135 protein-coding genes and 2 tRNA genes (1 of these 137 cut by a window edge) are annotated in these 114508 nt (G+C 37.0%); 51 read left to right on the top strand and 86 right to left on the bottom strand.

Annotated features, from left to right (window positions below; genetic code table 11):
• From CRT24_RS02250 to CRT24_RS02185, 14 genes are all read right to left on the bottom strand, one after another.
• On the bottom strand, positions 1–28 hold the beginning of the coding sequence (locus tag CRT24_RS02250) for a hypothetical protein (RefSeq protein ID WP_099369637.1). The gene continues 899 nt to the left of window position 1, outside the view; only the first 28 of its 927 coding nucleotides appear in the window; its start codon is at positions 26–28; its stop codon lies beyond the left edge, outside the window.
• An 11-nt stretch (positions 29–39) separates the two neighbouring features.
• Positions 40–1560: a RagB/SusD family nutrient uptake outer membrane protein gene (locus tag CRT24_RS02245; protein WP_099369636.1), complete on the bottom strand. Its 1521-nt coding sequence runs from the start codon at positions 1558–1560 to the stop codon at positions 40–42.
• A gap of 12 nt (positions 1561–1572) precedes the next feature.
• Entirely contained in the window at positions 1573–4692 is a 3120-nt protein-coding gene (locus tag CRT24_RS02240) for a TonB-dependent receptor (RefSeq protein ID WP_099369689.1), read from the bottom strand.
• A 284-nt stretch (positions 4693–4976) separates the two neighbouring features.
• A complete protein-coding gene (locus CRT24_RS02235; RefSeq protein WP_099369635.1) occupies positions 4977–7886 on the bottom strand; it encodes a triple tyrosine motif-containing protein in 2910 nt (969 codons plus the stop codon).
• A gap of 95 nt (positions 7887–7981) precedes the next feature.
• Entirely contained in the window at positions 7982–8845 is an 864-nt protein-coding gene (locus tag CRT24_RS02230; RefSeq protein ID WP_144034483.1) for a hypothetical protein, read from the bottom strand.
• A gap of 114 nt (positions 8846–8959) precedes the next feature.
• On the bottom strand, positions 8960–10219 hold the full coding sequence (locus tag CRT24_RS02225; protein WP_099369633.1) for a family 16 glycosylhydrolase: 1260 nt from the start codon (positions 10217–10219) through the stop codon (positions 8960–8962).
• A gap of 285 nt (positions 10220–10504) precedes the next feature.
• Positions 10505–11056 (bottom strand): GNAT family N-acetyltransferase, encoded by a 552-nt coding sequence (locus CRT24_RS02220; protein ID WP_099369632.1) that lies wholly within the window; start codon positions 11054–11056, stop codon positions 10505–10507.
• 12 nt (positions 11057–11068) lie between these two features.
• Positions 11069–11359 (bottom strand): GNAT family N-acetyltransferase, encoded by a 291-nt coding sequence (locus CRT24_RS02215; RefSeq protein ID WP_099369631.1) that lies wholly within the window; start codon positions 11357–11359, stop codon positions 11069–11071.
• 112 nt (positions 11360–11471) lie between these two features.
• Positions 11472–11984: a cupin domain-containing protein gene (locus CRT24_RS02210; protein WP_099369630.1), complete on the bottom strand. Its 513-nt coding sequence runs from the start codon at positions 11982–11984 to the stop codon at positions 11472–11474.
• Entirely contained in the window at positions 11984–13054 is a 1071-nt protein-coding gene (locus CRT24_RS02205) for an alpha/beta hydrolase (protein ID WP_099369629.1), read from the bottom strand. The genes CRT24_RS02210 and CRT24_RS02205 overlap by 1 nt, the downstream gene beginning before the upstream one ends.
• 11 nt (positions 13055–13065) lie before the next feature.
• Positions 13066–13788 carry a carboxymuconolactone decarboxylase family protein gene (locus CRT24_RS02200; RefSeq protein ID WP_099369628.1) on the bottom strand — a complete coding sequence of 241 codons (723 nt, stop codon included), beginning with the start codon at positions 13786–13788 and terminating at the stop codon, positions 13066–13068.
• 1 nt (position 13789) lies between these two features.
• Positions 13790–14254, bottom strand: a complete 465-nt coding sequence (locus CRT24_RS02195) for a nuclear transport factor 2 family protein (protein WP_099369627.1) — start codon at positions 14252–14254, stop codon at positions 13790–13792.
• A gap of 12 nt (positions 14255–14266) precedes the next feature.
• The gene (locus CRT24_RS02190; RefSeq protein ID WP_257213939.1) at positions 14267–14866 is read right to left on the bottom strand and encodes a flavodoxin; all 600 of its coding nucleotides are present in this window, start codon (positions 14864–14866) and stop codon (positions 14267–14269) included.
• A gap of 67 nt (positions 14867–14933) precedes the next feature.
• Entirely contained in the window at positions 14934–16010 is a 1077-nt protein-coding gene (locus tag CRT24_RS02185) for an alpha/beta fold hydrolase (protein ID WP_099369688.1), read from the bottom strand.
• A gap of 281 nt (positions 16011–16291) precedes the next feature.
• Here CRT24_RS02185 and CRT24_RS02180 point away from each other — a divergent pair, with 281 nt between their 5' ends.
• Complete coding sequence (locus CRT24_RS02180) at positions 16292–16810, top strand: CbrC family protein (RefSeq protein ID WP_099369625.1); 519 nt, start codon at positions 16292–16294, stop codon at positions 16808–16810.
• A gap of 903 nt (positions 16811–17713) precedes the next feature.
• On the opposite strand, the gene CRT24_RS02175 is transcribed toward CRT24_RS02180, so the two are convergent.
• On the bottom strand, positions 17714–18139 hold the full coding sequence (locus tag CRT24_RS02175) for a hypothetical protein (protein WP_099369624.1): 426 nt from the start codon (positions 18137–18139) through the stop codon (positions 17714–17716).
• Between the two features lie 729 nt (positions 18140–18868).
• On the opposite strand from CRT24_RS02175, the gene CRT24_RS02170 reads away from it, so the two are divergent.
• The 15 genes from CRT24_RS02170 (at position 18869) to CRT24_RS20775 (ending at position 28358) form a co-directional block, all read left to right on the top strand.
• Positions 18869–19096, top strand: a complete 228-nt coding sequence (locus tag CRT24_RS02170; RefSeq protein WP_099369623.1) for a hypothetical protein — start codon at positions 18869–18871, stop codon at positions 19094–19096.
• A gap of 145 nt (positions 19097–19241) precedes the next feature.
• Complete coding sequence (locus CRT24_RS02165; protein ID WP_099369622.1) at positions 19242–20348, top strand: hypothetical protein; 1107 nt, start codon at positions 19242–19244, stop codon at positions 20346–20348.
• Between the two features lie 100 nt (positions 20349–20448).
• Positions 20449–21171 (top strand): Rha family transcriptional regulator, encoded by a 723-nt coding sequence (locus CRT24_RS02160; RefSeq protein ID WP_099369621.1) that lies wholly within the window; start codon positions 20449–20451, stop codon positions 21169–21171.
• A 7-nt stretch (positions 21172–21178) separates the two neighbouring features.
• The gene (locus tag CRT24_RS02155) at positions 21179–21532 is read left to right on the top strand and encodes a hypothetical protein (RefSeq protein WP_099369620.1); all 354 of its coding nucleotides are present in this window, start codon (positions 21179–21181) and stop codon (positions 21530–21532) included.
• A gap of 2 nt (positions 21533–21534) precedes the next feature.
• On the top strand, positions 21535–21684 hold the full coding sequence (locus tag CRT24_RS20785) for a hypothetical protein (protein WP_180269044.1): 150 nt from the start codon (positions 21535–21537) through the stop codon (positions 21682–21684).
• A complete protein-coding gene (locus CRT24_RS02150) occupies positions 21684–22370 on the top strand; it encodes a phosphoadenosine phosphosulfate reductase family protein (protein ID WP_099369619.1) in 687 nt (228 codons plus the stop codon). Before CRT24_RS20785 ends, CRT24_RS02150 begins: the two co-directional genes overlap by 1 nt.
• Positions 22351–23040, top strand: a complete 690-nt coding sequence (locus CRT24_RS02145; RefSeq protein ID WP_099369618.1) for a ParB N-terminal domain-containing protein — start codon at positions 22351–22353, stop codon at positions 23038–23040. The genes CRT24_RS02150 and CRT24_RS02145 overlap by 20 nt, the downstream gene beginning before the upstream one ends.
• 181 nt (positions 23041–23221) lie before the next feature.
• Positions 23222–23428, top strand: coding sequence for a hypothetical protein (locus tag CRT24_RS02140; protein WP_099369617.1), 207 nt, complete (start codon positions 23222–23224; stop codon positions 23426–23428).
• A 50-nt stretch (positions 23429–23478) separates the two neighbouring features.
• Positions 23479–23682, top strand: a complete 204-nt coding sequence (locus tag CRT24_RS02135) for a hypothetical protein (RefSeq protein ID WP_099369616.1) — start codon at positions 23479–23481, stop codon at positions 23680–23682.
• A gap of 7 nt (positions 23683–23689) precedes the next feature.
• Positions 23690–24247 (top strand): hypothetical protein, encoded by a 558-nt coding sequence (locus tag CRT24_RS02130; protein ID WP_099369615.1) that lies wholly within the window; start codon positions 23690–23692, stop codon positions 24245–24247.
• The gene (locus tag CRT24_RS02125) at positions 24183–25601 is read left to right on the top strand and encodes a PBSX family phage terminase large subunit (protein ID WP_099369614.1); all 1419 of its coding nucleotides are present in this window, start codon (positions 24183–24185) and stop codon (positions 25599–25601) included. The genes CRT24_RS02130 and CRT24_RS02125 overlap by 65 nt, the downstream gene beginning before the upstream one ends.
• A 3-nt stretch (positions 25602–25604) precedes the next feature.
• Complete coding sequence (locus CRT24_RS02120) at positions 25605–27095, top strand: phage portal protein (protein ID WP_099369613.1); 1491 nt, start codon at positions 25605–25607, stop codon at positions 27093–27095.
• Between the two features lie 483 nt (positions 27096–27578).
• Positions 27579–27665, top strand: a tRNA-OTHER gene (locus CRT24_RS20780).
• A gap of 310 nt (positions 27666–27975) precedes the next feature.
• Positions 27976–28188, top strand: coding sequence for a hypothetical protein (locus tag CRT24_RS02115; protein ID WP_144034482.1), 213 nt, complete (start codon positions 27976–27978; stop codon positions 28186–28188).
• 14 nt (positions 28189–28202) lie between these two features.
• Entirely contained in the window at positions 28203–28358 is a 156-nt protein-coding gene (locus CRT24_RS20775) for a hypothetical protein (protein ID WP_180269043.1), read from the top strand.
• Positions 28359–28412: 54 nt separating this feature from the next.
• On the opposite strand, the gene CRT24_RS02110 is transcribed toward CRT24_RS20775, so the two are convergent.
• From CRT24_RS02110 to CRT24_RS02090, 5 genes are all read right to left on the bottom strand, one after another.
• On the bottom strand, positions 28413–28625 hold the full coding sequence (locus CRT24_RS02110) for a hypothetical protein (RefSeq protein ID WP_099369611.1): 213 nt from the start codon (positions 28623–28625) through the stop codon (positions 28413–28415).
• Between the two features lie 63 nt (positions 28626–28688).
• Positions 28689–29261, bottom strand: a complete 573-nt coding sequence (locus CRT24_RS02105) for a hypothetical protein (RefSeq protein WP_099369610.1) — start codon at positions 29259–29261, stop codon at positions 28689–28691.
• Entirely contained in the window at positions 29237–29842 is a 606-nt protein-coding gene (locus tag CRT24_RS02100) for a hypothetical protein (protein WP_099369609.1), read from the bottom strand. The genes CRT24_RS02105 and CRT24_RS02100 overlap by 25 nt, the downstream gene beginning before the upstream one ends.
• A gap of 3 nt (positions 29843–29845) precedes the next feature.
• Positions 29846–30487: a hypothetical protein gene (locus CRT24_RS02095; protein WP_099369608.1), complete on the bottom strand. Its 642-nt coding sequence runs from the start codon at positions 30485–30487 to the stop codon at positions 29846–29848.
• Positions 30488–30703: 216 nt separating this feature from the next.
• Positions 30704–30991 carry a hypothetical protein gene (locus CRT24_RS02090; RefSeq protein WP_099369607.1) on the bottom strand — a complete coding sequence of 96 codons (288 nt, stop codon included), beginning with the start codon at positions 30989–30991 and terminating at the stop codon, positions 30704–30706.
• Positions 30992–31146: 155 nt separating this feature from the next.
• On the opposite strand from CRT24_RS02090, the gene CRT24_RS02085 reads away from it, so the two are divergent.
• Positions 31147–31623 carry a hypothetical protein gene (locus CRT24_RS02085; protein ID WP_099369606.1) on the top strand — a complete coding sequence of 159 codons (477 nt, stop codon included), beginning with the start codon at positions 31147–31149 and terminating at the stop codon, positions 31621–31623.
• Positions 31624–31636: 13 nt separating this feature from the next.
• On the opposite strand, the gene CRT24_RS02080 is transcribed toward CRT24_RS02085, so the two are convergent.
• The 3 genes from CRT24_RS02080 to CRT24_RS02070 all read right to left on the bottom strand — a co-directional run bounded on the left by CRT24_RS02080 (position 31637) and on the right by CRT24_RS02070 (position 32967).
• A complete protein-coding gene (locus tag CRT24_RS02080) occupies positions 31637–31855 on the bottom strand; it encodes a hypothetical protein (RefSeq protein WP_099369605.1) in 219 nt (72 codons plus the stop codon).
• Between the two features lie 24 nt (positions 31856–31879).
• Positions 31880–32416 carry a hypothetical protein gene (locus tag CRT24_RS02075; protein ID WP_099369604.1) on the bottom strand — a complete coding sequence of 179 codons (537 nt, stop codon included), beginning with the start codon at positions 32414–32416 and terminating at the stop codon, positions 31880–31882.
• 113 nt (positions 32417–32529) lie between these two features.
• A complete protein-coding gene (locus CRT24_RS02070; protein ID WP_099369603.1) occupies positions 32530–32967 on the bottom strand; it encodes a hypothetical protein in 438 nt (145 codons plus the stop codon).
• Between the two features lie 122 nt (positions 32968–33089).
• Here CRT24_RS02070 and CRT24_RS02065 point away from each other — a divergent pair, with 122 nt between their 5' ends.
• From CRT24_RS02065 to CRT24_RS01985, 18 genes are all read left to right on the top strand, one after another.
• Positions 33090–33722 carry a hypothetical protein gene (locus tag CRT24_RS02065; protein WP_099369602.1) on the top strand — a complete coding sequence of 211 codons (633 nt, stop codon included), beginning with the start codon at positions 33090–33092 and terminating at the stop codon, positions 33720–33722.
• 9 nt (positions 33723–33731) lie between these two features.
• Complete coding sequence (locus CRT24_RS02060) at positions 33732–34271, top strand: hypothetical protein (protein WP_099369601.1); 540 nt, start codon at positions 33732–33734, stop codon at positions 34269–34271.
• 10 nt (positions 34272–34281) lie between these two features.
• On the top strand, positions 34282–35370 hold the full coding sequence (locus tag CRT24_RS02055; RefSeq protein WP_099369600.1) for a major capsid protein: 1089 nt from the start codon (positions 34282–34284) through the stop codon (positions 35368–35370).
• Positions 35371–35374: 4 nt separating this feature from the next.
• A complete protein-coding gene (locus CRT24_RS02050; protein ID WP_099369599.1) occupies positions 35375–35701 on the top strand; it encodes a DUF6706 family protein in 327 nt (108 codons plus the stop codon).
• Positions 35698–36039 carry a hypothetical protein gene (locus CRT24_RS02045; RefSeq protein WP_099369598.1) on the top strand — a complete coding sequence of 114 codons (342 nt, stop codon included), beginning with the start codon at positions 35698–35700 and terminating at the stop codon, positions 36037–36039. Before CRT24_RS02050 ends, CRT24_RS02045 begins: the two co-directional genes overlap by 4 nt.
• 20 nt (positions 36040–36059) lie before the next feature.
• Positions 36060–36452 carry a hypothetical protein gene (locus CRT24_RS02040; RefSeq protein ID WP_144034481.1) on the top strand — a complete coding sequence of 131 codons (393 nt, stop codon included), beginning with the start codon at positions 36060–36062 and terminating at the stop codon, positions 36450–36452.
• Positions 36449–36868 carry a hypothetical protein gene (locus CRT24_RS02035; protein ID WP_099369596.1) on the top strand — a complete coding sequence of 140 codons (420 nt, stop codon included), beginning with the start codon at positions 36449–36451 and terminating at the stop codon, positions 36866–36868. Before CRT24_RS02040 ends, CRT24_RS02035 begins: the two co-directional genes overlap by 4 nt.
• 2 nt (positions 36869–36870) lie before the next feature.
• The gene (locus tag CRT24_RS02030; RefSeq protein ID WP_099369595.1) at positions 36871–37380 is read left to right on the top strand and encodes a hypothetical protein; all 510 of its coding nucleotides are present in this window, start codon (positions 36871–36873) and stop codon (positions 37378–37380) included.
• A gap of 88 nt (positions 37381–37468) precedes the next feature.
• Positions 37469–37975 (top strand): hypothetical protein, encoded by a 507-nt coding sequence (locus CRT24_RS02025; protein ID WP_099369594.1) that lies wholly within the window; start codon positions 37469–37471, stop codon positions 37973–37975.
• Between the two features lie 26 nt (positions 37976–38001).
• On the top strand, positions 38002–38175 hold the full coding sequence (locus tag CRT24_RS20770) for a hypothetical protein (protein WP_180269042.1): 174 nt from the start codon (positions 38002–38004) through the stop codon (positions 38173–38175).
• 2 nt (positions 38176–38177) lie between these two features.
• Entirely contained in the window at positions 38178–42815 is a 4638-nt protein-coding gene (locus CRT24_RS02020) for a hypothetical protein (protein ID WP_099369593.1), read from the top strand.
• Positions 42815–43324 carry a hypothetical protein gene (locus CRT24_RS02015; RefSeq protein WP_099369592.1) on the top strand — a complete coding sequence of 170 codons (510 nt, stop codon included), beginning with the start codon at positions 42815–42817 and terminating at the stop codon, positions 43322–43324. Before CRT24_RS02020 ends, CRT24_RS02015 begins: the two co-directional genes overlap by 1 nt.
• A gap of 21 nt (positions 43325–43345) precedes the next feature.
• Positions 43346–45721, top strand: a complete 2376-nt coding sequence (locus CRT24_RS02010) for a phage tail protein (RefSeq protein ID WP_099369591.1) — start codon at positions 43346–43348, stop codon at positions 45719–45721.
• A 4-nt stretch (positions 45722–45725) separates the two neighbouring features.
• Positions 45726–48410, top strand: coding sequence for a hypothetical protein (locus CRT24_RS02005; protein ID WP_099369590.1), 2685 nt, complete (start codon positions 45726–45728; stop codon positions 48408–48410).
• 847 nt (positions 48411–49257) lie between these two features.
• Positions 49258–49719, top strand: a complete 462-nt coding sequence (locus CRT24_RS01995; protein ID WP_099369588.1) for a lysozyme — start codon at positions 49258–49260, stop codon at positions 49717–49719.
• Between the two features lie 4 nt (positions 49720–49723).
• A complete protein-coding gene (locus CRT24_RS01990; RefSeq protein ID WP_099369587.1) occupies positions 49724–50062 on the top strand; it encodes a hypothetical protein in 339 nt (112 codons plus the stop codon).
• The gene (locus CRT24_RS20765; protein WP_180269041.1) at positions 50059–50226 is read left to right on the top strand and encodes a hypothetical protein; all 168 of its coding nucleotides are present in this window, start codon (positions 50059–50061) and stop codon (positions 50224–50226) included. Before CRT24_RS01990 ends, CRT24_RS20765 begins: the two co-directional genes overlap by 4 nt.
• Positions 50223–50744: a hypothetical protein gene (locus CRT24_RS01985; RefSeq protein ID WP_099369586.1), complete on the top strand. Its 522-nt coding sequence runs from the start codon at positions 50223–50225 to the stop codon at positions 50742–50744. Before CRT24_RS20765 ends, CRT24_RS01985 begins: the two co-directional genes overlap by 4 nt.
• Positions 50745–51020: 276 nt before the next feature.
• Here CRT24_RS01985 and CRT24_RS01980 read toward each other — a convergent pair whose 3' ends face one another.
• Positions 51021–52079, bottom strand: a complete 1059-nt coding sequence (locus tag CRT24_RS01980; protein ID WP_099369585.1) for a zinc ribbon domain-containing protein — start codon at positions 52077–52079, stop codon at positions 51021–51023.
• A gap of 889 nt (positions 52080–52968) precedes the next feature.
• Positions 52969–53226, bottom strand: coding sequence for a hypothetical protein (locus CRT24_RS01970; RefSeq protein ID WP_218962561.1), 258 nt, complete (start codon positions 53224–53226; stop codon positions 52969–52971).
• Between the two features lie 100 nt (positions 53227–53326).
• Here CRT24_RS01970 and CRT24_RS20760 point away from each other — a divergent pair, with 100 nt between their 5' ends.
• On the top strand, positions 53327–53503 hold the full coding sequence (locus CRT24_RS20760; RefSeq protein WP_180269040.1) for a hypothetical protein: 177 nt from the start codon (positions 53327–53329) through the stop codon (positions 53501–53503).
• A 684-nt stretch (positions 53504–54187) separates the two neighbouring features.
• Here the strand turns inward: CRT24_RS20760 and CRT24_RS01965 are convergent.
• Positions 54188–54655, bottom strand: a complete 468-nt coding sequence (locus tag CRT24_RS01965) for a hypothetical protein (protein ID WP_099369582.1) — start codon at positions 54653–54655, stop codon at positions 54188–54190.
• A gap of 66 nt (positions 54656–54721) precedes the next feature.
• Positions 54722–55045 (bottom strand): hypothetical protein, encoded by a 324-nt coding sequence (locus tag CRT24_RS01960; protein ID WP_099369581.1) that lies wholly within the window; start codon positions 55043–55045, stop codon positions 54722–54724.
• Between the two features lie 171 nt (positions 55046–55216).
• Here CRT24_RS01960 and CRT24_RS01955 point away from each other — a divergent pair, with 171 nt between their 5' ends.
• Complete coding sequence (locus tag CRT24_RS01955) at positions 55217–55396, top strand: hypothetical protein (RefSeq protein WP_099369580.1); 180 nt, start codon at positions 55217–55219, stop codon at positions 55394–55396.
• 308 nt (positions 55397–55704) lie between these two features.
• Here CRT24_RS01955 and CRT24_RS01945 read toward each other — a convergent pair whose 3' ends face one another.
• The 5 genes from CRT24_RS01945 to CRT24_RS01925 all read right to left on the bottom strand — a co-directional run bounded on the left by CRT24_RS01945 (position 55705) and on the right by CRT24_RS01925 (position 57975).
• A complete protein-coding gene (locus CRT24_RS01945) occupies positions 55705–56079 on the bottom strand; it encodes an MmpS family transport accessory protein (protein WP_099369578.1) in 375 nt (124 codons plus the stop codon).
• A 235-nt stretch (positions 56080–56314) separates the two neighbouring features.
• Positions 56315–56578, bottom strand: coding sequence for a hypothetical protein (locus CRT24_RS01940; RefSeq protein ID WP_099369577.1), 264 nt, complete (start codon positions 56576–56578; stop codon positions 56315–56317).
• Between the two features lie 100 nt (positions 56579–56678).
• On the bottom strand, positions 56679–56966 hold the full coding sequence (locus CRT24_RS01935) for a GIY-YIG nuclease family protein (protein ID WP_099369576.1): 288 nt from the start codon (positions 56964–56966) through the stop codon (positions 56679–56681).
• Positions 56959–57381 (bottom strand): hypothetical protein, encoded by a 423-nt coding sequence (locus CRT24_RS01930; protein WP_144034480.1) that lies wholly within the window; start codon positions 57379–57381, stop codon positions 56959–56961. Before CRT24_RS01930 ends, CRT24_RS01935 begins: the two co-directional genes overlap by 8 nt.
• Positions 57382–57621: 240 nt before the next feature.
• Complete coding sequence (locus CRT24_RS01925; RefSeq protein ID WP_099369574.1) at positions 57622–57975, bottom strand: HNH endonuclease; 354 nt, start codon at positions 57973–57975, stop codon at positions 57622–57624.
• A 20-nt stretch (positions 57976–57995) separates the two neighbouring features.
• Here CRT24_RS01925 and CRT24_RS01920 point away from each other — a divergent pair, with 20 nt between their 5' ends.
• Positions 57996–58214, top strand: a complete 219-nt coding sequence (locus CRT24_RS01920; protein ID WP_099369573.1) for a hypothetical protein — start codon at positions 57996–57998, stop codon at positions 58212–58214.
• A 192-nt stretch (positions 58215–58406) separates the two neighbouring features.
• Here CRT24_RS01920 and CRT24_RS01915 read toward each other — a convergent pair whose 3' ends face one another.
• From CRT24_RS01915 to CRT24_RS01785, 27 genes are all read right to left on the bottom strand, one after another.
• Positions 58407–60188: a DNA cytosine methyltransferase gene (locus CRT24_RS01915; RefSeq protein ID WP_099369572.1), complete on the bottom strand. Its 1782-nt coding sequence runs from the start codon at positions 60186–60188 to the stop codon at positions 58407–58409.
• On the bottom strand, positions 60185–60481 hold the full coding sequence (locus CRT24_RS01910; protein WP_099369571.1) for a hypothetical protein: 297 nt from the start codon (positions 60479–60481) through the stop codon (positions 60185–60187). Before CRT24_RS01910 ends, CRT24_RS01915 begins: the two co-directional genes overlap by 4 nt.
• A complete protein-coding gene (locus tag CRT24_RS01905) occupies positions 60478–60780 on the bottom strand; it encodes a hypothetical protein (RefSeq protein ID WP_099369570.1) in 303 nt (100 codons plus the stop codon). Before CRT24_RS01905 ends, CRT24_RS01910 begins: the two co-directional genes overlap by 4 nt.
• Positions 60777–61049: a hypothetical protein gene (locus CRT24_RS21005; protein ID WP_218962560.1), complete on the bottom strand. Its 273-nt coding sequence runs from the start codon at positions 61047–61049 to the stop codon at positions 60777–60779. Before CRT24_RS21005 ends, CRT24_RS01905 begins: the two co-directional genes overlap by 4 nt.
• Complete coding sequence (locus CRT24_RS01895; RefSeq protein WP_099369568.1) at positions 61042–61521, bottom strand: hypothetical protein; 480 nt, start codon at positions 61519–61521, stop codon at positions 61042–61044. The genes CRT24_RS21005 and CRT24_RS01895 overlap by 8 nt, the downstream gene beginning before the upstream one ends.
• Positions 61522–61640: 119 nt before the next feature.
• Positions 61641–61922, bottom strand: a complete 282-nt coding sequence (locus CRT24_RS01890) for a hypothetical protein (protein WP_099369567.1) — start codon at positions 61920–61922, stop codon at positions 61641–61643.
• 92 nt (positions 61923–62014) lie between these two features.
• Complete coding sequence (locus CRT24_RS01885; RefSeq protein ID WP_099369566.1) at positions 62015–62440, bottom strand: hypothetical protein; 426 nt, start codon at positions 62438–62440, stop codon at positions 62015–62017.
• Between the two features lie 45 nt (positions 62441–62485).
• Positions 62486–62836, bottom strand: a complete 351-nt coding sequence (locus CRT24_RS01880) for a VRR-NUC domain-containing protein (RefSeq protein ID WP_099369565.1) — start codon at positions 62834–62836, stop codon at positions 62486–62488.
• Positions 62826–63269, bottom strand: coding sequence for a hypothetical protein (locus CRT24_RS01875; RefSeq protein ID WP_099369564.1), 444 nt, complete (start codon positions 63267–63269; stop codon positions 62826–62828). The genes CRT24_RS01880 and CRT24_RS01875 overlap by 11 nt, the downstream gene beginning before the upstream one ends.
• A gap of 1 nt (position 63270) precedes the next feature.
• Entirely contained in the window at positions 63271–63471 is a 201-nt protein-coding gene (locus tag CRT24_RS01870; protein ID WP_099369563.1) for a hypothetical protein, read from the bottom strand.
• 4 nt (positions 63472–63475) lie between these two features.
• Positions 63476–64045: a DUF6633 family protein gene (locus CRT24_RS01865; RefSeq protein ID WP_180269039.1), complete on the bottom strand. Its 570-nt coding sequence runs from the start codon at positions 64043–64045 to the stop codon at positions 63476–63478.
• Positions 64046–64085: 40 nt separating this feature from the next.
• The gene (locus CRT24_RS01860; RefSeq protein ID WP_099369561.1) at positions 64086–65024 is read right to left on the bottom strand and encodes a hypothetical protein; all 939 of its coding nucleotides are present in this window, start codon (positions 65022–65024) and stop codon (positions 64086–64088) included.
• A 9-nt stretch (positions 65025–65033) separates the two neighbouring features.
• On the bottom strand, positions 65034–65264 hold the full coding sequence (locus CRT24_RS01855; RefSeq protein ID WP_099369560.1) for a hypothetical protein: 231 nt from the start codon (positions 65262–65264) through the stop codon (positions 65034–65036).
• A gap of 186 nt (positions 65265–65450) precedes the next feature.
• On the bottom strand, positions 65451–65630 hold the full coding sequence (locus CRT24_RS01845; RefSeq protein WP_099369558.1) for a hypothetical protein: 180 nt from the start codon (positions 65628–65630) through the stop codon (positions 65451–65453).
• Entirely contained in the window at positions 65623–66042 is a 420-nt protein-coding gene (locus CRT24_RS01840) for a hypothetical protein (protein ID WP_099369557.1), read from the bottom strand. Before CRT24_RS01840 ends, CRT24_RS01845 begins: the two co-directional genes overlap by 8 nt.
• A gap of 13 nt (positions 66043–66055) precedes the next feature.
• Entirely contained in the window at positions 66056–66247 is a 192-nt protein-coding gene (locus tag CRT24_RS01835) for a hypothetical protein (RefSeq protein ID WP_099369556.1), read from the bottom strand.
• A gap of 202 nt (positions 66248–66449) precedes the next feature.
• Entirely contained in the window at positions 66450–66767 is a 318-nt protein-coding gene (locus CRT24_RS01830; protein WP_180269038.1) for a helix-turn-helix domain-containing protein, read from the bottom strand.
• A complete protein-coding gene (locus CRT24_RS01825) occupies positions 66760–67281 on the bottom strand; it encodes a MazG-like family protein (protein WP_099369554.1) in 522 nt (173 codons plus the stop codon). The genes CRT24_RS01830 and CRT24_RS01825 overlap by 8 nt, the downstream gene beginning before the upstream one ends.
• A 38-nt stretch (positions 67282–67319) precedes the next feature.
• Complete coding sequence (locus CRT24_RS01820; protein ID WP_099369553.1) at positions 67320–67685, bottom strand: DUF3127 domain-containing protein; 366 nt, start codon at positions 67683–67685, stop codon at positions 67320–67322.
• Between the two features lie 3 nt (positions 67686–67688).
• Complete coding sequence (locus tag CRT24_RS01815; protein WP_099369552.1) at positions 67689–68045, bottom strand: hypothetical protein; 357 nt, start codon at positions 68043–68045, stop codon at positions 67689–67691.
• Positions 68026–68262: a hypothetical protein gene (locus CRT24_RS01810; RefSeq protein ID WP_099369551.1), complete on the bottom strand. Its 237-nt coding sequence runs from the start codon at positions 68260–68262 to the stop codon at positions 68026–68028. The genes CRT24_RS01815 and CRT24_RS01810 overlap by 20 nt, the downstream gene beginning before the upstream one ends.
• Entirely contained in the window at positions 68247–68822 is a 576-nt protein-coding gene (locus CRT24_RS01805; protein ID WP_099369550.1) for an exonuclease domain-containing protein, read from the bottom strand. The genes CRT24_RS01810 and CRT24_RS01805 overlap by 16 nt, the downstream gene beginning before the upstream one ends.
• Before the next feature lies 1 nt (position 68823).
• Positions 68824–69687: a PD-(D/E)XK nuclease-like domain-containing protein gene (locus CRT24_RS01800; RefSeq protein WP_099369549.1), complete on the bottom strand. Its 864-nt coding sequence runs from the start codon at positions 69685–69687 to the stop codon at positions 68824–68826.
• Positions 69688–69689: 2 nt separating this feature from the next.
• Complete coding sequence (locus CRT24_RS01795) at positions 69690–70505, bottom strand: ERF family protein (RefSeq protein WP_099369548.1); 816 nt, start codon at positions 70503–70505, stop codon at positions 69690–69692.
• A gap of 196 nt (positions 70506–70701) precedes the next feature.
• The gene (locus CRT24_RS21140; protein ID WP_257213934.1) at positions 70702–70836 is read right to left on the bottom strand and encodes a hypothetical protein; all 135 of its coding nucleotides are present in this window, start codon (positions 70834–70836) and stop codon (positions 70702–70704) included.
• A 4-nt stretch (positions 70837–70840) separates the two neighbouring features.
• Positions 70841–71161: a hypothetical protein gene (locus CRT24_RS01790; RefSeq protein ID WP_144034479.1), complete on the bottom strand. Its 321-nt coding sequence runs from the start codon at positions 71159–71161 to the stop codon at positions 70841–70843.
• 185 nt (positions 71162–71346) lie between these two features.
• The gene (locus CRT24_RS01785; protein WP_099369546.1) at positions 71347–71553 is read right to left on the bottom strand and encodes a hypothetical protein; all 207 of its coding nucleotides are present in this window, start codon (positions 71551–71553) and stop codon (positions 71347–71349) included.
• A gap of 132 nt (positions 71554–71685) precedes the next feature.
• Between CRT24_RS01785 and CRT24_RS01780 the strand changes: the two genes are divergently transcribed.
• Genes CRT24_RS01780 through CRT24_RS01770 form a run of 3 tightly spaced genes read left to right on the top strand, consistent with a single transcriptional unit; the run spans position 71686 to position 73241 of the window.
• Positions 71686–72489, top strand: coding sequence for a S24 family peptidase (locus CRT24_RS01780; protein WP_099369545.1), 804 nt, complete (start codon positions 71686–71688; stop codon positions 72487–72489).
• Positions 72490–72501: 12 nt separating this feature from the next.
• Positions 72502–72867 (top strand): hypothetical protein, encoded by a 366-nt coding sequence (locus CRT24_RS01775; RefSeq protein ID WP_144034478.1) that lies wholly within the window; start codon positions 72502–72504, stop codon positions 72865–72867.
• Positions 72864–73241: a helix-turn-helix domain-containing protein gene (locus tag CRT24_RS01770; RefSeq protein WP_099369543.1), complete on the top strand. Its 378-nt coding sequence runs from the start codon at positions 72864–72866 to the stop codon at positions 73239–73241. Before CRT24_RS01775 ends, CRT24_RS01770 begins: the two co-directional genes overlap by 4 nt.
• Here the strand turns inward: CRT24_RS01770 and CRT24_RS01765 are convergent, their stop codons facing one another.
• On the bottom strand, positions 73242–74522 hold the full coding sequence (locus CRT24_RS01765) for a site-specific integrase (RefSeq protein WP_099369542.1): 1281 nt from the start codon (positions 74520–74522) through the stop codon (positions 73242–73244).
• A gap of 158 nt (positions 74523–74680) precedes the next feature.
• A tRNA-Met gene (locus CRT24_RS01760) sits at positions 74681–74754 on the bottom strand.
• A gap of 326 nt (positions 74755–75080) precedes the next feature.
• On the opposite strand from CRT24_RS01760, the gene CRT24_RS01755 reads away from it, so the two are divergent.
• Positions 75081–75458, top strand: a complete 378-nt coding sequence (locus CRT24_RS01755) for an START-like domain-containing protein (RefSeq protein WP_093098723.1) — start codon at positions 75081–75083, stop codon at positions 75456–75458.
• Between the two features lie 185 nt (positions 75459–75643).
• Positions 75644–77116, top strand: a complete 1473-nt coding sequence (locus CRT24_RS01750) for an LptF/LptG family permease (protein ID WP_099369541.1) — start codon at positions 75644–75646, stop codon at positions 77114–77116.
• A 68-nt stretch (positions 77117–77184) separates the two neighbouring features.
• On the opposite strand, the gene CRT24_RS01745 is transcribed toward CRT24_RS01750, so the two are convergent.
• The 3 genes from CRT24_RS01745 to CRT24_RS01735 all read right to left on the bottom strand — a co-directional run bounded on the left by CRT24_RS01745 (position 77185) and on the right by CRT24_RS01735 (position 83373).
• Positions 77185–79602, bottom strand: coding sequence for an outer membrane beta-barrel family protein (locus tag CRT24_RS01745; RefSeq protein WP_099369540.1), 2418 nt, complete (start codon positions 79600–79602; stop codon positions 77185–77187).
• A gap of 52 nt (positions 79603–79654) precedes the next feature.
• Complete coding sequence (locus CRT24_RS01740) at positions 79655–80836, bottom strand: PepSY domain-containing protein (RefSeq protein WP_099369539.1); 1182 nt, start codon at positions 80834–80836, stop codon at positions 79655–79657.
• A gap of 74 nt (positions 80837–80910) precedes the next feature.
• Positions 80911–83373, bottom strand: coding sequence for a TonB-dependent siderophore receptor (locus tag CRT24_RS01735; RefSeq protein WP_099369538.1), 2463 nt, complete (start codon positions 83371–83373; stop codon positions 80911–80913).
• 105 nt (positions 83374–83478) lie between these two features.
• Between CRT24_RS01735 and CRT24_RS01730 the strand changes: the two genes are divergently transcribed.
• From CRT24_RS01730 to CRT24_RS01720, 3 genes are all read left to right on the top strand, one after another.
• A complete protein-coding gene (locus tag CRT24_RS01730) occupies positions 83479–84456 on the top strand; it encodes an AraC family transcriptional regulator (protein WP_099369537.1) in 978 nt (325 codons plus the stop codon).
• A gap of 194 nt (positions 84457–84650) precedes the next feature.
• Positions 84651–85862 carry a bifunctional 3,4-dihydroxy-2-butanone-4-phosphate synthase/GTP cyclohydrolase II gene (locus CRT24_RS01725; RefSeq protein ID WP_099369536.1) on the top strand — a complete coding sequence of 404 codons (1212 nt, stop codon included), beginning with the start codon at positions 84651–84653 and terminating at the stop codon, positions 85860–85862.
• A 106-nt stretch (positions 85863–85968) separates the two neighbouring features.
• Positions 85969–87402, top strand: coding sequence for an NAD-dependent succinate-semialdehyde dehydrogenase (locus CRT24_RS01720; protein ID WP_099369535.1), 1434 nt, complete (start codon positions 85969–85971; stop codon positions 87400–87402).
• A gap of 11 nt (positions 87403–87413) precedes the next feature.
• Here CRT24_RS01720 and CRT24_RS01715 read toward each other — a convergent pair whose 3' ends face one another.
• From CRT24_RS01715 to CRT24_RS01690, 6 genes are all read right to left on the bottom strand, one after another.
• Positions 87414–87920: an outer membrane beta-barrel protein gene (locus tag CRT24_RS01715; protein WP_099369534.1), complete on the bottom strand. Its 507-nt coding sequence runs from the start codon at positions 87918–87920 to the stop codon at positions 87414–87416.
• A 10-nt stretch (positions 87921–87930) separates the two neighbouring features.
• The gene (gene hemJ, locus CRT24_RS01710) at positions 87931–88482 is read right to left on the bottom strand and encodes a protoporphyrinogen oxidase HemJ (RefSeq protein ID WP_099369533.1); all 552 of its coding nucleotides are present in this window, start codon (positions 88480–88482) and stop codon (positions 87931–87933) included.
• A 118-nt stretch (positions 88483–88600) separates the two neighbouring features.
• Positions 88601–89638: a uroporphyrinogen decarboxylase gene (gene hemE / locus CRT24_RS01705; RefSeq protein WP_099369532.1), complete on the bottom strand. Its 1038-nt coding sequence runs from the start codon at positions 89636–89638 to the stop codon at positions 88601–88603.
• Positions 89638–90153 carry a hypothetical protein gene (locus CRT24_RS01700; RefSeq protein ID WP_099369531.1) on the bottom strand — a complete coding sequence of 172 codons (516 nt, stop codon included), beginning with the start codon at positions 90151–90153 and terminating at the stop codon, positions 89638–89640. Before CRT24_RS01700 ends, hemE begins: the two co-directional genes overlap by 1 nt.
• An 8-nt stretch (positions 90154–90161) precedes the next feature.
• Positions 90162–90869 carry a response regulator transcription factor gene (locus CRT24_RS01695; RefSeq protein WP_099369530.1) on the bottom strand — a complete coding sequence of 236 codons (708 nt, stop codon included), beginning with the start codon at positions 90867–90869 and terminating at the stop codon, positions 90162–90164.
• Positions 90859–91734 carry a sensor histidine kinase KdpD gene (locus tag CRT24_RS01690; RefSeq protein ID WP_099369529.1) on the bottom strand — a complete coding sequence of 292 codons (876 nt, stop codon included), beginning with the start codon at positions 91732–91734 and terminating at the stop codon, positions 90859–90861. Before CRT24_RS01690 ends, CRT24_RS01695 begins: the two co-directional genes overlap by 11 nt.
• Positions 91735–91854: 120 nt before the next feature.
• On the opposite strand from CRT24_RS01690, the gene CRT24_RS01685 reads away from it, so the two are divergent.
• Complete coding sequence (locus tag CRT24_RS01685; protein WP_099369528.1) at positions 91855–92556, top strand: YjjG family noncanonical pyrimidine nucleotidase; 702 nt, start codon at positions 91855–91857, stop codon at positions 92554–92556.
• A gap of 18 nt (positions 92557–92574) precedes the next feature.
• Here the strand turns inward: CRT24_RS01685 and CRT24_RS01680 are convergent, their stop codons facing one another.
• The 4 genes from CRT24_RS01680 to CRT24_RS01665 all read right to left on the bottom strand — a co-directional run bounded on the left by CRT24_RS01680 (position 92575) and on the right by CRT24_RS01665 (position 97424).
• Positions 92575–93684, bottom strand: a complete 1110-nt coding sequence (locus CRT24_RS01680) for an SGNH/GDSL hydrolase family protein (RefSeq protein WP_180269037.1) — start codon at positions 93682–93684, stop codon at positions 92575–92577.
• Positions 93684–94502 carry a DUF1080 domain-containing protein gene (locus tag CRT24_RS01675; protein WP_099369526.1) on the bottom strand — a complete coding sequence of 273 codons (819 nt, stop codon included), beginning with the start codon at positions 94500–94502 and terminating at the stop codon, positions 93684–93686. The genes CRT24_RS01680 and CRT24_RS01675 overlap by 1 nt, the downstream gene beginning before the upstream one ends.
• A 58-nt stretch (positions 94503–94560) precedes the next feature.
• On the bottom strand, positions 94561–97053 hold the full coding sequence (locus tag CRT24_RS01670) for a TonB-dependent receptor domain-containing protein (RefSeq protein ID WP_099369525.1): 2493 nt from the start codon (positions 97051–97053) through the stop codon (positions 94561–94563).
• Between the two features lie 89 nt (positions 97054–97142).
• Positions 97143–97424, bottom strand: a complete 282-nt coding sequence (locus CRT24_RS01665; RefSeq protein ID WP_099369524.1) for an ATP-dependent Clp protease adaptor ClpS — start codon at positions 97422–97424, stop codon at positions 97143–97145.
• A gap of 68 nt (positions 97425–97492) precedes the next feature.
• On the opposite strand from CRT24_RS01665, the gene CRT24_RS01660 reads away from it, so the two are divergent.
• On the top strand, positions 97493–98542 hold the full coding sequence (locus CRT24_RS01660; protein ID WP_099369523.1) for a 3-oxoacyl-ACP synthase III family protein: 1050 nt from the start codon (positions 97493–97495) through the stop codon (positions 98540–98542).
• Between the two features lie 59 nt (positions 98543–98601).
• Here the strand turns inward: CRT24_RS01660 and CRT24_RS01655 are convergent, their stop codons facing one another.
• The 12 genes from CRT24_RS01655 to CRT24_RS01595 form a co-directional block, all read right to left on the bottom strand.
• Positions 98602–99300, bottom strand: a complete 699-nt coding sequence (locus CRT24_RS01655; protein WP_257213932.1) for a sterol desaturase family protein — start codon at positions 99298–99300, stop codon at positions 98602–98604.
• Between the two features lie 1368 nt (positions 99301–100668).
• The gene (locus CRT24_RS01645) at positions 100669–101025 is read right to left on the bottom strand and encodes a type II toxin-antitoxin system HigA family antitoxin (protein WP_099369521.1); all 357 of its coding nucleotides are present in this window, start codon (positions 101023–101025) and stop codon (positions 100669–100671) included.
• 4 nt (positions 101026–101029) lie between these two features.
• Positions 101030–101323 carry a type II toxin-antitoxin system HigB family toxin gene (locus tag CRT24_RS01640; RefSeq protein ID WP_099369520.1) on the bottom strand — a complete coding sequence of 98 codons (294 nt, stop codon included), beginning with the start codon at positions 101321–101323 and terminating at the stop codon, positions 101030–101032.
• A 195-nt stretch (positions 101324–101518) separates the two neighbouring features.
• Positions 101519–102400 carry an ATP synthase F1 subunit gamma gene (gene atpG, locus CRT24_RS01635; protein WP_099369519.1) on the bottom strand — a complete coding sequence of 294 codons (882 nt, stop codon included), beginning with the start codon at positions 102398–102400 and terminating at the stop codon, positions 101519–101521.
• Positions 102401–102493: 93 nt separating this feature from the next.
• Entirely contained in the window at positions 102494–104068 is a 1575-nt protein-coding gene (gene atpA / locus CRT24_RS01630) for a F0F1 ATP synthase subunit alpha (RefSeq protein WP_099369518.1), read from the bottom strand.
• A 58-nt stretch (positions 104069–104126) separates the two neighbouring features.
• On the bottom strand, positions 104127–104672 hold the full coding sequence (gene atpH, locus CRT24_RS01625; protein WP_099369517.1) for an ATP synthase F1 subunit delta: 546 nt from the start codon (positions 104670–104672) through the stop codon (positions 104127–104129).
• Positions 104673–104698: 26 nt separating this feature from the next.
• Positions 104699–105199: a F0F1 ATP synthase subunit B gene (locus tag CRT24_RS01620; protein WP_099369516.1), complete on the bottom strand. Its 501-nt coding sequence runs from the start codon at positions 105197–105199 to the stop codon at positions 104699–104701.
• A gap of 109 nt (positions 105200–105308) precedes the next feature.
• A complete protein-coding gene (gene atpE / locus CRT24_RS01615; RefSeq protein ID WP_021188666.1) occupies positions 105309–105497 on the bottom strand; it encodes an ATP synthase F0 subunit C in 189 nt (62 codons plus the stop codon).
• Positions 105498–105535: 38 nt separating this feature from the next.
• The gene (atpB, locus tag CRT24_RS01610) at positions 105536–106621 is read right to left on the bottom strand and encodes a F0F1 ATP synthase subunit A (RefSeq protein WP_099369515.1); all 1086 of its coding nucleotides are present in this window, start codon (positions 106619–106621) and stop codon (positions 105536–105538) included.
• An 89-nt stretch (positions 106622–106710) separates the two neighbouring features.
• Positions 106711–107115: a hypothetical protein gene (locus CRT24_RS01605; RefSeq protein WP_099369514.1), complete on the bottom strand. Its 405-nt coding sequence runs from the start codon at positions 107113–107115 to the stop codon at positions 106711–106713.
• On the bottom strand, positions 107108–107335 hold the full coding sequence (locus tag CRT24_RS01600) for an AtpZ/AtpI family protein (RefSeq protein WP_232046251.1): 228 nt from the start codon (positions 107333–107335) through the stop codon (positions 107108–107110). Before CRT24_RS01600 ends, CRT24_RS01605 begins: the two co-directional genes overlap by 8 nt.
• A gap of 139 nt (positions 107336–107474) precedes the next feature.
• Positions 107475–109673, bottom strand: coding sequence for a helix-turn-helix domain-containing protein (locus CRT24_RS01595; RefSeq protein ID WP_099369513.1), 2199 nt, complete (start codon positions 109671–109673; stop codon positions 107475–107477).
• A gap of 110 nt (positions 109674–109783) precedes the next feature.
• Between CRT24_RS01595 and CRT24_RS01590 the strand changes: the two genes are divergently transcribed.
• From CRT24_RS01590 to purU, 3 genes are all read left to right on the top strand, one after another.
• The gene (locus CRT24_RS01590) at positions 109784–110290 is read left to right on the top strand and encodes a phosphoheptose isomerase (RefSeq protein ID WP_099369512.1); all 507 of its coding nucleotides are present in this window, start codon (positions 109784–109786) and stop codon (positions 110288–110290) included.
• Positions 110291–111033: 743 nt separating this feature from the next.
• Positions 111034–112935 carry a DNA topoisomerase IV subunit B gene (locus CRT24_RS01585; RefSeq protein WP_099369511.1) on the top strand — a complete coding sequence of 634 codons (1902 nt, stop codon included), beginning with the start codon at positions 111034–111036 and terminating at the stop codon, positions 112933–112935.
• A 57-nt stretch (positions 112936–112992) separates the two neighbouring features.
• Positions 112993–113835 (top strand): formyltetrahydrofolate deformylase, encoded by an 843-nt coding sequence (purU, locus tag CRT24_RS01580; protein WP_099369510.1) that lies wholly within the window; start codon positions 112993–112995, stop codon positions 113833–113835.
• The last annotated feature ends 673 nt before the right edge of the window (positions 113836–114508 follow it).

Here is a 114508-nt window from a genome sequence, read left to right as displayed (position 1 = left end):
TTAATATTTTGTTATATATCGTTTTCATAATTCAGTCAATTATTTAGTACCCCCATACTCTTTATTCTGCTCCAACTGTGTATTATCCAGCTCTAACAATGGAATCGGCAATACTTCGTGCTTACCTGCCACAAAACCTTTGCTAGATAACGCTGCTGCTGCATCTCCCCAACGGACCAAGTCAAACCAACGATGACCTTCACCAGCTAATTCTAGCCTACGCTCCCTTTTTATATTTTCAAAGGTTGCCGCTACTGCGCCTAAACCTACTCGAGAACGAACAGCATTCAATAAAGCTGCAGCTCTAGCTGTATTTCCACTTCCACGAACCAAGGCCTCTGCTTCCAATAAATAAGTATCTGCAAGACGTATATCATATATATTCTGTGGGAAATTTAACTCAAAAGAACCTGCACCAGTCCATCGATTGGATTCTCGACCAGCATATTTCTCTAGGAAATAACCCGTATCCATATAACCTGGTGTATATGATGCCGAACCATTTGCTTGCAATTGATGCATATCTGCCACTGTATATGGATATCTAGGATCTCCTTTGATCAAGTCTACAAGACCATTCGTCAAAGGTAAAAATCCCCATCCTGCTACATAATCGGGTGCCCCCGCACCTGCTGCATATCCACGGGGCCCGATCATGATGTTTAAGATGTTACCCTCTGTACAGTCAATACAACCCCAATCCCCAACAGAGGTATTGGTGAATGAAATTTCCAGGATAGACTCCGAATTGAATTTATTGCTTACCTTAAACAGGTCTGCATAATTTGACAATAACTTATAACCATATTTGCTGGTTTGCCCTGGCTCACCATTAACTTCCTTAAACTGATCCGCCGCTTGCGCAAATTTTTCCTGTTGTAAATAAACCTTGCCCAATAATGCTCTAGCAGTACCCTGTGACGCTCTACCAGCTTCCGTACTTAAGTTTAGATTGATAGGCAAAACAGGAATCGCTTCCGTCAAATCTTTTTCCATGGCGTTATAAACCTCTTGTGGTGCCGCTTGCGTAGTCTGATAAATAGCGTCGCCAACCAAAGGAGATAAAATCAAAGGAATATTCCGGAAATAACGAATCAGGTCAAAATAAAAATAGGCTCTCAAGAACTTGGCTTCAGCAGTAAATCTAGCCTTCTCATCATCTCCCATTGGAATATCTGGCAACTTCTGAAGTAATACGTTTGCTCTCATGATTCCCATATACCCTCTTCGCCAAAGGTCTTCCTGAGGACCTACTGCCGGACTAACCGTATAGTTGGACCATGCTTGGATATTTGGTAAGTCTGATGACCCACCGCCACCAGCTGAATGATCATCCGATGCCGCTGATGCAGCCAATATTTTAGTAACATAACTTGAACTCTGGAATCCCACAACATCGTACACCGCAACAAGACCATTGTATGCCTCCTGGCGATTCCGGTAGTAATTCTCTTCTAAATCAGTACCCCTAGGTTTTAGTTCTAAAAAGCTATCCGAACAAGATTGACCAAGTGTCGAAAATGCGATAAGTACTAAGAATAATTTATTATATAATTTCATTACAATTCTAGATTAAAATGCAACATTAAGTCCGAACATATAAGACCTTGCTTGCGGATAGATACCGCGGTCTATACTCATGATTCCACCACCAATCTCTGGATCAAATCCCGTATATTTCGTGAACGTCATTAGGTTCTCAGCCATGGCATATAGCCTGATCTTTTGAAGGCCAATTCTATTTGACAAGCTTCTTGGAAGTGAATAACCAATCTGAACAGTTTTCAATCGAAAATAGCTGCCATCCTCCAAGTAGAATTCAGAAGGATTTGTGAAATTATTGTTCGCATCAGCATCTGTTAAGCGTGGAAAATCGTTCGAACTACCTTCACCTGTCCATCTTCCTAATGCACGAGTCGAATAATTCGCATTATTGATATCTAACCTGCGCAAACCTTGAAAAACCTTATTGCCAGCAACTCCTTGCCCAAAAATCAAAGCATCAAAATTATTCCATTCCAAGTTTACGGTAAATCCGAAGGTCCAATTCGGAGTTGGATCACCAATGAATGTTCTATCATTGGCATCAATGACCCCATTTTCATCCAAATCTGCCCACTTGAAATCACCCGGGCGAGCATTCGGCTGAATCAACCCTCCTTCCGAGTTCTTATACGCTTCAATTTCTGCTTGGTTTTGAAATATTCCCATCGTTCTAAATCCATAAAAAGAATTGAAAGGCTGCCCTACCATTGTACGCGTAATATTGTAGGTGGAAGCTTGAAATCCAGCTCCATTCAAGAAACTAACCCCAGCACCAATGTCTGTAACCTCATTCCTTAAATACGAAGCATTACCATTAACCGAGAAATTAACTGCACCTAATCTGTTTTTATAGCCAAGTTCTAATTCAACCCCTGTATTCTTCATATCTGCAACATTGGCCGCAGGGTTTCCAATTGCTCCAACATAACCAGGTATGCGTGGATTCTGAAGGATGCCAGTCGTTACTTTGTTAAACCAATCAAATGTCAACGTGAAATTCGTTAAAAAACTCATCTCCAGTCCAATATTGGCCTGGCTGGTCTGCTCCCATCTCAAATCCGGATTGGAAGGTGCATTGGGACTATTGCCCACCGTATAAATGTCTGTTAACCCAATCGTATAATTACGGCCACCCCCAATGGTTGATAAATAAGCAAAGTCGCCGATATTATCATTACCCACAACTCCATAACCACCACGAATTTTTAACATGCTGATATTGGGATTATCCATCAAGAAATCCTCCTTACTAACGACCCAACCCAATGAAAATGATGGAAAAACCCCGTATTTGTTGTTAGAACCAAAACGTGAAGATCCATCTCTCCTGATCAATCCTTCAACCAAGTATTTTTCTTTATAGTTATAATTCAACCTGGCGAAAAGGGAAGAAACAGTATGACCAACATTCTCATAACCTGAAGAATTCTTCTGATCTGCAGGAATAGTATAGTTCAATGATGCATCATCAAAATTATTAACAGGAATATCAAAATAAGTCACATTTATTCCTCTGGCACGATTGTCATAATATGCACCCTGTCCAATTAAAGCCATGAAATTATGATCCTGCAAGCTATATTGATAAGAGATTGTATTTTCCAAGTTCCAATCAAAACCTCTATTTGTTCCACGTGTAAAATCATTTTGAGCTCTTTGCATTACAGCATTCAGGTAATATACCGGCGTGAAACTCTCATGCCCCCAAAATGATAATTTTGAACCTAGTGTCGAACGGATTTTCAAACCTTTGATAGGTTCAATTTCACCATATACATTACCAACAATATTATCAGACCATCCATAATTGCCCAATCTTGTTTGGATGTAAGCAAGAGGATTTGACATTTCTTGAGCAACATATTGAGAAATACCATATGGATTGCCGTTTGGATCACGTGGTACAGCTTGAGTTGAATATGGTAGACTAGGATTGTTGATAATCGTAGGATCTGTAATAATTAATGGAGTTGTAGGATCGAGGTTGATTGCTGAAGATAATGGTCCTCCAAACTCACTGTTTGTATTTCCCACACCTTGTCCCCTTTCATGCGAATAACCTAGGTTCTGACCAAATTTTAGCCATTTTGCAACCTTATGCTCCGAATTCAAACGGATATTATTTCTTTTATAATTGGATATTTCTGAAGCAACAATTCCTTCCTGTGTCAACAAACCAAATGATGTATAGAAAGTAGAAACCTCGTTACCACCACTGATACTTAATTCATGGTTTTGGCGGAATGCATTTCTGTTGAATATATGCTCCTGCCAATCAGTACCTTCTCCTAATGACGCAGGATCGCTAAAAGGTAATGCATTTCCTGCAGCAAGGGCAGCTTCATTTCTAAGTGTAGCATATTCCGTAGCATTCAACAAACTTAGTTTTCTTGCCGGTGCCGAACTTCCCAAAAATGTATTATAATTAATGCGGATAGCGCCTTGAGCACCTTTCTTTGTTGTTACTAAGATAACTCCCGCAGCAGCTCTAGCTCCATAAATTGCTTGTGAGGATGCATCCTTTAAAACCTCAATAGACTCGATATCTGATTGGTTTAAGTAACCTATACCACCAGCATCAACGACAACGCCATCTACGACCCACAAAGGATTATTATTTCCAAAGGTTGTAAATCCACGAATCCGAATGGTTGATGATGCTCCAGGTTCACCTGAATTAGATGCAATGGTCAATCCTGAAGCTCGACCTTGAAGTGATTGCTCCAAACGAGTTACCGGCATAGTTTCAAGATCGCTGCCCTTAACACTACTTATAGCCCCAGTTACCACACTCTTTTTCTGAGTACCATAACCTACGACTACAATTTCTTCCAGCTCATCCCAACCGTCTTGCAATTGAATATTGTACACACCAGATTGAGTAACCTCGATTTGTTGGGAGATCTTGCCTATCTGTGAAAATCTCACTACTGCACTTTCACCAGGAAATTCAAGGGCATATTGGCCGGTTGCATTGGTACTCGTTGCCTGCCTCTTTCCTTCAACGGTTACAGTTACCCCAGAGATGGTCTCCCCAGTGGTTGAAGACGTAACCTGCCCGCGGATTGATAAAGTCTGAGCCATCAAATCCGTCGCAGAAATACACATACAAATCAATAGAAATGCATGCAAAATTTTAAATCTCATAAATGGAAAATAATTAAACATGGTTATAAATTTGAAAAAACATCAAAGGCTTGGTTATGACCTGAGATGATATTTCAAAGTTATCTGAGAGAAAAACATGATGTACTTTTTAGCCCAAACAATCACCACTACAGAAGAGAAAAAATTGACTCATTCGAATATTTTACCATCCTACAAATACACTACATCAAGATGTTTAAACACTGATTATCAACGCAATAAAACCACTCATTCTGGATTTTAAGTTTTAGCGCATTTTTAAGGATTATTACAATATAATCGGTTTATAAATTGGACTTTTCTGGTTTAGCAAACTCCAAAAGATAATCGTAAAGATTAATTTCTGGATCAATCTTTAGTTTTTTCCGAAGCCTGTATCGACTTACTTCAACGGCTTTTGCTGTGACATGCATCAGTTGGGCGATTTCTTTGGAGGATAGATTCATCCTAATAAAAGCACATAACTGCAATTCCTTTTGAGTCAATTCAGGATGTTCTTTTTTCAGGCGAAGGAAGAAATTTTCATTGGCATGATTAAAATGGATATTAAATTTCTCCCAATCCTCATTCGCCTGTTCTGCAGAACGTATGATCCTTGTCAATTGCTTGAAATTAGTTTTGAGCTCATGATCTTTTAACCCCTCAATAGATTTATTGATGCCATCCTTGATCTTACCAAGTGCCTCGCCACGTTGAATAATATTCATCGTCAAATTAGCAAGTTCCTTATCCATATACCCTATTTCTGCCTCCAGGTTCTGGTTGCGTAACTTGATGACTTCTTTCTCCTTCTTCTCAATCTCTAGCTGCCGAACTTGTAACTCCTGTTGATGCAACCTCCTCAGTTTTTTTCGCTGCATCGCTAATATCCAAAATGGAAAGGATATAAAGAAAATAGCATATAACACAAACATCAAGGGATGCAAATACCATGGCGGAGAGATAGTAAAAGAAATAAACTCTTCAATAGACTCGTTCCCTACCCCATTCCGAGATTTAATCTTGAAGACATAATCCCCAGGCCTCAAATTCGTATATTCTTTTTCGCCTTTGTTGCTCCAAGAAGACCATTGAGTCTCTAAGCCCTCAAGCAAATAACTATATTCCACTTGCTCCTGCTGTTCATAATTTGTGGAACTGAATTCAAAATGTATGGTATTGAAGGCATAAGGTATTTTTCGTTCTTTAGACTCCTTATGACCATTTCCACCAAAAATAACCTGTTCTTCTTTGGCGCGATTGGAAGTTTTAATTAATCTTAGTAATACATTCGGCTTTACAGCTTTCTCGAGATAGTCTTTATAATTAAGTAAAATACCACCTTTTTGCCCATTGATAAACACGTTCTCTAGGTCATGAACATAAACAGATTCAAAACCACCCAAAATCTTCCCATTGAGCATAGGGAAATGATTCATAAAAAACTGTCTGTCTTTACTCGAATTTGAGTAATCCAATACACTCAAACGTTTATTGCTTACAAACCATATATTACCATATTTATCTTCTTTCATATATTGAATTGGCAATCCATGGAGGACAGACAAACTTGCAGATTTTACAAATTGATCGCTGCTATCATCATACTCATAAATAAAATTGGGATTGCAGACAACAACCTTATTCTTTATAAAAAACAAATAATTATGTAGAATAGACGACTCTGCTTCCGGAAATGTATACCTCTTTTCTTTGATTACATTCTTAAAATCTTTTGATAACCACAACTTGGATACTCCCCTATAAGGATGTGAAACCCATACAGCATTTGCATTATCATCATAATGAATAAATCGCAACGATTCATTCGACTTGTTAATATGACCTAAATCCTTAAAATCTGTCCCATCAAACTCCATTAACCAAAGTCCACCATAGGTTCCTGATATCAATCTCTCAAAGGGCAATACTCGGGTTGTAGCTTTATGCATCCATGTTCCAATGGATCTGTAAATGGCATTTGCATTTCCATCCTTAATCTCAAAGCTACCGTCCTCATGCGCCATTAATAGCCTGCCATTAAATTCATTGAGCGACCAAACTTGACCATCACTATGCGCAATCTTCTTAAAATCCGCCCGCGCCATCCCAATATCTTGTCCCAGTGACCCATTGGGCAAAACAGTAGCATAAAGACCGCTTGAGGTACCGATATATAGACTGTTGCCAAATATAAGATGCGAATATGCGCTGACGGTAGTATTTTTATCCGGTTGAATATATCCTATACTGCTGTTAATAGTGATGTAATCAATTCCGTCATCTGTTGCCAACCATAAGTTGGAATTTTTGTCGGTGAATATTGATCGGATATGGTTCGTTTGTAATCCGCCTTTATAGACATAGTGCTGCATAACATCTCCTGCACCATTGATAATAAACAAGCCACCTGAATTAGTGCCAATAGCATATCGATTGTTGGACAAATCCTGAAGGCCAGAAATTCGAAGGGAATTTAAATTAGGGTATCCCTTCACCGCTTTGGGAACAACAGTTCCTTGGGCATAGATAAAAAGACCATTCCTAAGTGTTGAGATTAATAAAGTATCCGTATTGAAATTAGCTATATCAGTGATGACGTCATAAGAGATTTCTGAAGACTGAAGAATAGATTTCCAAATACCATTTTCATATTGCATCAAACCCATTTCTGCTTCATGAGCGAACATCTTTCCGTTCACCTGACCCAAAAACTGCCAGCTGCTCTTTGCCCGGTCGACAATTATTTTATTATGACTTAGCCTAAAGATGTAGAGGGATGTGTGGAAGAAAATATCATCTCCCAAAATCTCGGTATGCCACACATCAGAAAAAAAACGTTCTCCTTCTTGAATTTTATCTTTTAAGGAATGGAAAATAAGCATCCCCTTTTCATCCCCTTCAAAATATCCGAGCTCATCTTGTCCTCCAACATAAATCCTATCATTCTTATCAATAGCAACAGAACGGACAACCGTGGCATTCGGAAGCGGATAAATTCGCCAATTCCTGCCGTCAAAGGAAAGTAAACCCTCGTTATTGCCAAAATACATCACTCCCTTGGAATCCTGCGCAACTCCCCAATTCTGCAAGCCACCCTTATATATGCTACTTGAATAATTAAAGATCTGTGGTTTAGAAATTGTGCCCTGAGCAAAACTATCTACTGAAATAATCGATAAAATCAGAAACAAAAATCTAAAGCAATAGTTCATAAAAATATAATTGGAGATAACCTATAGGTTAATATTCGATGTGTAATATTACAAAATAAATCTTTAAAATATTGAATTAGCTTTCTTTAGAGATGTCAATCGCTCAACAGTCTAAATACAATGCCTAAACGGGCTTGCCAATAACTTCTTGACACTTCGTTGAGTCTAGTATATCCTTGAGATCCATCAGCCATAAAAGATAGATCATTTCCGTCTCCAGTATTGGCATAAAGATAACCTAAATCCAAGAGCAGCTTTATTTTGTGATTGATTCTCAACATCGGCGTTAATGAACCTAGGATCTGAAACCCCTTGGCAGAATGCTCAAAACTTTTTGGATGTGCAAATTGAGTCATTAAATTCCAGTTCGCATCTGCAGAATAATTGATCTGATGATATTGTAAATTGGTCTGTACAGTAAATTTCTCATTGGGTTTATAAAATAAATTAAATCCAGCATAAGGACCTTTCCAGTTAGATTTATAAGAACTATTCAAAGTGATTCCACCTTGTTCTATTCTGTCATCAGACAACCAATAAGTATGAGATGAAAACTTATAACCCAAATTAGGAACAAGCTCTAAAGATTCGCTTGGATAAAAATGGTATCCTGCATGAGTAAAGACCGAGTAGTCTGAACCTTTTTTATTTTTGATATGTAACTGGTAAGAAGGGTTCGTTCTATTATCTTCCAGATAATCTATGTCCGAGACATTTCCACTGATCGTTTTCCCAAAACTTCCCCCAGCCTCAACAGAAAAACGATTCCCAAATTGATAATGGCCAGAGACTGAAAAATCGGCAATCACCAAATCTGTCCATTTTAACTCTGATTTGATATTGGGGTTCGATCCTTGTAAATTTCCGGCTATGGACCAATTCATGTTTTCAAACCTAAACCCGGCAGTCCCTTTTACAAAAAGTTTATCGTCAGTCTGACCATGGATCATGGATAGCATGAAAATTTCCAACAAACAAAAAACAAAAGATAATATTCTATAAAGCATAAAACATAATAACAAAAACACCAGTGACCCGATGGATCACTGGTTAACTTTGGGAATTTATTAATACTAATTAAATGTAAAAGTTTCCCAGGCTTGTGGATTATCCCGTTGGCAAGTCATAGGATTGACCCCATTTTCTGAGGAAACATATTTTCCATTATTACCTCTTAATGCGACTTTACCATCCGGCATAACTTCCCAAGTGAATTTTTCCCAATCACCGATACTTGGACGATTACAGGTCATTGGACCATTTCCGTTTTCAGAAGACAAATACTTGTTCATACTGCGCAAAGCTACCTTCCCATTGCCAGCATCAACTACCGTAAATCGTTCCCATGCTTGAGCATTCGGACGGTTACAAATCACAGGATTCTCACCGTTTTGGCCACTTACAAATTGATTGTTATTTCCTTTCAATGTAATGGTACGACCGATAATGGATTGGTTATTCTCCATTTTATAAACACGCACATAATCCACTTCCATTCTACGTGGCCAAATATTTGGATCAGGATCTCCTCCCCAGTCTCCTCCTACTGCTAGATTTAGAATAATATGAAAATCATGGTTAAATGGCCAAGATCCCCATCCAGAATAATCATTATAAACAGTATAATATTTATTGTTGTCCACAAAGAAATCAATGCGGTCAGGTGACCATTCAACCGCATAGACATGATAGGCTGTTGTCGCATCTCCTACATAAGTTTTACCAGTCCGCTGATTCCCAATTCTAAAGTAATAATCCCTACTGTGTACCGATCCATGAACTTGGTTTTGATCCTTGCCAACGTGTTCCAAAATATCAATTTCACCACAATTGGGCCACCAATAATTGGTGGTATTGTTCCAACCATATTTCGTTTCATCATTTGGATAAAGCCAGAATGCTGGCCATGTTCCCCATCCCGCAGGGACTTTCACTCTTGCCTCCATCCTTCCGTAGGTCCATCCCACTTTGGAGTTTAATCTACCAGATGTGTACTCATGGCCATTGTGCCAATCCCTCCTGGCCTCGATAACAAGGTGCCCGTTCTCTACACGTGTGTTTTCAAGACGGTTCGTATAGGCTTGCTTCTCATTATTGACACGCCCAGGATCCCAGATTTCATGACTCCATTTTTGACTGTTAGGAAGACCTGAATAATTGAACTCATCTGACCAAACCAAGTTGTAAGTAACAGCTCTAGCAGCAGTTTTCCATTCCTCGATTTGGTTCTCAGCAATTGTTGTCTCTTTTTTACAAGAAACAGTACCGAGCATGGCCAATAGGGACATAGCCCAAGGGATGCTCTTCGCCCATTTAATTTGAAAGATTCTCATAATAAAATTTGGTTTATAGTTTAATTGTGTTTTTCTTTAACATAGGTTATTGAGAATTCCCAAATCCAAACATTTAATTCCTTCAAAAGGATATTAATTTCCAGACAGGAAAACCGATATTAAAGTTCCAATAAAACTTTCAAGCTAAAGGAAATTCTAAGCCCTACTTAGTCACTACAGAATCTTATTCGAAGGGAATAAAAATCTAAATTTGCCACCACAAATACACTACAGCACCATGATAACAACCTGATTTTTAACTAATTGATAATTGTAAAAATTTTATTACTTCAAGCTCAATGACATCGTTTTAACATGAGAATATTGACCTTCTTTCTTAAAAAAGTTTTTAATGGTCCCATTGTCCATAAAGCCCATTTTTTCATAAAGAGCAAGTCCCAATTGATTATCGGTATAGACTTGTAACCAAAGGAGTTCGAGTATCGGATTTTTCCTTGCCCATTCTATAACAGCGGCTAATAACGATGATCCAAGACCAGAATTTCTCCATTCCAAAATCATCCCCATCCCGATAACTGCGGTATGTTCCATTATTTTCCGTCTGCTTCCGGTTAGGTCAATATTACCAATAACCTCTCCCTCGTATTCTGCCAATAATAAGATAGAATTAGGGCTATCCAAAAAAGATTGAATCCAATCCTGCTCCTGTTCAATGGTAACTTTGATCTCTTCTTCCAATTTGGGGACGTATTCACTTTGGGGAATATAAGTCTTGATACATTTCAATAATTTTTCAGCATCCAAAACTTGGGCTTCTCGGATCAAAACATGCTTACCGTTCTTTAATACAAGTGATTTTGGGGAAAAGGAAGACATAAATCTTTAGGGCTATAAATTAGGATGGTAATCACGATCGATTTGATCGCTGAGTTCAGGATGTTTTTTAACATATTTGGCTACAAAAGGACAGTAAACCATTACTCTCTTATTCTTGGCTTTTGCGAAGGCAAATGCCTCTTCAGCTAAAGCTGAAGCAACCCCCTGCCCCTGCATACTTTCTGGCACGACCGTATGCATCATGGCAATATCTTTTTTATAAAAACGATACTCTAACCTAGCAATTTCACCATCCTGGTGAAACTCAAATTGCAGGTTGTCCTCATTATTGATGATATCCATAGTATAAAAATATGATCTTAATGAAAGTTACGGAAAATCAATTTAATAAAATCGAATTATAGAGTCATTTAGGTATGAATTACTGCAGGGGTATAACTATTTTAGAAATGAATTACTTATTGTAGTCTTCATCTGTCACCTCTTTTAACCAAAGCGTCTCACCGTTTTCACGCCCAGTTATTGCTACCTGTACAAAATGACTCTGAGCACTTACTCCATGCCAATGCGGAACATCTTTAGGACACTTCATTACCTCCCCCTTTTTTACTACAATTTTCTCTTTTCCGTCTTCTTGATAATAGCCCTCACCATCAATAGCAAGGATAATTTGTCCAGCTGGATGAGAATGCCATTTGGTTCTCGCACCAGCCTCAAATGTTACGCTTCCAACAGCATTCTGATTTATACTATCAGCATCTACCAAATTATTTAACCAAACCTTACCTCCTGTGAAATTAGGGCTATTTACCTCTTCACCTCTTTCAAAAACTAAAATATTCTCAATAGCTGATGTACTCCCATCTTGAATATTATTTGAATTAGATGAGGAAGGATTACATGAGACATTTACAATTGTTAAAGCTACAAATGATCCACTGGTAATTATCTTTTTTAAATTATTCATTATCTTTTATCTAAGTTTTCCTTATAGAAATTATTCAACTTATTTACTGCTTGTAAAACATACTCCGGCTTCCAATACGTTTCTATATGGGTAGCTCCATTTATTACAAAAAGCTCTTTTTCTTTTGCATTGATGATTTTCGAAAATGTTTCATCGGTCATGTATTTTGTTTGGGCTTCACTTCCTGCAATCATTAACAGTGGCTGATCAACCAATTCTATTTCATTATTTACATCCCATGCCATTAAATCCATCAAACTGCTCATGGTATATAAAAATGTGGAGTTGGGATGTGCGTGTGATCGATAATAATATTCAAATCCTTGCCGATAGAATTTTGTAGGTACTTTAGCTATATCCTCATCTGTAACACTTGCTACACCAGCATAGATAATCTCACCCCTTAAAGCTTCCTGAGCACGTGCCTGCGAAGCTTTCCTTAACCGATCTTGGATGGTATTTTTATCTGAATTTAGAAAACCATTACGTCTAACTTCACCTGTATTGAACATGCTTAATGTCGCAACGGCTTTAAAGCGCTTATCTGATTTGACAGCGTTTAATGTATAACCACCACCTCCGCAAATCCCTAATGCCCCTAAACGGTTTGAATCAACACCGGGATATTGAAGAATAAAATCTGCCATTCCACGGATGTCTTCTGTGCGGAATTGAGGCTTGTCGGTATGACGTGGTTGACCTCCACTCCCCCCTTGATAGGCTGCATCAGCAGCAATGGTAATATAGCCTGCTTCAGCCAAACGTTGAGCATAAAGACCCGATGTCTGTTCTTTGATTCCTCCATTAGGATGAGCAACGGTAATGGCTGGATACTCCTTCGAAGGATCATAATTTGCAGGTGTATAAACATTCGCTACAATTTCAATCCCATTCAACTTATATTTTACCGGATGAATATTTACTTTACCTTTTACATTTTCAGTTAAAGCACCTTCATAAACTAGCGTGTATGGATTTGACTCATAGGCTTTCTGCAATGATTGTGCTTGAGTTATCTCGGTAGCATTCACCAACATAGACATTGCAAATAGTGAAGTTAATTTTCTCATATTCTACGATTTTATTTTCTACTGGTTAAAACTTCATCCAGCACTTGTTGTGCGTCATTAGCTTCTGTAGTTCCAACAGTTTCTTTTATCACTGTTACATATTCTTGTAATTGGTTTGAGCTTAGACCAACATTTAAACACAAATTCAGATGTGACCGCAGCATCGGTTCAACGCCAGATATTCCACTCAATACGGATATGGTAACAAGCTCCCTTTCTTGATAAGAAAGGACATCCCTTTCAAATAGATCAGCAAATAAATGTTCCTTTAGAAAAATTTCAATGGTTGGAGAAAAAGCAGCATATCCAGTTTTCGGACCTGTCTCTGCCACTCCACTCAATTCTTCCAAAATAGCTTTGCCCCTTTCATATTTACTTCTTTCATCATGGATAGGTGAAGCTTCTCCTCCTAAAACATCTTTAATCCCTTTTATCTTTCGATCTTCTACAACAAGCATAAAGGTCTGCAATCCACGCAAGCTGCGTGGAAATCCAGCATATGCATACACATGCATCAATACTTCTTTGATTTGATTGATAGTCAACCCTGAATCCAACCCTGCATTAAGGTAAGTTTGTAAATTTTCCAAATCTCCCTTTCCCGTTAATGCCGCAATGCTTATAATTGAACGTTGCTTCTTATCCAAATTTTTTTCAACAATAGATTGTGCTTGGATTGTTGTAGTAAGAACAAGAAAAAAGACAGTCAATGCCGTTTTTATATTATTCAACATATTAGTTAACCCCCTCACTTTTCATTTTCAATGGTCTCATCAATCTGGAGAAAGTCAATGAACCCATCCTCCAGACTCCATTTTCTTTGACATAAACTTCCGTCACCATAAAAGGATTGACAACAGTATTACCTCCAACTACAGCTTCTAAATCGATATCATTTAGGAGAATGGCTGTGTTGCCTATGAAATTTACTGTTACTGAATAAACCTCAGCTTTTTTATACCAAATATTGCCTGTTTTAATAACATCTAATTCTTGTTGTTTACCCCAAGATCCACCCATATGAACGAACATAGACTTCTCATCAAATAACTTGTCAAGCTCTTCCACATTTTTTTCCGCCATCCATTGCCATTTATCTTTCGAAAGTTTTTCTATCGTATTAAGATCTGTTGATTCCTGTGCTAAGGTGATGGTCGAACCTAAAACCACACAAAGAATTGTAATAATAATTTTTTTCATAAACTTGATTTTTTAGGAGTTTATACTAATCTTATCTATCTCTGATTTTATCTTTATTAACCAGTTTTTTATTTCAATTTGAACTTGTTTTTCTTTATCCCCTTCCATTACAAATAGAACCCCGTCTTTTTCTTTTCCTCCTTGAGTTGAATAACCCTTCAGGATCCGACTATTGGGACATAATAGTTTAACAGTTTCAAAACTGTTCCCTATCCCATAACCAGCATTGGAATTAAATGGAACTACAATCTTTCCCGTCAGATCATATTCCTTTAAAAAGCTCTTAACTGGTGGAGGTAATTGCATTCCCCAGGTAGGAAATCCAACAAAAACCACATCATAGTTTTTTATATTTTCAATTTTTGTTTTTAAGGGTGGCAAGTAACCACTAGAATTTTCTTCAGCTACTTGGTCAACCATAGTTTGATAGTCCTCTGGGTAAGGGGTCAACAATTCGAGTGCATGCAGGTCTCCTCCTAAATTCTCATGGATTATTTCTGCTAATGCCTGAGTGTTTTTGGTTCTGGAGAGGTAAACAATCAAAATTTTATAATCATTTAATTTTTCAACCTTTACTGGATTATCATTCTTATTATTGGTTTTTTCTGCCATACATGAGCTGTATAGTAACGTAAAGATGATAAGGACTAGTCCAAATTTTGTGAATGTTTTCATAAGATTATTTATCCAAATTCTTTTCTTTCAACCACTTTGACAATTCACCTGCTACTTCGATATTATTTAAGTCTGAAAAAGGAAAATGTGTGTTCCCTTTTATGCCAACTTCAGGGAGATGAATCACTGTGGCATCCCCACCATGCTTGTTTATAGTTTTCGCCCATAACCTAGCCATTTCAAGGCCTGAACGCCAATGATCACTATTCCAGATATCCGTGGGAGAGGCAGCAATATTATCTCCATAGTAGATAACTATTGGAATTAGTGTGAGTTTTTTAAAATCTTCCAATGGAATCTCAACACCATTTAGGGCACCAAAGAGGCCAGTTGATTTTATAGGGGCAGGCAATTCTCCTTTCGGAAACATAAAACCACTGTAGGGCTCATACGCAACAATTGCTTTTACATGGTTGTTTTTGATAGCTGTCATCCAGCCTGGGCCCCCTCCTTGAGAATGCGTTACCAAGATACCATCACCAATTTTATCAAATAAACTCGAAACAGCATCCGTAATAACTTTCGCATCAAAAGCCCCGGTATTTGGTGTCATCTGCCTATAAAACTGCTCAACTGAAGCTGAATCCTTTGGAAACTGAACATTCGGAAAAAAGTCAGGATAATTGCCTAATCTAAACTGAGTAAACCAAAATTGCTCATCAGCAGTAGGTTTAATAGTAGCTTCTACAGAGCTCCTGCCTGCATCTCCTCGCCGAGGTTGGTCCAAAAGATAAACAGGAAATTTCCTGCGCAGGAAGATATTCTGAAAACCATCACGGCCATCAGGTGTAGATTCCCAAGTTTTCTTTGATTGGCCAGCACCATGCAAAAAAACCAAAGCCAATCTATTGGCATTCTCTGGAATCTGGTAAAAAGTATAGGCATGGTCAGCATGGAAAGTCTGACCATCAGGATTTAGCGCATCTTTTACATTAAATTTACCTGGATGTGTGGATTTTATCCCTCCAACCATAAAACTCCCCTGTTCTTTAATCAACAAACTTTTACTACTGCGCTCTTTAAGGGTATTACAGGAGGAGAAACATGTTGCTAAGGCAAGAAATAAATAAAATCTTTTCATAAGGAACAATTTATGTATAGTGATATTATTAAACATTGTTTTTATAAACATAGGTCTTATTAAAAGTATCTTAGGCAAAGTTCAGGTTTATCAATGGATATATCTGTATCCAGATTACGGATTAAAATACCAATATTACTGATTGGGGGTTAAGGCATATTTGTTAGTGAACAACGGATCATAATCTTTAAACAACTATTAACCAAGTTAATAATATTCGGATTTTTAGAATATTCTTGTTAATATTATCTACACTTTCGTTTTTTTAATTAAGCAAGATCATGGAACTACCACACTTTAAATACAGCCCAAATGCTTTTAGTCTGAATATTTTTGTAGAAGAAGAAGGCATTTGCTCCGCCTGCGATGAAGAAAGGAATATTCGTTATAATAGCTCTTTTTATAGTTATGAAGAACAAGAATATATTTGCCCTTGGTGCATTGAAAATGGCAATGCGGCTTTAACTTTGGATGGCTATTTTATTGATTCTGAAAGTATTGAAAATCCCAAAACCATAAATGAAGATCTAATATCTGAACTATGTGAAAGAACACCAAGCTACAACGGTTGGCAACAAGAGGTATGGCTTACACACTGTAACCAACCTTGTGCATTTTTAGGTTATGCCGACACCAAAACTATTGAACCCTTCATGGAAGAGTTACAGGATGATATTAATAATATTAGATACAAAAAGGAATTTGTGTTGCAGAACCTGTCGAAAGACGGAAGGTTAGTAGGCTATCTGTTTCAATGTTTGATATGTAATAAACATAGACTTCATATAGACTGTGATTAAATAAGAGAAATCATTTCTCCAAAACTCCTCTATTCAGTGGCATTTGAGCAAGCCTGCTATGGCGAACCGAAACCATAGGAATTAAACGCCATAGGCATGAAATTCGTCTTAAATGCTGTAGGTATGTAATATCTATAGCGTTGAAATCTCCCCAGAAACCAACACCGTAGGTGTGGCATGTTTGTTAACCCCAGAGGGGTGTAACTACTATAGAAATGATTATAAGGCACAATGCAACCCTGTAGGGGTGCAACTATTATAGCAAAATGTTTAAACGGCGCAATTCAACCCTGTAGGGGTGTAACTATAAATTGCTATTAAATAATAATCACTATCCAAGCCTCTACAAAAACCAATTGCTTGTAAAGCGCCTAAATAGTTTCCCAAGCTAAAGCTTGGGAATGACACGCATTACTGGAGGTCTAGGGGGAATTGGGCGGGGAAGTGGTCGCTGCGGCGACCACTTCCCCGCCCAATTCCCCCTTCACTAAACGAACGATTTTCATTCTCTCTCGTGAGAGAGGTAAACTATTTAGTGAACTATCCACGGCTGTTTTGAATGAGTGAAAATTACTTGTCGCCATGGTTGGTGTCCCCACCAACCATCACTTAAGGTGGCTTGTTTTGGTTGCTTTGCATCCGCTTAACAAACATGCCACACCGATGGTGTTGGTTTTTGAGGCAAATTACATTTCTATAGATATTACATGCCTACGGCATTTAAGAGATATTTCATGCCCCTGGCATTTAACCCCGATGGGGTTTTCTCGCCGTGGCAGGTGTCCCCACCTGCCACTGAAAATATGCCAATGACCTTATTTTTTTCTTAACTTAATGATATTGCAGTCTGGTGAGGCGTGCCATAAATATGGCTGTCAACCATTACGTACTAAAGAATTACTTTTATTTCTTTTCCAATATTAACGTTGGACCATCAACGTAAGCTATACTTAAAGTTATTTGAGAACCTGAATAATTAAAAACCCATTTTGAATCATTAATAATTACAAGATTAATTTTAGTTTCTTCAGGCGAAGGAAAACCACTTAAATAATCTTTTTTGAATTCATACGGGTATTCTCCATTACTATATCCAAAATTTTCACCGCCGCTAACTTTTAACAAATTGTTTTTTTGAAAATTATAAATCACATTTTTTGAACTGTAATCAGTTGTAGATAATTTAGGTCCTGCGGGATTAATAACGTATTGATCTATTTGAACTAATTTCCATTCTCCAATAATTCTAGTATTGTTAATTTCAATTTCATTACGCTCACAGGAACATAATGTTATGATAATTGAAATCAAAAAAATAAATCTTTTCATAGCTCATCCGTTTAAAATTGCTTATTAATAATTTCCTATACTCAAGTCGTGTTGTTGTCATCATCTAGGTCATTATTACGGTTTAAGACATTCCTTAAGAAATTATAATTTTAATTTCCTGATCAGTAACAGTTGAATGAATCCCATCTGAACCAACAAAAATTTAAAAAACACTCTATAAAGTATCACAATACAGTATATACATTGTAATTCTATTTTATGGTTAGTCTCTTTTACTTTCTGGAAAAATTATAATTTTAGGTATCAATAAACTGGTAAACAACCTGTTAATAACATACTAATATATGAATTCATTTATATTACTCGAAGGATATATTAAAATAGAATGAAAGATTGTCAAAAAGGCATTTCTATATTTAGGTCTCCTATACATTTTAGAAAAAATATTTGCTAAATAAATTAAACATATCGTTATCCTAAAATAAATCGGCTTGTCAAAAGTTGCAAGTTATTACTGATACTATGAGACTATAAAAATTATTAATGTATTTCTTTCCGGCACGGCTGCCGTCTAAATACTAAATACTAACTACTTTATACTAAAAAAGCTCGACTTGCGTCGAGCTTTTTTTCAGTAGCGGGGAGCAGGCTTTTAATCAATATTGATAATCAACATATTAACTCTGTCTTTAGCTAAATGCACACACTTTTACACACACTATTTCAATTATATTTCTTGATATAGTTCTAAGTGCATATATTTGTATTATGGAGCTAAAAGAATTTTTAGAAAATAATCCGATTTTGGTAAAAGTCGAATTAGCAAGTCAAATGTACCCAAATCTTACGAGAGTTATTGCAAGGAATAAATTACACAATAAAATTGCAGAACTTGAGTCAGGAACGGGAATCCAAAAGATACTCCCTCAAGATTTGGAAGCAGCAAAAAAAGTCCTCTCAAAATTACGGGATAATATCGATGAGTTTTTAAAGTAACGATCTCACCGAATCTTATTATAAAAATATTTCTACTGCAAACGTTGGTCAACTGGCCAGCGTTTTTTTGTGTGCAAAAAAATATAGTATAATTTGCATATATAGTATAAAGCAACTATATTTGTTTTATAATGTAACACACACCATGAACACACAAAAAACACAATTTGAAAACTGCGATCAATTTGCAGATTACATCATTGATTCCGTATTGGAATTTGGCGAAAAAATCACATTAGAGTTCAACAAGGCTACGAATCTGGATATCCCTACTGGATGGTCCCTATCAGAATGGCTAGAGAAAAACCCACAAAGTGGCGAAAACTTCAAAAAGTTCGGTACCGTGAAATCATTCCTATATGACATCTACGAACTAACAAAGTCACCGCTTTTCCAACATTTTGAAAAGGTAAGAAATGCCTACAACTGGATATCCATGAGTCCAGACCGTGCAGCTAGGGTAAATCTAAATGAACATATAGCTGAACTTAATCAGGATCTTTTGGAAATCCCTTCAGAAGATCATACTTGGTACACTGAAAAATATGTTAGAATGTACTTGGATTGGATATCTTCAAAAAGCCGTACTGCTTCATCTATGGTAACAGGTCCAGCAAATTTCAATACCAGAAGGAATGAAAAAGCCTTAAATTCTGAACGAAATAAATATGAATCATTTTCAGATTGGCGTGAAAAGGCTAAGGAAGGTATCAGAAAAAGGATCGAGCGTAATAAACCTGAAGATCAAAAACGAAATGAAAAATGGGAATTAATGAAAACCGATATCATCCGTCAAGCAGCTGTAATCGTAGGTATTGATAACCGTACCGAGCCATACAGTAGAGCTTTATTCGTTTCTTCCATGGTAGGCAAGATTGAAACGATTGCTAAAAGTGGGGATCATGAGTTGGTAGATCGTGCTTTGACACTCATCGAGGGCCTGAATAATGCACAAAAGAAACCTATTATTACAACGAGACACAAGGTTTGGAAACTGCGAGAAAAAGCTTTCGATATTGCCAATGAAAAGCAAAACCCTCAAGAAAGCAAAATAATTGATATTGAAGGCGGTCAGATTATTATCAACCATGCCGAGGATCGGATCCAAGTAAAACATGAAGAAAAACCGGAAAGAGAAGTTATTGACCTATTAAAAAAGAACGCTTTCAAGTGGTCACCCTTCAATAAATGCTGGCAAAGGAAAATTACCCCTAATGCCATGTATGCAATAAAACAAATGTTTAAGTTGTAATAGTTGTTTTAAATTATATTAGTTTGTATTTTTGATTGTATTAACAAAAAAACTGGCTAACCATTTTGCACATAGTTAGCCAGTTGATAATTAAATCGATATGACAAATATAATAAATTTCGCAAACAAATCTAATAATGGTCAGAATCCATTAGAAAGAAGAATGTCAAGCCGTGAAATTGCTATTCAAACTGGAAAACAACATAAACACGTTTTGGATGCAGTTCGTAAAATGGAACCCGCTTGGGAAAAAGTTAACGGGTCAAGATTTCGGCTCGTCGAATATGTGGACACGAAGGGTGAAAAAAGACCGGAATTCCAGTTAACCAAAAAAGAGTGTCTTTACATTGCTACAAAATTCAATGATGAAGCTCGAGCTATTCTGATCAACAGATGGGAAGAATTGGAACTAAATTCAGTTAAGCCACAATCTGAAGCGGTGGTATTGATGAACGCCTTCAAGATTCTTAACAATATGGTTCAAGAACAACAAAGAGAAATAGCGCAGTTGACACCAAAAGCTGATTATACCGATAAAATTGTCGCTTCACAAAGCTATTTCAGTCCTACTCAAGTGGGGGCTGTGTTTGGAATGACAGCTAAGGCCTTGAATAAATTCCTGCTTGAAAATAATATCATTCGAAAAATTGGTGATAATGAATATACCTTAAAAGCTAAGTATCTGAATAAAGGATATGAGTATTATCGACCTGTAAAAGTTTCAGACACTAAATCAGTAAGACATTTATGCTGGACCGAGCTAGGTCGTGCTTTTATCCACAATCTAATAGATCCATTTAAAAAAGTAAAGAATATCAGTTAAGACCTATATGAAAAATAAAACCAGTAGTATTCCAGTTTTGATTATCAAAGAGGAATATTTCAATGAAATACTCAACGGTACCAAAATCGAGGAATACAGAAGCCTAAGCGAACATTATTTCAAAATGTTCTGTAAAAAGGGCAAGGATGGATATTACGATGAAATAAAACCGATCAAGGAAATAACCTTAGCAGTTGGTTACCGTAAAGACCGGAAGACTGCAGTAGTCGAAGTAAAAGATCTTTATATCTGTGTATTCGAAAAGGATATACCCCCAGGATTCGAAAAAGGTGATGAATGCTTTGTAATCGAATTGGGAAAAGTGAAAAAGACTGAGAATGTTAAACGCAAACAAATATAAATATGGCAGAAACAGCAGAGCAAAGACGAAGGACTGAGCGACCAAGGTATCGCATCAGTACTTCAAACAGTGGGGTCAGGACAGTTACTCCATCCAATGCGGCAGCACGTCGTGACATGCGTCAATCTGGTATCACTCGTAGAACTAGATAATGACACCTTTAGAGATATTGAGCCAAGTCAGGCAACAAACTGACAAAATTATCCTATTCAGTTCATTGAATGGGAAAGACTCGATATTGCTTACAGATTTATGTTGCAAGGTCTTTAACCAGGTTGTAAGTGTCTACTTATATACGGTTAAGGACCTTCATCATATAGAAGCTTTCAAGAAAGCACATCAATCAAGATATAAGAACATATCCTTTATTGATAAACCTCATTTTGCTCTTTATGGTTATCAAAAAAGCGAATTTTTGGGATATAAAGGACATGAGAAGTTAAAACGTCGCACTCTTTCCCAAATTGCTCAGGACGTAAAAGAGGAAACCGGAATTGAATGGGCATGTTTTGGATTCAAGCGTACCGATGGACTTCAGCGCAGGTTGATGATGATGGGCCTTGAAAAGGAAGGCACTCCATCAATAAACCTAAAGACAAAGAACGTCTATCCTATTGAGAAGTGGAAAAACGGAAACGTGCTTGCTTACATTGACAAGCTAAGGCTCCCGAAGCCAACTATTTACGATCCAAATCATCAATCCCAAGGGGTTACACCAAGTGACATAAACTTTCTCCTTTGGTGCAAGCGTAATAGTCCAGCGGATTACAAAAAGGTTATAAAAGAATTCCCAGAAGCGGAAACGATAATATTTGAACATGAGTACAACGAAGAATAAACATAAATCATCCGAGGCAATAACGCTAAAACGGTCTGAGATCACATTAGCGGATTACAACCCTAGGAAACTATCATACGAAGCACGGAAACAGCTTAAAGCTAACATCAAGCGTGTAGGCCTTATGGGCGGTATCGTCTGGAATGAGACCACCGGAAACTTAGTTAGCGGACACCAGCGAGTTTCTATACTGGATGAGATCAACAACTATCCAAAGAATGACTATGATATCAGGGTCGAGAAAGTAAACCTCGACGATAAAACTGAAATGGAACAAAACATCTTCCTGAACTCTAAAACGGTGCAAGGTGAATTTGACAGCGAGCTAATGGCTAACATCATTACCGATATTGATCCCATTCTTGCCGGACTTGACGAAAACGATCTATTGATCATGCAGCTGGAATCTCCTAGCATCGATTTTACGGACATCATGAAGAAAGCAGAAATGCTTACACCTCCCACTGCACCACAGACCAAGGAAGAGATCAAGGCAAAAAAAGAAAAATACAGCAGTGAAGTTGATGACCGTTGGGAAGGTGAACCGACTGTGATCCTCTCTTTTGATTCATTTGAGAATAAAGCCGAGTTTATGGAAGCATTGGGAAAGGATTTATACGATAAAATTATCAAGGGTGAAGAAATTGCAGAAAGGATCTTCGGTGCCTAAAGGAAAAATGTACCAGGATGAATTACATAAGTTCAGAGCAGTCGCAAGATCAAAATCAATGGCCTGGATGTTGATTCGCTCCAAATGCCACGAAATGAACCTGCCGGTACCAACCTATGACCAGGTAAAATTGTACAGGTAGATATAACGATTAATTATAAAAATTATATGCAAAAAGACCATGCATACACATTTTACAGAGTACACTTTTGGCGATATCGTTTTTTTAAGAACAGACGTTAATCAGGAGCAATGGATCGTAACAGATATTTTCCTGCATCCAAATAATGTTTGCGTCTACACAATTGCCTGTGGGAGTTCGAAACATGATGCATATGATTTTGAATTATCAAAAGACAAAAATGACATCAAAAAACTCGGTTTGTGATATACTCACCGTGTGTGAAAGATATAATTAGATACTTTAAAATATGATATATGAGTCAATTATTCGAAAACGAGTTAAAGGTAGGTGACAAAGTCATCTATTCTGGATTAGGTTCAGATTCCGAATGTGATATTGTAAAGCGGACAAAAAGAACTATTACATTAAGACGACCTTTCTCAACCGTTAAATTAACATTCGTTTCTGGAGTTCCTGCAAAAGATCTAGGACTAAGAAGGAAACTGCAAATAGTTTAATAAAATTATGGCAAATAAAGATAGATGGGAATACGAAAGTGAAGAGTTTTCCAATGCAATGGAGAACTATGCCATGAAAGGATTGACGGATAAAGAGATCGCTATTGAAATCAGTATTAATCCTACTTACTTCCTTGAATTGAAGTCAAAGTATGATACAATATCTGAGGCGTTAGCGCGTGGGCGTGCAAAGATCAATTCAGCAGTTAGGCAAAAGTACCTTGCTGTTGCATTGGGAGGTCTTAAGCGTAAAACTACAACGCGGAAATTACCTTCAATGATGGAATCGGGGCGCTATATTCAAGAAGATGGTATGGTCCTGATGGAAACAACTGAAGAATTGGCTCCCAATCCCCAAGCTTTAGCTACATGGTTATTCAACCATGACGAAGAATGGCGCAAAAAGACTATTGACGGTAAGAAACTGGATGTTACTTCAGGAGGTGAGAAACTTAGTGGCAGTATTGATATAGCCTCATGGTTAGCAGCAAACAATACAGATGACGATAACGAAAGAGGGGAAGATTCCGAACAATTCGACGATACCGAGGAAGAAGATAATTAGGGAACGGCCCCGAATTAAAATTGCTACTCCGTACGTACCATTGTATGAGAATAAGGAAAAATTTATAATCCTTATCACCGGGGGCCGTGGCTCCGGTAAATCATTCAATGGATCCTTGTTCCTTGAAAGGCTTAGTTTTGAAAAAGGGCATAGCATCCTTTTTTCTCGTTATACGATGTCATCGGCAGCTGACTCCGTTATACCAGAGTTTCAGGAAAAGATTGATCTTGAAGGAACGCAACAGTTCTTTGAGGTCAAGAAAAACAACATCATCAATAAGTTTTCCAAGGTTCCTATCATGTTCCGCGGAATCAAGACAGGATCTGGAAACCAAACCGCTAAACTAAAATCAATTCAAGGCCTTACAACGTTCGTAGGCGATGAAATGGAGGAATGGACCGACTTTGACAGCTATGAAAAGTTGATGTTATCCATTCGTCAAAAAGGTATTCAGAATAGGATCATCCTGATTATGAACCCTACCGATGACTCCCATTTTGTATATGAGCAGTACATCAAGGACACTCATAAAATCGTTACTATTGATGGTGTCGACGTTCAGATATCAACACATCCGAACGTTTTACATATCCATACAAGTTACCTAGATAATATTGAGAACCTTTCAAGCAACTTCCTTGAACGGATCGAGCAAATAAAGCAGGAATCCATTGCGCAGGCCACGGATGCCACCGGAAAATTTGATCGTGCCAAGTTCCAGATGACCAAATATGCCAATGTCGTTATTGGGCGTTGGGCTGATATAAAAGAAGGTGTTATTCTTCCTAAAACAATGGAAGGCGAATTTAACGAATACCTCCCCTACTGTTACGGTCAGGATTATGGATTTTCTGTGGATCCTGATACTCTTATGAGGGTTGCAGTTGATCGCAAGAAAATGATCATCCATGTTGATGAAGAATACTATGATACTAAGCAATTAGGTACCAATGATATTATCGAACTCAACAAGTCACGGATTCAGAAATCAACTGATTTAATTGTAGGAGATAGTGCAGAAGACCGATTGATAGCCGACATAAAGAAACAGGGGAAGCTAAACATAATCGAATGTTGGAAAGCTCCCGGCTCCGTTAGTGCATCTTTGCTTAAAATGGCTGATTACACCATCGTTTATAGTCCACGGAGTAGAAATGTAAGGACTGAGCTTAAAAATTACATCTGGAACGATAAGAAGGCAGGAATACCTATTGACAAATGGAACCACGGTATTGATGCGATCCGTTATGCATTTGATTTCCTCACTAAAAATGACCCTGACGCAAAACGGAAAACAGCAAATGCAGTATCAAAACTTAAGAATGGTACTTCAAGAAAAAGAATAAAAAGATAGAACATGAAAAAGGAAGACTTAGACAAACTACTAGCTGGCGATTACGCTACTGTATACGACGTAATTAAAAAGACCGAAAGAGTTATCAAGCTGGGCAAGGAGACATTAACTATTTCGGACCTGCTAAAGCAGTATGACCCATACCTTCATGACGTTAATGATCCAACTAAACGTGAAAACAGAAAATTGGAACATGAAGGAGAAGAATATGATGATGCGATTTCTGGTACCACTAAAACTTCTACCCAAGAAAGCGAAGTTGAGGTAAACCGGCTCCAACTGGCCAGGCAACAACAGATTGTCCAAGCTGCTGTATTTTTTGAATGTGGATCCGATATCACTTTAGAGTTTGCTAGTGACATTGAGCGTGAGGTTCAGTTCTTTGAAGCTATCAAAAAGGTATGGGATGACAATAAACTGTCTTTTAAGACTGAGGATATTGTAGAGCGTCGGTTGATCGAGACGCATTGCGCTGAATTGTGGTATGATTATAAATCCCCTGGTTATTGGGATGGAACAATTTTAGAAGGCAGCGACAGAAAGCCTGGACTGATGCTTCTTTGCAAAGAGAATGGAGACGATATCTATCCTATTTGGGATGAATATGATGATCTTGTTGGATTTGCCAGACGTTACGAATCAACAAACATCATAACCGATATAAAATCGCTCCATTTTGATATTTACGTTGTTGGTAACATAATCTTAGGAACTCAGGAAGATGGCAAGGAATGGACCACCGAAGAAAAAGAAGGATATAACTTCCTTTCAGTGGTATATCACCAGCAAAAGCGTCATGAATGGGCCAATGTTCAACCCTTATCTAATCGGGAAGAAAACAATATTTCTAACCTTGGTGATACAAATGACTATTATGGAGATCCAGCTATGGTGGTTGACGGTGATGCTGAAAGCTTACCTTCACAGGGAGAGGTAGCCAAGGTAATTCAAGTGAAAGGTGAAAACGGTGGAAAGGGAAGTGTTTACTTTGCTCAACCAGAATCAATGGTGGAATCTAAAAAGCTCGAATTTGACATAATCAAGCAAGAACAGTTCGATATCACTAATACACCGGATATCAGCTTCAATACAATGTCCAAATTGATGAGTAACGGTACTTCTGGCATTGCGCTTCGATTATTGTTCATGGGGCCTCAGATGAAAGGAAACAAGGCTCAAAAGCGATTGCATGAAATGCTTGTAAGACGAATTAACGTTATCAAGAAAATGCTTATTGAGTTCGATCCATCCTTAGAAGATCTTACTTCCGTTAATCCAGGAATTAAATTTAAGGACGCTCTTCCAGTTGATAAAGGTGAGATCATTGGCCATGTTACAAAAATGGTTGCAGCAAGATTGATGAGCCGTAAAACTGCAATGCTCATTCTTGGTGAGGTTTCAGATGTCGAACAAGAATTAAACCAGATCCTTGATGAAGCAAAAGCTGATCAAGAATTGAATGCAAAAACTAGTGAAGAAAAATATAACAAATAATTATAAAAATTATATATTATTATTTGCATATATAAAAAGTTGTATTTATCTTTGATGTATCAATAAATGAGAAATCAATTCCTCAATTTTCGAGAAGATTAACAACATGTAGTTGGTTGAGGGTAAGAAATAGCAAGGTGGCGGAATTAGACGCTAGGGTTCGGCTCGATGGGTACTCATAAGAACACCCTCAGAAAGACTGGTTCGATGCCAGCTACCCACTAGGAATGATCACTACTAGACTTGCAGGTTTCAATCATCCTGCCCTTGTTTAAAAAATATATCACTCCGCGTTTTGTGATGGCTGTTGTAGGCGGATAGAGCAGCTCCTAAACATCTTAAGGTTATCGCGGGCAAAAACAATTTGCTCAGAAGGATGAAAATACAATAGTGACAGCCGGAAAGACGGCTTTTTAAATCGTTCATAATTTAGGTTTATAATTGGTTTGGTGCTGGTGGTCGTGAGATAGCCAGCATTATTTTGGGGTGATCGTCTAGAGGTTAGGACGGTTTGGCAAGTAGTGGTGAGCGAACACTGAACAAACATTGGTTCGAATCCAATTCACTCCACATAAGTAATAGAAAAGCGGAGATAGATGCCCGCATGCCCTGGTTAAGGACCAGGGCTTATTAAGAAATACAACCAAAGCGGGATATGTTTATGATGGGGCGTTCTTTATTCCCGCTTTAAAGACTTTCATAGTGGAATTAAATAGTTAGTGTATCTCCCCTTTGCTCCCATAGTGAAGGGGATTTTTTAACACTGATCAAAACAATAAAATTATAAACTAACCAAACACACAAAGTTATGGAAAAGCTTAATCTCATTCTCAAAACTATTATTAAAGTTCTAAAGAATAAGAGGTTCATTTTGATAACTATGGACGATAGAAGCTTTATGAACTTAGCTATAGAAAAGAAGCGCACTTATGATATTACTAGATTCGAGATTCCAAATTATTTGGCTCAAAAAGTAATAAAGGATATTGCTAACTCTAAGAGCGATGTTGAAATGATTTTGGCAAAGGCCGAATTTGAAGCCGTTAATGATGAAGTGATCCAAGAGATTGATAGAAATTATAAAGAAAACTAACCAAACATACAGTTATGAAAAAACTACTAACACTCGCTCTCCTGACACTGCTGGCTATGCAGAGCTGCACAGATGAACTGCCTGAGCCGGATAAACGCAAGGACCAAAAAGAGATTTATGATAGGGTTGAGATGGAGAAGGTGAGGAAGAATGGAGGGAAACTAGAATGATGATTGATTTAGCTAAGTAATATCGTTTGAAAGTAAATGTTATTAAGGATTCTACTACACAGAATACTTAATATCTACTAAATATTTAATTCCAAAGTATATAATTAATAAAATTATTCCAACCCCTGCTAACAAATAAAATAAAAATAAATATGCTTCTTCCTTTTCTTCTTTGGGCAATGTAGCATTATATTTTCTAGCTTCTTCTAAAATTTTCTTTCTACCATATCGAGTAGTATATGTATAGGGTTTTCTCTGTCTTGCCATATTCTTTTTAATTTGTTGTATCCAAAAATCCCCTCGGGATGGAGGGGTTGTTATATTAGTAATTTACATTTCATCAAAATTCCAGTCCTTGTGATACGGAGTGTCATTCAACCTATTTCTCAACTCATTTACTTCTTCCTGAATTAACTTCATATCCACTTTACAAAAACTATAATGATATTCTTTTCGGCAATAATCAGATAAGTTCACTCGCATTTTTAATTCATTGTGAGGAAAGAGCTCAGAGTGAGATTTATTATTTGGTTCACCTATAGGTGAAGGGTTTGATTTCCCAATTGGTGTATGTTTAACATCGCCATAATCCTTTAAAAAATAGACTGGAAATTTGAAAATAAGGTTTTGTGAAATTTCTATAAATCCAGTTCCACTAGTTGAATAGGTAATTCCCTTGATATGAAGAGATTTTTTTTCACAGCAATACTTACTCCAATTCATCGATAGTCCTTCTTCTCCCGGACGAAGGGCAAAAGATGCTTCATTTGGTATACGTCTCTTAACAGAATCTAATGCGATTTTGCAAGTTTTCGCAATTGGAACAAGTCTTAGTAAATTATCTTCATCATCAATGTTTTCAGTGGGCCAAAGGCAGGCTACTTCTTGAGGTTTCTCATCCATTCTAAAAAAGAGTAATCAAACGTTTTCGAATCAATATCGATGAACCCAGATTTTTCGGTTAGTTTGTCGTATAAATCACCGTAAAATCGCGCTATAGTCTTTTCTCCTTTCAAATTAAAATTTATAAGCAATCGAGCTCTATCAGTTCTCCAAGATAAATCAATAGACCCGTTAATAACAGGATTAATTTCAGGTGCTTCGATAACGATTCCTTTTTTAGATGATAATTCTTTAGAGTATATGACTAAAAAAGATAGTGCATCTAAATAAACTGATTTATTAATACCGATAGCTCCATCGTCGTCCCAATCGTTTTTAAAACATTCAACGATGTAACTTGAAAGTTTAATCTCCTCATAAATATGTGACAAATCTTCTGGAAGACTGTAATCTTCTCCTAAAACTGAGAATCTAATTTTTACATCCTCTTTTTTCGAAAATTGGTACCCAATAGTATTTCTATCGTGAGAGTATTTAATATCCTCATTACCCCTCTGTCTGAAAAAAGTATCAGATAAATTAGCATCGGCTTGATGAAATCTTGGCTGAATAAAATTCTCAAAGTCCTTATATCTCTTCATGTTTTATAAAAAACTTATTTGATTCGAATAATCGTTTTTGATAACTATTTCCTTCTCAAGTGCACGTTCAATTGTTGCTTTCAGCTCTACAAGACTATCAGAGTCCATCGAGATGTAAATATCTCTATTATCAATTGAGTCCATGACTTCTAATTTTAAATTATGTGTTATTATTGCTGATCTAGATTGATCATTTAAATTAGAAGTAAACACTAATCGAATATCTGTTATAATTTCGCTATAAACTAAAGTTTTATCATAACTTGATCCTAATATATTTTTTTTAAGGTATTTATTGAGTGCTTCAGAACTATCTGACAATTCTTTAACACGTTCCTTAAATAAACTTTCATCTAAAGAATCGGATTCAGAAAAAGACTTAAATGATTCAAGTAAATCCTCCTCCATGCTTTTTGTAGGATACCTTGCATTCAATGAGGCTAAAGAATATATTACATCATTTACAGACTCGTCAATTCCAACCTCCGATAGAAAACGTTTTGTTAAATCTCTAGCGACCTCAAGATTCTTAAAATCCGTTAAAGACTTAATGTAATCAATTAAAAGTCCAAAGTTTGAATTATCTAATGATAAAAGGTTATCAAACCCCGGGCGTAAATGATCTGGTATACGTAATGACGACATGTTAAATTTAAATATGTTTTTGAATACCTCATTTTATTTTGATCAACCTAGTAAGTTTATGAGATAAATTATAACTCTTGCAAGTTAATAACTAAAATGAGATTATATAATATTTTATATATCTTTTTATATCTATTAGCAAATATTTAACACATTTTTAACAAAAATCCCTACACCTGGGAGATGTAAGGATTTCAACTAACCAATTATTAGCAGTTATAATTTAATTCCTGGAAGGTAGTGTCTAAATTCCTGCGATAGTTTTATTATCTGCTTATGGGAATAATACTTTTTAGATCCTTTACCGTTTTGGCTTTGTGGCTTAAGCAATCCTGATTTAATCCATTTACGAACCCTGATTTCTCCATAGTACTTGCAAGCCTCTTTAAATATCAATTGAGGTTTAGCCAATACTTCATCTTGCTTGTATAAAGAAATCGTTTCAATTACTATGGTTCGGATATCTTCTTCAGATAATAAGTGTTTTTTTTCTGCCTCATCCATACGCTTAATCGAGCCTCCTTTGCTCTTTTTTATGTTATTCTTTAAAAAATCTGATCCTCAAATAATCCTTTTCATTTATTGAAAGATCTTAAATATCCAGTCGTTGGGAAGTAGGTATTATTCTGGTATATTTGAATTCCAAACTTAAATTATTTATGAATACTTTTTACGCTTTTATAATTGGAATTTTAGGATCAGTAATTACATGGTATATTCTTCGTTATCTAAAAAAAGCAAGAATAGTATTAAAATTAAAACCTGAAACGTTTGCTATTGTTCCAGGTGCTTGTACTCCATCAATTATTGTCAAGTTAACAAATGTCGGTTCTACCAAAACTGAGGTGGATGATATTTTTTTTGAATTTAAAAATGGAAGTGAGGTTGAAAAAGGATATGATGATAATTACAATAAGGAAGTTATTTGGCCTATAGAGCCAAACTACACAAAAAGACAAATGTTATATTGTTCGGATATTTTCAATAAAAAACTCCATGAAGATTTTAAGATTATTAGAGTTGTCGTAACTACTACTTCAGACCAAGTTTTTAAAAGTAAATGGATAGACTGTAATGAATTTAAACACGTATGGTCCGAAGGTATGAAACGAGCTGAATCTCGAAGGTATCAATAATGCAAAATCCCCCTCACCCCACCTCAAAAACTGCCGAAAAAACAAACTCTGCATCCACACTGGTATCCAAGTAGCCTTCCTCTAGCTTGTGGTCCAGATACTCTACCCTGCTGTACTTCTCCCTAAGGTCCTTTACTCTAAGGTTTATCCTTTCCTGTAGATGAGAAGTTCCCTCTATATCAAAGAAAAGATCACGTGGAAGGGTAATGCGTTCGGTTATGATTTGTTTCATTGTTGTTGTTTAATAAATTCTTAATTATTGGTTTTTATTAAGTTCTGCAGATAGAATTAATCTTTCCAATAAATTATTTATTTCCTTTCCGTTTTCTATTATAGTACTATAATAATCATCTGGATGATATACTTCGTTTTGAGATAAATTTGAAAACAATAATTTACTTAACTGCTTTTTATTGTCTAAAAAAACCTCATCTAATCTATTAATTATAGACCTATCGGACTTTTTTGCAAATATTTTAAAGCTGCTGCTTGAACGTAAAAATGGAACTTGGTATTTTTCTACCAATTCATCCACCTCTTTAGGACTAATTTTTTGGGATCCAATGTCATAATATGGTAAGTTTTTAAAAAACCTATCAAATTGCATGGTATTAAAAATATAATCTTCCAAAGAAACTGTTCTTTTGGTAAATATGGTTGAATACTTAATCTCTTCTTGATTGATTTTCCAATCTAAAAACAATTTTGATACATTCCAGATCCCTCCAAAAAATATCGTCATCATCACCGAAATTTGAGACCAATATTTTATAATAAATTCTTGAGGTGACATGTCGTAATAAATATTGGTTTAATAATAGTTTTTATAGGCAGTAATCCGATGCATCCGAGCTGATTAGTTCAAATTTTGTATGACCAAATATTTCCATAAATATTGATTTAATTTTATTTAATTGATTTCAAATAAGGTTCAATCGCTTGAAACTCCTTAATATTCTCCAAACTTATCCATCCTTCGCTTGGTGTATAGCCTTCAGTTGCAAACTCAACCTTCAACAATAGATTTTTGCTTAATATGTTGTCACGGTATTGGTAAGATGGGATCTGATCATAGGATAGAATATATTTAGCTCCATCCCAAAACCTTACTTTTTCGGACAGATTGTCCTTGTCAGCATTTGTAAACAGATACAAGTCAGTGGCAGGATCTGCTACCTCATCAAATTTCCTTTTGGAAATGGTGATTTCTTTCCCAATATACTCGCTTTTTAATGAATCCAATTTATGGTAGAAAATCTTTTCATCATTAACTTTTTTTTGGATCTCTCCACAACTAAAAATAAGAAATAAAATAGGCAATATGGTTAATAATAGTTTTTTCATACCTCTAAGGTAAATAAAATCCTGCCAAAATATTATGACAGGATATTCAAAGCCTAAAAATTAAGTCTAGCCTTAGCTATTGGATAGTTTTGTACTACTGATATTAATCAAAAAAATACACAATGAATATTCAAGAAAGAGTTTTATCTACTTTGAAACCCTTAGTTGCAAGTAAGGGGTTCGGAGAAAAGACCGTACAAGGGTTGGCGACAAACCTTACAGGCGGACTGACTGATGAAAGCACGGACGAGGAAATTTCAGCTGCAATTAACGGTGCTATGCCTATGATCGATTTGATGCAATCGGAAAACACTCGATACATCAATGATTACAAGAAAAAGAACCCAACGCCAGCAAATCCCAATCCGGCTCCCAATCCCAATAATCCAGCTACAGCACCTACCGGTATTGAAGCACAATTAGCGGAATTGCTTAAAAAAGTTGACAACCTTCAATCCCAAAATGATGAGTTAACACTTAGTCAGAAATGGCAAAAATTATCTGAAGCAAACGGCATTGAAGATCCTGTTCTTATTGAAAAATGGAAACCATCCAAAGAGGAAGATTTTGACAGCGCAATGGAAGAATTAAAATCATGGAGCAATAACTATGTAAAAAAAGCTTCTAACGATCGTTCGCCTGGCAAGCCAAACTCAGCAGGAAAGTTACCAGAACCCTCTAAAACTTTAACAGCAACGGGAAAACAGATTCTTGACAAAATGAAAGCTCAAAATGAGCTTCAAAAAAACAATTAGGAGGTACAAATGAACACTCAAAGAGAAACATATAATGCTGGTGTACCAGTATTTCACCACGACAAATCGTTACAAGTGCTGACAGGTGGCTTCACTCTTGATGTGTCTGGTTTTCCAAACGGAGCAATTATAGGCTCGGGAAATGCAATCATGGTTGATGAAGATGCCAGGACTGCAATAGCTGTTAAATCGGCTGTCCTATCAAAAGCTGTAATTGCCACAGACACAGAAGTTGAAGTTGCAAAAGGCCATGCTTTGGCCGTAGGTGATGAAATCGGCGGTAAAGAAATTACTGAAATCGATAAATCGTTAACCACTCATGATGTAATAACCGTTGCTGAAGCTTACGGAGTAGCATTGCCAATTGGGTCTAAAATTGGATCCGGAGATGGAAATGCTTTGTTGTACAACCCAGTTGAAGTTAAAACTGGCAATGTGCACTTTGCTACAGCAGTTGTTGGAGGTTTGGTATACGCTAGACGTATTGGATATATTTCCGAAGCGACAAAAGCGAACTTACCGAACGTAATTTTTTCACAAACTAAATAAGTAGGGGAAAATGGAATTTCAAAAATCAAAATTAATAGCATTTTTGGCTGCTGAGGGATTAACTCCAGATGTAATTCTGGAAACAAACAATTCAAGATTTGCCCCTACTTGGTACCAAAAATACTTTCGTGTAGAAGCTCCGAGTGTTTCCTTGGACTTTACAACCATTATCGGTGAAGATGGCATTGAATCCTTAGCTACTGTTGCTAGCCGTGAATCTGAATTCACATTGAGAGCACGCAAGGGAATCGAGAAACTAAAAGGAGAAGTTCCTCCTATTGGTGTGAGACGTAAACTGAATGCTCAAGAATTGAGAAATATTGAGTTGCTATTAACGTCTCCTACAGTATCATCTTCCCAAAGATTGACATCTGTTATCGCTAGTATGATCGATGACTATCTATACACTCGTAACTCAGTTTCACGTCGTGTGGATAGTATGGTTAAGCAAGGCTTGTCTACCGGAAGAATTACAATCGATACTTCAAATAACCCTGACGGTGTTGTATTTGACGTACCAGTACTTGCGGATGATAACATTTCATTATCATCTGGAGATTGGGGAAATCCCGATACTGATATCATTGCTGATATTACCAGAGAGTTTGAAGCATCAGAAGATGCTACGGACGCTCAGCCAGTAGAGAAAATGCTGATCAAGCGTACGTTGTGGCGTAAAATCGCTAACAACAAATCAGTTCAGGCATATGTAAAAGCCTACATTGGGAATAGCAATGCTAAGTACGTTCCAACATTAAACAACGTAAACGCTGCTCTTGAAGAGAACTTATTGCCAGTATTCGAAATTGTTGACGATAAAGCAGCAGTGGAAAAGGATGGAGTTCAATCAAGCTTCAGTTCATGGAATGGCGATAATGCAATTTTCATCCCAGGCGGAGAACTTGGTGTTATTCACAATGCACTAGCTGATGAGCAATTAAATCCAGTTAACGGAATCGAATATGTTGTTTCCGACAATATCTTGTTATCAAGATGGAGAGAACGCAAGCCACTTGCAGAAATCACAGAAGCAGAATGGAACGCATTCCCTGGTTTCAAAGCAGCGAAATCTATTCGTATCGTAAAAACATTGGGCTAATAAAATGACAATAGAAGGAGCCTTTCAGCAATTTTTGGGTATAGAAGATGCAGAGGATTCAGCGATCGAGCTTGCATTGATCAATGCAGGCCTTAGTGGGAGTGATCAGTATGATGCAAGCTTGAGAGCTGTAGTTGAAGGAAGTATCATTGACCTTTTATTTCAGATGTACATTGTTACCTCGGAAACAGAAAGCCAATTGAGTATTTCTAGGGATCCAAAACTAATGCGTGAAAGGCTTCTTTATTTAGCTCGTAAATACGGAAGAAAGGATATTGTAAACGCCCTTACAGGAAAAGTTACCATTACCAACATCAGTAGAATGCGATGAGCATTAAAAGGAGAATACATACGCTAAAAGCGACGATTGTTAAGTCAGAGGATCCTTATCAGGATGCTGATGGAAATTGGGTGTTCCCTGAAAATGAAACGGTAGAGGTTACAAGTCACTGCAGAACCGAAAGCAATACAACCGATGGACTTACACCTGTAAAGGATGGTTTTAGGTTGGAGTATAACTATCTGATCTTTACCAATACCAAATTGGAAGAATTGCCTATTAACACAAGGGTAGTCGTAACGGTCGTAAAAACTGGTAAAGTGTTCGGAGAAGGTGAAGTTGTGAAGTTTGAAACCGGACAACGAGTTACAAGGATATGGTTAAAATAAACATCAAGCCCCAATTCAATATGTCGGTCATTAAGGACCACTTTAAGAATTTCAGGGATTCTATTGATGATAAAGCAATTTTAGTACTTATCGAATTAGCTGATAAGTCAGCAAGCGATCTTAGACAGAATGCAGACTTTATGAACCATACCTACAACCTTAGAAGTTCTTTAGGAGCTGTTGTATTCAGAAATGGGATGATTGTCCATGAGAATTTTGAAGCTGTTAGCGCTGGATCCGATGGGTTGGAGAAAGGTAAACAGGTTGCTCAAAATAATATTCCTTCAACTGGCTTGGGAATGATGTTGGTAGCTGGTGAAGATTACGCCTTATATGTTGAAGCAAGGGATAACAAATGGGTTATATCCGGTAGTTCAATGAGATTGGCAAAACTATTACAGAATTTGATATGACAGCAGCGGAAGGGATTGATTTCGGTTTTTCTGTTATATGGAACAGTCCTCTTAAAGCTACCATTACAGGAGCAATAAGAAGGTATCTGAGGCCCACAAACAGCGACAAAGAGGATATTGTCATCAATGCTCTGAACTTAGATTTTGACCAACTCCAAGGGGGTATTTTGAACATCAATCTATTTGTCCCGAATCCTGAATACTCAATAACCATTGATGGAAAGCTTACACGAATGAGGGATATCCCAAATGATGCGCGTATAAAGACCCTATGTGGATTGCTGAACTTAATTCTCAAAGAAGTCTATGACAAGCAAAAATTTATTCTTCTAGAGTTGGTAAATCAGCAGATACTTCCAGAAAACGAGCAAACGATAATTAACAACAGAGTAAAATTGACCATAAAAAATTTATAGAGATGGCAGTACAAAATTCAAGTCTAGGACTTAAAAGCTTAAAGATAGCCGATGTCGTAGCCGCTGCATTACCGGCAGCCTTTGACGTTGAACTGTATGATGCTCAAGTTGGTTCGGCCAGTGTCACTGAAACGGAGCCTACAACCGAGAACATCCAGATCGAGCAAAAACGAGGCACATACCGCAAAATCACAACAGCTGATGGTGAAACAACCTATACAGTTCAGTTGTACGATCTTTCGACCGATCAAATTCAAGCGGTTAAAGGAGGAACAGTTACTCCTGCTACAGCAGAGGTTGGCAAACGTTGGTCTAGATCGGAGCAAGTGGAAATTAATAAGGCAGTGGAAATTGTGACCTTGGATGATTTTAAGATCATTTTTCCAAATGCGCACGTATCAGCTTTGATCACTTGGCCTACAACTAAAGGTGCGTTAGGGACGATCACAGTTACTTTCACTGCACAGGATCACCCAATGGGAGATGTTATCGTGGAAGAGCCTTTGGCATAGAAAACAAAATATTATAAAAAGCCCATGAATTTTCAAAAGCTTGGGCTTTTTATATAACTATTTGTTATATTTATTATACCCAATAAACATGCAAGAAGAAAAGATTTTTAGTGCTTTATCTGAAGAAAGGAAAGTATTCAAATTCATTCTTAATCCTAGAAACTGGTTTGAAAGGATCCTATTCAAATACAAGATCTTGAAACAGGTCCGGGAGGTGGAAATTTCACCAATAAATTACGGTTCCAGGGCAAAGTACAGTAAATACGCTCTAAGATTGGATGTTCAGAAAATTGCTCAGGGAGTATCTGCAACTAGAGCTGGACTTCTTATGAGTGATCAGCATACGGATAATTTAGTGATGGCAATTGCTATTGCAATGCATAACCACCCGTTTACTGAACCGCCTAAATGGATGATAAGGGAATTGTATTTCCTATCTGAAGAAACACAGATGGAATTATTCCAGTTCTTAAAGGACTCCATAAATGTTGAGTCTTTTCTGAGTTCTATCATCTTGATAAACGGGATGAGCCTGCAAGCGGAGGAGATAATAGCCCCGGAAAACAAAAAAGAAAGCCCGGTAAGTACAAAATAAACCACTGGGAAATAATTGGGAACGTCATGAAATATTGGCGATTGAGTTATAAAGAGGCTATAAGCGAGATATCCTATCAGAACTTAATCCTTTTGAACATGAGCATCCCAAAATATGACAAGGAAGGAAATAAAGTTGAAGCACCTTCTGAAATAACAGGAAAGGATTTCCTTTCAAGATTTGTATCAAGAAAAAAATAAAGATGGCTATAGAATTAGATGGAAAACCTCTCAAATTTACTGCTGAATTCGACAGTAAACAGGCTGAGCAGGATCTAGATTCTTTCTTGAAAAAACTTCAGAACCTAAACTCGTCCGGAGCTGTAGGTAAAAACGTATCATCTGTAATAGGTGGTACTTCTTCTCAATTTAAGACCATCTTTCAAGATGCAACGCAATCATACAATGCCTTTAACGATTCAGTAAGTCACTTCTATTCAAAAATTGCAAATGGAGAATTGCAACTGCAGAAGATCCGAAACGAGCAAACTATCCTTAATAAGGAGTTGAAGAATGGAGTAATAACTGAACAGGAATATATCAACAAAACAGCGCAATTGACCCAATTAAGGGAGAAGTTAAGCGCACAGATCAAAGATAACAAGAACCAATTAGCCCAATACAATAAGGAAGCTGAAAGAAAACCAGCATTCACAAGACAGGACACTCTTAATGAATTGGCCAATGCACACGGCTCAGGATCTTCCGGCCCTACGTTATCGGCTACAGAATCATTTGCTAAAGCAACCCAAGAAAGTATCAATAAGCTAAATCAGGAGTTGACCGAACTGGACTCTAAGCTAAAGCAAGGGGCGATTTCAAACCAAGATTATGCTAAGAGTTCGGAGACAATAAATAACAGCTTAAAAGAGCTGTATTTGAACCAAGAACATTTTAATAAGAATGTTGGCAAGGGGTTAGTTCCTTCGACTGAGGTAAAGGAACAAAAATCAATATTGGATTCCGTTTCCTCTCAATATCGGGAAATGGTGGAGGATGCTACTTCGGCATTCCAAATGATCAGCCCAGAAGCCAAGAAACTTAATAATGATCTCGTTGCCTTAAGGCAGGAGAATAAGAATATCACGGCTGCACAGAAGGAGCTTTCAGACTCTTTTGAACATGGGGCCATTTCCGAAAAGCAGTATATTGAAGCTTCTAGGGATTTAGGTGTACAGCAAAGGGAAGTAAAGAATCGGATAACCGAGACTCAAAAGTCCATTACTACCCTTGATAATATTGAAAGGCAGTCCTTAGGCTCCATTGCTGAGAAAACAGCTAGGTTAACCAAGCTTAAGCAGACCTATGATCAATTATCCGCTTCCCAGAGAAACAATATCAATGTAGGTGGAAAGATAAAGAAAGAATATCAGCAGCTATCTTCTGAAATTGATGTTCTAAACAACTCCTTATCCGGGACTAAAAGCGCTGGTATTGGATCTGCTTTCAATTCTATCAGAAGCATAGCTGGCGCAATGGGCATTGCCTTTGGTACGCAGCAACTGGTCCAGTTTGGGGTTGAACTTTTCAACATTGCTAAACAGGCAGAAGGTATTGAACTAAGATTTGCAAGGATCGGTGATACTTCTGGATTGGAAAAATTACGTACAGCTACCAAAAATACTGTTTCTGATCTTGAATTGATGAAACAAGCTATTAGAGCTGATAACTTCCGTATTCCAATGGATGTCCTGGCCAAAGGTTTGCAATTCGCTACAGTTAGGGCAAATGAAACAGGAGAAAGTGTCGATTACCTTGTTCAATCATTTACTACCGGTTTAGGTCGTAAATCTAAGCTTGTGCTGGACAACCTTGGGATTTCAGTAGTAGAATTGAATGCTGAAATTGAAAAAACTGGTGATTTTGCAACTTCAGTAGGTAATATCATTGATCGAGAAATGGCCAAATCGGGTCAAGCGGTCGATACATTGGCCGAGAAAACTAACAGGCTTGCAACGGAATGGAGTAATTTCAAAAAGGATCTTTCAAAGAATATTTCAAAGATCTTCAATCCAGGATTGCCTAACGCGAGCAATATTGAAAAACTTACAGAAAGCTATAAGAATAACTTTGATAACATCAAAGGGTACAGTGCCTCTTCTAGAGAGGAATTTATTAAGGATTCAAATGCTAGGTTGGCCCAGGTTAATAAAGAATTAGCAAATTATAGCCTAGATAGCCCTCTATTTAAAAAGATTTATGACCAACAAAAAGGATGGGGAGGCAAATCACCCACTCAATTGTTGAATGATCTTAGGAGACCTTTAGTTGAGCAACAACAAGCCCTTCAAGCCTCATTGACCTATGCAAAGGGTATTACCGATGAAATGGCCACTCAGGAACGCCACTCAAAGAATATATTCTCCAAGAAAGAAGTTACAGATAAATTGGCCGAGGCTAACCTTGCATATGATAATTCAGTAGGAGATAAAGCTAGAGCCCAAGCTAAGAAAGAAGTAGACAAATGGCAAAAGCTTTATGATGATATGTCTATCAAATCCTCTAAAGGAATATCTAAAAAAGGAGAATCTGAATTTGAAAAAGAAAGACAGGCAGTAGAACGACTTATTTCCCTTCAATTGAAAGTTGATCAGGTAAATGAAAAAGTAAAGAACAGTAACCTATCTAGAGATGAGCAGGAAATAGAATCCATCAAAGATAAGTACAGACAGATCAGAGATGAAATTGCCAAGTTTGAGCGAGATCCAAAGAACAAAGGAAAACTAGTTGATGTTTCTGGACTTTCATCTTCTGAAGAATTCGAGATTACTGAGGCCAAAACACGTCAAAGTACTACCAAACTACTGAAAGAACTGAATGCCCAAAGGGAAATTTATACTCAGTACAATGAATATGTTGAGCAGAACGGCGTTGAGGCAGCCGAAAAGATGTTTGGCAAACAATCGGAGTTAGCAAAAAATTACCGTGCTACGATCCAGAATGAATACAACAAGATAATTGCTCTACAAAAAACGGCTTCTATTGCTTCATTTGTTGGTGTAGACATAAAGCTCACTCAAGCTCAGGAGGAAAGAGCCAAAGCTCTAAAAGAGATACTGGAATCTTTGGATAAAGAAGATAGAGCTAGGCAGATGGCCAAATATGCCGATGCGCTAAAAATGGCTGAAACTTTTACCGACAAGGAAACCAAAATAAGAAAAGCCCATAACGATGCCCTTGCACAATTAGGCAAAGATGCAACCCAAGATCAAAAGGATGCAATTGATAATGTCCTTAAGAACGAACTTCAAGCGATCATTGAAGCTGAGCCAAAATTGAAAGAGGCAATGGAGGCTATTTCAAATGCTCAGGCGTGGGTTTTACCTGAAGCAATTGATAATGGAAAGCAGATGCTTACAAATTTGATTGACGGAATGAGGTCAAAATATCCTGAGTTATCACAGGTCCTTGATAAGCTTGAAAAAGACTTAATGGCCCCTCTGAATAGAGCTTCAAAGGGAGCTAAAGAACAGAAATGGGATATTATTCAAGATGCTGTGTCGGGGTTTGAACAATTGGTAAACCAAGCAGCAAATTTTGATGATACTCTAAAAGGATCTTTGTTGACAATTGCGGACATGTTGACCACGGTTGGACAACTTTCGAAATCATTAGCTAATTCAGGATCTGCTTTAGGAAAAGCATTAGGGGGGGTAGGTGGCTCCTTCCCTGTCATTGGTGCAGTTGCAGGTATTGTAGGTAGTGTAATAGGGATTTTTGAAAAGGGTGCAGAAAAAAGAAGGCAACGAGAAGCTGAGGACGCTAAATATGCATATGAATACCAATCGAAACAGATAGAGTCCATCACCAAAGCTCTCCAATATCAATTACAATTGGTTGAAGATATTTATGGAGTTGAAAGGGTAAAGGCCTACGGAAAAGCTATATCTGTCGCCAATAAGTCTGCAAATGAAAGCATATCGAAAGTCAATAGCAGTCAGAAGTACCAGTTGACGGGAGATAGATTGATCGATGAATGGATAACCAACAGAAATAATGGTAAACAGAATTTCTTTGGTGATAACATTCTTGATTCAATGATTTCATATGGTAAGATAAAAAAGGTAGAATTGGGATTTTCAAAGGTAGAAGACATCACCAAAGAACACTTGATCAACCTTCAGAAAATGGTAAACGATGGCGGGCTTGATGAAGCAACAAGAACTCAAGTGCAGAACATCCTTGACCAATACGAGATATGGAAAGAAGGAACCAATAAACTAAAGGAGGAATTGTTGGGAATCAGCTTTAAGGGAGTGCTTGACGTTACAAAAAACCTTTTCTTCAACAATGGAGAGAATTCCGCTGATGCCTGGCAAAAGGGTTTCGACAATGTAATGAAGGATTACTTGAAGAACCTTTTTAGCAGGGAGTTCTTGGAAAAAGAATTGCAAGCTTTTTATGATAAATACGATGAATTAGCAAAGAGTGGAGATAAATTAACCGATGTTGAAAAAGCTGAGCTAGAAAATATATGGAAGAATATTGAAAAGAATGGTAAAGATAGGTTAGATCAGCTTCAAAAAGACTTGAACATAGATTTGTCTGATAATGCAAGTAGTGGGGCAATTGGATCAGAAGGTATTTCAAGAGCTACAGAAGAACAGTTTTCAGAATATTTGGGAATAAATAGAGCGATATGGGATTTAAATAAGCAACAATTAGAAATATTACGTTCCACCAACAAATCTCATGTTGATTATGTAGGAATTGCTAATGCCAGTCTTACAAGACTAAATTCGATTGACATAAACACTGCTAATACGGTCAAGGAGTTACAACAAGCAGTTATCCATTTAAAGAGTATAGACACTAGTCTTGGAAGGAGGTATGCTGGATAATGTTCAATATCAACGAAGAAAATACAGAAGGATTGGGGCTATACTTCAAAAGAGATAGTATCTATAATGAGCTTGGACAATTACCAAAGCCTAAACAGAGATTTTTCAACGACTGGGCAGACGAACACGGTAAGGACTATGACGAGGTTTCGCCTACGTACTATGAAGCTTTGGAATACTCAATCGGATGTTATTTGGTAGCTGATAATGTTGCAGATTTTCAGGAAAAAAGGTCGACAATTCTATCCATCATCTCGCAACCTGGAGGATTTACCTTGTTCAGTGAAACATTAGGTCGTGGCTTCCACTTGAGGTATATCGATTCACCTTCATTTAGGCATATCAATCCTGTTTGGTCAAATGGAAAATTGTTTTGCGAGTTTGTGTTGAAGCTGGAGAATAATTTCAAACCAACATTGACCGAGTTCTTTTTAGCAGATGACACAGATTACATATTGACAGAGCAGGACGAATATATCATAGTAAACGATTTACAGCAGAATTTTTAATAGCAGAGTGCGAATAGGATAATGAGCAAGATTAAAGTATATAGGGGATTGACAGAAGTAGCGGAATTACCGTTACAGGATGGAACTTTTGCAAAGCAATTGCAGGGTTCTCATGAACTGTCTTTTTCCACTCGTTCTGCTAGCAAATTGGATCTTAGAATTGGTGATACTTTGACCTATAAAGGTGAGTTAATGACCATCAACAAAGAACCTGGTGTATCGAAGCTTTCGTCATTCCAATATTCAACCACAATTGTATTTCAAGGATTGCGCCATACGCTTGAGCGTTACATTCTGAAAGACGAAGGCACATTGACCTTTGATTATTTCGGTACGCTTTCGGATTTCCTATTGATGTTCTTAGAATCTATCAATGCGAGCGATAGCGGATGGACCTTTGGAGAGGTTGAAGTTACTGAACCATCATCCTTAAGCTTCGATCGCGTGGATTGCTTTTCTGCTCTCAATATGATAGCTCAGGCATTTTCCTGTGAATGGCAGATTGTAGGGAAACAGATAACCGTAAAAAAAACAGTTGGGCAGGTAACAGGTATCAACGTAGCTTACGGAAAGGATAATGGGTTATATTCTCTATCCCGTGAATCGATTGACAATGCAAGGATCGTAAACCGTGCTTTTGGTTCGGGTGGTTCGAATAACCTTCCGCAGGGATATACGGGGAAGGTGTTGCGGCTTGCAGAGCCAATTGAAGATGCAGCAAGTATTGCGATGTATGGTGTTCGGGAGGGAGCATTTTCCGATGAGACAATATTTCCAAATAGGACAAGTACAGCGACAACCGTTGCAAAGATCAATGATAACACCTACCAGTTGGAAGATTCAACAATTGACTTTGACCTGAACGGACAACGAATTGATGGAACTGAAGCAAAGATTGTTTTCAAATCAGGCGCATTAATTGGTGAGGAATTTAAGATTATTTCCTACAACCATGCTAACAAGCGCATTCGATATGAAGCGAATAAGGACAGTAACGGTGGGTTAATGCCTACAGGGTTGATGGTTGCCGAGGTTGGAGATAGCTACACCCTTGTGGGTATAAGGATGCCATCGAATTATGTTGATGCTGCATTATTGGCACTTGAGGAACGCACTACTGAATATCTAAATTCTAACAAGATACCTCGTGTCTTATACAAATTGGATATAGACATCTTGGATGCTAAGCGTAAGGCAACCTATCCAAATGAGGGCGATTTTATTCATGTGGTGGATGCGGACTTAGGTATCGATGACGATATCCGTGTTACGAGCATTGAATATCCAGCTTTGTTTCCAGACGTGCTAATTCAGGGAATGAAATTCAATTGTGAAGTTGGCAATGACATCACCTACACTTTTGTACAGAAGATAGAGAAAGATATAAAAGAAACCAAGCAGGTTGTCACTCAGGTTTCCAAGGATAGTTGGGAAGCTGACCGCAGGAATGTATTGGCTATAGAGGAATTCCGCAAGATGGTGTTCGATCCTGATGGAAATTTGCAACAACCTATGATGGAAGCCTTGGTTGCTTATTTCGGTACACCTTCACAATTGTTCACCCTATCCCCTAGTCCGACATTTACCATGAGCGAAACGGAATTCTCGCTTTCGGCAACTACATTGGTGCATAAGGCATATCAGATTTCCCCGACGATGTACATATGGGATTTACCTGCATTTTCTCAAACTGGGTTGATACCGGAAAAGGCTTACTACCTATCCGCAAGGTGTAGTAAAACCACGCTAACAGGCGAATGGGTGCTTAACGAAACTTTGCAAACAACGGAAAGCGAAGCTGGTTTTTGGCATTTCAATATGGGCATACTCTCATCGGTTATCGATGGCGAACGTAGTTTCCGTGCAACCAAAGGGTTTACGCTTATCTCAGGAGGGCAGATTGAAACTGATATGTTGACTGCTTATATGATTAACGTGGTAAGATTGTTTGCTCAGGAAATTGAAGCAACAAACCTTAAGATAACGGGTAATAGCGAAGTAGCAGGTTTCAAAATAAATGAAGATGGATTGTACTATGCTCCAAGTTCTATTGATGGGGTAAAGTTTTATATCAAGCGGACTGGAATTACTTGGGAAGACCATAGGTTACTGATAGGTTCAACTCCTGAGGTAGCAAGAATGCAAACCAATTCTTTTGGTTCCGCTCTTTATCTGAGCAATTCAGGAGCGCATCCATTGAATGCAGGATTGAAGATTAATATGGGGGCAGAAAATAAGAATGCATTGGATATTGAGATGGGCAGGATCAAAGTAACGAGCCTGGCAGGAAATGAATATGGAATTAACACAGTGCAACCATTCAACGATGGTAGTGGAGTAAAATACCTTCACATCAATAAGGGATTAATAACAAGTATTACAGATACAAACGAATAGTGAAATGGCAAAAGAAAGAGGTGCGAAAACGATACCGGAACTTGATGAAGCTCTGGATTTTGAAAATATTGTTGTCGACGATGGCACACCGATAGGAAAAAGGATGACCAAGGCTTCCCTTAAGGCGCTATTGACGATCGAGGGAACGGAAATTGAACCCCTAGTAGGAGGAGACAGCTCAGCTACTGCCCTTGTCGTGGCCAATGGTCCTTCAGGAGAACAAAGAACAGCAGAAGTAGCTAGCGGTAAGTGGTATGACTTCGGATCAGGTCCTGTTTTGGCAGATGCTGACAGGCGATGGAAAGCCTATTGGAACGGCTCTTCTTGGTCACTTAAAGACATGGGGGCGTTGCCGCAGACCGTTATTTCCAACACTAAAGGCACGTCAACTACAGCAGGGGCGTCGCAAAAACTAGTTAGTGATAATATTGATGAGGTAGACAAGATAAAGAATCAAATAGGGGTTAATGACAGAATCATTAATGGAGATTTTACGAATGGTATCACAAACTGGTCAAAAAATGAAATACCCGTAACGATATCAGTGGTTGATGGTGTTTTATCGGTAAACACCACGGGAGGAACTGATCCTGCAGTTACACAATCAATTCCATCAATGGCATCCGGGATTTACAATATTGAAATTAGAGTTAGAAGAACTTCTTCGGCTTCAATAATTCTCAGGGCTGGGGTCACTTCAAATACCACTTTTAACTTCACTCTATCCAATACAGATTGGAATGTTTATAAAGGTACTATTAATGTCACAGCAACAGGTAATAAGACTTTTTTAATCTCTATTCCAAAAGATGCTCAAGTAGAAGTGGATTATGTTAAGTGCTATTCAACAGTTGATAATAGCCTTTTTTCAAACGTTAATAATTTAGATGCACGTGTAAAAGTTGTTGAGCCAGTAGTGGAAACAGTTGGTGTAGAGAACAAATTAAGAAATAATAATTTTAATAATGGGCTAGTAGATTGGACAAAGAATGAAAATTTATTTACCATGGATATCCAAGATGGTAATTTACATATCACAACAAGCTCCAACCCTAATGTTGGTGTTCTTCAGTCGTCAGTTCCAGCTACAGTAGGGACTTGGGTTTGTGAAATAAGGATGAAAAAAGTAGCTGGTTCATCATTTCAGTTCACTTTAGGCACATATACCCCAGGACAAAAAAGAACTGCTCCCATTACTGTAGCATCAAATAATTGGGAAACTTATTCAGCTGAAATTGAACTATTATCTACTAATATATCAGGAACAGGATTTGTAGGGTATATGATAGGTTTAACATCTAATATTGAGGTTTTAATTGAATATGTTAAATTCTACAAAAAAGTAAATGGTAGTATTGATGATAGATTAAATACATTAGAGAAATCAAATATCGACACGTCATGGCTACCTAAGCCTATTAAATCTATTTCTCCGTTAAAAACATGGCTACAGCCTTTTATTGACAAGTATTTATCAAGAACACAAGATGTTACATTGGTTCAGATTGGGGATAGTATTTCTACAGATCTAAACTGGACAAATAAAAGACCTGATGCTAATGAAAGACCTCCTTTTTGTACAGAGTATAATTTCAACTCTTACTTAGAAGAAAAACTAAGATGGAAACAGCAGAAGTATAGAAGATATGATTATGCTGGTGTTTTTACAGAAATACTAGGGGGAGGTACAGCTTCTGTTCTACAATCAGATGCTACAAACTGGGGTTTTACAGGAAATTCATACTATTTACCATTAACAAAAGTAATTGATGGAGGAACTAACTCAGGGATATCTTTCTCAATGCCAGCTAATATTAAAAGATTAGGATTAATAGTGCATACTGATAAAGCTTGGGCAACCTCTACTGTAGTCTCTATTTCAGGCGGAAATGGTAAGGTAGAAGTATTTGATGGTACAAATTGGGTAGAAGCAAACGGATATTCAACCACATTCAAAGAAGTTGATACAGTCGCCTCCTTAGGATTTAATACAGATAATGCTCAAAAAAGATTAAATTTTAGGAGCCTTACTGACCTAACAGAAAAAACAATTACAGTTCAAAACGTAGGTGTTGGTAGATTCGGATATTGGGGTATTGAATATAGTCCATTTGAATATATGTTCACTTATATCTGTGCAAGTAAAGGGAGTCATGATGTAGCGATGTTGCAACGATATGAATCTTGGATGGTAGACTCATTTAACCCCAATCTTATCGTATGGCAATGTCCTATACTTAATACACAATTTGGTGTAGTTAGTGGTGCTAGAAACTATCCTTCTACAAACTATGGGTCAAGGTTTGTAACAAAATACAATGCACTATTAGCAAAAGGTTATTTAGTTCTTCCTTTAAATGTTTGGGCAGCTACTTATTCAAATTTTGTAGATACAAATGGCAATTTTCTTTACGCATATACCACAACTAATGGTTTTGTTAGTTGTCAAGCAGATGCAGATAATATGCTTTATAAGTTTGATGAAATTAATGTTCCGTTCATAAACCTATTTCCTAGAATAACAGAAGTAGCAAAAAACAAAGCAGAAATTGACCAAGCGAATATATATACCTCCGCTCTTATTTCTAGTGGCAAAGATGGATATACCTTTACATATGATGGAATACATTTAAATAAGTTGGGTAATCAAGTCTATTGGAATTTAATGGAGAATTATTTTAATTTTTAAATAAAGAACCCAATGGATGAGAGATATCCATTGGGTTTAAATAATCGAGTACTGATATGTGTGGTATCAGTCTAAAAAAGATAGAAAAATTAATGAGAAATGAAAACAGTAAAAAAGGTTACTTAAATAAAAAGCCCAACGGATCGGAAACCGCTGGGCTAAAAAAACGAGTTCCGATGTGTGGCATCGGACTAAACTTATCAAAGGTAAACAAAAAAGCCCAACATCATGAGTTGCCGGGCCGTTTAAACCAATTTAGATTATAGAATGTGATTAAAGTTAAGAAAATAAAACAAAAAAGCCCAATAGTTCGAGGTACTATCGGGCTGCTTTTGAAAAACATTCCACATGTGTAGAGATATAAAGATAACAAAAATTAGGGGATGAAAAAAAGCCCAATGATGTCCTTTCATTGGGCTTGGGGTAAAAAAATGTTATGTAGTATACATTAACGAATTAAAGATAGGAAAAATTAGGTGAAATAAAAAAAGCCTGACGTACATGGGGTATCCGCCAGGCTAGTACTAAACTATATAAATATGTTCTTAAAGTTATGGGAATAAAATCAAAGGACTGTACTGTACATTAGGGCGCAAAAAACCCAGCGCTGTCCCTTGCGCCGGGTAACTATCTAATTAACGCATGATTTTCATGCAAGTGCAAATATAACAAAAAACCCAACAGCGCATATGCAGTTGGGTTTAAATAACAAAAAATGCATTTCGCCATGCATTGGTCAAATATAACAAAAATAAGCAAGCCCGGCGCAATTGAAACGAACACCGGGCTGATAACGAAACTACAATGATAAATAGTTGAGTTTAATATAGGAAAAAATCAGGGAAAGATGAAAACAGGAGAAAAGGGATTAAAGCTGATAGAGGATTTTGAAGTAGGTGGGAACCTAAAGAAATACCTTACGGCATATCAGGATGTAGTAGGAGTTTGGACTATAGGAATAGGCTCTACTTATTACGAGGATGGAACGAAAGTTAAGCGTGGCGATAAGATCACTGAAGAACGTGCAAGGGAATTGTTTAAGAATATCCTTGTTAGGTACGAAAACGATGTTAATCGAGTGATCAAGGTTTGCCTAAATCAAAATCAGTTCGATGCACTGGTAAGCTTTACCTACAATTTGGGAGGAACTAATCTTGCCAGTTCGACATTGGCCAAACGTGTAAACAACAATCCCTGTGATGCTGATATCCGCAATCAGTTCATGAGGTGGAACAAGGCAGGAGGAAAAGTCTATGCAGGATTGACACGAAGGAGAAAAGCAGAAGCGGATTTATATTTCAGTAAGTAAGGGAATGAACGAGTTAGAAAAAGAGCAACAGCCACAACCAAAAGGTAGCAAACAGCCAACTTTCATGCAGATAGTTAGCCATCCTGTTACCTATGCATTGATGGTTGTGGTGTCGGTTTTCTGGTTTGTCCTCTATTGGGTAACGGATAGGGGCGACAGCCAGAACGACAAGATGATCCAGATGCAGGACAGGCTTTACCAACAGATGATCGAGGAAGTAAGGAAACAGGTGACGCCTGCAGTTGACAGGGTAAATGAAGCCGCTACCAAGGTGGACAGTGCTGCAATCCGTGTTGATAGTGTTGCTCAACAACAGAAACTAAGGAAAGGAGCAAAGAAATGAGATGGTTTGTATTAGTGTTCTTGGTGATAACCGTAAGCTATCATCCAAAGAGCGAGCCAAGCAAAAGGAATGAACTGGCCGAGCCTATTGAAAACATTGTTATCAAACTCGATACGATATCCAATAAGCTAGATAGTATTTCACAGAAGATCGAACAATTATGAGAATATTTATAATGGTAATGGTCTGCGCTCTATTGACCGGGTGCGGACTTTTCAAGAAATCAAAGAAGATTGATAAAACGCTTTCGAGCATAGAGGTGAGTAAGGATGTCAAAGTCAGTACCGATACCAAAAAGGAGCAAGTGGACAGATCCAAAACTGATGTCAAATCAAACGTCCAGAGCGATGAAAGCACAAAGGTCTATCCAACTAAGGGAACTGAAGTAAAGATTAATCCTGATGGCTCTATGACGTTCCATGCTGACAGTATAATCCAAAAGGCAAGAAGGAACAGCAATGAGGCCAAGAATATTGCCAATGATATAAAGAATACATTAGATCAGAAGGCAGACAGTGCATCTAATGAGAATGGTAAATTGGAACAAAAGCAAAGTTCATTTGTAAAGAACAGCGAACCTGATAAATGGGGAATATTTGTCAGTAAAATAGGATGGGCCATTGCTTTCCTTGTGATATTGATCGGGGTCTGTTGGTGGTTCTTTGGGATGAAAAAAAAGTAGAATTTACGGAAAACCGTATTTCTTGAATTATTGAAAAATAATATATTTGCAAAATATACCAAATCAATTATTAATATGAAAAAATTCCAGGAGTTGTGATAAAAAGTAACCATAAAACTATTTTAACAGGCAATGTTTTTGATGTTTTATATTGCCCAGAAAAGAAAAGTATATTTAAAGCTGAAATAGTCGGAGATTTTTCACCAGAAATTATAAATCAGACCTTTTAAAACACGCTATTAATAATGATCAAGCCACTCTAACCAGTGGCTTTTTTTAAAACTTTAAAACAGTGGGATCAATAAAACTTTTCGCAAACACGCCAATTTTACCTAATTGATCACTGATAATTAAATCTCCAGACTTATTAATTTTAAATCTTTGATCGGGTAAATGCATATCTACAAACTCTTTTCCATTCCAAACGAGTTCACTTATTGTAATTAATTCAGATTTAGCACCGATTTCCAATTTTTCTTCTGACATATCACAAGAAGAAAAATAGAGTTTTCCATCATCACTTAAAACAAATTTATATGCAGCTGGAAAATCCATGTCTTTAGCAAGCTGAGGATCTGGCCAAACTCCAACTAATCGACCTAAATTCTTTTTTTTATCATTTGTGGAGTTATCAATATTCTCATCGTTAAAAACAGGTTTTGTTTTTATATAATCTTTATCTGAAATATATTTATTAGATATTTCAACATCTTTAGGTATATGCTCAAAATGATACTTTAATAAAGCACCTCCAATTATTAAAAAACCTATAATTATAATTATGGTCAGTGGATCTAAAATCCGTTTTTTTTGATTAATTAAAAGTTTCGGATTCGTTGTTATATTTTCTGCCTCTTTTACAATCGGCTCTTCGAAAGCCTTAGGAATTACTTTTTCAGAAAATGGTTCATGATCAAACTCAATACCTGTTTCTAATTGAAAAAGAGTTGATAATTCATTAACAATATTGTTGATTACCTTATCTGTATAATCTAAAATATATTCCTTTTCAAAATGGTTATTATTTTTATGATAGGAAAGTGACTTAATTATAAATGTTTTATTTTCATCTAAAATAGATTCATCAATTGATATTTTCAATTTAAATGATTCAGGCCTTTTGGAAAGTATCACTTTATCTTTATTGATTGTAATTATCAAAATACCCGATTTAAGAACCAAATTTTCAATAGCTGATTCAATATGAATGTATGCAAACTTTAAGTCTATTGGCTCATTGGTTTGAGCTTTAAATTCATTTCCGCATTCAAAACAAAACTTTGGGCTACCAGATTGTTTTGAGCCACACTTTGGGCAGTAATTGTATTTTTCCATTAAAAATCAAATTTCTATTTTGCAAACTTAAAATAAATTAAAATTTTCAATTAATAGTTTTTAGCGATAAAATAAGGTATGTAGTGTTTTATTTACAGCATAGTGTTTTGCTAAAAATATTAGTATTTTTGTTCCATGTCAGCACCAGCATGGATAAATAGGAACAAGCAAACGCCCAGTGATGTGGTTTCAATTATTAAAACCGCTAAGGTAATGGTTGTTGGATTTTCCATGAGAAGCAACAAAAATTCTATACTCCGGCTTGAAGTTTTTTCTATGCTACCTCAAGAAATTAAAAAAGAAATACTTGAATATATTGACAATAGTTCGTAGAAATTAGTATCGAAACAGGATATGGCGATATTCAACAACAGAATTTGAAATATTTATTGATTAGAGTTATATTATTCATTAAAAATCCCCAATCTAACTAAGACCGGGGATCTTGAGATGGAATTTTATGGAAAAACTAATCAGCAGCCGGTAAAAATATCCCCTGACTCATGGAAACAGGGGATAAAAGAAATAATAAACTTTTAATTAGTGGTAGTAGAAAGTATATTCAAATTTAATATGGCAGGGATTTCTTGTCAAGCATTTTAAGAATTTTTAACAAATTCATAAAACTTCAATTGGATTATGTGTTAAAATAGACCAGTTAATAAAAAATCCCTGATCCATCTGCTATGTCGCGAACAGATTGGACCAAGGACTTACAATAGAAACTAATAATAATAACAATTAACAACTTCTTTTAAAAAACCCTGCGATTATCAGCAGGGTTCAATTCACCATATTACCCTTTTTCCTTAAGGGCTAACTGATTGAGAATTTAATAGGTTGTCAATGTGAATGAGACACTGTCAACTTTGGTAAGGTAGTCATTAAATCAATCCCCTGTATAAACATTCGGATATATTCCCAAATTAAATACTTCTTCCTCGATTTTTATCAACCACTGTTTGCAATCCACTGTATACATGGTCCACATTTTACCTTCAATTTCTCTTATTTCAGCTTCTTTAGAATAAAATAATTCTCCACTTAATGTAACAGGGAAAGTGATTCTTTTCTGATTAGTCTCAATTCCTCCTCGCAATAAACTTCTTGCAGTTGATATAATCGTTTCCTTTGGAATATTCCTCATAATAGGTAAACAAAAAATTAAAAATTTTTTTTCAAAATAAAAATAATTAAAAATAATTTGAAACATTTTACATATAGTTTGTTATGTTTACATAAACATTATGGACAATCATTCAAAATTTGATATCAGGGACTTCGTGACCAGATATGCCCTATGGTTATCTCGGGCTAAAAGTGAAAAGGAAGCAATAGAATATGCTGAAAAAATTCTAAAGGATAATCCAGATATATTGAAACTGGTATTGGAGGATATTAAAGCTAGTATAAATAACAAATAAGGATCAATCCTTACTCTTGCTAGCCCTGCTCTTAGCTTGAAGATGAACCTTGTATAATCAATACTTATATAATTAAGAAATGTATTTATAGTTTTTATTTGAGTTGAATTAAAGCCATCGTAAAAGGTGGCTTTTTTCATTTAAGATTATTTAAAATTTAGATAAATATCCCCTTATCGGGTGATTCGGGAGTATTTTAACTAATTATTAACCTAGATTGCGATATTGAATCTAAAGTTCGAATTTAATAAAAAAATCCCCAATCCAATTTAAGACCGGGGATCTTTAGATGATTTTTATAGGAAACATTATTGTCGGCCATTTAAAAATCCCCTGATACCATAACATCAGGGGACATTAGAAATAATAAACATTTATAAATACCGGTTGTAGAATATACTTTCAAATTTAATATAGGTCCAAATTTAAGTCAAGGATTTTAAGAAATTTTAACTTATTCATGAGAGTTTACACCTACTAATAAAAATTCCCCGATCAAACTAATGAAGTCACTGCACTCGAAAGATCGGGGATTACTTAAATTAGTAATATTATTTTAAAAACAAACCCCTCCAAAAACTGAGGGGGTCCGCCATTTAGTTAGTTGTGTTGAACGTCTAAAAATCCTCGGCTAACTCTTACTTTGACTGCACAATTTAGGCCAAATTCTTTATATAAGAAACTTTAGTTCGAAAAGACTCCTGATTTATCTAAATAAATTTCTTTCCTACTGTTATAAAACACCTCACGTGGCGGAACGAAAACGTCAATTAAATCATCTCGGTAACCCTCAAGCAATATATCAATGGTTTCAGGATTTACTTTATACATGGAATAAATAGCATCATCATCGAGGAAGCTGATGTCTGATTTCAGAAGGTTTATTTGATATTCATCGAATAAATTCTCAGCAGATTCCTTATTAATTTTCACAAGATTTTTCGCAGATAGATCAAAGCTCTCCATTTCTTTTTTTATTTTGTCTTCGTATTTCTCGCTGAGATATTTGAAGTATAACTCCCTGTCACCTGTCCTTAAAGCTTCATTTCTATAAGCAATCTTTTCAGGAGAAATTTCAAATTCATACAATTCAGGTTGTTCCTTATAATGGAAATGTTCATTAAATCTAGTTAATCTTTCGTTAAGGGGCATATTTTTTTATATTATTTTTTCGGTTTCCAATATATATTATTAAAATTTATAATAGAGTTATATATATTAAGAAAATCCCGAATGTGGCATGTCGTAATCCTTTTTATGGATATTAAATTTATCCCTGTTAGATATATTATCCTTTATATCCTCGACCAATTTTACAATCTTTTTGTCAATTATTGAATCAATTTCCTCCTTAACAATGTACATCCTCTGTACGTACATTTCCGAGTTGAAGAATCCGGTGATAATATAAATATCAGTGCCTATTGGATACCCTTCTTCCATATGGATGTTGACATCTGCTTTAGTATGGCTAATATCATAAAAGTCAAAAATCTCCTTAAGTATGGGGTCTATTGTATCTAAAATGTCTTTGTTTCTCATATCTAAAAGACTCGATTAACTGGGATATGCAATAATACAATCAAAGTAAATTATCTTCTTTTGTAAATAAAATGATATTGGTCATTTTTAATGATACAATTCAAATATATGTGCTATTTATTCAATTTATTCAAAACATTTTGACTTAGGATGGTTATATTAATAAAGACAATGGACAACCATTCAGATATTGATGTTAGAGATTTCGTGGGTAGGTTTGCAATTTGGATAGCAAAAAATAGGTCTATAGAAGAAGCTCAAGCTTATGCTGAAAGTGTATTAAATGATAATCCTGAAGTATTAAAACTCGTTCTAATAGATATTTCAAATGCAACAAACAGTTCGCATTAATCCATCCTCTTGCTTGTCCTGCTCTTAGCCTTGTTGCTAATGAACCTAGTATAGAACCAATGCAATGATTTGGCCTCGTCCTTATTACGTGCGTAGCCTTCTATTTCCTCACGGGATTTATCGATAAGTGTTGCTCCTATTTCATTCAGTATTAAGTCACGTATGTTCCGTGCATCGGTATTATTTAACGGCTCTTCACATTCTTTGATTGCCTGGAGTATTTTGTCTATTGTGGATTGCATAAAACAAAGGTAAGTAAAAAGCCTAACGGTAGGTTAGGCTTGTGGAAAGTTCGGTTTAATTTCCTATTAATAAGAAATATTGGTGGTAAGGACCTTTCCAGTAGAAACTGCACTTTCCTTAACAACTTTGCCATCAACTATAATCTGTGATTTCAATGTGGAGTTGTCATTTGGCCCAATTGCATTAGCTGAAATAGCTGGTGTTTTTGAAGAAATATTTGCATCACTCGTCCACTCATTTCCGAAATTTCCAGTTTTGCTAACTGGAGAATCCCCATCGTAATAAACAATGACGGAAATATTCACACCAGAGGAACCAATTATTTTGTACTGAACCTTCTTGGCTTCAGTACCAGGAGAACCGTCATCATCTTTACTACATGATGAAAAAACAAAAGTTAATGCTAATAAAAGCAATGATAGGGTTTTTAAGTTTTTCATAAATTTATATTTATAAATATTATTTTTCAATTGTCATAAAATTAGTAAAATTAACACCTAACATACGGTATTTCTGTAAAATACCTAAAAACAGGTAATTCAGAATACACCCATAGCTCATAAACAATAGAAGGACTTTTGAAGAATACGCGCGACAGGAGCAACTCTAATAAAGGAAGGCAAATTAGATCTAAAGAAGCTGGAAGAGTATTATGGGGAGTTCAAAATTAAAAACCTAACGGTGGGTTAGGCTTGTGAATTTTGGTTTAAAATCTTGCCATAGTTCCAAGGCAGTTTCTTGAATTTGAGTTAACCAATCTTCGTTGTTTACTCTTATTCCTTTCTTTTTACCCTTTTCTAAGTAGGTAACAAAAGCATAGTATGACATGTTTTCCTTTGATTTATCGTAGTCATATCTAAAACTATCAAAGTGAAATGTAATTTCAACCTTTAAACGATTGCCATTATCTAATTTGAATATCTTCTCTTTATGTGCCATTATATGTAAAATTAATGATTTCCATTGAAGATTTTTAGCGCCCTTTCAATAGCTTTCTCGGTGGCTTGTTGGCGGGTGTATAGAGATACTGATAGGTGTGTTAACTCTTAAATTTTGGCCAAAGATTGTAGCCAATTTCAGGATTATTTGATTGATGTTTTCTAATTAGTTCTACCTCAACCTTATTGACCTCTTTAATGTCATCCGTGTAGGACTCCCAAAGTATTTGCTTTCGTATTGTAAAATCCAACATTTGTTCCTCTGTGAAATCAGCAGCAATCAATCTGCTGTTAGCACTTCCAAAATAATTCAAAGTATTGGTTAGGTCTTTTCCTATGTAAATTTTACCGTTCGGGTATGTTATTTTATATATAACTTTTTTAATCATTTATATTATTTAAAGATTGAACCCCTTTTTCGTAAACTTTTAAAAATAAATTAACATCTATATCAATATTTTCGAATTTTTGATCAAAAAGATACTTATATAGATTTTGTAATAATTCCCTGGCTTTTAAAATTATCAATAAGTAATCTTTAAAATTCACTGAATTATCATTAGCTACACGTACTGATCTATTTGCTTTAAACACATGCGCCACAGTGTCTCTACGCTTTTTGATCTTTTCTAATTTGGGATTTTCCTCCGTAAACCTTTTAATATCATTCATTATTTCCTTCAGTCCACTGAGATTTATATTAATAGAATTACCTTCTAAAAAGCTATATAACTTACTAAAGGTTTTTATTTCGTCGCAACGTGGATTATCTTTAAATAATGCCTGAGTTTTTATCAGCGCCATTGTATCATGGTTTATCCACAATTGATTATAGGACATGATGTACATGTCAGCTTCAATAAACACTTTAGAAATAAAAAATATTGCGTTTATGTGCATTTCAACCTCGTAGGTAATTAATAGCATTGTGTTTAATTGATCCTGAACCCTATGTTTAGTTTCAGAATTTTTAAAGGAAAATTTTGACATTTTAATTTAAAATCAAATAGTTTGAAAAACCTAAAATACAAGTTTTTATTCACACTATTTTTCAAACCAAAACCTAACTTCAATCTCTTTTTCTTCTAGTAAACCATAGCGCTTAGCAAATTTGTATTGTGTACTATCCCTATTTAGTGAGGTAATGAATCCTCCTATGATTTTACGGAAGCTTTCCAATGACATACTTGACTTAACGATGTTGCAACTTGGACAAGAGGGATTGAAGTTTTCCAGAGTATTGCGTTCGGGATGTTCACACGTTCCATTCCACCAATTCCTTACGATAGGTTCTATATGATCAGCGTGCCAACGTTCGCCTAATTGGTCGCCACAATAAGCGCAGCGACCGTTGTATTTTTCTTTGAGTGATTGACGTTGTTGTTTTGTTAGTTTCATTTTATTGCCTAATTTTATTAATGGAAAAAATTTTGTATCAAGGCTCTGAATATGATATGTTTTTAGTCTCTGAAAACCCACTAATTGTAACCGTTAAATTTGATGTCAATGAAGCTACACCTTTAATGAGGATAGGTGGAAAGTGGACTGTATTAGACTCCTCTTATCTACCGTCGGGAGCGAACATTGGTGAAATTGGGAAATTAATAGAAGAATCATTTGATTTGAATAAGAAATAGTTACCCCCCCTTTCGATTTTTGTTAGTCCAATTATTTTTGTCTATATTAATTGGACACAGACCTTTATTTAATATGATCTTAAAAATTATAGATAAACCGATATCCCTTTTCCTCTTATTAAGCCTTATTGTAATTTCCGATGTTTATAAGTCAACAATTATGGAATAAATCCATCTGCAGTTTAGGTTGATTTATGCTGCCAATTTTAATAATACCTCACCTTGGCATTCAGCCCAAGCTTGGACCACATGAGGGACAACACTGTTTCCAATAAATTTCTTTTGATCCGATTGATTTCCGTAAAGTTTATAATCTGCAGGGAATCCCTGGATTAACTTCAACTCTGAAACCTTAAGCATTCTCATGCGGATATCTGATAATCCATACAAGGCCATGAACTCCTTGATCTTGACCATTGTCTCAGAATCTTCATCATATATTTCGATCCTTACGTTCTGATCAATTGTGTATTGGATAAAATAAAGTGGTGCTTTGTCCTGACGTGCTATAATCGTTGCGCATGGTTGTTCGATATGCATCGTATGACCACCATGTGATGGATTATAGATAAACCCTTTCGCAGTCATCAAAGCGTGTTTGTCCGATGTTAAAATTGTTCCTGCCGGCTGATTGATCGACTGATGATTGTGTTCGCCTGAATACTGTTTATCCAGCCAATGTGCCTGAACCAATGAAAACCTATCCTTTGTAGGTATCGTGTCTAATGGATCATTAATTGATTCACAGCCTTTTTCATTACCATAGTACTTAGTAAGGAAACAAGGATTGATCAAATAGTGATGTTTTCTAGTTGCCAAAATCGTTGGAACTGGTTCATCTACCGACTTAGATACTCCTTTATAGGAAGATGTTAATACGAAAGGTTCAACCTTTACCAATGCTTGATTAGCAGCTGTAGTTATTGTCGCTAATGGACTGTTAACTGAGGCTATCTTGTTCATGGGTCTGCCTGAAAAGTATTTGGTAATAAATGCTGTTTGAACTAATCCAAACCTGTTTTCAGTGGGTATAGTATTACATGGTTTTTCAATACTTGTTATACGGTCTTTGCCCGAATTGTATTGAGCCAAAAAAGCGGATTTACCTCCAGCTACTTCTTTGATCAATCCTGCATAGATCCTTTTAAGGGAATTTTCAACCAAAGGCTTTTTCCTATTGAAGATACTTTCCCCTTCATCATCAAAATTCAGTAGGTCCTTTACAGCATTCCATTTCTTAAGGTCGTTACCAAAAAGGGTAGTCTTATTGGATCCTGTTTTAGAGTGAGTAGGTTGTGGCCATACGATTGGAAGACCATCTTTTGCAAAACATCCGAATAACCTATTCCTTGAAGTATAGGCACCAAAATCCGCTGAATTCAATTCTCGCCAATCGTCACGGTAACCCAATGATTTAATATGGTTTCTCCATCTCATCCAATCAATTCCTGATTTCATGCTCAAAGGTTTTCCTTTTTCATTAAGAGGACCCCATGACATAAACTCTACCACGTTTTCAATCTGAACATAGTCAGGATTGATCGCAATAACATATCTGTCCAAGTGATCTGCTAAAGTCCTGGAATCAGCATCCCTCGATTGACCTCCTTTAGCCTTGCTAAAATTTGTGCATTCCAATGAAGCCCATAGAACGACTTTTGCATTGGGGTAAAACTTTCTGTATGTTTTGACAATTTCAATTAAAGGATCGAGATGAAGCGTTCTGATATCCTCCTCAAAGTGGTATACTTCGGGATGATTTTCCCAGTGCGAACGTATTGCCTTATGGTCATGGTTGACACATGCAGCAACAATAGCGATCTGATTTCCATCTTTATCCTTTGCTTTTGCAAATCCAGTTGTTGTACCTCCAGCTCCGCAGAATAGATCGACTACGATGTATCTAATAGCTGTCGGATTCTTTACTATTTGAGGAGTGAAAGGTTTATGCTGTAATATAAATGCGTTTATCATGGCTTTTGGTATTTGGTTAATAGTTCCTTTGCTTCATGTTTTATTTTAAGAAACCTACTCCCCGATGTTGTTTTTGATAACTCTTCCAATAACCTTACAAGCTCCGCATTCTGCTCTTGAAGCTCCTTGATTTTCGGCAGAACATTTGTTGACACGTCCTCACCTAAACCAATACCTAAAGTTTTTCCGATAGCTTGTAGGTCTAAGTTTTTAAAAACTTTACTTGCAGATTCTTTCCAGTCTGTAAGTTCATGTATTTGCTTTGCGTTCATTTCCTCTATTGTTTTACTCATGGCTTTTTGATTAAATAGTCTGGAATCCACATACGTCTTGTGCCAAACCCTTCGGTTAAAAATTTATCCTTTTCCCATTTAGAGATATTTTTAGATTCTACGTCATAAGTGTATTTAGTGTAAACAAATCCTTCGTCTACGTCTACAACTTGATATAATTCTAAATCTGCTCTTGTCGTGGTGTAGTAGTCTCCTTTTTTAGGTTCCCATACCATTCCTTGATAGAATTTAGATGCAAATGCCTGAAGCTTAATTTCAGCTGTTAATACTGGGTGTTTTAGTTGTTCTTGGTTACTCATGGCTTAACCTCCTTTCTTGCGTTGATTTTCATACGATTCAAATCCGATTCAAAATCTTCTATAGATGTGTAGGGAATATTGGTACTGAAAAACCTTCTTTGACCTGGAAAATTGTCATGTATGAACCTAATTTCTCTACCCTCACCTTTAAAAATAATTACCTCTAATGTGTTGTTGCCTTCTAGTTTTATAATATGCCTTGTTGCTAACGAGTCGGTAATTACTTGACTTACATTAAAGTTTTTCAAGATGCTTTCAATGTTACTCACCTTCCACCTCCTTTCCATCAATAGGTAGGGCTAGACCTCGGTCGATTAAACCGAATACGTCGAAGTGCCATTCGAGTAATAACTCAATTAAACTATAAGGCACGCCACTATAAAGACTACCTATCACAGTTCCATCACCGATATGATAAGAGAAATGACCATCTTCTCTAATTGTGTAAAACCAATGCTTATATATAAGCTCACTAGGCTTTACTTTTTTAAGATTAGGTTCTAATTGAATAGATATTGAGTTATTCTCTATTTCATCTGTAAGTTTGGATAAAGATTTTAGGAGGGGTTTTCCTTTGTCAATTCTGCACTTTCCGTAGTCACTATACGGTGATAATAAATGTATTCCACAATCAGTAATATCTATTCCTATTAATTCGTGAACTTCGTCTGAACCCTCGAATTTCCATTGCAGTTTAAACGGTAAATACGGAGCGAGTTCCTTTATTGTTAATCTTTCCATTTGTTTGTGTGTTTGTGTGCATACTCCTTTGCTATCTGTAGCATTTCTTCCTTTTCCTGTTGGGAAAGACGTATTCCGAAGAATAGCCTGATCTTTTTAAGTAGCTTTTTCCTGAAATTTTACGATAATAACCTTTCTAGGTTAAGAAGATCTTCACAGAATATTACAGCTGATAGCTGTGTTAATTTACCATATCTTTCATGCCAAACTTCTGAATTATCCACTACATGAATGGTGATACCAGAATTAAGATCCAGTGAATAATAATTGCGTCCATTATCCCAAGAATTTGCTTGAAAGGCGTACCCTTGGCTTAAAAGAAAATTTTCTGGAAAGAAATATTCTTTGTTTGATAGGTCTACGACCGTATCATTTGGCATTTGTGTTAATAATGCTTCCATAATCCAATAAATTAAATTTGTGTGTGTTACTTTATACCCAAAGGTAATTACTATTATTTATATATGCAAATAAAACTATATAATTAATATAATCAATTATTATATTTTAAATGCTGAAGAATATTTCGTTCTATCATTTCCCTATAATCTGAATAGAATCGAAATTGATGTTTTGCACTGATAATGTATTCCTGGATATTTTTTCTGCTAAGGTTCAGTGCAATGGATAAGGTTTCTCTTTTTTCCTTTGGAAGATTTGCCTTTACGCCTAATTCCCTATAAAATGGACATGAAAGGCAATAATAGATAAATGCGATATCTCTTTTCGTATTTACGACCTCACTTGTCTTATTGTTCATTTTGATCAGTCCTTTATCTTTCTTTTGGTCTGATAGGTAGAAGGCAATTACATCTTGAAGTTGGTAGTCCGTTTTTTGCTGGTTTAGCAATTCAGTGAAGACCTGTTCGATATGAACGGAAAGATCCTTTGATATTTTCTCAAGGATCTTCAATTTCATTTTTTCATGTACCATACAATAAGATATAATTTGAATAACTATTAGTTATATGCCGATCATGAATTTTTCCACTATTCCAATGAAACTATCTATTGATCGGCATACGATTACTTTATGACTTAGTTTTTTCAAAACACAATGCATAGCATCTTGCTTTTCACTTGTTGTACTTTTCTTGTGCTCGGTTTTCATTTCAATGAAGAGGATATCAGATTTCTTAATAATCATAAGATCAGGAAACCCGGCCTTAAGGCCCATTCTTTTCAACCTCCCTCCTGTCCTAGCATTTCTTCGACCTTCATTGGGAATTGAAACGATAACTCCTAATCCCCTATTCTGGTATCTGAGTTCAAACCATTCGACACAAGCTTTTTGTAAAATCCCTTCAGATCCCATATCTCAATAAAGACAATCCCTTTTTTAAAGCCATTTCAGAATGTTCGGTAATGATGTCATGACAATTTCTACATACTGCTAGAAAATATCGTTCATCATGTATCAACTCTCCTAACCTACCTTTTCGATGATGAAGCTCAGTTGATTTACCAGTACACCCATTTAGCTTCGCTTGACAATTTGTGTTTTGATCCATAAAGATACGTCTTTTTTTTAGATACAAAGCATTCTGTTTCTTCCTTTTATCTGTTTGCTTTGGAATTACGTAAACTTTCTTAGTCTCTTCATTCAGTGGATCTGTTTTTTCTTTCAAGGCTTTCTCCGACTGCCTCACCTTTGCTCTATGTTTCCAATAACAATATTGGCACCTTCCTTTTGTTAATGGGTATTTCTTCTGGCAGTCGGAGCATTGCCCAACCTTTGCCCTGATCATATCAATTCAATGAAATGGGCGGTAATTTGGAGGTGCCTTCAGAAAGCCCCTCGTCATGTGCGTTCTTAAATTCTAGCATTAGAAAGATTTCAAGTCTTTCAGCCAATGCTTCCTTTTGATCCTGGTCAAGCTTTAAAAATCCCGACTTAGTGGTCATGATGTTCGGTAATCGGTTAACGATCTTTTCTTTGATGTTTCTCATATTTTTATTTTTCTAATCTGTTATTAACTTTTCTTTCGATGAATTTGTCTATGGTGAATCGTGTATCACCGATGATCAGGAACCGGACGGAGGACATCTGTTTGCCATACTTCCTGTAAAGGTTGTCGAATTGAACCAGGCATCTATCGTAAAAAAGTTCAGCATCTGATTTTGTCCTCGGTGCCAAATTCTTTTCAGTGAATACTTGTTTGTCTCCAATGGCATCTTTTAGGACTTTTAAGACACTTTCGTGATATCCTGATATACCTACGTCATTTCGTTTGGTTTCTCTGTGCTGAGCTAGCCTAACCTGTTCAAACTCGTTCATTCTTTCCTGATTGTACTCGTCAAGCTTTGAGAGTATCAGCTGGCCATCTATGCTATCGTAGAATTTACCATAGTGTCCTACTTTCATTTTATCGAAAAAGACTTTTAGATCCGCGAGGTTGAAGTGTGGAAAATATTGAAGTATGTAAATTGCTGTTTGCGAAATTTGATTAACGTTCATTATTTTTCCAACATTCAAAAACTCTACAAAGTCTGAAATGAATTCAGAAACTACTTCTCTGCTCAATTCAGGATCCTCTCTCCTTATCTTGGCAATCGAAGGTAGATTACTGGTTATTGCCTGCTGTATACTTCTGTAATCGTTCGATAATAGACTGTTGATTAGCCCTCCTGAACTCTGCGACTTCGTCAACTCTTTGTTGCCTTGACTGGCTCGTTGTATTTGTTGGTTGTTTTCCATTACCTGTTTCGTTTAGGTACCACTCATATTTGAATCCCTGCCAGCTTTTCCCTGCGCACATTTTAATAGCTTCAGATATCGGGAAATTATGTTTGGTACATTCATTAAAAATTAACTGAAGAGCTGTGGCTGTGAATCCAGCTCTTTTTGCTGTTCGTACTTTTATCCAATCTTCAACATGTTGAGGATCTACTTCAAGATCGAGAAGGATTTGTCGAAATTCTGCCTTTCCAAATTTTTCAAATTCATTTTTGCCAGGTATTTCTTCTTGAATATTTTTTGGTGAAAAAGTTGAAAAATCATTGAAATCTTTTTTTTCTTCCGAACTCGGTTCGGACAAAAAAGAAACTTCTTCTTCATTCTTATCATTCTTTATATTCTTTACTTTCTTTATATTCTTGTTTGTAGTTATCCGTTTGTTGTTTGTTTGTTGTTTGTTTGTTGATTGATTGTTATCCGTTTGTTGTTCTGCTTGTTGGCTATCATCAATACTTTGGTAAAAATCATAGTTAACGATAGTAATTATGCTGTTTTTGTTGGTTGATTCGATTGTTATATCGTTTGTTGATTTTAGCTTATTAAGTGATGTCCTTAGTTTTTGAATCGATAACGAAGTTTCAAACGACAAAGAATTGATTCCAGTAAGGATTTGACCACGTTTAATGGTATTGCCTTGGAACTTATTTTCTTTATGGTTTGCCCTAATTAGGAGGTGCAAGAACAAAGATCTTGTGTTGAGGTCTTTATACCATTCCCAATCTAAAAGGCTCCTATGAAGCTTAATCCAACCTGTTACGTTTGCCATTTAAACCTCCTAATCTATTAACCCTAAAACAGTCAAAGATTTGGGATCACATAATGATCCTGCTTGATTCCATTTTACAGGAATTTCAAAATTGTTTCCTTGACCAAGATCTACTGTTTTAGTTTCGGTAACTTCATAGACCCTAATCTTTCCGTTTATTGGCATTTGATCAGAAAAAGTCCTACCCAGTTTACCAGACTTTGTCCGAACAAAGTAGCCTGAATTTTTATTTCTGGTCATTCTTAACCTCCTTTTCTTTAAACCAAAATCTTATTTCAAATCCGAATAAACCAACCATATAACAAAATGAACCAGGCCCACTCCACCATTTAAAAATACCTATGATGACCCAGTTATCACTTCTTGACCATTTTGACAATTTCCAACGGCTAAAAGCATATAAGCGCTCAAATCTGTATTTGCTTCTCATTCCTCACCTCTCTTTCCTTCAATAGTAAAATACAATATCATTGCACCGAAAAGAGCAAATCCGATAACAGCAATACCATGCAGATAATATCCATCTTTGAATACTTCAATACCAAATCTTCCAAAGAATAAGACCACTAGAAAGCTACCTACGAATTTTAAAATATTCCTAGTCATTTAAGGCCCCCTTTCTGATATTTAAGATGGTGTCAAATTCATCTCGGATAACATCATATTGCTGGCCAGTAAGTGAGCAAATGGCCCTGATGATTTTTTTCCTTTGATTATTACTTAATTTATTGGCTTCAGTCTGCATGATCATATTTTCCAAATGGTTTATGAATCGCTGCTTGTTCCCCAAGCTTGTATTGAGCCTTTCGATCTCTTTTTTCAGATCTCGGATTTCCTGATGCTTGTTTGCTTCTATCTGAACATAATCTGTAAATTCTTTGTCGAATGCTATTTTAAAGATCATAAGAGCGTGAGAAAATCCCTGAGCATATAATTCTGGCATTGCAGCCTTAATTTCATTTTTAAAGGCATAAGATACCCTATTTAGGATAGTACCTAATTTTTGTCTAATGAACATATTAGTTTAAAATTTAGTTAACGGTCATTGTTGCCATTACACGAACTATTTCATCATAGTTTCTTTCAATCTCTTGATGAATTAAAGTAGATCCTACGCAGTTCATAGTTTTTTTGATTGCTTTTTCCTTGGTCACAAAATCGTGAGTTAAGCCTTCAACCACTAGCTTGCCAGCTATTTGTTGAATTAGTTTTGAATTTTTCATGTGTGTGTTACTTTAAATAAAAACCCTTTCACCCCTTGATGGTCGCATCATCTCAGGGAAAAGGGTATGAATAACTAAATAAAATAAAGACTGCCTTCAGCAATGCGACTGCCTATACAGTGGATTAGTAAATATTATATTACAAATATAGTACAAAAATAATATATAACAAATATAATTTTAAGTTATATTAAATAATACATTAAAACCTTCTTTTCTTGGTAATCTCAACCCGATTGTAATTTTCAAGATCTGCTTTTTTGAAATAGACCCTGGTTCCAATTTTACTGTACGGTACGAGCCCTTCACGCTTCCATCTATGAAGTGCATTTGCTTTAATTTTTAGAAATTGCAAAGCTTCTTGAAAGGTTATTAATTCATCCTGTTCAACAGGAAGTGGAGGAGCAGCCGAATATTTTTGTTTTATCGATGCCATTTCCATCTCCATTTTTTCCATCTTATCTAAGATGATGGTCAAAGCATCTGGAACCTGCTCCAAAGATGTAATGATCTTACCCATTTTTCCCCTTTCTTGTTTGTTTACTCTTGGTGATATTCTCTCTTTCAACAATCTTGGATTCAACATTGTCCTTTACAAATACCCCATTTTCCATTTTTCCGGTTCTTTTGGAAATGATTTCATAAGCTGCTTGAGTGCATTTGTCTAAGGTTAATCCGTTTTCTTTTGCTACATATCCAAGAGCCTCCTGAGCCCTTACAATATCGATCCTGACCTCTTTGTTCTGGCAGACCTTTTTGAAGATCTCTACCAGCCAATTCAACATAAAGAAAACTTTAGAACTGCCTAATGAGCCATCTTCAACCTTTACTTCTGATAGTTTGTTTAAGATGATCAAAGTCACGTTAACGTCTCCTATTGCATCAATAATCTCCGCTTGGTCTTTATTAACTAAGGAAACGATAAGCTCTTTTGCTTCTTCAAAAGTTTTGGTTAACTGTTTCAATGGGCTAGATGATTCCATGATTCCTTTATCCTCTGCCCAGGTGATTATTTTTTCTTCTAATTCTTTCATGATTTTTATTTAATTGTATTAATGATATTAATTAATAATTAAAAAGGCAGGTCATCATCATCTGATCCTGAAATATCTACCGGAGGCATATCGTTGTATACCGGTTGACTCGCTTGCTGTGTATTTGTCAATGGTGTAACTCTCCATGCTACCAAAGTGTTGAAGTACGTTGTCTGTCCTTCCTTGTTAGTCCAGGGACGGCCTTTCAAATTGAAATCTACACTTACTTGTTGGCCAATTTTTAGATTGTCAAAGATTGAAACTCGATCTTGCATAGCCTGGACTGTAATGTACTCTACAAACTGAGGATTCTCAGCATAGGCAATTACTAATTCCCTTTTTTTGAATGAATCGGTAACTTGTATGATGTTACCTATTTCATGTACAATTCCTTTTATTTCCATTTCTTATGTTGTTTGATATTTGGACTGTTCTAATTCGTGTTTCTTAAAAGAGAGAATGCTCCTTAAACTTTCTATTGAGTGACTTATGTTCGCTACATATCTTTCTATTAGATTCAGATAGAATACTTCATCTTTTGCCAATTCCAGGAAGATCAATTTTCTGTCAGTTGCGTTGTAATCCTTATAGAACCCACTTACTAACAATGAAGCAATTTTCGAATTGTGAAGCTGTTTAGCTATTGCTAAACAATATGAAGCCGTTCCTTGTAGCGAGGCTAATTCCTGAAGCTTTCCTAAGACTTCATCGGGGTTATCTCGATCAATGGCTTCACAAATTGAATCACCAATCTGGGTAATCATTAGGACCATCTTGTCCATTTGCTTTTTGTGATCCTCCATCGTATTGATTGTTTAGTTGATTAATTATTGATGATAACTGCCTGACTGAAACTAAAAGAAGTACTTTGTCCGTTTCACCTTTAACTAGGTTTTCCGTAGCAGATTTTTCAACCTTTTCGGTAATTCTGCAAGCATTGGTAATCAAATTATCAATACTTAATTCTATTGTACCTTGCATAGCTTGTGATATGATAATCTGGTTAATTCCACGTCATACAACGCATCATGAAGGTTATTGTGATCGACTTCAATACCCAATGTTTCAGCAACGGTTGATAGCTTAAAATCCTTCAAAGACTGCCTAATTTCTTTTAATTCCTGTGTGGCCAAAACATTAACATCAAGACTATTGCTCCAAAACCATGAGAAGGAATAATCATCACCGTTCTGTTTAAAAAAAGCATTCAAGAAAGGATCGTCAAAACCAGTGTTTCTAAATCCACAAAGGAAGATCTTATCCTTCTTATCGTACTTGTTCACATAAGTAGATAATAATGAAATGAACTTATCATAACCTTGCTTCATATCAAGATCGTAATTTTGGATAACTTCAATAGTAACATTAGCTACTTTCAAGGAACCATCATCTATTATCGCATTTGGATTAGGTCGCATTTTGAAATTGAATGTTTCTTTCACTTCACCATCTATTTCTAGGATCCCAGATAATTGATGGATACCATTTTTCCAAAACATGGTGCCGGTAGTTTCTAAATCGTAAAAAAGAATCTTAGCCATGTTAATTCAAATAAGGTGGAACATCCATTTTATACACGCCTTCTTCTGTGTAGGCTCTGTATTCAAATGATTCATTAAAATTCCCTGATTCAAGACAAGATTTAAACTCTTTGATCAGATTTTCAAAAATAGAAACGCCTTTCAATACAAGATCTTCCATTAAATGGTGGACTGAAACTTCACATTCCCTATCTACTGCGATAATATAATAAGGCAATACTTCACCAACTGCAGTTGTATAAACACCAGCCTGAAGGTGGTAATTCTGGTATATGATGTCTCGTTGGAATTTACGAGGTTCAGCATCTGCACATATTTTCAAATCAATCACAACTTCACCTAATCCATCTAAGAAGGAAATAAATTTCAATCCGTCAAAATCCCATTCAATTTTATGCTCGGTTTGCTGAATGAGGCTTAATACGTATTTGGCAGCTCTATTGCTCAATACTGCATTTGCCATACGTTCAGCAAGCTTATACATATCACTTGAAACTAAGCTTCTGTCTGGAAAACGTTCAATTTGAAAAGCTTTCCATTCCTTGTAAGCTTTGGTTGCCCTTGGGCTTGCGCCCCCTATTTCTTCAACTTTATCGCTGTCTGTGAAAAATTGATCTTCTACTGTGTGAGGTTCTAGAACCATGGCGTGAACCAGTTTACCTAAAAGCATCGAGTCAGTTGTCTCAAACGCCTTCATCTTATAATTGATAAATGCATTTGGACTTCTTTTGAACTTTGACAAAGCAGAATAGCTCAATTTTGAGGAACCTGATTTAATATCCTTGATCAGGTTTTTAATAAAGTTGGCTCTTTTTTCAGCCTCGGAAATATTTTCCAAGGCTGTATTTTCATTTATTAATATCATGGTTAAGCAGTTTTCTTTTCCTTATTATTAGTAGTTGGTAATTCCTTTTTCTTTGCTGTCAATTGAGCAACAAAATCTGTGTCCGCATGAAGCAATTGTGCATCTGCAAATATTTGTGTCAAATCTTCCTTACTAGTTGCGAAATCAATCCTTCTCAAACAGATCAATCTAAGAAATTCAACATTTTCATGTAGTGCCACATTATTATTCCAAATTGTATTTAAACCCACTAGGTCCTTAGCATTTGCCACAACTTTAGGAAGACCAGGTGCAATACCTACAGGTATTGTTTTAGGATCATTGCTGCTTTTATTATCTTCAGGTTTTTTAGAGGATTTATCACCAGGAACTTGATGATCTTCCGAATGTTTAGCGTCGGTATCATCAATGGATCCGGTTGGAACTAAGAAAGAATAAAGTAATGTATTTTTAAGCGCATACGTGGTCGCTTTTCCTGCGCTTTTATCTTGACTGTCTACACCATGGCCATATCCTTCAATGATTTGTGACTCACCGCTTTCATGCATTAGGATATATTTCGTTTTAACTTCTGTAAAAACTGATTGTTTAACCTTAACGCCTGATTTCTGGCCATTATAATAGGTATCTTCTTCCCAACGTTCAATTTTTACTGTAGGGTCAATTTCAATAGGTAACATTACGAGGCCATGCTTTTGCATGGCTTTTCCTACAGCAATTTTTACGTCTTTGTCTGAAACGCCAGAATAGGAATTTTTACCTTCACCTACTGTCATGTTCTTGTCGATGTTCTCTACGTCTTTCATGACAGCGAGAATAGCTTTAACTAGATTTTTCATAGGTTATAATGCGTGTTTAATGTAAATAATTAATACCCCACCAATCGTTGCGAAAACAATTGATAATTTTAAAAGGAAGTAAATACATTCCTTAGCTACGCTAAAATCAGCGTTAGTAGCATTTCCCTCAAGGGAATTTAAATAGTTAAATAATCGTTTCATGTGTGTGTTGCTTTATAATTTGTATAACTAATAATTATCTTTTTAGATACTGTTTTGCTATTTTTTCGGTATCATGGTGATCAAAGAAATCTTCATAAATAACTTCTTCACCATCGATAATATTGATGAAAATAACTTCTGTACCATGGGGTACTTTTTTGAATAGCATATGATCAAACATATTGTGGTTGATGTTGTAAGATTTGTTCATTTGCAGCTTCTAATGCCTCTTTTGCAGCCAAAGAAGTATCAAAATCATCATCGCCTGGATAAACTTTGCTTTCCTTGAAAACAGGATATTCCCATCCTGAAATTGACTCTTTCACCTGATGCATAAAATCTACAACTATTTCAATCAGATCTTCCTCATCATAGAATCCATCATTGTACTTAGAAACAGGACAATAGAAGAATGAAGCAGAATAGCTGTTGCTTTCTTGATCAATTAAAACGAAGTTTTCAACTGACCCCTTAATGATTGTTAAATTATTCATATCTTTGATTGTGTTTAAATACATGCCCCTTCGGGTGTGTGTTACTTTATTAAAGCCTTGCACTTGCAGGGCTTTGTTGTAATTGATATTCAAAGATACAACTAAATACAATTAGATACAACTATTATTTTTAATTTATTTTTTAGATTTATCTAATTTTTTTAAAAAATGTATTTTTAATTGTATTATCCTTGTATTTTCCAGATAAAAATCTTTCTGTTTTCCGTCATGGTTTTAAATTTAAAATGAGGATGGCTAGCTTTCAATCTTTGGATTGTATTGCGTACAGACTGTTTTTTGTAAGCGTTTTCCGAAATACATTGATCAGAAACCGGTAAATCAATTAAAGCTTCTTTTAAAGAAGGTTGTAATTTTTTGTCAATAATTTCCATATATGATGTTTTGGTATTATATTTGAGTATTACGGATGTAATATAAGTTCTATTAAGTTGTATTATTGATTATCAAAAGTACAATTTTTTACAACTTAATTCAAAATTGTATCAAGAAATTTTTCAACATACATGTTAGAAAACTTAAAGATTGCAATTGCTGAAAAATATATTCAACAGAAATTTGCAGCAATAGCCTTGGGAATGAATCCAGGTAATCTAAGTAAACTCATAAAATCCACTCCGGAAGAGGTTGATAATTTACGTACCACTACATTAAATAATCTCAAAAAGAATTTTCCCGAATATAACTTAGAATGGATCCTTGGGAAATCTGATATCAAGTATTTATCCGATCTCCCAGAAAACCATCCTGCTGTTCAGGTAAAATCGAATTCTAAAGTTCTTGGTGAAATCATGGAAAATGAAATGGTTTCTACCGATGATGACGGAAACACAAAATTCTATGAGATATCCCCAGGGGTATATAGGATGAAAGTACCCTTGATTACTGAAACGGCAAAAGCAGGTTCTTTGACTGGCTATGCCGACGCAGAATATTTGGAAGATCAGGAGTACATCTATACTACTGTATTCAAATACCACAAAGGAAGGTATAGGGCTTTTAGGGTAGTAGGAGATAGCATGGATGTGGATAGGAGAACAACATTTGTCCACGGAGATATAATTATTGGACGTGAAATTAATCGTGAGTTCTGGAAATCCAGATTCCATACCCATAAATATCCATTCTATGCATTTGCGACAAAAAAAGATGGTATAATCTTTAAGGAGCTTATTTCCCACGATGTGGAACACGGGATTGTAACCCTACGATCGTTAAATGAAGACAAGGATACTTATCCTGACTTTAAGCTAGATCTGGAAGATGTGAGTTTTGTTTACAATATTGTTAAAAGAGAAGTAGAAATATAAATGGTGAATTGCGTGAAAAAAGACATCAGCCTGGCTGATCATATAATCGAATGCTTAAAAACTAAGGAGGTCTTCAATAATTTTGACACCCATTTTGTTTCGGGTAAAAACCAAAGACCTGCAAGGGAAAAACTGATTTTGGTAAACACTCTTTTTGCAATGCAGGATGATGACACCAAAGAAATAGAAGGTTATATAAACATCAATATCCAAGACTCTGATACGGTATGGATTGAATACATAGGGGAGTTGATCCAGCTCTACGTGGACCAATCGATAATTGCTGGATATAAATTGGACTTTACAACAGAACACCTTTTTAAGGTTTCCCAGGATCTATTCTTCAAAAATCTAAAATTTCATTTTTCAAGTCTATGAATATTGAAAAACCAATCCTAGCATATCGTGATGAAGCAGCACGATTGGTAAAATTCAGGAAAAAATACCAAATCTCCCAAAAAGAGCTTGCCACTGTGCTTGGAACTAAGCAGCCGTATATAAGTAGGACCGAGAAAGGGGAGAACCCTCTTACATTTCAACATCTAAGGGTCTTGAGAAAGAAATACAATCTGAACATCAATTGGTACTGTACCGGTGTAGGGACCATGATATCAGGAGATGAGGACAAATCTACCGTAATGTCAGATCTGAATACTATAAAAAAGGACTATGAAGACCTTTCAAAACTATATGATGATCTAAAGAGGGTTGTCTACAAATTGGTAAGGGATGTTTATGATACCGAAAAATAATTAGATATCAAGCTTCTCCATCCAATCGGCCAACATTCTTGATTTTTCCTCGTTTGTGGCCTTAATATACCTTAAGAACATTTCCTCTTTTTTATGACCGGTTGCCGACATGATCAGGATTGTCGGCACTCCCAACTTAAACATGTTGGTTGCATAGGACCTTCTCCCGGTATGGCTCGTAACCTTTGAACTCCACATTATTTTATTTCCATCTTTATCCTTTTCATAAACCCTATCCAATCCCACTTCATCAAGCGAGCATATTTTTTTAATGGTCCTATTGAAATGCTGGTTGCTGCAAATCGGAGGTAATTTATTATCGTATTTTGCTAGTACTTCTTTCAACCCCTTCATTATCGGTATTGTAACCCGGTTTTCCGTCTTGTCCTGTTTGAGCCTAATGAATCCATCTTCAATATCTGTTACTTCAAGCTTTGAGAAATCGCTAAACCGTAAAGCAGAATAACACGCAATTAGAAACAGATCCCTAACATGATGATAGTATTCATCGATATCTGCATCCTGGATGGTCCTGATTTCCTCAAGTGTTAGGGCTATACCAGTAGAATCATATTTTGGAGCAATAAATCTTTTGTTCTTGTGTTCCGTATTGTTATGGAGCTTATCGTCAAAGCCTTCATTCATAAATGCTTTGATATCGCGTACCCTCGTGGAAAATGTACTGATTTTTCTTTTCTTAACATTTAGTAAATAATTCCTATAGTCCATGTAAAAAGAAACATCAATATCATCGAAGCCAATTTTTGCCAGACCTTTGTGTTTGAGGTATTCTTTCAATGATGCAATTGTAGTGGAGGGATTTCTTAGGCTATTCTCTTTGTAATTCAAACCCTGCCTGTTTCCATTTACGATTGATCTCTTTCCAACTTTGCGCTGACCTTGGACATACTCACAATATGAAATAAAATCTGATGGATCAAACCCATCGGCTACAGGCACTTCTATCTTTTCAGGTTTGAATTCGGCTGATAACCTTCTTTTTAGCTCATTGTTATCATGGATATTTTCATTTACAGTCAATGTAACAACAAATGACAGCATTTCGTTGAGCCTCCTATTATAATGATCAGAATAGATATAACCTTTCTTCAAAGGTTTCTTTGAATTGCTTTCCCAATATTTTTCATTGTAAAATTTATTTTCTATCCTTATTCCAGTATAGTACTCCAATCTTTTTGGAGTTCCATGGGAATAATACAGCCACAATTGGCCATCATCCTCATTTGTCCTTCTTTTTAAATAAATTTTTGGGATTGACATAAGCTAAACACTATACTGCACACAGGAAAGTGTGTGCATAAAGATATAAATAAATACTAAAAAATATAGCAATGAAAATAAAAAAGCCCTTCCAGAAATGAAAGGGCTCTATTTTTACCTTTTGAATACTCTCGGATACTTTGAGAGATTTAGCTTAGTAGCGGGGAGCAGGATCGAACTGCCGACCTCAGGGTTATGAATCCTGCGCTCTAACCATCTGAGCTACCCCGCCGTTTTTCGGTATGCAAAGATAGCAAATAGGAATAATTATCAAAGAATATTTTACACAATTTTAGAGGATAATTCATCCAAACAAACCCAAAAATTCACAACCAATTTATAGTCAAAAAGATAGCATATGGAATAATAACCCTATTTTTTCGTACCTCACAATCTTACCAACGCCCTAAAACTGTTAATAATGCCGTTTTTGTGAATAAAGATTTTAATTAGATTTTTTTGAATATTGGATTAAATGATTATTATTACAAAAAGTAGCATGAAATTATGCTAAGCGATTACTAACAAGAATAAAATAGATCTACTTATAAATATCATATGGCAGAAAAGATTAAATTAAATTTAGAATATGTATTAAATTCTTCACCTAGAATTCTCTTTCCTTACCTCCAGGAGCCAAATGAACTTGCTCAATGGTTTGCAGATGATGTGAATTATCATGATGGTATTTATGAATTTATTTGGGACAACGAGTCTCACCGTGCAAAGCTGATTGCAACAAAAGAAAACAAAAGCGTCAAGTTCAAGTGGCTGGATGATGAACCCTATTTCTTTGAAATTGAAATTATCCAAGACGAATTGACAAACGATGTAGCGTTGAGCGTAACGGATTATGTAAAAGAAGACAATCTGGACGACAGAAAACTAATCTGGAATAACTCTATTGGGTACCTACAAAGAGTTATTGGAGCATAAAAAAGATTTTATTCGCTGAGCCCCTAGACTATGTTTAGGGGCTCTTTGTATTTAAGGATACCACTTGAATGATCCTAGTCACCTTTAACGATTTTCTAACATTTTTCAGAATACAAAAAGCGTATATTTGCATCAGGACCATACAATTGAATCTTCAAGCGTGAAAATTGGTCAGATTAGTTAACATGAAAAAAGTAAACTTACTCATATTACAAGCATTTATAAAGCCCTTCTTGGTGACTTTCTTTATTGTCATGTTTGTATTGTTGATGTTGTTTTTATTCAAATACATTGATGATCTCATTGGTAAAGGGTTTCAATGGTATGTGATTCTGGAGCTGTTGAGTTATCAATGTGCAGTCCAGCTATCGATGGCATTGCCATTGTCCATGCTCTTGTCTTCGATCATGACCTTCGGAAACTTGGGTGAGAGTTATGAGCTTGTCGCTATTAAGGCTGCCGGAGTTTCCTTACGTAAGGCAATGACCCCGTTGTTTATCGTGGTGGGGCTGTTCAGTGCTGGTTCTTTTCTCTTTTCGGATTATATCCTACCAGTGGTAAACTTGAAAATGGGATCCTTGTTGTATGATGTAAGAAAGAAAAAAGCCGATTTCTTTATTAAACCTGGCGTTTTCAACAATACCATCCCTGGCTATTCCATCCGTGCGAAAGGAAAGAGCGAAGATGGTACAACTCTGCATGACCTGATGATCTATGAGCATCCTTCTGGTGGTACTGCAACTAACGTAACTTTTGCTAAGGAAGGGTACATCCAGAATTCAGCGGATAACAACTATATGGTCTTGGAATTAAAGGATGGAGTAAGATACGAAGACTCAAGGTCGGAGAACGCAAAACGATACGATCCTAGACAACAGTTTACCCGATTCAGGTTTAAAGAGACAACCACCAAATTTGACATGGGCAGTTTTGCCATGAATAGGACCGACCAGGACCTGTTTAGGTCTCACCACCAGATGTTGAACTTGAAACAACTCAGGATGTACTCGGATTCCAACAGGATTCAGATCGACAGCCTGGAACGCATTAATTCTACCGAAGCCAAGCGATATGTCAATTATTATTCTGATTATTTCAGGAATGGCAGCCAAGGTCGGACCAACACAAAGGTAGGATTGCCCGACCTGGAGAAAAATGGTCAGATGCGGATGGCAATCAACAATGGATTGAGCCAAGCACGGCAGATCAAAGATATGGCCGTAAACCGCGAGGCAGAGTTCAGCCCCTATGCCGAAAAGGATATCCGTTACGACATTGAGTGGCACCGAAAATTCACGCTTGCAGTATCCTGTCTATTACTGTTTGGCATTGGAGCACCATTGGGTGCAATTATCCGTAAAGGAGGATTGGGATTACCCGTTGTTATGGCGATTATATTTTTCTTAATCTACCACGTCATTGCTACAGTGTCCGAAAAAGCAGCAAAAGATGCCAGTCTTACACCTATGTGGGGCATGTGGATGGCCATCATTGTACTGACGCCACTGGCAATATTCCTGACTTATAAATCTACCTCCGATTCTGCATTATTTGATGCCGATCAATATAAGATCAAGGCGCAGGCAATATGGAACAAAATAATCGGATTCTTCAATAAGAAAAAAGAAATCAAAGAGAACAAAAGTTCTCCAGCATAAAATCTTCAAAATAAAAGAAATGGGCTTCAAAATCGAAGCCCATTTTCATGTTAACTATATACTTCAGATTAATTTCCTCCACGAACCCTGCTCTGCTCATCGCTAGTGTCCTGTTTTCTTACCTTTTTGCTAATCTCCTTCCCTATTTTCAATGTCGCTGAAAACAATATGGTCCTAGAATCCAAGTTGAATTTCTGATTCATTCTTACACCTCCAATATGAGACTCTGCTTGATAGTTCATAGTCTTGAATATATCATTGGCAGCAAGCTTTAAGGATAGTTTATCATTCCAAACCGATTTCATCACTCCAGCAGAAACAAACCCCCTCCCTTTCTGACGAAATACACCATCAGTCTGGGGTGAATTATATTGCCCATTCAGTTCAAAAGACCAGCTTTTAGGAAATTTAAAAACATGGGTACTCTGCAAGGAATAAGACCACTCCCGGTTATCGATTTTCTCGTTATTGAAAGATCCGAAATAATGATTTTCAAACACGTTTCCATTATTGATCGTAGTCCAGAAACTAACAGGAGAATAAGTGTGGTTTATATTTAAACCCTTATTTCTAAATCCTTCAATATTTGCAATCGACCTGATCGTCACATTTTGTTCCGGCAATTGGGTGAGGACACTAGTCATTACATCTTTCACATCGGTATAATAGAAAGAGGCATGAAGGTTTCTGCCAAATGAATAATTCAGTTCAATTGAGTTGGCAAGTTCAGGCTGCAACAAAGGATTCCCTTCAAAAAACACAAAGGCATCAACATAATAACGGAATGGATTAAGGTTTTCATAATCCGGCCTATTGATCCTTCTGCTATATGAGACCTGCAAACTGTGCATATCGTTGATTTTCCTGCTCACAGAAGCACTTGGAAAAAGATGGCTATAATTCCTCTCATTAACAACTGCATTGGTCAGTTGGTTGCCTATAGCATTGGTTGCCTCAAATCGCAGTCCAGCAGTGATATTCCAATCATTGGCCTCCAAAAGATAGTTGGCATAGGCAGCATGGATTTTCTCCTCATATAAGAAATGATTGCTGGTACTTTTGTCATTTACCCATTGCCCGTTTCTTAATGTATCATTGATAGCATTATTATCTGCTTTAACAAAACTACTTTTCCAACCTACCTCTAGATTCTGATGTTCACCTAGATGATGTAAATAGTCTAACTTACCAACATAAAGCTTAGTGGATGATGGTGTTTTATTTTTTCTGTGAGAAAAGAAACTAGGCTGGTAGGCTGTCTTCTGAAAATCTGACCTCAACTCCTGATCGGCTTTATAATCAGCGTTCATATATTCAAAATCAGCAGATAGAAGGTGCTCCTTCTTTCCCATCGAATGTTGAATATTTGCCATGACAGTATGGTTGTTCCATTTGCTCACATTGCTGTTATCGGTAAGTGAATTCGATATCATTTCATCATTGAGAAACAGTATATTATTATAACCATTATTGAAATTCTTATAAGTTCCGAAGCTGCCTGACCAAGCTAATCCCATAGAAAGTTTTTCAGAGGCTTGAAAATCAATTCCAACTTTTGCATTGTTAGTTTCTAGAGGTTCGTCCGTCTGAGAATATTGCATTGATTTCCTGGCTTGGCTATCATTGGGATTTTTCTCAAAGAAACGGTCAAAGTTTCGATATTCCCTTTCCCCACGATAACCCCTATCATAACCGGCACTAAAATTCCATTTATTGATTTGGCTATTAAAATTGAACCCTGCACCATATCTTTCTTTTCTGCCGGCACCAGCAAAACTGTTCACAGAAAGGTTATAGCCTGCTTTTTTCCCGTTTTTCATCACGATATTAATCATTCCGCCCATGCCTTGAGCATCATATTTCGCCGATGGATTTGTAATCAGTTCAATGCTTTTTATGGAAGATGACTGAGTGCCCTTTAAGAGGGTAGCCAAATCTTTAGGTGATAGATAGGATAATTTTCCATTGATCATCACCGCAACATCTGACTTCCCGCGCATACTGATATTCCCATCATCATCCACTTTAACAGCAGGTGCTCGTTGGAGTATTTCGAGAGCCGTCATACCTTCAGACAAAACGCTATTCTCAATATTGATAACCATACGGTCCGATTTCCTCTCAATAAGCTTGCGCTCACCTGTTACTTGAATTTCCTCAATGTTCTGAAAAATTGCTGTTAATTGTAAAATTCCCAATTTCAAACCATTATTGGGAATATCCAAATCCTTCTTCTGAAATTCGGAATAACCCAATAAAGTTATTTTCAAATCATATCTTCCAGGTTTGATTTCCAGAGAGAAACTTCCATCATCTTTAGAACTGACTGATTTTTCATCTCCTGATAAATGGTTTTTCAATATAATGGTAGCCTGACTGACGGCAGAATTTTCTTCGTTATGGATAATTCCTTCAATTTTGCTTTGTCCAAAAAGGACCGTTGAAAACAACAACAATAAAGCACATAGTTTATGACGTAATAGCATATATATAGATTATATTTAATGGAATGGCTTATTGTTTTCATAGATAAAGATGTTAGGCTCTAGATACTTTCTTTTTTTTCTTTCTTCTGCCCCACCAGATTAAGAATCCTGTAATTGGCAATGAAGTGGCAATCACCCCCGCCAAGAAAGTTGATAATTTCCCGAATTGTCCCCACCATTGGCCCATATGCAATTGCCAAACATAGTTCTCTACCTTTTCATGTAGCACAAATGGCCTTTCAACCTCAATATGTTGACCGTTATATTTATCATAGACTTCCATACCTAGGTTTTCTGTGCTTTTTAAACCTGATACCCCCATCTGAAAGGTATAAGCACCAACATTATCGAGACTATAAAGCCAAATGGATGCATTCTTCTTATCTGGATTTTTTTCCAGGGCTTGGTAAGCAAATTGAGCAAGATCCAAGGAAGTCTTTGATTTATCCTCTGCAGGCAATGCAGCCTCCAGATGCTCATCAGACCCGCCAAATGACGTGATAATAGCCGTACCTAAGGAGCCATGAAAAAAGATGATGATGCCTGTAGCACTTAGAATAAAACACAACAACAGCGAATAGAATCCATAAACATTGTGAAGGTCATAATTCAATCTTTTGAATTTCGCTTTCCATTTGATCGTGAAACTATCCTGTTTTACCTTCCTCGTCCATCTTTTTGGCCACCACAAGATCAATCCTGTAATGCAGCTAATCAGAAAAATTACGGTAGAAATTAAAACAACCCATCCTCCAAATGCATGCGCCAACAGATTGGAATGAAGATGCGCAGTTACAAAGAAGAAATGTATGGTATAATCGACTTTCAATACTTCAGCCGTATAGGGATTGATATAAATAAGATTTAATTTTTTGGTTTCCTCATTGAAAGCTCTAGCCCTAACCGATCTTTTAGGATCATTGAAAAACACCAATTGAGAGATTTTAAGATTAGGATTAAATTTCTGAACAGATTCCATCAATTGATCCGCAGTTGCTTTAGGTCCTCCCAATTCCACATTCTTGGCATCACCAGCTGATAGTTCCAATATTTCATCGCAATAAACGATAATAGTCCCTGTAAGACATACAAAGACTACAATCAATCCAGAAACTATAGATGGCCACAGGTGTAACCAAGCGTTTAATCGGGTAAACCAATTTTTACCCTTCTTTTTAGGAGGTGCAGCACTGCTGACTGGCTTAGGTTTTGTTTTCAGTTCGAAATTTTGCATGTCTTGATAGGTGATTAGAAATAAACTACCGCGAGTGTTTATCCTCGCAGTAGTTTGGCATTAGAAAAATCAAATTAGAACTTGAATGATAAATTAGCTAAGAATTCGAATGGCCTTTGCGGTTTACCAAACATATCCCAATATTTTATATTAGCAATGTTGTTTAATTTTACACCAACACGGTATTTGGGCTGGTCATAAAATACAGTACCATTAATTACTGCGTAAGATGGGATATAGAAATCATCTGCAATATTCATCAATACTTTGTCTACATAATTAAATCCAGCTCCAAATCCCAACCCTTTCACTCCATTGTCCAAGAATTTGTATGATGTCCATAAATTAGCTACATGTTTTGGAGTCCATGCCGGTGTTTTCCCAAGGATATCCTCTTCTCCCTTCACATATTTATTATCATTGTATCCATAGCCTGCAATAATATTCCAACCTCTTACAGGGTTTGCAATGAGGTCTACTTCAAATCCCTCACTTTTCTGCTCTCCGTCCTGAATGTTAACCCCAGTGGTTACCTCCATCAGCCTATTGGTGACCTTAATGTTGTAATAACTAACCGTTGCATTGATAAGACCATCCATCAGCTCGAATTTTGCTCCGGCCTCAATTTGGTTTGCTTGCTCAGGCTTCCACTTGATAATATCCGCTTGTTCAGGATCATCATTAATATTGGCAATACCTCTGGATGCAGCAATGTTCGTGAAACTGTTCATGTAATTCGCAAAAATCGAAACCTTGTCTTTTATCGGTTGATATACTAGTCCGATTTTGGGAGAAACATTGACTTGAGTATAGCCTTCAGTCTCGGTATAAGATTCTGGTGTTGCTCTTTGCTCTACCTTACCATTCTCGTCTTTTATCTCAGGCTGCCCCGGACTATAAGATTTAATGGTACCTTGTTGGAATCTATTAACCCTAGCACTCAGCATCACGAAAAATCGATCCGAAACATTAGTAACATTAGAAAGATAAGCACTGGATACATTGTACTTACTATCATCAACCCCATCTCCAAAACTCCTTTCACCTCTAGAAAGATCAACCTCAGAACGAGACAATGGTTTCCATGCCTGATCCTTTACGGATACCGTGTCATAGATAGCAAAGAATGGAACCATATATAAGTTTTTATTGGTATAGAATGTGGCATCAAGACCTAATAAAACCTTATTTTCTACTGATCCTACTTTATAAGAACCATTGAAATTTTGCTGGATTACGGAAAAGTTCAGACTGTAATCATCAAATATTCTATAACGGCGCTCGATTCTGTTGTCATCAACAATCATCGGAACCATAAAAATAGAACCCTTGTCGCCTGCGTTATTGTATAAGTAAGATGTTCTTGAAGTCCAATTTTCTGAAATCTGATGCTCAATCTCAGCACCAATGTTAATGTTGGTCCTATTGGTGGCGATATCATTTGAAGTAAGGGATCGATCATAAGGTAGATCCCATTCCTTCATATTTGACATGGTTAATTTATGTGTATTTCTTATATACGCCACCAATGGTTTTGTTGAATTGTACAGATCAGCATCAAACCTTACATTGGTCTTTGCTCCTGCTTTAAACAATAAGCTGGTCGCAAATCCAAAAGCCTTGCTCTTACCTTCATTTTGAAAACCATCATTGGTCATTCCCATGACGTTGAAACGTCCTAATGCAGTCCTGTCTTTATTTAACGGCGCATTAACATCTGCGGTCAACCTGTTCATGCCGAAGCTTCCGGTAATATAACTTACCTCTCCTCTGAAGGATTCAAATGGTTTCTTGGTAACGTTATTAACCACACCACCATAGGAAGTTACTTGAGCACCAAAAAGTGTAGCGGAAGGTCCCTTTAACACTTCGACCTTTTCTAAGTTGAATATTTCAGATACAGCTCTCGTGTTCACGGGAAGGCCATTCCTAACCATTCCTGAATTAAAGGTCGAAAAACCACGCAATAGAATGCCATTCCCACTGTCATTTATCCCATTGGAAACTACAGCTGAAGGAACTTGACCTAAAGCAGAAACATAATCTGTTGCTGCCGTTTCCATGATCAACTCTTTTGTAATGACACTATATGCTTGTGGATTTTCAAGATTTGCCAAGGGCATTCTCGCGATATCCTGAGTTTCTTTCCTTGCGTATTTATTCCTTTGGATATCCGATACAATGACTTCTCTTAATTGCGTAGAATTCGACTGTACCGTTATACGGTCCACCTGCAAAGTTTGTCCAGATTGAATCGTTACAGGAACTTCTTCGACCGTATAATTTGCATAAGTTACTTGTAGAACATATTTGCCAACAGGTGCAGTTAATATAAAATGACCCGTTTCATCTACGGCTGTATTATAACGGGTATCCTTTAAGCGGATCGAAGCATAGGATAATGGTTTACCATCAATGGTATAAACCTCTCCTTGAATGATGCCCGTCTGTTGGGCTAATAAAACTATTGGAATTAAGATTAAGATAGAAATCGTTAATGTAACCTTTAAAAATTGTTGAGTAAAATTTCCAAACATATATAAAACTTATTTAGATTAAATATAAATAATGAGGCAAAAGTATTACATTTGAAATTCCATTGATAACATTTAAGGGATATAAGACAACATATAAAGGATAAAATGAAGACCGTGACGCTAAAAGAACTCTATGGCAAAGATCATTTACATGAACTTTTAGACTCCACTGATCATCAGCAACTTAACAATGGATTTGAATTCAAATGGATTAAAAATGAATTGATAGAAGGTAAGTTAATGAAGTACCATGACGAAATGGTAACGGTCAGTTTTCAAGAGTGGAAGCTACATCAACCCTTTCTCTTAAGAGTGAACCACCAGTTTCCAATGATCAAAGTACAGTTTGAAATAGAAGGAAACTCTAATTTTGAAAGTGTCAACAATAAATCTATTGTTATTCCAGGAAACCATTACCAATTTATCAATATCCCTAAGACCAATGGATATATTGCGTATAACAGCTCTAGAAAAGTCTTGGATATTCATATTGAGGAAGATTATTTATTTGAATTACTTAAAACTCAAGGTTATTCTGAAAAGCATTTACGAGAGCATTTTTTGTTAAAGAATTACACCTTTTACCGTGAGGCATCAGTGATTAATGAACATCAAAAAAAATTAATCGAAGAGTTGCTGAATCATCGCTATCAATCTGAATTTGCCAAACAGTTTATAAGGACAAAAGCTCTAGAGTTGATCATTACTGTTTTTGCCGGCGCAAACAATCAGCTAAACGCTGTGAAATGGTCGCAGAATGACATTGAAATTATGTTAAATATAAAAAGTTACCTGGATGAGCATTTTCATGAAGAATTACATTTAAAAACTTTGACCCGAAAATTCGGAATCAATGAATATAAATTGAAAAATGCGTTCAAGGATTTATTTGATGATACTGTATTCAGTTATATTAGAAAGCAAAAATTAAAACGTGCAAAATATCTCTTATTAAATTCTGATTTAGAAATCAAGGAAATTGCTTTCTTGACAGGATTTAAGTATTCTCATCATTTCTCTAAGGTTTATTTTGATCACTATCATATTAAACCACAAGAGTTCAGGATTCAACATTCATCTTAATTCTTTTCAGATTTTGATTTTATAAGAGAATATTCTAATTTTAATAAAATGATTGTTTAAACAACAAATGATTTGTCAAACCAATTTAAATAAGTTTTCCCCTGTATGTATTTAGTGTAGAGGCAAGATTTATGACAACATACTTATAAAATAATGGTTAATAAGCCCTACCTTTGTAACAATATTAAAAGCAAATGAAAATCCAATTAAATACGATTGAAGAAGCAATCGAGGACATTAAAGCAGGAAAGGTCATTATTGTTGTCGATGATGAGGACCGTGAGAATGAGGGGGATTTTGTCACTGCAGCACGTAATGCTACTCCAGAAGTCATAAATTTCATGGCTACCCATGGTAGAGGCCTTGTTTGTGCACCTTTAACTGAGGAGCGTTGTAAGGAATTAAACCTGGGATTGATGGTAAATACCAATACTGCGGTGTATGAAACTAATTTTACTGTTTCTGTGGATCTTCAAGGATATGGCTGTACCACAGGTATATCTGCTTCAGACCGATCTAAAACCATTAAAGCATTAATTGATCCAAATATCAGACCGGAGGAATTAGGTCGTCCAGGCCATATTTTCCCTTTAATTGCTAAAGACGGGGGCGTATTGCGAAGAACAGGTCATACAGAAGCATCTGTAGACTTAGCTCGTTTGGCAGGATTTGAACCCGCAGGTGTACTTGTTGAAATCTTAAAGGATGATGGTGAAATGGCACGCTTACCAGACTTAATCAAAGTAGCTGAGCGTTTCGACTTAAAAATAGTATCCATTGAGGATTTAATTGAGTACCGCCTCAAACATGATACCCTAATTAAAGAAGAAGTAAGTGTTGAAATGCCAACGGAATGGGGAGATTTCAAAATGAAAGCTTTCACTCAAAAGAATACTGGCGAACAACATTTAGCACTCTACAAAGGTGAATGGAATGAAGATGAACCTATCTTGGTAAGAGTACACAGCTCTTGTGTGACAGGTGATATTTTTGGTTCATGCCGTTGTGACTGTGGACCGCAACTTCATAAATCAATGGAAATGATCCAAAAAGAAGGTAAAGGTATTATTGTATACATGAATCAAGAAGGCAGAGGCATAGGATTAGTGAATAAGCTACATGCCTATAAGCTTCAAGAAAATGGTGTAGATACAGTCGATGCAAATCTTCAATTAGGATTTAAACCGGATTTACGCGATTACGGAGTCGGAGCACAAATATTGAGATATATGGGCGTGACTAAAATGAAATTGATGTCAAATAACCCAACAAAACGTGCTGGATTAATTGGATACGGCTTGGAGGTGGTAGACAATGTGCCTATCGAAATCGTTCCAAATAAATATAATGAAGGTTACTTGAAAACAAAAAGAGATAAAATGGGACATTCCCTAAATAATCTTTAATAATATTGAAATGGAGGTTTTATACCTCCATTTTGTTTTTGAACCCCATGGTTCTACTTTAGAATAAACATTTCTTTAAACCAATTGTTCGATAAAAAAATAGACTATGAAGAATTCCCTTTTAATTGAAAAAGCATATCTTAACGGATCATTTATCAGTTCCAAAAAAACATTTGAGGTCATCAATCCATCCACGTTAAAACCCGTGGGTTCATTGCCAGACTTAACTGTTAAGGATTGTCAGAAATTCATCGATACAGCCCATAAATCTTGGGAAGCCTGGAAATCAACCCCTGTAGGCGAACGATCCAAGATGCTCAGGAATCTTTATAATTTAATCAACGAACACAAACAAGAACTTGCTGAAATTATGACCTTAGAGAGTGGAAAACCTCTCCAAGAATCATTGACAGAAGTAGACTATGCCAATTCATTTATTGACTGGTTTGCAGAAGAAGGAAAAAGAGCTTATGGAGAGACTATACCTTCTTTGGCAGGCAATACACGGATGCAAACCATTAAACAAGGTGTTGGTGTGGTGGCAGCCATTACGCCTTGGAATTTCCCATTGGCCATGATAACACGCAAAGTAGGACCAGCATTGGCAGCAGGTTGTACTGTAGTATTAAAACCAGCTTCACAAACTCCATTCTCAGCAATTGCATTAGCTAAATTAGCCGATAAAGCAGGCATCCCTAAAGGGGTATTCAATGTTATTACCTCTAAGGATAGCAAAGGAATTGGGAAGGAATTGGCAACCAATGAAAAAATCAGAAAAATATCATTCACAGGATCTACTTCCGTAGGGCGCACGTTAATGGAACAAGCCGCTTCAACTATTAAGCGTATATCATTAGAGCTTGGTGGCAATGCTCCATTCATTGTGTTTAATAATGCAGACATCGATAAAGCAGTAAAAGGTGCTGTTTCAGGAAAATTCAGAAATACAGGACAAACCTGTGTGTCCATCAACAGATTTTATGTTCAAGAAGAAGTATACAAGGAATTCAGCACGAAATTAACGGAAGCCGTTAAGGCCTTGGCTGTTGGTGATGGTCTTAAAAAAGGAACACAAGTTGGCCCATTGATCAATTCTGAAGGCTTGAAAAAAGTTGAAGAACATGTCCAAGATGCTATTGACAAAGGAGCAAAAGTAGCAACAGGTGGCAAACCAATAAAGGGCCTATTCTATGAACCTACCGTATTGATCGATATGCCAAAGGATAGCGTGATTTCAACAGAAGAAACATTTGGACCTATATGTGCCTTATTTAAATTTAAAACTGAAGATGAAGCTATTAAATTAGCTAATGACACTCCTTTTGGCTTGGCATCATATTTCTTTAGTGAGAATGTAAATCAATGTTTCAGGGTTTCTGAACAATTAGAAGCTGGAATGGTTGGCGTAAATACTGGACTTATTTCAAATGCCTCCGCTCCTTTTGGAGGAGTTAAGCAATCAGGACTCGGAAGAGAAGGATCCAAATACGGTTTAGACGAATATATAGAAGTAAAATATATCTGTTTTGGAGGAATCTAACCTCCAAAACATTACCAGATATGATATCTTAAACCTAGCATGACATAGTTAGGCTCAGTGATCCCATCCTTAAATTGATACTTCAGTTTATAAGCAGTGTATAAGGATAGGTCTACGGTTGGAAAGTAATAGCTCAATCCTACCTGACCATTTGCTTTCGTAAAATTTTCTTTCCTACGGATAGGTTGGTCATCAGGTCCTTCCACTGAATAGTCATAGGTAAAAAATTCTTGACCAAGGCCTGCTCCTAGAAAAATATTGAAATTCGATTTTTCCTTATCAAAGATATTCACCAAATAATCAGCACCTACGGCCAAAAGATCTCCCCTACCGTGGATTTGAGCTTGAACAGACTGATGGTTGCTGAAGTCATATTTACCTTGTACCCCGAAACTAGCATCATAAGCGGCATCATCTAATTTTAGATCACCAAAAAGTCCAAAAGCCCAGTCGTGTTCTTGTGCATTAAGAGCTAATGGAAAAATAAAAGCACATAAAATCCAAAGTAATTTCTTCATAATATATTGATTAATCTACTTGCTCACCCTTGGCCTTCCGGTATTTTTTATAGAGCTTAACAAGTATCATGAGTACAATTCCTAATCCTACAATTCCCACTACGCCAAAAATCCATCCAAAAGCTGATTTCAAGATGACCAAAAATACAATGGCAAATAAGATAATGGTGGACACCTCATTCCACATCCTTAATTGAGTGGATGTCCATGTTGATTTTTCATCTCTTAACTGATGCATGATTTGCTGGGATTTGAAATGATAGAGAACAAGTGCAGCAACGAAACATAACTTAACTTGCATCCATCCTACAGTCAACAATGCTGGGTTTACATATAACATCACCAGGGCTGATGCTATTGTAAGGTACATCGCTGGAGTTGTGATAACCCACCACAGCCTGTTTTCCATGACCACAAACTGTTTGTGCAATACTTGGTATTCAATATCAGTCTTTTGTTTTGCCTCGGTATGATAAACGAATAATCTAGGCATATAAAACAAACCTGCCATCCAACAAATAACAAAAATGATATGTATCGCTTTCGCGTATAAGTAAAGCATAAATCTTATTAATAACCAAAAATAGAAATTATATCCTCAATTAACGCCATGCTAACGTAATGATATCATAGAAAAGGAGCCTTCACAATGTGGAGGCTCCTTTTCTATGTTTAAAATATTAATATCTGAATTCTTTAATAACGTCAATAGCGTACTTAACGTTGTCAAATGGCATATCCGGCATAATACCATGGCCTAGGTTAAATATAAATCCATTCTCACCGCGCATACGCTCGAATAATTCTAAAATCTTTTTCTTGATAACAGGCTTATCTGCATATAATACAAATGGATCTAAATTTCCTTGAACTGCCATATTATGAGGTAAGGCTTTTTTGATGTTCAATAGGTCTGCATTCCAATCCACGGATACTACATCTGGATTTGCATCTGCCATAATCGGAGCAAACACAGAACTTCCTTTACTGAATGAAATGATTGGAACATCTTTTCTATTCAGTTTAGATATGATGTATTTATTGTATTTATGGGAGAATTCCTGATAATCATTCCATGATAGAGCCAGTGCCCAACTATCGAATAATTGTAAAGCATTCACTCCGGCCTCAATTTGCATGTTCAGATAATCTACCGTCACATCTGCAATTTTTTGTAAAATGCTGTGTGCCAATTCAGGCTGATTGTTCATAAAGGTCTTCGTCAATTTGAAGTCTTTTGAAGAACCACCTTCTACTAAATAGCTCAAAATAGTGAAAGGGGCACCTGCGAATCCAATCAAAGGAACAGAACCATCTAGACGATTTTGGATCACACGGATAGCATCACCTACATATTGCAATTTGTCCAAACAATCTACATTTAAGTATTCAGCATCTTTTGCTGTCCTGATCGGATTGGAAAATCTTGGCCCAACACCTTGCTCGAAAGAAAGGTCTCCACCCATCGCTTCCGCAGTAACAAGGATATCCGAAAATAGAATAGCTGCATCAACACCCAAGAGGTCTATTGGCAGCATGGTAACATCTGCGGCAACCTCAGGAGTTTTGCACATCTCTAGAAAGGAATATTTGTTCTTGATTTCCCAATATTCTTTCATGAATCTTCCTGCTTGACGCATCATCCACACTGGAGGTCTCTCCGTAGGCTGCGATAACGCAGCACGAATCAATAGATCGTTTTTTAAATTTTTGTCCACTATTTATGCTTATTTACTTCGTTTTGTATTTTCTCAATAATTGACTGTTGCCGCGCTGTCAACCGAAGTTTGGTCGCAACATCTAAATAGGCTTGTACACGTTCATAATCGTGCTTCCTCAGGTTGATATTGGCAAGGTTGATCAAGACCATACCCTTTTCATTGTCCTTACGCCATGGTAATCTTGAAGCTAATTGAAAATGATATTCAGCCTCCTCAATCCTATCCTCCTTCAAAGCGATGTTACCCATCATAAATTCATAGAAGTTACGCCTTCCTTTTCTTAGTTTATCAGGGTTCTTGATCTCCGCCAAAAGTTTCTTCGTTTTCTCATAATCTTGCTTATGAAAAGCTTGAGTCGCTAAATAAACCGTACCTTCTTTCAGATAACTCCAAACCAGGTAGGTAATACCGCCGAAAATATAGACAGCAATATTGTAATGCTTAGCGTAGATAGCATACAATAGGAATGCAATCGCAATTGCGATTACTATTTTTCGAGCTTGATTAGTCATCTGTAAGTTTAGTTCGAATTATCAGTAAACTTATATCCTACCCCACGAATGGAATGGAAATAAATTGGGTGTTTTTGATCAGGTTCAAAATATTTCCTGAAAGTCAGGATAAAATTATCAATGGTACGTGTTGAAGGATACACATCGTAATTCCAAACCGTCTCTAGGATTTGTTCACGAGAAACTGCTTCATTTCGGCGCTCAATCAATAACTTTAACAACATCGTTTCTTTTTTGGTCAAAGAAGTAATGGTACCATCAGCATGATGTAGTTCAAATGAATTGAAATAAATGGTCTTATCACCAATGGTATAGGAATTCAGTTCTTTCAAATCCTCACCTTTCATGCCTCTGCGGATCAAATTGCTAACACGTAAGATCAGTTCTTCAAGGTTGAATGGTTTAACCAAATAATCATCAGCACCTTTTTTCAAACCCGTAATGCGGTCTTCAGAGCTGTTTTTGGCAGTCAAAAACATAATAGGAACTTCAGAATTCTGAAGCCTGATCGTTTCTGCTACTTGAAAGCCATCAATTTCTGGGATCATCACATCTAGGATAATCAGATTGAAACGCTCTTCCTTAAATATTTTTAATGCTTTCTTACCATCTGTCGCGGTAGTAACACGGTATCCTTCAAGCTCCAAGTTCAATTTGATAGCTTCCAAAAGATGCTCTTCGTCTTCAACTAATAGTATACGTTGTTTAGTTTGCATAATTTTCAAAAATAACTTCAAAAATGCTACCCGTTGGGTTATTATTTTTCACCCGAATGGTGGCATTGTGTTTTTGTAATACTGTTTTAACAATATATAACCCCAAACCAGTCCCTTTGGTTTTACGGGTTGCCTCACTGCCTACTCGATAAAACTTATTAAATATAAGTTTTTTTTCTTCATCGGGTATTCCTTCTCCATGATCTGTCACAGAAAAAAGAAGGTTTCCAGCCTGTTGCTGCAACTTCACAAAGACGGTGGCACAGGGAGGTGAATATTTGACAGCGTTCTCAACCAAATTCGTGATGACGTTGGTGATCGCAAATTTATCCGCTTTGAGTTCAATGTTGGGCTCCAAATCATATTTTATAATCTGCGATTTGCAAGCATTTTTCTGAAGACGGTCAATAATCTCTTCAACCAAAACCGTCATGTTAAAAGCCTCCTTCGGCAATTGATAAGCTCTGTTCTCCAATTTAGTCGTTAATAATACGTTTTCAACCAAATCATCCAAGCGCTCAATATCCTTTAGTGAATTCGCCAAAAAAACCTTTTGCTGTTCCCTGTCTAGGTCCCTTTTCAAAATGGTTTGGATATACAACTTCACAGATGCCAATGGAGATTTCAATTCATGGGTAATCGCCAACAGAAAGTTTTGTTGTTGCTGGTTAATTTCATGCTCTCTTTTTACTTGCTTTTTAAGCTTTAAAGCCCCCCAAACAAAAATCAGCATGAAAATAAGACCTTCCCCTATAATCATACCTTTGCGGTCAGGTTCAAATTTTACAAGAATATAACCCCACCATAGCAATTGTGTAATTGCATAAAATATAAGAAAATAAAATAGAAATAAAGCTTTCTTCATATACTATGTTTCCTGCGCAAATGTACTTAAATACGTCCTTATTAGGAAGTAAGCCCAACTTTATGACAGTAAACTTAGATTCCTTGTTGATTAAGGAAACATTAGCCCTTATATTTGCACATGTTCCAAGATAAAAAGCATATATTTTTCGATTTAGACCATACCATATGGGATTTTGACAGGAATGCTGAAGAAACTTTGCATGAATTGTATTTCAGATATTCTTTTGATCATATCTTCAACTCTCCCACCTCCGAAACCTTCATCGCTACATATACAACCAACAATCATAGATTGTGGGACTTGTATCATCACGGCAAAATAGACAAACCAACTTTAAGAAAGCTAAGGTTCGCTGATACATTTACTCAATTGGGTGTAAACCCCGAACTCTTTCCAGTTGCTTTTGAAGAGGAATATCTAGAGATCTGTCCGACCAAAACTAATCTATTCCCAAATGCACATGAAACGCTAGGTTACCTGCAAGACAGATATACTTTACATTTGATTTCAAATGGCTTTAAAGAAGCCTGTGAAAAAAAATTGGAACATAGTAAACTCGCTCCTTATTTCGATACTATCGTTATTTCAGAAATCGTAGGAATTAACAAACCTGATCGTAGGATTTTTGAACATGCTCTTAAGAATGGTAAAGCAATTAAAGAAGAAGCTGTTATGATTGGTGACAATATAGATGCGGATGTACGCGGCGCTCAGAACGCAGGTCTAGAAGCAATATTCTTTAATCCTTTGGAAGTTGAAAAACCCCAGGATATAAACCATATGATTAAAGATCTTAAAGAATTGCAGCAGATTTTTTAATCCCTGCCGCAACGATTGTTACTTTATTATTTTCTGCAATAATCTCGTATAAGCAGCAGCGATTTTCTCCATGCCCAAATCGTTGGGATGTGCATAATCAACTGTTGAACTATTATCCAATCCGATTTCTTTCGAGGTCAGCCAGTAAAGATTCTTATCCCCATTATTCTGCAATTCCTTCACAGTTTTTTCCGCTATTGCGGAGCTCAAATTATAGCCATCGGTATTCTTCTTGTTTAATACACCTGGTACCTGGCTGGAACTATGTGCTGCTATGACTATTGGCGTATTGGGATGTTCTGACCTGATTGTTTTGACTGCATTAACAATTAATCCAATCAACTTTTCTTCGGTCCTTTCTGCTGTAATGCCAAGATTTGGAACACAGTCCAAAATAAATACAGACGCATCTTCTTTTTTAATCAGGTCTAAAATGGGCTGTTCCAATCTACCATTCCCAGAGAAAGCTAGATTAACAACTTCTTGATCAAAGTTTCTACCCATCCAATTCGTCCAGCCCAAGCCCGGCCTACTTGCGCAAGCACCCTGTGCAATAGAAGTACCATATACAATAATAGGCTTGGTCTTCTGATGTAAAAATTCGAGCTGATCGTTTTCACCAATGCCCAATTCCATCCATTCTACTGAATTGTACAATGGGAGATAGAGTCGATAGGTCGAGTTAGGCTCAGTTACATAGTTCTGAAATGTATAACTAATAGTATCCTTAAAACTATAATTCCCCGTTATCCAGTTCCAATGATCGCTATTTGATGACTTAGCATACAAATCCAATCCAGAAACCCCAGTAGATGGCATGTGAGGCATATTTAATCCTCCATTCACTTTATATTTCACAACGATACTGGATGCATTGGTTTTAAAATCTACATACACTCCTGCAGCATCTTGGCCTAGATTCCAGACGGGCTCTCTAACTTCGTTTTTTAGATATAAAGGCAATCGAGCATATCTATCCTCTGCTTTAATGGCACCCACCCGCCCTTCCAGAGCGTTTTCTTGAAGGATATTGTACCATTTTTTCTCTTGTGCAATACCACAAATACTTAGGACACAAAAAAGAGAGCCCAATAGGCTCTCTTTCCAATATTTAAATAACTTAAACATTATAATTCTTTTACAGTGATGTTTCTCAACCATACATCGTCGCCATGATCTTGGAATCCGATGACACCTGATTTCGATTTACCACCTACGTTGTTCAACAATTCAAATGCTAAAGGCCATTTTTCCTTGCTGAATTTACTAGCTTCCAACAATTGGGTCCATTCTGGAGTCCACAATTCATATTCCACTACCTTTTCGTCATTTTGGTAATGTGTAACCTTACCTTTGTTCACTACGATTTTTGCTCTGTTCCATTCTCCAGCTGGGAACGCATTCTGTGGCTTCGCAGGAATCATATCATATAATGAAGATGATTTACGGTTGCCGTCAACGCCCATTTTGGCATCAGGATGGTTCTCGTTGTCCAGTAATTGAAACTCCGGACTTGAAATATAAATCGGTTGACCTTTGATTTCCTTCGCTAAGAAGAAAGTCCCTGAGTTACCACCTTGTGAAATTTTCCATTCAAACTCCAATTCAAAGTTTTTGAAGTCATGAGCAAAGATTAAGTCCCCACCTTCTGGGTTTTGTACACCTGCAGGAGCTTTAGAGAATTTTAAAGTTCCGTTATCAATACCCCATTTGCTAGGCACATGATCCTTACCATAACCTCTCCATCCATTTAAGGAAGATCCATCAAATAATACGTAGGCTCCAGCGGAGTTCTTTTTAAAGTCTTTTAGCGATACTTTAGGCAAATCAAGTACTTCATAGGCAGGAGTATCTGCTCCTTTGGTTGCAGTAGCATTCTTGGTTGCACACGAAGCAACAGTCAAACCAATTGCACCTACTAATACATACATAAAGTTTCTTTTCATAGTATAAAGTTGATTAAGTGAAAGTCTAATTTAATTATTCTATTTGTAAAACCAAGCATTAAAATTGTTGACCGCCCATATCTTCCATATCCTGACCATTCTGTTCATTATCTTTCCTTCCGAAATTTTGAAGACCGAATCTATAAGTAAATGAAAGCGTAATCATTCTTCTCATCCAACGGTGTGAAAATTGTGTTTCTCTGTTTGGAAGATAGTTGTGCATCGAGAACTTACGGGTATTGAAAGCATCCCTAACATTCAACATTAAACTTGCTTTATTTTTAAATAAGTCCTTTTTCAATGCTACATCCACACCTTTCATTGGATTCATTTCCCCTTGCATGGTTTTCATTCCACTCCGATAATCTCCCCTTACCTGAGCAGAAAATGTAGGTGTAAATTTAACGTTGGTGGTCAGGTTAGCATTCCAGTTAAAAGATTCACGACCTACCAATCCCAAGCCATCTTTCGGATGAAAAGTAATATGAGATAAATTGGCATTACCTGTAACATCCCACCAATTGGTAAGATTCACTTTTGTAATCAACTCGAAACCCATCGCATCTAGGTCAGAAGCATTTTCCCATTTCATATAAGTAACGTTGGTTCTGTCACCTACGATATCAGAAATTAGATCCTCATCATAAATCACGGGTTGGGTTTGGTCATTTACGCGACGATAAAATACCGATGATATAAAGTTCCATTTTTCGTAGAATTTCGAGAAGCTCAACTCTGTTGCGTGAATATCTTCCGGCAACAAGTTGGGATTACCTTGGCGGTAGTTTTGAACATCTGAAACATCAATGAACGGATTTACCTGCCAACCTCTTGGGCGTTGTACCCTGCGTGAGTAGCTCAATTGAACCTTGTCACCTTGACCTTCCCCTACTGAATAACTCAAGAACACACTCGGGTACAATCTAAAGTAATCCAGCTCTCCTTTATCATTCTTAATAATGGAAGGGTTTTCTAAATCATGGGAATAAATATTGGTATTCAAGTTTGCTTGTTCAGCCCTTAAACCCAACTGAACTCCTAATTTCTTGGTTAATTGTCTTTGATAATTTGCATATAGGGCATGAACTGTACTTGCCATATCAAAATCATTGGTAATTCTATAGTCAGGCAAAAATTGCTGAGTCAACGAATCCAATTCTTCTGAATATTGGCTCTCATCAGAATATCTTAAGATACTACGGTATCCAGCTTCAAATTTATGATTCTCCCCTAATGGCAATACATAATCCAATTGCATGTTCCAATTTTTTCCCGATTCGGAAGTATTGTTCACACGTTTAAGATCTGCATTTCCATTCGCAAATGTTTGATGAAAATCATTAACCCCATCCTCAGTATCATAACCAAATGATACATTGGCTGAGATTTCTTCACCTTCACGCTTTAATGTCCTCTTGAAATCCAACTGTGCATCAATCCCTAAATCATCTTCATGTTGTAAGGAATTACGGAAACTGCTAGAACCTAGCCCTGGTACATTCCAGTAGCTATAATTAATATCATTACCGCGCTCATTGTCCCTTAAACTCAAATTCGTTGTGAGGCTTAATGAGGTCTTTTCATTCATGTAGTAATCAGCACCTAGGCGAATGGTATTGTTATAACCCAATCTTTTGCTCTCTTCATTACTAACGGTCCTTGGACTTAGGTCAGTAATCACACCATTGATATAATCTACGTTGTCAGAAAACCCATCACCCAAACTATTTCTTCTACTAAAATTATAGTTTCCGAAATAGTTCATCTTCCCATCTCGGTAATTAAGTGTTATGCCTGCATTTGCATTTTCATATGATCCACCAGATGCATTTACTGATCCATTAAGACCTAAACGAGCATTTTTCTTAAGGATAATATTAATAATTCCGGATTGTCCTTCAGCATCATATTTTGAGGAAGGATTGGTGATAATTTCAACTTTAGAAATTGCGTCTGCAGGAAGTGATTGTAGGAATGCATTGATGTCAGACCCTGCCATAGCGGATTCTTTACCATCTACCAAAAATCTTACACTACTTGAACCACGAAGACTGATACTTCCATCTGATTCTACTTGTAAAGTCGGAACATTTCCCAAAAGATCCTGAGCTGATCCTCCGACACTGACCATGCTTTGAGATACATCGAATGTTTTCTTGTCAATGCCGATCTGCAGGTCGGGTAATTTCCCTTGAACCACGACTTCAGAAATCAATTCGCCCTCTTCGGCGAGGGAAATAGTACCAAGGTCAATATCCTTACCAGGAGCGACAACAAAATTATTGCGGGTATAGGTTTTGAAACCTATGTAGGTAACCTGTAGGTTATAGGTTCCGGGGTCAACTTCTTGGATGTCAAAATTACCATTGTTTCCGGTTTGTTGACCGCGGATATAGGCGTTGTTTACAGTGGACAAAAGACTGACACTAGCTCCAATGGCTGGTGATACACTGTCTTGTTCCAAAATACGGCCTTTGATGTTGACTTTCTGTGCAAATAAAATTAGTGGGAATAATAAAATTAAACAGCTTAGGGCTTTCTTAAGTAGCATTACGGGTTTCTTTCTTTGTGATTTTATTCCCAAAAATGCAGATAAAATGCTTAAGTAATCTTAACGTAACTGTATTATTACGAGTTATTTTACTCTACAGAGACAGTTAATCCTTCGGCTTTGAGGATTTTGCGGTAAACCTCAACTTCGGTCAGAGACCCCTCGAGGATTATGCATTTTCCTTTGGTATGTACCGTCCAAGCGATTCTGGAGGCTTCCATTTCGGTATACTGAAGGTATTCGATCAAGCATTCGATGACATGATCGAAAGTATTGAAATCATCATTCCACAAAATCAACTTGTTAGATTCCTTGGCAACAGCAAGGATTTCTTCCAGGGTAAATGTTTCTTGTTCAACTTCAACGCTCATAGAGCAAAAGTAGCTTATTTTTCAAATAAATCAGTATTTTAGCTGAATTGTTTATTAAAGTTAGACCTATGTTTCAATCAAAAATTGCGGGTTTGGGCTATTATGTCCCCAAGAACGTATATACCAATAATGACCTGACTCGTTTTATGGAGACGAGTGATGAATGGATCCAAGAACGAACAGGAATAAAAGAACGCAGATACGCCAATAGAATCGGAGAAACAACGACTAGCATGGCGGTGGAAGCTTCGAAAATAGCAATCGAAAGAGCAAATACAACAGCTGAAGAAATTGATTTTGTCATCTTTGCAACCCTATCTCCAGACTATTACTTCCCTGGCTGTGGGGTATTGCTGCAACGCGAAATGGGCATGAAAGAAGTCGGTGCATTGGATGTCAGAAATCAATGCTCGGGATTTATTTATGCCTTGTCAATCGCAGACCAATTCATCAAAACCGGAATGTATAAAAACATCTTGGTGGTAGGTTCGGAGAAGCATTCATTTGCTTTGGATTTTTCAACACGTGGTCGTGCTGTTTCTGTCATCTTTGGTGATGGTGCCGGTGCTGTAGTCCTACAACCTACAAACGAGGAAGGTAAAGGGATCTTGAGTACGCACCTACATTCAGATGGCTCAGAAGCTGAAAAGCTGGCTATGTACTTCCCTGGAGCATCAGCAGGCTATTACCTAGGCGAAAATATGCCGAAATGGCCAGATGTTGAATTAGGTGAAATGCTGATGACCAAAGAAATGTTGGACGATGGTTCTGCATTCCCATACATGGATGGTCAGGCAGTATTCAAAAAAGCTGTAGTTAAATTCCCAGAAGTAATAGGTGAAGCTCTAAATAAAAACAACCTTAAAACTACAGATATTGATATGTTAATTCCACATCAGGCAAACCTGAGAATTTCACAGTTTGTACAGAAAACATTGGGATTAACTGATGATAAAGTTTTTAATAACATCCAAAAATACGGCAATACAACAGCCGCATCAGTTCCGATCGCCCTTTGTGAAGCTTGGGAAGAAGGAAAAATAAAAGATGGTGATCTGGTATGTCTTGCTGCTTTTGGCGCTGGATTTACTTGGGGATCAGCACTTATACGTTGGTAATAGATAATACTTAAAGAAAAGCGGGTTCAGAAATTCTGAACCCGCTTTTTTTATAGTCGTTAATTTAATTGTTCCTCTTTGATCGTGTTTTCAGGTTTAACGCCTTTTTCTACATTTTTATTCACAGCAGCACCTTTTTTCTTGGTAAACCCAGAGTCGAATATCATGTCCCAAATTGCTGAGCTGACGCCAAAGCCTCTATCAGGTTCTGAATAATGGTGCAACATATGGTGATCCTTGATCTTCTTGAAAAGACCCGATTTGAAGTTAGCATGATGCATGGCATAATGACACTCATCATAAATCAAATATCCTAACAGAAAACCTGAGAAAAAGGCCGCCAAAGTATACGGTGAAAAGAATAAACTAAAGATAAAATAGATAATGGCTGCCATAGGAATACTTGCCGACAGAGGCATCACTAATCGTAATCTATCCTTCGGGAAATCATGATGTACACCATGAAAAATAAAATGAACACGCTTCCCAAACTTTGAGGACGGTTCATAATGGAATACCCATCGATGTAGAATATATTCAGCCAGTGTCCAGAAAGCAAGTCCAAAGAAATAATACATAACTACAGTTCCTACTGAAAGCTCTCCTGGGACCAAGGCTCGCCAAATAAAATAAATCTTTACCGGAATCCAAAAGATAATCGGCACAGACCAATGCACCTTAGTCAATGATTCTAAAAAATCATTCTTAAACATCCTTGAAGATTCAGTTGAATTCGAAACGTATAACTTCTTTGCCATATCCTACAAAAATTTCATTTACACTTGAGGTTAACGGATTTAACCCATAAACAGCTCGATTGACCACTATTTAAGTACACAAATTTAAAATTTTGCCTGTCAGTGTGTGCAAAAAACTAATATTTTGACAAAAATACGATAATAGTCAAAAATATAGACAAATTCTATAATCGTTTAGGGTATTCTTGCCATTATGATAATAAGAACAAATGGAAGATGGATTTGTTCCACCATGGTTGGTGTCTCCACCAACCATACAACCCTATAGGGCAATGTCATTAAATTTAGAAAAAACAAGGCCATATACCCCAAAACCCTGTAGGGGTTAAATGCCGTAGGCATGAAATATGTCTTAAATGCCATCGGCATGCCATATCTATAGAAATGAAAATCACCTCAAACACCAACGCCGTAGGTGTGGCATGTTTGTTTAACACCCTGCTATAATAGTGTCACCCCGATGGGGTTAACCTATTACAACAAACGATTATCACCCCATGAAACCCTGTAAGGGTATAACTATTATAGTTCCATGCCTTCACCGGCCAATATTGTTCCTAAATCATAAAAATAGTTTCCTAATCTTGCGATTAGGATGACACACATATCGAGGGAAATGGGGCGATTTTTGGGGAAATTTAGGCGCGGCGAGCCGCACCTAAATTTCCCCAAAAATCGCCCTTTTTAAAAAAAAGAAAGTGTCATTCCAGAGCTTTAGCTCTGGAAACTATTTTGTGGATATAATAGCAAGGGATTTAACAAACATGTCACGCCTATGGCGTTAATTTTTGTTTGCTATGCATTTTCTATAGATATGGCATGCCTCTGGCATTTAAGAAACATATAACGCCTACGGCGTATCATGCCGCTGGCATAGAATTAATTGATGGTTGGTGGGGACACCAACCACGGCACTCGAGGGGATTCCAACCTTACTTTCTGAACAACCAATTGATTTTCGTAGACGCATACATTTATCCGAAGCCGAATCCCGCTCATTTTCATTGGCGGCAGGATGGATAAAATGCCGATGCCTTTGTGCGTCGGCCTTGCCCTTGGATGCTTTCAAGCAATTATCTCCTCCAAAGAGATAATTGGTTAGAACGGCATCCTCGGCAAAAAGGCATTTTGTTCATGAGCGTGGGGATTGTGCGACAAGCCACCTTAAATGAGCAAGCGTTTTTGGTTACTTTTGCGCCTCAAAAGTAACGTATAATGCCATGGAATGGCATTATTATTTAGGGTTAATAAGCCAATTTAAGTCGCAAGACTTGAGCTAGCACAACTGAAGATGGTTGGTGGGGACACCAACCACGGCGTGCGGTTTACCAACCATACCACTCATTAGGTCTACTGGCATCCTTATTATTAATATGTTTGGATTAATACTTCTGATGGAATGTGTAATTTTTCAGATAATTTACGGATCATATCCAAAGTTAATTTTCGCTTTTTATTTAAAATTTCACTTGCTCTACTTTTCAAGCCAATTACTTCCGCTAAATCATTTTGGGAATAGTTGAGTTGTTCCATTCTAAATTTTATAGCTTCGATTGGATCTGGAAGTTCGATAAGGAAGTGTTCATCTTCATACTTTTCTAATAAAATTCCTAAAATTTCCAATTCATCACCTTCTTTTGTTCCGGGTTTTGCATCAAAAATTAATTCAAGTCTATCTAAAGCTTGAAAATAATCTTTTTCTGTTTTTATTGGTTTTAATTTCATCCTACTAAATTTTGTCTCCGTCTATTTTGTCATATTCGGCATGAGTTCCAATAAACCGAATCCACATCATTTGATAATTAAAATTAATCTTCACAATTAATCGATAATTATTACCTTTTATGTTAAAACAAACTCTGTTGTCATCTAAAATACTTGCACTTGGATATTCAACTTTTAATTCATTTAAGTTTTTCCAAGTTCCTTTGTTAGCTTCATGATACCACGATTTCAACTGCTGTTCGCAATCTGAGTGGTTTTCCCAAAACTCTCGCAATATTTTTTTTGCTATAACTCTCAACTATTTTTTTTATCCAAAGATAATAAAAATTCCCAAAATGGGAATTTTCAACTTAAACTTGTTGATAAATTGTCTTATAAGGACTTTTGTTAAATATTAAAATTTAGAGAGGTGTATCACCTCCTTCAATCTTAAACCCACAAAAAAAAGCCGTCACAATGTGACGGCTTTCCCTATACAAATTATAATTCTTTATTATCCGTTTGAAAGCGCTGCAGCACCAGAAACGATCTCTGTCAATTCTGTTGTAATAGCTGCTTGACGAGCTTGGTTGTACGACAATTTCAATTGGCGCAACAAGTCACCTGCGTTTTCTGTAGCTTTGTCCATCGCTGTCATACGAGCTCCATGTTCTGAAGCATGTGAGTCCAATACAGCTTTATATAACTGAATCTTGATTGCTTTCGGGATAAGCTCTTCGATGATCTTCTCTTTCGAAGGTTCGATGATATAGTCCAATTCTGCAACGTTGTCATCTTCTTTGTTGTCAGGCAAAAGAGGTAGGATTTGCTCTGACGTCAAGATTTGAACTGCTGCATTACGGAATTGGTTGTATACCACTTCAACACGGTCGATGTTTCCTTCTTTGTATTGATCCATTACATATTCAGTAATCTTGGAAACATTTTCAAAATCTAGGTTATTGAAAAGTTCGTTGTTATTACCGATAACGTTGAATTCACGCTTACTGAAGAAATCCTGACCTCTTTTTCCGATAGCAATAATACTTACATCTCCTCTTGCGAATTGATCAGCGTATTTATTTGCAATCAAGTTGTTTGCAGTTTTAATGGCATTAGCATTGAAAGCTCCCGCCAATCCTCTGTTGGAGGTCACCACGATGATCAACACCTTTGTAGGGATACGATCTTGTGTGAAAGGCGAGTTATTACCTTCTACTGAGGCTGAAACCTGAGCCAATATCTCTCTCAATTTCGTCGCGTAAGGACGCAATTGGATAATAGCATTGGTTGCACGTTTCAACTTCGCTGCAGAAACCATCTTCATTGCTTTGGTAATCTGTTGCGTAGAGGTAACGGAGGTAATACGATTTCTAACTTCTTTTAAGTTTGCCATATGTCTGGTTTAGAAGTGAGATATGAGATATGAGCATGGAGTAATTAAGCCTTCCTCCGGTCTCACATCTCAGATCTCAAATCTCAAATCTAATTAATATTTAGAAGCTAATTCTTTAGCTACTTTTTCTAATACATCAGTTAATTCATCTGAGAATTTACCAGCTTTTAATGCTGACAATACTTCTGGATGACGTTGTTCAAGTTGAGTTAAGTATTCTTCTTCGAAGTCTTTTACTTTATCAACTGGTACGTTACGTAATAAACCTTTTGTACCTGCGTAGATAATAGCAACTTGTTTTTCAACAGAAACTGGAGAATATTGACCTTGTTTCAAGATCTGTACGTTACGGATACCTTTGTCCAATACTGCTTTTGTAGCAGCATCTAAGTCAGAACCGAATTTTGCGAAAGCTTCAAGCTCACGGTACTGTGCTTGATCTAATTTCAAGGTACCAGCAACTTTCTTCATTGATTTAATCTGAGCATTACCACCTACACGAGATACCGAGATACCTACGTTGATCGCTGGACGGATACCTGCGTTGAACAAGTTAGACTCCAAGAAGATCTGACCATCAGTAATCGAGATTACGTTGGTAGGGATATATGCAGATACGTCACCTGCTTGAGTTTCAATGATCGGAAGAGCTGTTAATGAACCACCACCTTTAACTTTATCTTTTAAAGATTCAGGAAGGTCATTCATGTTTTTAGCGATTTCGTCAGAACTGTTGATTTTCGCTGCACGCTCCAATAAACGAGAGTGAAGGTAGAATACGTCTCCTGGATATGCTTCACGGCCTGGAGGACGTTTCAACAATAAAGACACCTCACGGTAAGCAACCGCTTGTTTTGACAAGTCATCATACACGATCAATGCAGGACGGCCTGTGTCACGGAAGTACTCACCGATTGCAGCACCCGCCATTGGCGCGTAGAACTGCATTGGTGCAGGGTCTGCAGCTGATGCAGAAACAATCACTGTGTAAGGCATAGCACCTTTCTCTTCAAGAGTACGAACGATATTCGCAACAGTAGAGTTTTTCTGACCAATAGCTACATATATACAGAATACTGGTTGTCCAGCATCATAGAATTCTTTTTGGTTGATAATCGTGTCGATACAAACTGCAGTTTTACCAGTTTGACGGTCACCAATTACAAGCTCACGCTGTCCACGTCCGATAGGAATCATGGCATCGATCGCTTTGATACCAGTCTGTAAAGGTTCAGTTACTGGCTGACGATAGATTACTCCAGGAGCTTTGCGCTCAATTGGCATTTCGAAAGTTTCACCAGCGATTGGTCCTTTACCATCGATTGGCTGTCCTAAAGTATTTACTACACGGCCTAACATACCTTCACCTACTTTAATAGATGCGATACGGTTAGTACGTTTGATAGTATCACCTTCTTTAATTTCATCCGATGCACCTAAAAGTACAACACCTACGTTGTCTTCTTCTAAGTTCATCACAATACCTTGTAGTCCGTTCGCAAACTCAACCAACTCTCCTGATTGAACTTTTGTTAAGCCGTAAATACGTGCAATACCGTCACCTACTTGCAATACGGTACCCACTTCTTCTAACTCGGCTGCTGACTTAAAGCCTGACAATTGCTCTCTTAGAATTGCCGAAACTTCATCTGGTCTTACCTCTATCATTGTTGTAATTCGTATAAGGGGTTTTTGATTCTATTTTATCTTGTTCTCAAGCGTAGGACTAAACTCCTTGGCTTTCGAAATGTCTCTCTAATTTGTTAAGTTTTCCTTGAATACTTGCATCGATCTGCTTGTCTCCAACTTTCACCACAAAGCCTCCGATCAAGGATTTGTCAACTTTGTTGGCCAAGATAACCTCAGCATTGATTTGTGAAGCGATTTCTTGTTTTAAAGCTTGAAGGTTAGCCTCCGACAATGGAGTTGCTGAAATCACTTCAGCATTGACGATACCTTTAACTTCGTTGTATTCACGGATAAACTCTAAGGCTGTAGCATAAACTAATTCAGCACGGCCCTTTCTCACCATGATATTGAAGAATTCCAATATCTCTGGCTTAACTTTATCTTGAAATAAAGCCTTCAAAATTGCAAGTTTCTTGTCCGTTTTGATAATCGGATTGTTTAGCACGGCCTGCAGTTCTGTATTCGATTTGATTACAGCTACCACATCACTCATGTCTGCCTTTACAGCATCCAGGTTTTGGTGCTCTTGCGCAAGGTCAATTAATGACTTTGCATATCTTGAAGCTACTTTGAAAACTGACATACGTTAATTTTTAATTCTTTAACCGATTAGTTTAATTTAACATCTTTCATCAAGTCAGCCACTAGAGCTTCTTGTTTACCTTGGTCTTCGAATTCTTTCGTTAATACTTTACGTGCAATGTCTAAAGATAAGGTAGAAACTTGGTTCTTCACTTCGGCTAAAGCTTTTAATTTTTGGTCTTCGATTTCACGTTTAGCTTGTTCGATAATCTTACCACCTTCAGCTTGAGCTACTTCTTTAGCCTCAGCAACGATCTTATCTTTCAATTGCTTAGCTTCTTTCAAGATTACGTCACGTTCTTCACGAGCTTGTTTCAACAAGTTTTCGTTCTCATTCGTCAAACGCGCCATTTCCAATTTAGCTTTCTCAGCAGAAGCCAAAGCATCTGTGATACCTTTTTCGCGTTCTTCTAAAGCATTTACAATCGGTTTCCAAGCAAATTTTCCCAACAAAAAGATTACGATCACAAGGATGATCAACTGCCAGAAAAATAACCCGAATGAAAAATCATGAATTAAAGCGTCCATTTATTTACGTTATTTATATTTTAAAATGTTTAATTTTTTGCTTTCTGTTAAATATAACTTGCAACCAACCGTTGCAAGTTATACCTAATTTTCTTTGTATAAGCTTAGCTTATTTACCTAATAGAAGAGCACCGAATGCTAAACCTTCCAATAAAGCGCCGATGATGATCATCGCTGTTTGAATTTTAGATGCTGCCTCTGGTTGACGAGCGATAGCTTCCATTGCAGAACCACCGATTTTACCTAAACCTAAACCAGCTCCGATAACGATCAAACCTGCTCCAATTAAATTGTACATAATGAAATTTATTTATAAAAATTTAACAAAAAATTCGATTAATGATGTGCGTGCTCCTCTACTGCCATCCCGATGAACAACGAAGACAACATCGTAAAGATAAACGCTTGTAAGAATGCTACCAATAACTCCAAGAAGAACAATAACAACGTTAGAAGTAAAGATACACTCACTGATCCCGCCACTGTCAACTGATGTTGCAATAAATAAACAACAGCAATTAGACCCATCACAACAGTGTGACCTGCCGTAATATTCGCAAATAAACGAACCATTAAAGAGAAAGGCTTAGTAAACATACCTAACACTTCAATCGGAGCTAGAACAAATTTGAATGGAACAGGAACTCCTGGCATCCAAAAAATATGTTTCCAGTAATCCTTATTCGCTTTGAAATTTGTAATAACAAATGTGAACAGCGCTAAACATAGTGTTACAGAAATATTACCTGTCACGTTTAACCCTAGTGGAGTTAATCCCAATAAGTTCAAAAGAAAAATTAAGAAGAATACCGATAGCAAGTACGGCATAAATTCTTTGTAACGGTGTCCGATGTTAGGAACAGCCATTTCATCACGTACATAAAGAACCAATGGTTCCAATGCACGACCTAACCCTTTAGGAACAACGTTAGGACCGTTTTTATAAGTTTTTGCCAAGCTAGTGAATGCAATAAACAACAACAATGCTGCTAGGATTAATCCCAAAACATTCTTGGTGATTGAGAAATCCCAAGGTTTTGCATTGGTTGGGTGGTGTTTATCATCATAGGTAATCGTACCTGCAGCATCAGTCTTGTAGATTTTGCTGTGGTACAATTTGTAATAATTACCATCTTTTTCAACTACTTTATTGCCATGGTCGAATTCTGCAGAAGAGAATACCTTCAGCCCACCGTCAATCAAAATCACCGGTAATGGAAAGCCAAAGCTTTTACCAGTTTTCGAGTTTGTGAAGAAATTAAAGTAATAATCATCCTTTAAGTGGTGCTGAATATGAGCGTTAATTTCCTCAGCACTAGAAGTTTCACCATGAGATTGTGCTTCTTCAGCAACTGAACGGAAAGGATTTACAGTAAACAAAATTACTGCGAATAATAAAAGTACTTTCTTAAGACTCACCATTTTAAAATAATGTTGAATTATGACAAATTTTGCGCAAAATTACAATTTTATTTGGCATAAATTCAGAATTGTTTAAACTTTTTAAAAATTTAGTTTTTCTTCTCTAGTTCTTGTTGATTTACAATGTAATATGCCGCAAAAGCATCATACACTAAATAAACAAAAAACACAACCAAGAAATTCAGTTCGATAAAATCATTTTCCAATAAATTTATACCATCGTGGATAAAGACATAACTCGCTACAGCTTTGAGTGTCATACCGACCAAAAAGGCAAATCCTACCTGCGGTGGCATGGCATAGTCTACCAATAACAAGATGATCACCATAACCATGGAAGAGATCGCCCCAAAGGTATACATACCTTCCAAGCTGAACCCCGACCCAATCCACCAATGATCCTGATCATTGTATTTCAAAACCGCATAATGACTTCCAAAACATACTCCAGTAACTGCAACTAAAACCAAAAGCAAAAGCAGGTATCTATTCATTTTTATTGATATAATTTACTTGTTTAATAAAATGGTATAACGAAACCACTACGCCTAACATGGTCAAACCCTTCATCCACCACTGCCCTCCTACTGCATATTTCTCATCAAGCCAGGTACCAAGCCAATAAAAAACATAGATGGTAACCCCCATCTGAATGGGCATGGAGGTAAAAACCAACCACTTGTTGACCTTCTTATTTGGTTTGTTATCTTTCAATCTGTGGCAGAAATGTTAAAAAACAAAGATAATTAAATATGGATAGGCTGATAATTTTACTGTCATTTTTTGAAAAATTATTCAAATATCCAACACATTGAATAAACAAATGACTTTTTAAAATAAACGAACGTAACAATTACTTAACCTCCAGGAATTTTTGAGCAATCCGGATCTGCGGATAATCAACTTTCATATCCATCAAAGTCCTGATCTCGGTAGCTGATGCTTCAGGATTTTTATTGATAATCTCCACAATCTTATGAAGCTCATCTTCAGCCATCAAATCGGTAGCCTCAATATCGGTTCCAATAAAATTGATCAGATGGCCATAAATCGTTCCTACAACCATGTCTCTCTTTTTCGCAATCTCTTCAATATCAGATCCGTCCATAAACATATCCAGCGATATCTGTTTTGTGTCTTTTTCCTTTTCTTCGACCTCCTTGACAAGGTCATCCTTTGGCTTGTTCCATTGCAATAACTCCTCGGTCAGCTCATCAGAGGATTTATTGAGAGCTTCAGCAATCGTTTGGCTATGCTTGAGTTGCTCATACTTTCTCTTGAAATCCAATAAGATACTCTTTAGAGTTGAAATATATTTCTTAGTTCTCTTCTTAACCCTCCATTCCTCAATATGCCTCTCCATCGGTTCTAGGCATTCTTTGCTGAATGTCGGAAGAAACCAACTGACGGCAGCATTGGATCTTTCACAGATCTTTTCATAATCGATCTCAGCTTGAGCCAGCATTTTGTATAGTTGTGTGATAAATTTGTTGGCCACCACTTCTTGCGCCCTTAATTTTGACAACAGGTCTTTCAAGAATTCAACTGCCTCTTCCTTGCCTTCAATCTTTTTCCCTTTTTGTTCTTCGATCAAAGATTCCAGCTCGTCGCACATATTGTTCCATCGGAAACTCTGCAACAAGATTTGGCCGAGATATCTCTTCTGAGCCTCCTGCAAAATGGGGTCAAGATCACTGATCGCAGACATATTCTTCATGAAATTCACCACTTGGAAATCAGTCCTAATTGCATAGGATGGAACTCTTGACCTTAAAACCAACCCCTCTAACCCAGTCAACCTACTCAATGCAACATACACTTGCCCAGCAGCAAAAGAAGTCCCTGCATCGATAATGGCCTTGTCAAAAGTCAATCCCTGGCTCTTATGGATGGTAATAGCCCATGCCAACCGGAGCGGAAATTGAGAAAAGGTACCAAGCACTTCCTCTTCAATCTTGTCGTCACCCTTGTTGTAGGAGTAGCGAATATTCTCCCAGGTCTCCCGCTTCACCTCCACATCTTCTTCACCATTCGGAAAGGAAACAATTATTTTATGCTTATCAATCTGTATATCTTTTACAGTCCCTATTTTTCCATTAAAATATCGTCGTTCCTCACCCACGTCATTCTTGATGAACATGACTTGCGCTCCTACACGAAGGCTTAATGTATCCTCCGCAGGGAATAAGCCATTTTGAAAATCATCCTTGATGATGGATTTAATTCTGTGCAACTTGGTATCCAAACTTTCCAATTTCTCCTGGTTGATTTGATCCGCCAAGCGATTATGGGATGTCAATGTGATGTATTGTTCGCCTGCCGGAGCAACGAAATCAGGCTTGTAATGCGCGTTCAAGGCTTCGAGGTCCTCATTCGCTGTTTCATTATTTCTGATTTTGTTGAGGATATCAATGAATGTACTGTCTTGCTGTCTGTATATTTTCTGTAGTTCTATCAGAACGGGTGGTTGCTGCTTGAAGACTTTGGCATCAAAAAAGAACGCACTTGAATAATAATCCCGAAGCACTTGCCACTCTCTATCCTGTACAACAGGAGGTAATTGGTACAAATCTCCTATAAACAACACCTGTACTCCGCCAAATGGTCTCATATCACGCCTTACGCTCTTGAGGATGACATCGATAGCATCTAGGGTATCTGCTCTTACCATGGATACCTCATCGATTACGAGGAGTTCTAATTCCTGTAGGATCGCTCTTCTGTTTTTTGTGAGTTTAATGGTACTGAAGAGACGGTGTTTATTGTATATGAACTGGTCTTTATCCTCCCAAGTCAGCGGGTAATCTTCGATAAATACACCAAAAGGCAACCAAAACAGGGCATGCAGAGTTGTTCCGCCTGCATTCATTGCTGCCACACCTGTAGGAGCAGTAATCGCCATTTTCTTGTAGCTGTTCTCACGGATAAACTTCAAGAAAGTAGTCTTCCCTGTTCCCGCCTTTCCGGTAAGGAAAATCGGTTGTTGGGTTTGATTCACAAATGCAACGGCTTTAGCAAAAATATCGTTTTGAGTATCGAATGATGGTGACATGGAGTATAAAGTTATTTTGCAAATATAGGGTAAAACATCCGTTTGTGTTTTTTATACGCTTGTATTAATACAAAAGTTATATTATCTTCACATAAGTAAATATAGTAACCATGACATATATAGATAAAAGCGAATTATTTCAAGAGATAGCAACAAAATTAACCGAGAAGGGTTTCAAGATCGAGAGTGAAGATCAAAACCGTCCTTGGGGAGGTTTCTTTGTTATCAATGAAGATCAGGCACAAGAATTTGCCAATGCATACTTCGAAGGAATGGACGTTCAAGACCTTAAAATATCAGGCAAGTTGAGTCCAAAAGTATTGATCGTTGGACCTAACAAGCGCTTATCATGGCAATATCATCACCGCCGCGCAGAAATCTGGAGGGTGATCCGTGGTGAAGTTGGCGTAGTTACCAGTCCTACAGACGAAGAACATGAATTAAAGATCCTGAAAGAAGGAGATTCCATCCGCCTATCTCAGGGTGAAAGACATCGTTTAGTGGGCTTAGGGTCGTACGGTGTCGTAGCCGAAATCTGGCAACATACAGACTCCGCAAACCCTTCCGACGAAGAAGATATCGTAAGAGTGCAAGATGATTTCGGTAGAGGAATCTAAAAATATAGCAACACAAAAATTAGAGGCTTAAAAAATAATTAAGCCTCTTTTTTTTTGGCCATTTTTCTGCTCTTACTCGACTCTTGTTCCACTCTCCTTCCACTCTCCTTCCACTCTCCTTCCACTCTCAGTCCTCTTTCAGTCCTCTTTCATTCGGACCTCGTTCGGACCTTGTTCGGGTGTTTTCCGAAGCAGCTCCGAACGAGGTCCGAACAAAGTCCGAACAAGAGACGAAGGAGAGTGGAACGAGGGAGGAAGGAGGTAGAAAGGAAAGGATATGAGATGTGAGATGTGAGATGTGAGATAGTAGGCATAAGACACAAGACATTAACCTACTGTGGATGAGCAGATTAAAGCCTAGAACCAAACTACCGGGTGGCTGGCGTAGCCGAATCGTGCGCTAGCTGTGCTAAAAATGGTTGGTGGGGACACCAACCATGGCTTCAATTTAGACACAAGACATTAGACATAAGACATTAGACTGTTTGAGAGCCGATGAACTTTTTTATCGCATGCCAAGCCCTAGATTGTTGATTTTCCAGGTTTTTATTAACAGGAAATGTGGATAAGTGTTTAATTAACAGGACGATGGAATTAGGGTTCCTTTTGGTAAATTTTAAGGATTGTTTATAGTATTGCTACCTTCTAAGTGAGGATTGTGATATAAATGTTCAAAAGTGTTGTGCAAAAGTCGATTATCTTTTTTATATTTTTGCGTTGGTTCAAAGAATATCGAAAATTTTATGACAGCATATAACGAAGATAGCATACGTTCCCTCGATTGGAAAGAACATATCCGATTGAGACCAGGGATGTATATTGGTAAGTTAGGGGATGGATCGGCCTATGATGATGGGATATATGTATTATTGAAAGAGGTGGTCGACAACTCTATCGATGAGTTTGTCATGGGAGCCGGAAAGATTATCGACATTACCGTAAATGAGAACAAGGTTACCGTAAGGGACTACGGCCGTGGTATTCCAATCGGCTCTGTAGTTGATGTTGTTTCCAAAATCAATACAGGTGGTAAATACGACAGCAAAGCTTTCCAAAAATCAGTAGGGCTAAACGGGGTTGGTACAAAGGCGGTAAATGCCTTGTCTAACCAATTTTCCGTTCAATCCTATAGACAGAGCGTCACTAGGATTGCTCAGTTCAGCAAGGGTGAACTGATTTCTGATGAGCAAAAAGAAACTACGCAGCGAAATGGAACTTCCGTTACGTTCTACCCTGATGACAGCATTTTCAAAAACTATAAATACAGACTAGAGTTTGTGGAGAACATGATCTGGAATTATGTATTCCTGAATTCTGGGTTGACCATAAACTTTAACGGTCAGAAATTTATTTCTGAAAATGGACTTAAGGATTTATTGGAGCGCAATGTGGACACTGAAGGCATGCGCTACCCTATCATTCATCTCAAAGGTGATGATATTGAAATCGCTATGACCCACGGTCAGCAATACGGAGAGGAATACTACTCATTTGTCAACGGTCAGCACACCACTCAAGGAGGTACTCACCAGGCAGCATTCCGCGAAGCGGTCGTTAAAACCATCCGTGAATTTTATAAAAAGGAATTTGATGCCTCAGATGTTCGTGCTTCTATTATTGGAGCAATTGCCATAAAGGTGCAGGAACCTGTATTCGAATCCCAAACGAAAACAAAACTTGGTTCACCTACAATTGGTCCAGATGGTCCAACGGTACGTACGTTCATCAATGATTTTGTGAAGAAAGCATTGGATGATTACCTGCACAAGAATCCTGCAACTGCAGATGCTCTACAAAAACGTATCCTTCAATCTGAACGTGAGCGCAAAGATATCGCAGGTATCAAAAAATTAGCCAATGAAAGAGCTAAAAAAGCTTCTCTACATAACAGAAAGTTAAGGGACTGTAAAGTTCATTTCAGCGATAAACATGAGCGTAACCTAGAGACTACCTTATTTATCACAGAGGGTGACTCTGCATCAGGTTCGATCACCAAATCACGTGATGTTTATACACAAGCTGTTTTTAGTTTAAAAGGAAAGCCCTTGAATTCATACGGATTAACGAAGAAAATCGTATATGAAAATGAGGAGTTTAACCTATTGCAGCATGCCCTGAATATTGAGGACGGAATCGAAGGATTAAGATACAATAATATTGTAATCGCAACGGATGCCGATGTCGATGGTATGCACATCCGTTTGTTGATGATGACTTTCTTCTTGCAATTTTTCCCTGACCTAGTTAAAGCAGGCCACGTATCTATTCTACAGACACCTTTGTTTAGGGTTCGCAACAAAAAAGAAACCATCTACTGTTATTCGGATGAGGAACGTGTCAACGCGATCAACAAATTAGGGGGCAAACCCGAGATTACCCGATTTAAAGGATTGGGTGAGATTTCACCTTCTGAGTTCGGGATGTTTATTGGTGAGAACATCAGATTGGAGCCGGTAATCCTTTCGAAAGATAATAAATTACCGCAGCTTTTAGAATATTATATGGGTAAAAACACCCCTGATCGTCAGGTCCATATCGTCAACAATTTACGTGTTGAATTGGATACCGAAGACGACATGGTCAAAACAAAAGAAGAATCTTCGACAGAAGAAGAAACTATGGAAGCGGTCCAAGAAGCCGTTTAACAATACTATTGGGGAGGAATTATTTTTCTCCCCATATTTTACATAACCTAACCTATAATGAACACTCAAACCTTAATACTCATCCAATGTCAGGATGCAGTAGGACTCGTTGCAATTATTTCCAATGTCTTGGCTGAACAAGAGTTAAATATTGTCACCATGCGTGAATTTGTTGATGAAACCAACAATAAATTCTTTGTGCGGGTGGTTTGTGCGGGTGAATTGTACAATAAAGAGGTTTTACATCAGGCTTTGACTGCCCGCCTTCCAGCGAATAGCCAGGTGATGGTCAATCCTGACCAAAACAAGCGCCTCGTCGTTCTAGTAACCAAAGAACACCACTGCTTGGCAGATATATTAGTTCGTCATTTCTTCAAAACAATGCAGGCAGAGGTCGTTGCCGTAATTGGTAACTATGACAACCTGCAAGAGTTCACCGAGAAGTTTGGCCTTCCGTTCCATTACATCAGCCATGAAAACAAGAGCAAGGAAGAATTTGAACAGGAATTGGCGGATACTGTTTCCTCCTACCCCAGCGATTATATCATCCTGGCAAAATTCATGCGCATTCTATCCCCTGATTTTGTATCTAAATTCAAGGGTAAATTAATAAATATCCATCATTCCTTTCTGCCAGCATTTATCGGTGCAAACCCATACAAACAAGCGCACGACCGCGGCGTAAAGATCATCGGAGCAACAGCACATTTTGTAACCGACGACCTCGATGAAGGTCCTATCATCGTCCAAAACACAAAATCCATTGACCACAGCTATGACGTTACCAAAATGCGAAACGCAGGTACCGAAATCGAAAAAGCTGTCCTCAGCAAAGCTATTCAGCTATTGTCAGAAGACAGGGTAATGCTGCACGGAAATAGGACGATTGTGTTTAAGTGAGATGTGGGATGTGAGATATGAGATGTGAGATAGAAAACGGGGGCTTATCTTGCGATGAGGGGAGGAATGTGTTGATATTTCATTTTGTATAATAGTGCCTTCCCTCCGAGGCGGTTTGGCGTAAAGATATGTGGCAGGTGGGGACACCAGCCACGGCAGTTCAACCCCAGAAGGGGTGTAACTATTATAGCAGGGACACCTGCCACGGCAGACCAACCCCAGAAGGGGTGTAACTATTATAGCAGGGACACCTGCCACGGCAGACCAACCCCAGCGGGGTGTAACTATTATAGCGAGGACACCTGCCACGGCAGACCAACCCCAGCGGGATGTAACTATTATAGCGAGGACACCTGCCACGGCAGACCAACCCCAGCGGGCAATGTCATTAAGTTAAGAAAAAAAGAAGGCCATAAATCACGTAAATGTTTAATTTTGAATTCACTACTAAACAAATCTAAACAACCGCGTTTATGGCCGATGTAAAAATAGCACTTAAAATCGTCTCAGACCTAAAAAATTTTATTTCTATCTGTTTAACAGACCCTCTGCTGCTCAATCTTTTCAGGAATTCCAAAACCCATTTCACCCGGGACCGGAAGCTCAATTTCGAGAGATTGGTCCTGCTGATCGCCAAGATGTGCAAGCGGACCCTCTCTGTCGAACTGGAAGG

It is taken from the genome of Sphingobacterium sp. 1.A.5, from assembly GCF_002734235.1.
GTDB classification, from domain to species: Bacteria; Bacteroidota; Bacteroidia; order Sphingobacteriales; family Sphingobacteriaceae; genus Sphingobacterium; species Sphingobacterium daejeonense.
The sequence above is the reverse complement of the archived record's forward strand: the minus strand, read 5'-3'. Positions and strand labels throughout refer to the sequence as shown.

Coding starts and splice junctions, on each gene's coding strand:
- CRT24_RS02005 (WP_099369590.1), top strand. CDS start 45,726: ATGGCAAAAGAAAGAGGTGCGAAAACGATACCGGAACTTGATGAAGCT.
- CRT24_RS01945 (WP_099369578.1), bottom strand. CDS start 56,079: ATGAAAAACTTAAAAACCCTATCATTGCTTTTATTAGCATTAACTTTT.
- CRT24_RS20760 (WP_180269040.1), top strand. CDS start 53,327: ATGGACAATCATTCAAAATTTGATATCAGGGACTTCGTGACCAGATAT.
- CRT24_RS02165 (WP_099369622.1), top strand. CDS start 19,242: ATGAACACACAAAAAACACAATTTGAAAACTGCGATCAATTTGCAGAT.
- CRT24_RS01675 (WP_099369526.1), bottom strand. CDS start 94,502: ATGAAAAGAAACTTTATGTATGTATTAGTAGGTGCAATTGGTTTGACT.
- atpG (WP_099369519.1), bottom strand. CDS start 102,400: ATGGCAAACTTAAAAGAAGTTAGAAATCGTATTACCTCCGTTACCTCT.
- CRT24_RS02065 (WP_099369602.1), top strand. CDS start 33,090: ATGAATATTCAAGAAAGAGTTTTATCTACTTTGAAACCCTTAGTTGCA.
- CRT24_RS02140 (WP_099369617.1), top strand. CDS start 23,222: ATGCATACACATTTTACAGAGTACACTTTTGGCGATATCGTTTTTTTA.
- CRT24_RS01970 (WP_218962561.1), bottom strand. CDS start 53,226: ATGAGGAATATTCCAAAGGAAACGATTATATCAACTGCAAGAAGTTTA.
- CRT24_RS02210 (WP_099369630.1), bottom strand. CDS start 11,984: ATGAATAATTTAAAAAAGATAATTACCAGTGGATCATTTGTAGCTTTA.
- CRT24_RS01830 (WP_180269038.1), bottom strand. CDS start 66,767: ATGGGTAAGATCATTACATCTTTGGAGCAGGTTCCAGATGCTTTGACC.
- CRT24_RS01670 (WP_099369525.1), bottom strand. CDS start 97,053: ATGCTACTTAAGAAAGCCCTAAGCTGTTTAATTTTATTATTCCCACTA.
- CRT24_RS01810 (WP_099369551.1), bottom strand. CDS start 68,262: ATGCAAGGTACAATAGAATTAAGTATTGATAATTTGATTACCAATGCT.
- CRT24_RS02130 (WP_099369615.1), top strand. CDS start 23,690: ATGGCAAATAAAGATAGATGGGAATACGAAAGTGAAGAGTTTTCCAAT.
- CRT24_RS01680 (WP_180269037.1), bottom strand. CDS start 93,684: ATGTTTAAGTTATTTAAATATTGGAAAGAGAGCCTATTGGGCTCTCTT.
- CRT24_RS01685 (WP_099369528.1), top strand. CDS start 91,855: ATGTTCCAAGATAAAAAGCATATATTTTTCGATTTAGACCATACCATA.
- CRT24_RS01720 (WP_099369535.1), top strand. CDS start 85,969: ATGAAGAATTCCCTTTTAATTGAAAAAGCATATCTTAACGGATCATTT.
- CRT24_RS02080 (WP_099369605.1), bottom strand. CDS start 31,855: ATGAAACAAATCATAACCGAACGCATTACCCTTCCACGTGATCTTTTC.
- CRT24_RS01845 (WP_099369558.1), bottom strand. CDS start 65,630: ATGACTAGGAATATTTTAAAATTCGTAGGTAGCTTTCTAGTGGTCTTA.
- CRT24_RS02220 (WP_099369632.1), bottom strand. CDS start 11,056: ATGTCTTCCTTTTCCCCAAAATCACTTGTATTAAAGAACGGTAAGCAT.
- CRT24_RS02180 (WP_099369625.1), top strand. CDS start 16,292: ATGGAACTACCACACTTTAAATACAGCCCAAATGCTTTTAGTCTGAAT.
- CRT24_RS02055 (WP_099369600.1), top strand. CDS start 34,282: ATGGAATTTCAAAAATCAAAATTAATAGCATTTTTGGCTGCTGAGGGA.
- CRT24_RS01785 (WP_099369546.1), bottom strand. CDS start 71,553: ATGGAAATTATTGACAAAAAATTACAACCTTCTTTAAAAGAAGCTTTA.
- atpE (WP_021188666.1), bottom strand. CDS start 105,497: ATGTACAATTTAATTGGAGCAGGTTTGATCGTTATCGGAGCTGGTTTA.
- CRT24_RS02170 (WP_099369623.1), top strand. CDS start 18,869: ATGGAGCTAAAAGAATTTTTAGAAAATAATCCGATTTTGGTAAAAGTC.
- CRT24_RS02035 (WP_099369596.1), top strand. CDS start 36,449: ATGACAGCAGCGGAAGGGATTGATTTCGGTTTTTCTGTTATATGGAAC.
- atpH (WP_099369517.1), bottom strand. CDS start 104,672: ATGTCAGTTTTCAAAGTAGCTTCAAGATATGCAAAGTCATTAATTGAC.
- CRT24_RS02150 (WP_099369619.1), top strand. CDS start 21,684: ATGACACCTTTAGAGATATTGAGCCAAGTCAGGCAACAAACTGACAAA.
- CRT24_RS02105 (WP_099369610.1), bottom strand. CDS start 29,261: ATGGATGAGAAACCTCAAGAAGTAGCCTGCCTTTGGCCCACTGAAAAC.
- CRT24_RS01745 (WP_099369540.1), bottom strand. CDS start 79,602: ATGCTATTACGTCATAAACTATGTGCTTTATTGTTGTTGTTTTCAACG.
- CRT24_RS02075 (WP_099369604.1), bottom strand. CDS start 32,416: ATGTCACCTCAAGAATTTATTATAAAATATTGGTCTCAAATTTCGGTG.
- CRT24_RS01770 (WP_099369543.1), top strand. CDS start 72,864: ATGAATATTGAAAAACCAATCCTAGCATATCGTGATGAAGCAGCACGA.
- CRT24_RS21140 (WP_257213934.1), bottom strand. CDS start 70,836: ATGCTATTCAAAAAAGTACCCCATGGTACAGAAGTTATTTTCATCAAT.
- CRT24_RS02240 (WP_099369689.1), bottom strand. CDS start 4,692: ATGAGATTTAAAATTTTGCATGCATTTCTATTGATTTGTATGTGTATT.
- CRT24_RS20770 (WP_180269042.1), top strand. CDS start 38,002: ATGAAATATTGGCGATTGAGTTATAAAGAGGCTATAAGCGAGATATCC.
- CRT24_RS02245 (WP_099369636.1), bottom strand. CDS start 1,560: ATGAAATTATATAATAAATTATTCTTAGTACTTATCGCATTTTCGACA.
- CRT24_RS01925 (WP_099369574.1), bottom strand. CDS start 57,975: ATGAAACTAACAAAACAACAACGTCAATCACTCAAAGAAAAATACAAC.
- CRT24_RS02020 (WP_099369593.1), top strand. CDS start 38,178: ATGGCTATAGAATTAGATGGAAAACCTCTCAAATTTACTGCTGAATTC.
- CRT24_RS01700 (WP_099369531.1), bottom strand. CDS start 90,153: ATGACTAATCAAGCTCGAAAAATAGTAATCGCAATTGCGATTGCATTC.
- CRT24_RS01690 (WP_099369529.1), bottom strand. CDS start 91,734: ATGAAGAAAGCTTTATTTCTATTTTATTTTCTTATATTTTATGCAATT.
- CRT24_RS01860 (WP_099369561.1), bottom strand. CDS start 65,024: ATGGCAAACGTAACAGGTTGGATTAAGCTTCATAGGAGCCTTTTAGAT.
- CRT24_RS01960 (WP_099369581.1), bottom strand. CDS start 55,045: ATGAGAAACAAAGACATTTTAGATACAATAGACCCCATACTTAAGGAG.
- CRT24_RS02015 (WP_099369592.1), top strand. CDS start 42,815: ATGTTCAATATCAACGAAGAAAATACAGAAGGATTGGGGCTATACTTC.
- CRT24_RS01755 (WP_093098723.1), top strand. CDS start 75,081: ATGGCAGAAAAGATTAAATTAAATTTAGAATATGTATTAAATTCTTCA.
- CRT24_RS02230 (WP_144034483.1), bottom strand. CDS start 8,845: ATGCTATCCATGATCCATGGTCAGACTGACGATAAACTTTTTGTAAAA.
- CRT24_RS02120 (WP_099369613.1), top strand. CDS start 25,605: ATGAAAAAGGAAGACTTAGACAAACTACTAGCTGGCGATTACGCTACT.
- CRT24_RS01790 (WP_144034479.1), bottom strand. CDS start 71,161: ATGAATAATTTAACAATCATTAAGGGGTCAGTTGAAAACTTCGTTTTA.
- CRT24_RS01805 (WP_099369550.1), bottom strand. CDS start 68,822: ATGGCTAAGATTCTTTTTTACGATTTAGAAACTACCGGCACCATGTTT.
- CRT24_RS20785 (WP_180269044.1), top strand. CDS start 21,535: ATGGCAGAAACAGCAGAGCAAAGACGAAGGACTGAGCGACCAAGGTAT.
- CRT24_RS01895 (WP_099369568.1), bottom strand. CDS start 61,521: ATGGAAAGATTAACAATAAAGGAACTCGCTCCGTATTTACCGTTTAAA.
- CRT24_RS02100 (WP_099369609.1), bottom strand. CDS start 29,842: ATGAAGAGATATAAGGACTTTGAGAATTTTATTCAGCCAAGATTTCAT.
- CRT24_RS01930 (WP_144034480.1), bottom strand. CDS start 57,381: ATGGCGCTGATAAAAACTCAGGCATTATTTAAAGATAATCCACGTTGC.
- CRT24_RS01910 (WP_099369571.1), bottom strand. CDS start 60,481: ATGAGTAAAACAATAGAGGAAATGAACGCAAAGCAAATACATGAACTT.
- CRT24_RS01725 (WP_099369536.1), top strand. CDS start 84,651: ATGAAAATCCAATTAAATACGATTGAAGAAGCAATCGAGGACATTAAA.
- purU (WP_099369510.1), top strand. CDS start 112,993: ATGAACACTCAAACCTTAATACTCATCCAATGTCAGGATGCAGTAGGA.
- CRT24_RS02060 (WP_099369601.1), top strand. CDS start 33,732: ATGAACACTCAAAGAGAAACATATAATGCTGGTGTACCAGTATTTCAC.
- hemJ (WP_099369533.1), bottom strand. CDS start 88,482: ATGCTTTACTTATACGCGAAAGCGATACATATCATTTTTGTTATTTGT.
- CRT24_RS01870 (WP_099369563.1), bottom strand. CDS start 63,471: ATGAGAAACATCAAAGAAAAGATCGTTAACCGATTACCGAACATCATG.
- CRT24_RS01995 (WP_099369588.1), top strand. CDS start 49,258: ATGAAAACAGGAGAAAAGGGATTAAAGCTGATAGAGGATTTTGAAGTA.
- CRT24_RS01595 (WP_099369513.1), bottom strand. CDS start 109,673: ATGTCACCATCATTCGATACTCAAAACGATATTTTTGCTAAAGCCGTT.
- CRT24_RS20765 (WP_180269041.1), top strand. CDS start 50,059: ATGAGATGGTTTGTATTAGTGTTCTTGGTGATAACCGTAAGCTATCAT.
- CRT24_RS01985 (WP_099369586.1), top strand. CDS start 50,223: ATGAGAATATTTATAATGGTAATGGTCTGCGCTCTATTGACCGGGTGC.
- CRT24_RS02115 (WP_144034482.1), top strand. CDS start 27,976: ATGGACGATAGAAGCTTTATGAACTTAGCTATAGAAAAGAAGCGCACT.
- CRT24_RS02025 (WP_099369594.1), top strand. CDS start 37,469: ATGCAAGAAGAAAAGATTTTTAGTGCTTTATCTGAAGAAAGGAAAGTA.
- CRT24_RS02175 (WP_099369624.1), bottom strand. CDS start 18,139: ATGAAAAGATTTATTTTTTTGATTTCAATTATCATAACATTATGTTCC.
- CRT24_RS02050 (WP_099369599.1), top strand. CDS start 35,375: ATGACAATAGAAGGAGCCTTTCAGCAATTTTTGGGTATAGAAGATGCA.
- CRT24_RS01980 (WP_099369585.1), bottom strand. CDS start 52,079: ATGGAAAAATACAATTACTGCCCAAAGTGTGGCTCAAAACAATCTGGT.
- CRT24_RS01940 (WP_099369577.1), bottom strand. CDS start 56,578: ATGGCACATAAAGAGAAGATATTCAAATTAGATAATGGCAATCGTTTA.
- CRT24_RS01715 (WP_099369534.1), bottom strand. CDS start 87,920: ATGAAGAAATTACTTTGGATTTTATGTGCTTTTATTTTTCCATTAGCT.
- CRT24_RS01590 (WP_099369512.1), top strand. CDS start 109,784: ATGACATATATAGATAAAAGCGAATTATTTCAAGAGATAGCAACAAAA.
- CRT24_RS02145 (WP_099369618.1), top strand. CDS start 22,351: ATGAGTACAACGAAGAATAAACATAAATCATCCGAGGCAATAACGCTA.
- CRT24_RS02225 (WP_099369633.1), bottom strand. CDS start 10,219: ATGAGAATCTTTCAAATTAAATGGGCGAAGAGCATCCCTTGGGCTATG.
- CRT24_RS01965 (WP_099369582.1), bottom strand. CDS start 54,655: ATGCCCCTTAACGAAAGATTAACTAGATTTAATGAACATTTCCATTAT.
- CRT24_RS01800 (WP_099369549.1), bottom strand. CDS start 69,687: ATGATATTAATAAATGAAAATACAGCCTTGGAAAATATTTCCGAGGCT.
- CRT24_RS01875 (WP_099369564.1), bottom strand. CDS start 63,269: ATGATCAGGGCAAAGGTTGGGCAATGCTCCGACTGCCAGAAGAAATAC.
- CRT24_RS02215 (WP_099369631.1), bottom strand. CDS start 11,359: ATGGATATCATCAATAATGAGGACAACCTGCAATTTGAGTTTCACCAG.
- CRT24_RS01855 (WP_099369560.1), bottom strand. CDS start 65,264: ATGACCAGAAATAAAAATTCAGGCTACTTTGTTCGGACAAAGTCTGGT.
- CRT24_RS02135 (WP_099369616.1), top strand. CDS start 23,479: ATGAGTCAATTATTCGAAAACGAGTTAAAGGTAGGTGACAAAGTCATC.
- CRT24_RS02125 (WP_099369614.1), top strand. CDS start 24,183: ATGACGATAACGAAAGAGGGGAAGATTCCGAACAATTCGACGATACCG.
- CRT24_RS02195 (WP_099369627.1), bottom strand. CDS start 14,254: ATGAAAAAAATTATTATTACAATTCTTTGTGTGGTTTTAGGTTCGACC.
- CRT24_RS01735 (WP_099369538.1), bottom strand. CDS start 83,373: ATGTTTGGAAATTTTACTCAACAATTTTTAAAGGTTACATTAACGATT.
- CRT24_RS01885 (WP_099369566.1), bottom strand. CDS start 62,440: ATGAAATTGAAGATCCTTGAGAAAATATCAAAGGATCTTTCCGTTCAT.
- CRT24_RS01840 (WP_099369557.1), bottom strand. CDS start 66,042: ATGTTCATTAGACAAAAATTAGGTACTATCCTAAATAGGGTATCTTAT.
- CRT24_RS01880 (WP_099369565.1), bottom strand. CDS start 62,836: ATGGGATCTGAAGGGATTTTACAAAAAGCTTGTGTCGAATGGTTTGAA.
- CRT24_RS02070 (WP_099369603.1), bottom strand. CDS start 32,967: ATGAAAAAACTATTATTAACCATATTGCCTATTTTATTTCTTATTTTT.
- CRT24_RS01665 (WP_099369524.1), bottom strand. CDS start 97,424: ATGAGCGTTGAAGTTGAACAAGAAACATTTACCCTGGAAGAAATCCTT.
- CRT24_RS02200 (WP_099369628.1), bottom strand. CDS start 13,788: ATGTTGAATAATATAAAAACGGCATTGACTGTCTTTTTTCTTGTTCTT.
- CRT24_RS01780 (WP_099369545.1), top strand. CDS start 71,686: ATGTTAGAAAACTTAAAGATTGCAATTGCTGAAAAATATATTCAACAG.
- CRT24_RS01915 (WP_099369572.1), bottom strand. CDS start 60,188: ATGATAAACGCATTTATATTACAGCATAAACCTTTCACTCCTCAAATA.
- CRT24_RS02085 (WP_099369606.1), top strand. CDS start 31,147: ATGAATACTTTTTACGCTTTTATAATTGGAATTTTAGGATCAGTAATT.
- CRT24_RS01620 (WP_099369516.1), bottom strand. CDS start 105,199: ATGGACGCTTTAATTCATGATTTTTCATTCGGGTTATTTTTCTGGCAG.
- CRT24_RS01660 (WP_099369523.1), top strand. CDS start 97,493: ATGTTTCAATCAAAAATTGCGGGTTTGGGCTATTATGTCCCCAAGAAC.
- CRT24_RS02235 (WP_099369635.1), bottom strand. CDS start 7,886: ATGAACTATTGCTTTAGATTTTTGTTTCTGATTTTATCGATTATTTCA.
- CRT24_RS01695 (WP_099369530.1), bottom strand. CDS start 90,869: ATGCAAACTAAACAACGTATACTATTAGTTGAAGACGAAGAGCATCTT.
- CRT24_RS02010 (WP_099369591.1), top strand. CDS start 43,346: ATGAGCAAGATTAAAGTATATAGGGGATTGACAGAAGTAGCGGAATTA.
- CRT24_RS01835 (WP_099369556.1), bottom strand. CDS start 66,247: ATGAAAAATTCAAAACTAATTCAACAAATAGCTGGCAAGCTAGTGGTT.
- CRT24_RS02205 (WP_099369629.1), bottom strand. CDS start 13,054: ATGAGAAAATTAACTTCACTATTTGCAATGTCTATGTTGGTGAATGCT.
- CRT24_RS01820 (WP_099369553.1), bottom strand. CDS start 67,685: ATGGAAATAAAAGGAATTGTACATGAAATAGGTAACATCATACAAGTT.
- CRT24_RS01935 (WP_099369576.1), bottom strand. CDS start 56,966: ATGATTAAAAAAGTTATATATAAAATAACATACCCGAACGGTAAAATT.
- CRT24_RS01890 (WP_099369567.1), bottom strand. CDS start 61,922: ATGGAAGCATTATTAACACAAATGCCAAATGATACGGTCGTAGACCTA.
- CRT24_RS01740 (WP_099369539.1), bottom strand. CDS start 80,836: ATGCAAAATTTCGAACTGAAAACAAAACCTAAGCCAGTCAGCAGTGCT.
- CRT24_RS02095 (WP_099369608.1), bottom strand. CDS start 30,487: ATGTCGTCATTACGTATACCAGATCATTTACGCCCGGGGTTTGATAAC.
- CRT24_RS02045 (WP_099369598.1), top strand. CDS start 35,698: ATGAGCATTAAAAGGAGAATACATACGCTAAAAGCGACGATTGTTAAG.
- CRT24_RS01920 (WP_099369573.1), top strand. CDS start 57,996: ATGGAAAAAATTTTGTATCAAGGCTCTGAATATGATATGTTTTTAGTC.
- CRT24_RS01605 (WP_099369514.1), bottom strand. CDS start 107,115: ATGAATAGATACCTGCTTTTGCTTTTGGTTTTAGTTGCAGTTACTGGA.
- CRT24_RS02190 (WP_257213939.1), bottom strand. CDS start 14,866: ATGGCAGAAAAAACCAATAATAAGAATGATAATCCAGTAAAGGTTGAA.
- CRT24_RS01765 (WP_099369542.1), bottom strand. CDS start 74,522: ATGTCAATCCCAAAAATTTATTTAAAAAGAAGGACAAATGAGGATGAT.
- CRT24_RS02090 (WP_099369607.1), bottom strand. CDS start 30,991: ATGGATGAGGCAGAAAAAAAACACTTATTATCTGAAGAAGATATCCGA.
- CRT24_RS01730 (WP_099369537.1), top strand. CDS start 83,479: ATGAAGACCGTGACGCTAAAAGAACTCTATGGCAAAGATCATTTACAT.
- CRT24_RS01815 (WP_099369552.1), bottom strand. CDS start 68,045: ATGATTACCCAGATTGGTGATTCAATTTGTGAAGCCATTGATCGAGAT.
- CRT24_RS02155 (WP_099369620.1), top strand. CDS start 21,179: ATGAAAAATAAAACCAGTAGTATTCCAGTTTTGATTATCAAAGAGGAA.
- CRT24_RS01990 (WP_099369587.1), top strand. CDS start 49,724: ATGAACGAGTTAGAAAAAGAGCAACAGCCACAACCAAAAGGTAGCAAA.
- CRT24_RS01955 (WP_099369580.1), top strand. CDS start 55,217: ATGGACAACCATTCAGATATTGATGTTAGAGATTTCGTGGGTAGGTTT.
- CRT24_RS01585 (WP_099369511.1), top strand. CDS start 111,034: ATGACAGCATATAACGAAGATAGCATACGTTCCCTCGATTGGAAAGAA.
- CRT24_RS02040 (WP_144034481.1), top strand. CDS start 36,060: ATGTCGGTCATTAAGGACCACTTTAAGAATTTCAGGGATTCTATTGAT.
- CRT24_RS01750 (WP_099369541.1), top strand. CDS start 75,644: ATGAAAAAAGTAAACTTACTCATATTACAAGCATTTATAAAGCCCTTC.
- CRT24_RS02160 (WP_099369621.1), top strand. CDS start 20,449: ATGACAAATATAATAAATTTCGCAAACAAATCTAATAATGGTCAGAAT.
- CRT24_RS02185 (WP_099369688.1), bottom strand. CDS start 16,010: ATGAAAAGATTTTATTTATTTCTTGCCTTAGCAACATGTTTCTCCTCC.
- CRT24_RS01655 (WP_257213932.1), bottom strand. CDS start 99,300: ATGGCAAAGAAGTTATACGTTTCGAATTCAACTGAATCTTCAAGGATG.
- atpA (WP_099369518.1), bottom strand. CDS start 104,068: ATGATAGAGGTAAGACCAGATGAAGTTTCGGCAATTCTAAGAGAGCAA.
- CRT24_RS02030 (WP_099369595.1), top strand. CDS start 36,871: ATGGCAGTACAAAATTCAAGTCTAGGACTTAAAAGCTTAAAGATAGCC.
- CRT24_RS01645 (WP_099369521.1), bottom strand. CDS start 101,025: ATGAAATTAAAACCAATAAAAACAGAAAAAGATTATTTTCAAGCTTTA.
- CRT24_RS02110 (WP_099369611.1), bottom strand. CDS start 28,625: ATGGCAAGACAGAGAAAACCCTATACATATACTACTCGATATGGTAGA.
- atpB (WP_099369515.1), bottom strand. CDS start 106,621: ATGGTGAGTCTTAAGAAAGTACTTTTATTATTCGCAGTAATTTTGTTT.
- CRT24_RS20775 (WP_180269043.1), top strand. CDS start 28,203: ATGAAAAAACTACTAACACTCGCTCTCCTGACACTGCTGGCTATGCAG.
- CRT24_RS01795 (WP_099369548.1), bottom strand. CDS start 70,505: ATGAAAAATCTAGTTAAAGCTATTCTCGCTGTCATGAAAGACGTAGAG.
- CRT24_RS01905 (WP_099369570.1), bottom strand. CDS start 60,780: ATGAGTAACCAAGAACAACTAAAACACCCAGTATTAACAGCTGAAATT.
- CRT24_RS01825 (WP_099369554.1), bottom strand. CDS start 67,281: ATGAAAGAATTAGAAGAAAAAATAATCACCTGGGCAGAGGATAAAGGA.